A 115,343-nucleotide genomic window follows, 5' to 3' on the forward strand; every position below is an offset into this window, starting at 1 on the left:
GTGAGCAGGAATTTCTGCCCACAAAGACTGCATATATAACGAGTAAAAGTGCTAATGGCCGTTTTTAGAAACGTTGTATCGACCAGTTGATGGCAATGATGCCAATAATTATCGAACCCAATTTGAGCCCGTATTTCGGATACCACTGCTTACTACGACAGAAAAACAATACCGGTAACAGTGCTAGTAAAATCATTAATTGTCCTGCTTCAACACCGATATTAAACGCCAAAATAGATAACAGAGTATGTTGTTCACTTAAGCCCAGCTCGCCCAACACACTGGCAAAACCCATGCCGTGTAACAAACCAAATCCAAAGGTTATCAAACTAAGTCGCGTCACTAATGGCCACAAATTATTGAGTGCGGTGAGTACAATTGATAACGCAATACCAAATTCAACCCAACGACTAGAAGGAACAATCCAGCCAATTGCTGTAGCACTTAAGGTAATAGAGTGAGCAAGCGTAAAAGCAGTAATAACCCATGCGGTATCTTTGATCACTTGGCTATTATTTAGCTTGGGTATCCATTTTCCATTTTGATAGGTCAACACACTGGTAAGCACCAGCACAACCAAAAACAAAATGTGATCAGTACCGATAAAAATATGCACAATACCTTGATAGACATAACTGCTTAACACGCTAAACCAATCACTACTTTGCAAATCGATGTTCACTTGTTGCTGATCCACTGATATAACTTGACTGGCAATACCTGTTTTATCCGACCCAATGCCAGTCAGGTTAACGATAAGTTTATGCTCTGGGTCTTGGGAAAACACACCAGTGTATTTAATCACTAAGTCATCAATGTTCTGGCTTTTACAATCAGCAATCAAAGCAACAGACAAGTAACCTTCGTCAAAATGAGTATCTGCTCGCAAACCTTCTGGCATCGTTAAGACACAGCGCTGTTGATTAGCTTGAAAAGATAAATTGGCTTCAACAAACTGCAATATCTGGTCTTTTTGGCTGACCACTTCTTGCCATTGCAACTGACCATCGAGGTTATTATCAAGCTTAACCTGGCTATCTACGTCAAACCAACGTAATTGCAATTGACCTTGAATACCTTGTTCTTGATACGTAGACAAATCCAGATTTAAGTAGCCAGTGCTCATTTGGTGGGCTTGTATTGAACATGTGAAACTAGCCAGCAATAACAACCAACATAAACGGATTAACACATTAACTCTCCTTAACCTTCATCTGCTGTTTAAGCATCATTGCTTGCGCCTTTTTATGCAACGCATAATCTTCATGGGATAGACTTTGAGCCAAATTTTGTTGTGCCCAAAACAACGCTTGTTCTGGATTGGGTTCAATATAAATATAGAACCTCGATAAGTCGGCAGCATGGTAAGTATCATTGCGTTGCAACCTTAAAGTGACCCGGTTTTTAGCAGATAATTGCCACTTCTGTTGGGTACTATTATGATTCGAATCTCGATTAGATTGGACTTCAGCCATAGCCAAGCGCATTAGCAACGCATCATCTTGATACCCAACTTGTTGCACTATCTCACCCAACCTATCCAACACATTTTCATATTGACCTAAGTCGAGTTGCGTATCTGCCCATTGACTCATGTAGCTAATAGGTGTTTTTTCTAGGGGATAAATACTCATCCAAACAGCAGACTGTTGGGTTAAGTTTAATTGAGTGGCCATATCAGCAGCCAATTGCACTAACCATATGTTACTAGCTGCAATATTGTCAGAGTCATGATGAAGCCTTTTTACTATAGGTTGTAATTTTGCATAAGCCGTTTTGACCTGTTCAACACCTTTTGCAGTCTGCAGAGAGCACGCTAGAGCAATATCAACATTCGCCATTCCAATTAAACGCAAACAGGTTTGTTTAGCACTGTTATTTTCCCCCATTAGTAATAATACATTTGATTTCATCAACCATGCAGAAATAAAGGTTTCATCCAGTTCTAGCGCATTATCTAAGGCTTGTAATGCTGCGGCAAATTGATGTTGGTGCTCTAAGACACGGGCTTTGTAATACCAGTATTCTGGTTTATCTGCTTGGGTTTCTTCCAAGTTGTCTAACATCATGCTGGCCTGGCGCAAATGCAGGTTAGACGACCCCGCGTATTGCGACTGCTGCAAATGCCATTCGACATTTCGTAAACTGACTCGTGTATTATTCAATGATTGGCTGGAATCCCAGCTCGCCACAACTTGATTAACTGTTGGTCGATAAACCTCTGCCATACTGTTTAGACTAAACAATATAGCTAAAATAGGAACTAATAAATTAAGGATGATGCTATCGCGAAGTTGGATAAAATTTTGAATATAAATATGTGGCATGTCACCCTCACTGATTAAAAACGCCATCCATGGCCTAAACAAAAAACCTGTGTAACAGGTTTTTTGCTCTCTTCCTGAGCCTAAACCAACTATTGATTACTGAGCAATCAATAAATCATCATAGGCATTGGGGTTAATCACATCCTGAGTAAAGTCCCTGCCGTTTGTTGGCAAAGGAGTATCGGTCTCATTTTGTGCAAAGACTGCTCGACTATAACTTGAAAAGCTCACTATCTGTTTTTCGATCGTGATATTAACCGTTGCCGTATCAGACGCTGAAGCGTATTGGCTAGAAACGTCCGACACTGTAAAACTAAAACTATCGGTACCAGTGACGGTTGCATTTGGCTGATAAGTAAATGAACCATCAGTATCTATAGTTAAAGTCCCTCTTGTAGGTGCTTCTGCTATAGCGAAACTAAGCGAGTCTCCATCTGCATCCGTACCCGAGAGCATATCAACTATAGCTACATCAGCTTGAGTGATAAGGTCAATTGATACCGCTACAGGAGCAGTATTAACGGCAGCAGCATCGTCATCATAACTATCTCCACAGCCCATTAACATCGCACCAATAGATAAAGCCAGATAAGTATTTATTTTAGTGAAGTGCATATTCTTCTCCTTATTCAGAGCCAGCAAGAGGCAAAGCAAGATATGGGAAACGGCTCATCATCATTGTCGAATCAGAAGGAGCACCGTCAGTAAAGGGAACATTACCTACACTTGCATCTTCAGGTGTACATAATCCTAAATCAGTGTCAGTGCCTGCTACTGGGATGGGGTAACATAAACGCCCCATTACCACACGTAGTGCAATATCAACTACATCATCGCCGGGACGACGACCATTAGGAAACCCTGCTAAATCATCACCAGCTACACCAAAAGGTGATTGCTCTGCAGCAGCAGTAGCAGCAATAGCCGTATTTAAGCGCAGCATTTCAGATGGTGTAACAGTTGCTAATTGATTAACACCTTCAAATCCAGTTAAAAATGTAGTCACTAAATCCACTCTTGGGAAGTTAGTAGGAGCTAATGTTTCGATATCGGCACCTAACGTTGTGTTAACCGCATCTCTAAACAGAATATTTAATAACTCTGGAAGTGATGGATGAGTCACGTAATCAGCAAATTGTGTATCATCTTTAGGGTGTGCGCTAGAAAACGTATCTTTATCGGCTAAACCAATCACTAACTCGTTTACTAGTGGATTACCTAGACGTGAAACCTGCGTAAGGGCACCACCATTGACTTCGGTATTAGCAAAGCTGGCGTTAGGGTTGAGGATACGTGCCTGCGGCAAACTTGCCGTTGTCCACGCGCCAATCGACTTATTACCTTCACCGGTAGCACAAACTTTAGGTATTTCAACGGCAATAGACGTGACGTTTTTATCAGCTAAATCGTCGTTGCTACTGTCCTGCGTGATGCCACCAGGGAAACCATTACCATCACCTGCACCAGGGGCACTATCGCCTTCAACCGGCACGTAATTGACTAAGTCAAAGGTTTTACCTAAATTAACAACAAAGGCGTCTTTACGCTGGCCTACAAATACCTTACCCATACTGTCACATCCGGGAATAGCAAAATCATAAATAAAACTATCCGAGTATTCAGCGTAAGTAGCGCCGTTAGTAAAGGTTTTATTACCAATATAATCAAGAGGCTTACCGAAAGAAGTGGTGCCAGATGTGCTATTGGTTAATTGTGCACTGCTACCAGAAGATTGCGGGCCAGTGACTAGGCTTAAGCTATAGCTTTCGCTAAAATTAGCATTTGCTTGGTTAGCGGCGGTAATACCGCCAATATTCTTTAATGGTACTTTAACACTGCGTTGATTATCCGCAGGCCCAATCATAAGTGCCACCCCTTCGTTATTGTTTGGCAGCATCGACTCAAATCTAAATTGAAAGGTCATATCTTCTACCGCATCGCCATCACTATCGATATGAATGCTGTATACAGCAGCAGGATCCATAGCAAAGTAATTAGGACCGCCATAAGCGTCTTGCAGAGGAATATAATTAGCAATCATTGTGAGATATTCACCGCGTCCTTCTTCGTAACTATTGAAGGCATAAAAATCAGTAGAATCTAATGTAGGTAAACGAGTAAGGTTAGGCGCTTCTCTGTGGCTAGATGCCATGGCAGATTGGGCGATAATTACTGAACTAATTAGACTTAATGCAAATGTTTTAGTGGTACGTTTCATTGTTGTTCCTATTGTTATTAAACACTGTCAGAGGAACTAACGACCCAGTTGTTATATTGGATGCAGATAAATTGTTTTTTTATTAATAAAGATTAAATAAAGTTCATTTAGACAGTTTTGAGAGAAGTAAATAACAAAAAAAAGCCCTTCAGCTATTAAGTTGAAGGGCTTGAACCACATGATTGTTTAAATATCGAACCTGATCACAACATAACCAGCTCTGACACAAATAAGACCTCAGAAGGTGCACCAGTTGGTGATCCACCCAATGGTTCGATGCTGACTGCCAACGCAGCAATATCTAAAGAATCAAATTGGCTAACCTTAGCCAATGATGCATGTCCTGTTTGTGGTAATAGCCCTAAAGAGATAGGGGCATTTCCATTACTCGGAACCATCCATAATTGATAGTCGTTTAAGGTTTTAGCCTCAACGAGTTCAGTCGCCTTGATATCGATAGTTTGGGTAAACACCTCGATTAACCATAAGGGCTTATTCTCAGCATTTTGCACAACAGTGAGACGATCAGGCGAAAACACGATTGGAGCTTGTGGGTTTAACATTAATACAGCCAACAAAATCGAGGCAGCAGCAGCAAATAGAGTTGTCGAACGCCACCAATTAGCTCTTTTTTGTAACTTAACAACATTGGAAGCCGCTGTTTTCGGAGAGACTCCATCTAATCTTGCTACCACTTTTTCCCAGACAATAGGATCCGGTGATACTGGCTTTAACTGCTCGCCTAAACTATTGATATGGTTTTCCCATTGATGGGTAACCTGCTTTATTTCAGGGTAGCGCAGCTGTAATTTTTGAAAACGTATCCTTGCCTGTCCTCTTAATGTGCCGAGCACATACTCAGCAGCTAACGCATGTTGCAATTCTTGATTGAGATAATTCATAATCCTAGACACCTTTTAAGTGATTGCATACCTCGTCTAATTAGGCTTTTAGTAGTGCCTAATGGAGTTTCGATATGGTGTGTGACCTCTTGATGAGTTAAGCCACGAAAAAATGCTAAATGAATGGCTTGCTGTTGCTGTGTCTCAAGTTCTTTAAGACAGAAATCTAATTCTTTTTTTGTTCAGGTGATAGATCTTGTAACTCATCTGCAGCAGTGAACTCTTCACTTTCTAACTCTTCTTCACCACGCACTTTGTGATAACGGATCAAGTCAAAGGCACGATAACGGACGATACTGATCATCCAAGTCAACACAGTGCCTCTGCCAGGCGTATACTCTCCAGCGTTATGCCAGATTCGGATAAATGCCTCTTGCAAGGTATCTTCAGCACGGTCTTTTTTGCCTAATATTTTTAGGCTTACAGCATAGAGCTGCGAACTGGTAGCAGCATAAAGTTGCTCAAATGCTTGCCGGTCACCTGTTGCGATTTTACCGAGTAAATGCAAGTTCTCACTGTTATCCATTATATTACCTAAACTTATAATTTTTTATTGTGATGCATCCTAACAGTTAAACGATTTACTTTAGTAGTTGGATGCAAGTTAACGCAAAATGAAGGATAGAACACAAGGTTTAGCGACACATATTCTCTTTATTCTCATGATAATAAGTGTCTCGATATACATCAAAGTGATTATCAAAGGGTTCATGGAAGCAGATCAAAAGGTAAACGTACACTCAACAATCAAGTTGATGATGTGTAGTTGGAATTCAGAGTTATGTGTATTGAAAAATATGTCTTAATAGACGCTATTTTGAATGCCAGTAGGCTTTAACACATTATGTGTAGTGGCGGTTAATGCAGTAAGACACTGAATAATTGGTGTTTGATCAGTGAAGACGAATAAAAAATTAATAAATAAAAAGGCGCTAACCTTGCGGATAGCGCCTTTTCAATTTTTTTACTAAAACAATTAAGCTTTAGTAATAACGTCTACTAACGTCCAATTTTTGGACTTAGACAAAGGACGACATTCACGTAATGTTACTACGTCACCTTCGTTACATTGGTTAGTTTCGTCATGTGCGTGTAGCTTAGTAGTACGTTTGATGAATTTCCCATAAATTGGGTGCTTCACTTTGCGTTCTACTGCAACTGTTATGGATTTCTCCATTTTGTTGCTGACCACACGACCTTGTACTGTACGACTAGTTTGTTCAGTCATCTTACGCTCCTACTGGGGCTGCAGACTTTTCAGTCAGAATGGTTTTAACACGCGCGATACTGCGACGCACTTTACGAAGACCGTCAGTTTTTTCAAGCTGGCCTGTGCTCGCTTGCATACGCAAGTTGAATTGTTCGCGAAGCAAACTAAGAAGCTCTGCGTTCAATTCATCTACGCTTTTTTCTTTCAGTTCTGTGGCATTCATTACATCACCGTCCGAGTTACGAAAGTTGTTTTAAAGGGCAACTTAGATGCAGCCAATGCAAACGCTTCACGTGCTACTTCTTCTGGAACACCTTCCATTTCGTATAACACACGACCCGGTTGAATTTGGCATACCCAGTATTCGACGTTACCTTTACCTTTACCTTGACGCACTTCTAGAGGCTTCTCAGTAATTGGTTTGTCAGGGAAAACTCGTATCCAAATTTTACCTTGACGTTTAACGGCACGTGTCATAGCACGACGAGCTGCTTCGATTTGGCGCGCAGTCATTCGACCACGTCCTACGGATTTAAGTCCGTAAGTTCCGAAACTTACACTGTCACCCGTAGCCAAACCACGGTTGCGACCTTTGTGCATTTTACGAAACTTCATACGTTTAGGTTGTAACATATTTAGCCCTCACGCTTAGGAGCACGGCCTTTCTTCTTAGGTGCGGCAGCGGGCTGCTCGTGAGTAAGTGGCATGCCACCTAATACTTCACCTTTGAAGATCCATACTTTTACGCCAATGATACCGTAAGTTGTAGCAGCTTCTGACGTTGCGTAGTCGATGTCAGCACGGAAAGTGTGTAATGGAACACGACCTTCACGATACCACTCGGCACGCGCAATTTCAGCTCCGCCTAGACGGCCGCTTACTTGAACTTTGATACCTTTAGCACCAATTCGCATTGCATTTTGCACTGCACGTTTCATAGCACGACGAAACATAACCCGACGTTCTAATTGACTAGCAATACTATCTGCAACAAGTTGTCCGTCTAATTCTGGCTTGCGTACTTCAGCAATGTTGATCTGAGCTGGCACACCGGCTAACTTAGATACATGCTTACGTAGCTTCTCAACGTCTTCACCTTTTTTACCGATAACAACACCAGGGCGAGCAGTGTGAATAGTCACACGAATGCTTTTAGCTGGACGTTCGATAACGATTTTAGAAAGTGAAGCAGTTTTAAGTGCCTTAGTCAGATACTGACGTACCTGATGATCATTAAACAGGTTATCTGCATAATCTGCAGTATTAGCGTACCAGGTAGATGTCCATGGTTTGCTGATACCCAGGCGTATACCTGTAGGATGTACCTTCTGTCCCATTACTTTCTCCTAGTTATCAGACACAACAACAGTGATGTGACTGCTACGCTTCAATATACGATCAGCACGGCCTTTGGCTCTAGGCTTGATACGCTTCATAGTTGGACCTTCGTCAACAAAGATTTTAGATACTGACAATTCGTCGATATCTGCACCTTCGTTATGTTCGGCGTTCGCAATCGCTGACTCTAATACTTTCTTGACTAGATCGGCACCTTTTTTAGGGCTGTAAGACAGCACCTCAAGGGCCTTTTCAACGTGTAAACCACGAATTTGATCTGCTACCAAGCGAGCCTTTTGAGCAGAGGTACGAGCATGACGATGTTTAGCAAAAGCTTCCATAATCTAATTCCTATCTCTTGGCTTTCTTATCCGCGACATGGCCACGGTAAGTACGCGTTGGAGCAAATTCGCCCAATTTATGGCCAACCATCTCGTCACTGACAAATACAGGGACGTGTTGACGACCGTTATGGACCGCAATGGTCAACCCAATCATATCTGGGATGATCATAGAGCGGCGAGACCAAGTCTTAATTGGTTTTTTCTCGCCCTTCTCCACTGCAGCCTCGACCTTCTTCAGCAAGTGTAGGTCAATGAATGGACCCTTCTTGAGAGAACGTGGCATGGTGAATCCTCGCTGTTACTTATTACGACGACGTACGATTAATTTATCAGTACGCTTGTTACTACGTGTTTTCTTGCCCTTAGTTGGAACGCCCCAAGGTGAAACAGGATGACGGCCACCAGAGGTACGACCTTCACCACCACCATGTGGGTGATCAACAGGGTTCATGGCAACACCACGTACAGTTGGGCGGATACCGCGCCATCTGTTCGCACCGGCTTTACCAAGTGAACGTAGCATATGTTCTGCATTACCGATTTCGCCAATAGTGGCACGGCAATCTGCTAATACTCTGCGAACTTCACCTGAACGTAGACGAAGAGTTACATAACCCTCGGCACGCGCTAAGATCTGTGCATAAGTACCTGCAGAACGAGCAATTTGGGCACCCTTACCAGGCTTCATTTCAATAGCATGTACCGTAGTACCTACTGGAATGTTACGCATTGGTAATGTGTTACCTGCTTTAATCGACGCATCAGAACCTGACTGGATTGAATCGCCTGCTTTAGCACCTTTAGGAGCCAAAATATAACGACGCTCACCATCTGCATATAACACCAAACAGATGTTAGCAGAACGGTTTGGATCATATTCTAAACGTTCAATTTTGGCTGGAATGCCATCTTTGTTACGTTTAAAATCGATAACACGGTAATGATGCTTGTGACCGCCACCAATATGACGCACAGTAATGCGACCATTGTTGTTACGACCACCGGACTTGCTGTTTTTTCAAGCAAAGGAGCATAAGGTGCACCTTTATGTAGGTCATGGTTAACAACCTGAACTACATGACGACGACCAGGAGAAGTCGGCTTAGCTTTCAATAATGGCATATCTAATCCCCTTCTTAGCCTTCGCTGCCAGTAAAGTCGATGTCTTGACCTTCTTTAAGCACAACGTAAGCTTTTTTCCAGTCTTTACGCTTACCGAAAGATGATCCGTGACGCTTGGTTTTACCCTTAACGTTTAGGGTACGAACAGAATCGACTTCAACTTCGAACAATTTTTCAACTGCCGCTTTGATTTCTTCTTTGTTCGCATCTTTCACTACTTTCAAAACAACTGTGTTGTTTGTCTCAGCAGCTAGCGTTGCTTTTTCAGAAACATGTGGTGCTAGAAGCACCTTAAGTAGACGCTCTTCATTTATCATGCTAGCGACTCCTCTAATTGCTTAACTGCATCAGCAGTCATCAATACTTTTTCGAATGCAATAAGACTTACTGGGTCAATACCCTGGACATCACGTACGTCAACTTTATACAAGTTACGTGCTGACAAGAATAAGTTCTCATCAACTTCTGATGTCACAATAAGTACATCTTTAAGTTCAAGCTCTTTCAACTTAGAAATTAATTCTTTAGTTTTTGGAGTTTCAACTGCAAATTTTTCAACCACGATTAAACGTTCTTGACGTACCAATTCTGAAAGGATGCTTTGAATAGCACCACGGTACATCTTTTTGTTAACCTTTTGGCTGTGATCCTGTGGCTTAGCTGCAAAAGTTACACCACCAGAACGCCATATAGGACTACGGATTGTACCAGCACGGGCACGACCTGTTCCTTTTTGACGCCAAGGTTTGGCACCACCACCGCGTACTTCAGAGCGTGTTTTTTGTGCTCTAGAACCCTGACGAGCTCCGGCACCGAATGCAACTACTACTTGATGTACTAGTGCTTCGTTAAAGTCACGTCCAAAGGTTGCTTCGGATACTTCAAGAGCGCTTTTTGCGTCTTTCAATACTAATTCCATCACTTAACTCCCCAGACGTTACGCTTTGACAGCAACTTTGATAATGACATCGCCACCGGGTGCACCAGGAACAGTACCTTTAACTAGTAAAAGATTGTTCTCAGTATCAACTCGGACTACGTCCAAAGATTGCATAGTTACACGCTTGTTACCCATCTGACCGGCCATTTTCTTACCTTTGAAAACTTTACCAGGTGATTGGTTTTGACCAATCGAACCAGGTGCACGATGCGACAATGAGTTACCATGTGTGTTACGTTGGTGGCTAAAGTTCCAGCGCTTAATAGCGCCTTGGAAACCTTTACCTTTAGAAGTTCCGACAACGTCAACCATTTTAGTGTCAGCAAAAATTTCAACAGTAATTTCACTGCCAACCTCTATGCCTTCGCCTTCATTGTTGTCTAAACGGAATTCCCATAAACCGCGGCCCGCTTCCACGCCAGCTTTAGCAAAATGACCTGCTGCAGCTTTATTAACGCGGCTTGCTTTTTTCTCGCCTGCGGTGACTTGAAGCGCTTTATACCCGTCCGTTTCATCAGTACGTAACTGAGTCACACGATTCGGGGTGGCTTCTATAACAGTCACAGGTATTGAAACACCATCTTCAGTGAAGATGCGAGTCATACCTACTTTACGACCGATAAGACCAATCGCCATGTTAAAACCCTCTCTTGTTAGCCCAGGCTGATTTGAACATCAACACCGGCAGCCAAGTCCAATCTCATCAACGCATCTACTGTTTTATCAGTAGGTTCAATGATATCCACTAAACGTTTATGTGTACGAATTTCATACTGGTCACGCGCATCTTTATTTACGTGAGGTGAAGTAAGTACTGTGTAACGCTCTTTGCGAGTAGGTAGAGGAATAGGTCCACTAACCTGTGCGCCTGTGCGCTTCGCAGTTTCAACGATTTCAGCCGTAGACTGATCGATCAACTTGTGATCAAACGCTTTCAAACGAATACGAATTCTTTGATTTGGCATCGATTAAGCTCCAACCGAAAGAACAAAAAAAATCACCCACACCATCAACAGAATTGATAGGAGGATGCATGTAAACTGCTGACCCAAAATTAGGGTCCTGTTTTATTTGGCTATATATTGAATATCAGTAAAAGCACCTTAATTCCAGCCAAACTCACCTGTTCCGAAGAACTAGTGGGCGCGAATTATACATAAGGGTTGTGAGATTGCAAGTCTAATCCAGCGTAAGATAATATTTATTGTTTAATCTAGCCGCAAGCTGGCATGTAATGACACGTATCGACAAACTATAGTGTTGACTCAATAAGATACGACTTTAACTGCAGATATATGAATGAGAAATAAGAATATCGTATTTTATTAAAGGTAATCATGGTTTCTGGCTTACCATTAACAGCTACTGCTGTTTATATATGTAAAAACCACGTATTCATGCAATGGATGTTATAGGTATTGTTATCAGTGCCGGCTTCGTCGCCTTTGGAATGATACTTTCTTTTCCAACCAAAATTTATATCACCTTTTTGTTAATGAAAAAAGAAGCCCACAAGCGAAATATTTTAAGTAAACAGCTACTTTTACCGACAATTGATGCCCCTTTATTTAAAAAGCTTAGTATCAACTAAACTCACTCTATTAAAAGCTATTTGCTGTCTGTAGTGTGTCGGTTATAGTAAGGATTCCAAGTTTATAAAAAACAATAGCCTAGAAGTACATTAAGCAACTATATGAATTCCGAACTTAATCAGAACCACCTCGACCGTATTAACCAGTTGCTTAAGACGTATCCTTCTCTAATGGATGCGTATCACAAGTTAGAACCGTTCGTATTGGGCCTATTTGATGCGGAGCGTATGAGTATTTTTCAGCGCCGTAGACAACACCAAGATTTGGTCGCTCGATTTAAAACAGGTATAGAAACGCGCGAAATCAAAGTACCTATTAGCCCGATGTCAATCGCGGGGTATGTAGCGCTGAGTCAATTACCTCTAGTTATTGATGACCCATATAACAAAGAAGAACTTGCCAGCATTCATAAACGCTTAAACTTTGCAGATAAATTCGACAGAGGTTCAACCTTCAAGACTCGTAACATAATTTGTATTCCCATCCTCGATTCTGGCGTATTAATGGGTGTTATGCAGATAATCAATAAAAAAGAGACTGCGTTTACTGAAGATGACTTGGCACTTGCCAATACCGTCGCAGAAATAATGGGCAAGAAGTTTCGTTATGAATTAGGTGGCACCAGTCAACCTTTCGATTATCTAGTACATCGTAATCTTATTTCTGAAAAAGAACTTAAAAAACTTCAAGAAACCAGCCACGATAATAGACAGTTGGTGCAACGTCTCACATCCGAACACCGAGTACCTGAGGATGATTTAGGAAATGCATTATCTGTGCATTATCAGGTACCTTACATAGCCTATTTACCAGATAAATATCATCTATTTCAAAGCGACAGCAAGCTGAATCTGTCCTACTTAAAGCGCAATTTTGTAGCCGTGTTAGCGGACGTTAAAGACAATCCTATCGTGTTGATGGCAGAACCCAATAACGCTACGTTATTAATGGAAATAGAAAGTGCTTTAGGTATAGATAGTTACGAAATATCGGTCAGCTTGCCCAATACTATCTTGCAATATTTAGGTGAAGCGGCTGGCGGCGGTGCTGGCCCTGGAGCAATGGACGAAATCCTTGATGAGATAGGTACTAGTGCAGATGAAATTGACGACCAATCTGATGAAATGTCAGACGATGCCCCAGCTGTGGTCAGATTGGTGAGTCGTGTGTTACATGATGCAAAACGTTTAAACGCATCAGATATTCATGTTGATCCTGAAAAAAACGCACCCACTCGAGTACGTATGCGGATAGATGGCGTTTGTAGAGACGTCACACAAGTTCCTGCATCACACCATAGTGCTGTGATTGCCCGCATCAAAATTATGTCAAATCTAAACATTGCTGAAAAACGTGTACCTCAAGATGGCAAACTGTCTTTTAGAATGTCGGGGCAACTAATTGAAGTGCGTGTAGCCACCATTCCCACTATTGCTGGGGAAGGTGTAGTTATGCGAATATTGGCTGCAGGTGGCGCAATGCCTTTGAGCAAGCTGAATTTATCACCACGAAATCACACCAAAATTCTTGAATTAGTGCAAAAGCCTCACGGTATCATTTTGGTAGTAGGCCCCACTGGCTCTGGTAAAACTACAACTTTGCATGCTGTACTAGGCCACATCAACACACCCGAAAAGAAAATTTGGACCGCAGAAGACCCAGTAGAAATAACTCAACCAGGCCTACAACAAGTGCAAGTCAGCGCTAAAATCGGTTTTACCTTCGCCAATGCACTAAGGGCGTTTTTGCGTGCAGACCCTGACATAATATTCATCGGTGAAATGCGTGATAAAGAAACCGCACATGCTGGTATAGAAGCATCTCTAACGGGACATTTAGTGTTTTCGACGCTACATACCAACTCTGCTCCAGAAACTATCTCCCGTTTATTAGACTTAGGACTCGATCCTGTCAATTTTTCTGATGCCTGTGTGGGTATATTAGCGCAACGTTTAATCAGAACCATCTGCCCAAATTGCAAGGAAAAGTACTCTGCAACTGAATCAGATGTTGCCTTTATTAAACGTCAATATGGCGAAGATTATCTCGAAGAGCTTAATTTACCTGAACCGCTGATGTTATATAAAGGCAAAGGTTGTGATGAGTGCGGAGATACAGGTTATAGAGGTAGAACCGGAGTACATGAACTTTTATCCATGACGGGTGAATTACGTTCTTTAGTATATAAAGAAGCTTCTGTACACGAAATGAAGGCCCAAGCGATGAAGGATGGAATGCGAACACTCACTCAAGATGGGATCCTAAAAGTGTTAAAAGGTGATACCGATATACCGCAAATACAAATTATAAGCGGCACTGGCTAGGCGTTTTATCGACACCCGCATTGGTACTAAATATATTCGACCCCGACATTTTATTAAACAAGTACTCTAATAGCTAACGCTAAGCCACTCATTTCCTTATTTTTAGTATGAGGGTGGGTATCCTTATACAAATAGCGACCCATGTCTAAGAATTCAGTGCAAGGCCAAAAAATTTAAGCTCACATTGTCACGTTTGGTATACACCAGGTATTTACTCGTTTACAGCATAAATAGAATGCCTATCTTGTGGATATCAATCACAGTGATAATGTATTTTATCTGAACTACTTAGACTCAATATAAAAAACCAATAAAATTTCAGGGAACCAATATGATACGCAACAAAAAGGCTTTGCTGCACGCAGCAAGTTTAGCCGCACTCCTTAGTTTTTCTTGTACTGTACTCAGTCAAACAGCACAAGATTTAGAGCCAACATCTACTGATGAAGCATCGCCCGAAATAAATTGGGACGTACTTAACCCTCCTTTTAATTTAACCACTGTAGCAATAGATACAGACAACACAACGTGGTCAAGTCTAGATATCAGCCCCGATGGTAAAACCATGGTGTTTGATATGCTTGGAGATATATACACCACCGATATAAAGGGTGGTGAAGCAAAGGCGCTCACTCAAGACTTCGCATGGAACATTCACCCTGCTATTAGCCCAAATGGAACAAAAATAGCGTTCATTTCGGATAGAGGTGGCTTATCTAACCTTTGGGTGATGGACAAAGACGGGACCCATTTCAAACAGCTCAGCACTGAAAAAAACAACCTAATCCATTCACCAAAATGGAGTCCTGATGGACAGTACATAGCAGTTAGTAAAGGGATCATGTCGAGCCGTAGTATTCCTGCTGGAGAAATTTGGCTTTATCACCATTCTGGAGGTGACGGACTGGCTATAAAAAAACGTGTAAATGGTAAAAAAGATCAAAAAAATATTGCTGACCCCGCATTTTCGCCCGATGGCAAATACCTGTATTTTACTCAAGATGTATCAAGTGGCAGTAAATTTAGCTACAACCGCGACCCTTTAAAAGGCATTTTTGCCATTACACGATACGAATTAGCCAATGGCGAAGAAGAACGCTTTGTCAGTGGCACTGGTGGCGCTGTTGTTCCAACACCTTCTCCAGATGGTAAACACCTAGCATTTATCCGGCGCATTAAAGAAAAAACGGTTCTCTTCGTCAAAGACTTGGCGACAGGTATGGAAAAACCACTATATATGGATCTTGAACGAGACATGCAAGAAGGTTTTGGCTCAGAAGGGTATTTCGCTTATTTTGATTGGACACCAGATTCCAAATATATTGTTTTCTGGACGGGTGGGAAATTTCATAAGTTAACGGTCAAAGACCAGTCTATCGCCACCATACCCGTGAATGTCAAAGCCGAACTTAAATACGCTGACGCGTTACGTTTTGACGTAGATGTAGCGCCTGATACCTTTTCTATCAAAATGACCCGCTGGGCACAAAAGTCTCCTGATGCTAAGTCAATATTGTTTCAAGCATTGGGCAAGTTATATGTGAAAGATATCAAATCTGGAAAAACATCACGCTTGACCAAACAAAATGACCACGATGAACTGTATCCACGTTATTCAAATGACGGTAAAAGTATTGTCTATACCACTTGGGATGACCAAGAGTTGGGTACTGTCAGAATCGTTAAATCGGGTGGTGGTAAAGGTCAAAAATTAACAACAGCGCCGGGGCATTATATTAACCCCAGTTTCTCAACTGACGGAAAGTTAGTTGTTTATGACAAAGTCACAGGTGGCTACCTGCTAAGCCCTGAGTATTCGGTTGAACCAGGAATATATGTTGCGAATGTTAAAAATGGCGATATTAAACGTATTGCTAAATCAGGCTCAGCACCGCATTTTGCTGGTGACAATACTCGCATTTATTTGACCACATCGGTTTCCGGTAGTGATTATGCTGAAACACAATTAATCAGCGTAGATTTAGATGGTGAAGATAGACGAGAGCATCTTTACGGCGCCGATAAAGTAACAGAATATCGGTTATCTCATGACAAAAAATGGGTCGCCTTTGTGCATCAATACAATGCTTATGTAGCCCCTTTTGTGGATACAGGTAAACGCGTCAATATTGGTCCAAAAATGTCTTCATTGCCGGTCAAACAAATTTCAAGTCGCGCAGGGGAATATCTCACTTGGAGCGCCGATAACCAATCAGTTAGTTGGTATCACGGTGCGACTTTTTATGAACGAAGGTTAAAAGATGCTTTTGCTTTTTTTGCAGATGCACCAGAAGAGTTACCTGAGCCAGTAAGTGAAGGCATTGATTTATCTTTTCAGAAAAAAGCAGACAAACCCACAGGTTACAAAGCCTTAGTAGGTGGCACAGTAGTCACCATGCGCGATGCTAATAGGCAACGAGAAGTGATCGAAAACGGTGTGGTATTAATCAAAGATAATAAAATTGTAGAAGTAGGTAAATCTAAAGATGTGACTATCCCTGATGAAGCATTGCTTATCGACACCAAAGGCAAAACCATTTTGCCGGGCCTTATCGACACTCATGCCCACGGTTCACAAGGCAGTAATGAAATCATACCACAGCAAAATTGGAGCATGTTTTCTAACTTAGCATTTGGTGTAACAACTATTCATGACCCATCAAACGATACCACCGAGATATTCTCGGCTGCCGAATTACAGCGGGCAGGAAAAATAATAGCTCCAAGAATTTACTCCACAGGAACAATATTATACGGGGCAGAAGGATTGGGGTACAAAGCCATTATCAATAGTTATGACGATGCTCTTTTTCATATGCAACGACTAAAAGATACGGGAGCAATTTCAGTCAAAAGTTACAACCAACCCAGACGTGACACTCGGCAACAGATTTTAGCTGCAGCAAAAGAACTAGGCATGATGGTAGTACCAGAAGGCGGAGGCAAGTTTCAACAAAACATATCAATGTTAGTGGACGGTCATACGGGCCTTGAACATTCACTGCCAATTGCCAAAGGTTATGATGACTTAACCACGTTATGGTCAGCCACAAAATTTGGCTATACCCCAACGTTTGTGGTTTCGTATGGTGGCATGATGGGCGAAGAGTACTTTTACGATAGAACTGAAGTATGGAAAAACCCACGTTTGATGCGCTATACCCCAAGCTTTTTAGTAGACAGCCGATCTATTCGACGCCCTACTGCACCAGACAATCAATACAACCATGTCGCTGTTGCCAAGTATGCTAAAACATTGCGAGACAATGGCGTAAGTGTGCATATTGGTGCCCATGGCCAGAGAGAGGGATTGGCCTCTCATTGGGAATTATGGATAATGAATCAAGGTGGATTTACGCCTTGGGAAGCGCTTCGAGGCGGTACTATTGATGGAGCGACACACTTAGGCATGGACAAACAAATAGGCAGTATTGAAGTGGGTAAAGTAGCTGATTTGATGATTATTGACGGTGACGTATTAAGCGACATTCGTCGGAGTGAGTTTGTTGAATACACCGTATTAAATGGCCGCGTATATGAGACAGCTACCATGAATGAAGTCGGCAGCAAAAAACATCGCAAACCCTTTTTCTTCGAACAAAACAACCAATTGTTTATGCCCAAGGCAACACAACAAGCAGTTGATGCTAAAGCACAAAAGCATCATTGGGTACATTAGGCTTTCTTCCTGAAAGGGCCTTAACAAGTGTTTGTTAAGGCTTACTCTATTTAAAATCTGTTACATGAAAAAGACACCCTAAGATGAAAAAATATTTAGTTTGGGATATCCCTGTAAGATTATTTCACTGGTTATTAGTGCTTTGTTTATTTGGGCAATGGTTTACTACTGAAGTATTAGAAAATGCCATGCATATTCATTTCTATATTGGATATTTTACCTTGGGGCTGATCATATTTAGGCTGTTGTGGGGATTTTTTGGTACACGATATGCAAAATTCAGCAGTTTTATAGCAGGCCCAAAAGCTATTATTAGCTATTTACAATCACTCGCCTCAAAGCAAAAAAGTTATACTACAGGGCATAATCCTCTAGGTGGATTGTTATTACCAGCAGTGTTAATACTGGTGGGATTACAGGCCATTAGTGGCTTATTTACGTCTGACGACATAGTCAGTGCTGGTCCATACTACGATAGTGCTAACAGTGTCATACAAGGGTGGATGCAGTGGTTACACAAGAATATTTTTGATGTATTAATGGGTCTAGTAGTCATTCATTTATTAGCTATAACTTGGTACAAACTGGGACTAAAACATGACTTAATAACGCCCATGTTAACGGGTCAAAAAGTAGTTGAAGTATCTAAGGGAATCGCTCACTCCAAATTAGTCAAAGCTTTCATGTTAGCCATAACGGTAGGGATTTTTATTTACTGGTTGGTGGAAATTAACCCCCCACCTGTAGAAGAATATTATTATTAATTTAACTTGCGGGCATTTGACTTACGAGTAATGAAATGCCCACGATTTTAGTCTTCTTTGTAATTATCGTGGCAACCTTTACAGCTTTTGAAAACTTGGCCAATAGCTGGCTTAAACTGAGTTGTATCACCCTCTTTAGCGACCTTGTTCAAATTACTAGCTGCAGCAGTCAAGGCATTTATCTTATCTTTAAAGTCAGCCTGATTTCCCCAAATTTTATCCAAAGCCGCGGTATCAACATCAAATCCAGTTGTGTCAGTAGCAAAATAGTCCCCTAACATCAAAGATAATTGTTCAATACGTAAGGAATTGGTTTGCATCGTTTCTGCATTAAACGGAATAGCACCTTTATTCATTGCACCTAACTCGCCCACGTTGCTTTTTACCAACTTTAAAATAGCTTGCCTATACTCTGTCACATCTTTAGCTTGTTTGGCTGATTTTGCGGGTTCTGCGAACACAGAAAATGTACTTAACATTGCTGTACATATAAATACTGCTATAGCCTTTTTCATCATACTGCTTGCTCCAATGATTAATATTGATTAAATGTAGAACGATAATAACGGGTTTTATTCTGCCATCACGACTATTTTGTGTAAACTAATAACAAAGCTAAATAGGATATATAAAGATGGCAGATAAAAATTTATAAAAATCTTTCGCTATACTAAAACAGACTATCCCGTTATTGCTGAAGCATAAAATATCTGCTATTCCAACCAACTATGCCCTTTGGTACACCTATGTTTCTAATGAGTCTCCTGAGTTAAAAACAGCGATTGATCAAGTCTTAGATAATAACGTGCAACTATCTGAGATAAAGACAAAAGAACTTTATCGCAATCATGTAGCAAAAACAGAGGAAGTCACTGAGTGGGAATTGCGCCAGTCCTTAGAAGCAATGCTTGTTGAATTATCTCAGTCACTTAAAGACACACGATCAGAAACCACCAACTTTAAAGAAACCATGGATACTTGTGTTGATGACCTAGCTAAAGTAGAAAAAGAAGGATTATCAGTAGAGGAAGTAATGGCCTTGATGCGTAGTTTAGCTTAAGACACACAAAACATTAGACGCAGTACCATCAGCTTTAATGCAGCCTTAGCCGATGCACAAAACGAAATAGAGGCACTTAGATGTCAGCTTGAACAAAGCCAACATGACGCATTATATGATGCACTAACTGGGCTATGTAATCGTCGATACTTCGATGAAGAGCTAGCTACTCAGTCTTTAAAACCTAACTTATGTTTGATGTTAGTTGATCTTGAGCACTTCAAAAAAATCAATGACAACTACGGGCATGTCATGGGTGACCTAGTATTAAAAGCCACCGCAAAAAAACTCCAAGCAACTTGCCGAGACGGTGCTCAAGCATTTCGTTTTGGTGGTGAAGAGTTCGCTATCATTGTGCCTAACTCAAGCTTTAGTAAAGCACGAAGCATGGCCGAATCAATGCGTAAAGCGATTGAGAAAATAGGAGTAAGAGACAAGCGGACAGGTGAAATAATGGGCCATATTACAACTTCTATTGGTGTGGCGGAATTCACAAAAGGTATGAATCCACTTGCACTCATTGAGAAAGCCGACAAACAACTCTACGAAGCAAAACGATTAGGGCGTAATCGTGTTATGCCAATGATCTAAATCACACCTTTAGACAAATTGGCATGAGGCTTCAATTTATCAGGCTTGGTTGCAGACGAAAGTCAGTTGCTGAACACGTTTGCTGAAGCGACAACATTGATAATGAGAAGAAGTGAGTGTGAGCAAATACACCTAAAATTGCCGTACCAGTGACAATCAAAATTATTAAGTTATAAAAATAGCACAGTCACTGCTGTTTTCTGTTGTTTCTATTTAAGATTAAATAGAAACAACATGCTAAAATCAAAAGGATTTTAATTTTTTGATTTTTATGCAAAAGAAAATCGGCATGATGTCGAAATATCTTGTATAATCCCGCGCAATTTTTACTCAGACTGAAGTTGGAATAATGACAGATTTAGCAAAGTACAGAAATATTGGTATTTTTGCCCACGTTGACGCGGGTAAAACGACTACTACAGAACGAATCCTTAAACTTACTGGTCAAATACATAAGACTGGTGAGGTACATGACGGTGAATCTACTACCGATTTCATGGAGCAAGAAGCCGAGCGCGGTATAACTATCCAGTCTGCAGCGGTAAGTTGTTTTTGGAAAGAGCACCGTTTCAATGTAATCGATACTCCTGGACACGTAGACTTCACAGTTGAAGTTTATCGTTCACTTAAGGTATTAGATGGCGGTATCGGTGTATTTTGTGGTTCTGGTGGGGTTGAACCTCAGTCAGAAACTAACTGGCGTTATGCGAATGACTCAAAAGTTGCGCGTATAATCTTCGTTAATAAATTAGACCGTATGGGTGCTGATTTCTACCGCGTTGTTAACCAGACTAAAAAGGTTCTTGGTGCTAACCCGCTGATCATGGTTTTGCCTATCGGTATCGAAGATGATTTTGTTGGTGTGGTTGACCTTCTAACTCGTAAAGCATTTATCTGGGATGACACGGGTCTTCCAGAAAACTATGAAATCACTGATATCCCTGCAGACATGGTTGATAAAGTGGAAGAATACCGTGAAATGCTGCTTGAGACTGCGCTTGAGCAAGATGATGACCTGATGGAAAAGTATCTGGAAGGCGAAGAACCATCTATGGAAGACATCAAACGTTGTATCCGTAAAGGAACTCGCACCATGGAGTTGTTCCCAACCTACTGTGGTTCAGCATTTAAAAACAAAGGTATTCAAAACATTCTTGACGCTGTTGTTGATTACCTACCTTGTCCAACAGATGTTGATCCTCAACCTCTTACAGACGAAGAAGGTGAAGCTAATGGTAAGTTTGCAATCGTTTCTGCAGCCGAAAGCTTCAAAGCTTTAGCATTCAAAATTACAGATGACCGTTTTGGCTCACTTACTTTCGTACGTATCTACTCAGGTACGCTTAAGAAAGGTGACACCATCCTTAACGCAGCTACAGGTAAAACTGAGCGTGTTGGCCGTATGTGTGAGATGCAAGCAGATGATCGAAACGAGCTAAGTTCCGCACAAGCTGGTGATATCATCGCTATTGTAGGTATGAAGGGTAACGTACAAACTGGTCACACTTTATGTGATCCCAAAGACCCAATCATCTTAGAAGCGATGGTATTCCCAGAGCCAGTCATCTCTATCTCTGTTACACCAAAAGATAAAGGTTCAACTGAGAAAATGGGTATTGCTATTGGTAAGATGGTGGCTGAAGACCCTACTTTCCGTGTTGAAACTGACCAAGATTCAGGTGAAACAATCCTTTCTGGTATGGGTGAACTGCACTTAGATATCAAAGTTGATATTCTTAAGCGTACTTACGGTGTTGAATTGAAAGTGGGTGAACCTCAGGTTGCATACCGTGAAACAATCACTCAAGAAATTGACGATTCTTATACCCATAAGAAACAATCTGGTGGTTCTGGCCAATTTGGTAAAATCGATTATCGCATCAAGCCTGGCGAAGCCAACACAGGCTTCACATTTACCTCTAAAGTTGTTGGTGGTAACGTTCCTAAAGAATTCTTCCCTGCGATTGAAAAAGGCTTCAGGAGCATGATGGGTTCAGGTGTTCTGGCTGGCTTCCCAGTACTAGACGTTGAAGTTGAATTGTACGACGGTGGATTCCACGCAGTCGATTCATCTGCCGTTGCATTTGAAATCGCGGCGAAAGGCGCGTTCCGTCAATCAATTCCTAAGGCAGGCCCTCAGTTAATCGAACCTATCATGAAAGTTGACGTGTTTACGCCTGACGATCACGTTGGTGATGTTATTGGTGACTTAAACCGTCGTCGTGGCATGATAAAGGATCAAGAAGCTGGCGTGTCGGGTGTTCGTGTTAAAGCTGACATCCCTCTTTCAGAAATGTTCGGTTATATCGGAACCTTACGTACTATGACTTCTGGCCGTGGTCAATTCTCTATGGAATTCTCACATTACAGTCCTTGCCCACAGAATGTGGCAGAGAGAGTTATTGCTGAGACCAAAGAGCGTAACGCTGCTAAAAAGTAAAAACGTCTAACAACTTAAAAAGCCTCATTAATTTCCATTAATGGGGCTTTTTTGATCTTATCTAGTCCTTCAGACTTGAATACTGTTACTAGCAACCATATGGTATAGGTAACTCTAGGTTAAATTATCTTGATAATGCTTATTTGATAGATCCATTTAGCTACTCTTATTAATCCGATCCAATTCTAGGAAAAATACATGAAATTAAACACTCTTGCCTTATTGACAGCATCCTCTTTATTTTTAGCTGCATGTGGCAATGACCAAAAAACTGAAACTGAAGCGACAGTGGAGGAAACTTCAGAGGTGACAACTAATGGTGCAACTGATCCAGCTTTAGCGAGTATTGAGCAGAAATTAAGTTACATAGTCGGCACAAATCTAGCTGGCCAATTTAAACGTGATGAGCTTGCTTTTGATGTTAGCGCATTCACTATGGCCGTAAATGACGTTATGGCTGGAACAGAGTCACGTTTATCTCAAGAACAAATTCAAGAAGCAGTCGCAACAGTTCAGAAACAAGCTCAAGAGAAACAGCAACTTGCGCAGCAGGCAGACAGCGCTAAAAATAAAGCAGACGGCCTCACTTATCTTGAAGCCAACGCGAAGAAAGAAGGCGTAATCGTAACAGAAAGCGGTTTGCAATATAAAGAAATTGTATCAGGTGAAGGCGAAATACCGACTTCTGATAAAACAGTCGTTGTACATTACAAAGGCACATTAACTGACGGTACTGTATTCGATAGTTCTTACGATAGAGGCGAGCCAGCTGAGTTCCCGGTAACAGGTGTGATTCCAGGTTGGGTAGAAGCGTTACAACTAATGAACGTTGGTGACAAATTCGAATTAACTATTCCTTCAGATTTGGCCTACGGACCAAGAGGCAGCGGCCAAACTATTGGTCCAGATTCCACATTATTGTTTGATGTTGAATTGATTGAAATAAAGTAATTCTTAAATCAAAGCCTTGTAAGGTTCCTTACAAGGCTTTCAAGCTTAAGACGCTCGAAATTCAACACATCATTCTATTAAACTCATAAAAACATCTTGACTCTTAACGCCAGTAAATTGTTCATTCGAATAACGTCGACCATCAATACGTTTGTCTATTCTAAAAAGCAGCGGATCAAAATCGATAGGTAAAATCTACCCTTAAATCTATTTCTTAACCGTGCATATAAGCGGTAAAACCGATACGCCTCCCATCATTAGCACACATCTTTAACAAACAAGTCATACAGCCATTTGCTATTTACCATCATGTACAACTTCAATCGTGGTAACCAAAATATCACTAACGACGAAATCAACTAAGACACCTGTTAATGCTAGTAAATTTGAGCCGGAGCCTTTAATGGTAAAAAAACGATGTTGAAAATGAATGATACCAGATCCAAAAACATATAACGTGAGGAGCATTCCTAGCAATAAATTAAAACCTAAGGATTTGAATCAAATAAACGCATAACTAAATCTTATAAAAATAAACTCAATATGCGTGCACATTAATAATGATTCTTTATATTAGTATCATATGTATGACTTACTTTTTGTCGATTTAAGACAACTTAAATGACCTTTTAAAGCACAAAGCTAATAACATAAAAAGACCCAACCATGTAAAGGTCCCACCGCCATCTGAACCTTGTGTTACGGGCGTGTTTATCAAGGTATTCCTTGCAGGGTTCAAATTGGTATTGGTAAAAACAGCTCTGTCTGTGACCACAACATCAGATATAAGAACTAGGTTTTCACCTATAATTGGTTGTCCTGCAACCTCATTTCTGATGGGAAAGTCATTTAACCCCTCGTACGATATGATTTTCAAAGAATTTATTTGGTCGACCACATCCATACCGTCACCTAATACCTGACCAAAGACTGTGAAACCACCTGCATTAGCAGCAACATCCAGGCTGTTAGCGTTACTTCCTGTGTTGATGAACCACTGGGAAGTCGCACTATTCGGATTGCTTCCCTTAGCCATTGCAATTGTACCTCGTACATTTGATAGTTCGGGCTCATTCTCAATTGCCGGGTCATTTACCACTCTCACGATAGGAAAACCGCCATTAAAAGTATAACCGCCTGCCTGTACAACAAAACCGTCTACAGAGCGATGTACTACGTTATTGGCGTATTTACCACCGTCTACGTAGTTTAAAAAATTATTTACAGTTTTAGGCGTTTCATTATCAAATAAATTAACTTCTATGGTACCAAGCGCGGTACGAATTTCTACTACAGTACTTTGTACATTGAACGACAACAGAGCAAAAATGGTTGACGCAAAGGCAATGGGGGTATTTCTAAAAAGCATAATTAGGTATTCTTCTTTTGTGGGATTTTAGTAGGATAAAATACATCCAAGATGATATAGAGTTAACACTTGCATCAATTTGTAATTGAAATAACTGCTAACTTTGCCCGTGGTATAAAACTTAAAAAGGGACGGGATAATCTTTGAAGACTTGATTGATGCTGTTCATAGCGTCGTCCGATAATGGTGTTTTAAACGCGGCTATGTTTTCTTTTAAATGCGCCATGTTGGTTGCACCAATAATAGTTGAAGTGACCCCATCAACTTGGTCACACCAAGCTAGCGCAAGTTGCGATGGTGTGATTTTATAGGTTTTGGCTAGCTCTACATATCCAGCTGTGGCAGCATGGGTGGCGGGTGTATCCCGAAAAATACCATTTCTTTGCTCCAGCGTCCAACGACTACCTTTCGGTAATTTCCCATTTAAATATTTACCACTTAACACCCCGCCTGCCAGAGGTGACCAAGGCAGATAAGCAACATTTTCACGTACACAATTTTCAATTAAATAAGGCCAATCTTTAGCATGTAACAAACTAAATTCATTTTGAATCGATACCATCCTAGGCAAAGCATGTTGCTCGCTCAATTTAAGGTAAGTGTTGATCCCCCAAGGCGTATCATCTGACAACCCGCAAAACCGTATCTTCCCGGCTTTAACACAGCTATCTAGTGCTTGCAGAATTTCTAACATCTCATTGGTTTCATGTTGAGAATCAAAGCTTGAAAACTTTACTTTGCCTGGCCAATGTTTAGAAAAATGGGGGGAGGTGCGATTTGGCCAATGTAATTGAAAAAGGTCGACATAATCGGTCTGTAGACGCTTTAATGAAGCATCGACAGCTCCAATCACACTCTCGCCACTAATTTTTGCACCATCACGGATATATGCTAAACCGGGCCCCGCAATTTTACTGGCTAATATAATATCTTTTCTGCGGGCGGAATGTTGTGCTAACCAATTACCAATAATAATTTCGGTACCACCGTACTTTTCACCTGATGGAGGAACTGGATACAACTCAGCAGTGTCAATAAAATTAACACCCTGGCTAAGGGCATACTCAATCTGATCATTAGCCTCTTGTTGAGTGTTTTGTATTCCCCAGGTCATACTGCCTAAACACACTCTAGACACTCCTACACCACTACTACCTAGTTTTGAATAATGCATTGTGCTCTCTCAAATTACTGTAATATAAATTTTATAGGCAGATTGTAAGGAGTTATGCTTTAAGATTAAACTGTTATTAATGTTTAACCTTGAAGAGTACCCATTTTCCATCTAGACATAAAAAAGACCACTTAAGTGACCTATTCTAAGTAATTAAACTATAACCATCGTTAGTATTGATAACATTGCTAAAAAAGCAGACAACCGTTTCTACCGCAGAGGACAACGCGTGCCGCACACAGAGCGCTGCGCTTTAGAGAAACAGAGATGCATTTTTTGCTCTTATCTATTTATTAGTTTCTGGCTGCTACTTTTAATGGCGAAGTTATGTTTACTGCAGGCAATAAAAAAGGCCACCGAGGTGACCTTTCATGTATAAGTAAACGGGTTACTTATATAATTTTAGACACTACGCCAGCACCTACAGTACGGCCACCTTCACGGATTGCGAAGCGTAAACCTTCGTCCATCGCGATTGGATGAATCAAATCAACTACGAATTTCAAGTTGTCACCAGGCATTACCATTTCTACGCCTTCAGGAAGCTCTACAGCGCCTGTTACGTCAGTTGTACGGAAGTAAAACTGTGGACGATATCCTTTGAAGAATGGAGTATGACGACCACCTTCATCTTTGCTTAGTACGTATACTTCAGCTTCGAATTTAGTGTGTGGGTTGATTGAACCAGGCTTAGCCAATACTTGACCACGCTCTACGTCTTCTCGCTTAGTACCACGTAATAGGGCACCAACGTTCTCACCAGCACGACCTTCGTCAAGTAATTTACGGAACATTTCTACGCCCGTACAAACACTCTTAGTCGTATCTCTGATACCAACGATTTCTACTTCATCACCTGTCTTAACAATACCGCGCTCAACACGACCTGTCACTACCGTTCCACGCCCTGAAATTGAGAAAACATCTTCAATAGGAAGTAGGAAAGGCTTATCGATATCACGCTCTGGAAGTGGGATATAGGTGTCTAGGGCTTCAGCTAGCTCAAGGATTTTTGCTTCCCAAACTGGGTCGCCTTCGAGGGCTTTAAGGGCTGAACCTTGGATAACTGGTAAATCGTCACCTGGGAATTCGTATTCACTTAGAAGTTCACGTACTTCCATTTCTACCAATTCTAGTAATTCTTCATCGTCAACCATGTCACACTTGTTCATGAATACAACCATGAAAGGTACGCCAACCTGACGGCCTAACAAGATGTGCTCACGTGTTTGTGGCATAGGACCATCTGTTGCAGCTACCACCAAAATAGCACCATCCATTTGAGCAGCACCCGTTATCATGTTTTTAACATAATCGGCGTGACCAGGACAATCTACGTGAGCATAGTGGCGTGCAGGTGTGTCATATTCAACATGAGACGTTGATATAGTAATACCACGCTCGCGCTCTTCAGGAGCATTATCTATCATGTCGAATGCAGATGCGTTGCCACCGTATGTTTTAGCTAATACAGTCGTGATTGCGGCTGTTAATGTTGTTTTACCGTGGTCAACGTGGCCGATAGTACCGACGTTTACATGCGGTTTAGTTCGTTCAAATTTTGCTTTTGCCATTGTCTATTCCCCCCAAGATACATTAAAATAAATTTCAATTGAGATGGGGAGAGAAATGAGTGGTGCTGATAGGCAGATTCGAACTGCCGACCTCACCCTTACCAAGGGTGCGCTCTACCAACTGAGCCATATCAGCATTTCACAAAATTGGAGCGGACGGCGAGAATCGAACTCGCAGCTTTAGCTTGGAAGGCTAAGGTATTACCACTATACGACGTCCGCACAATCTACTCTCGTACATATCAAGTAAAAAGTGGTGGAGGGGGCAGGATTCGAACCTGCGAAGGCTGAGCCGTCAGATTTACAGTCTGATCCCGTTGACCGCTTGGGTACCCCTCCAGATTGATGGTGCCGACTACCGGAGTCGAACTGGTGACCTACTGATTACAAGTCAGTTGCTCTACCAACTGAGCTAAGTCGGCTACATCAAGTGGATGCGGATATTAGAGTAATGACTTGGGTCGTGCAAGGGGCAATTTACAAAAAATTGCTTTTTTTATGTTGTTTGCTTGAATTAGCAACTAAACGAGTGGTTTTCATACTTTACGCGCGTAAATTCCCTGCTCATCTTAGATATAAAATATTAAATTAATCGAAAAAGACCCCGTAAAACTAGATTAGGAAAGAATAATATTTTTTTACTACTTCCTAACACGAGTGAATTTTGACCACCGCCTGTCACTAAAACGAAATAGTCTTCATATTTATTGGCTAAAAATTGTTCTGCCAGCATAACAAATCCTGTTTGAGATGCGAGACATCCGTAACTGACACACTTTTCAGTAGTATTACCGATATCTAAAGCGTCAGGTATATATGTATCAGCAAACACTTGTTGGGTATTATTAAGTAAGCTTTCACGCATAACTGAAAAGCCCGGGGCTATCCATCCACCGATATGCTTATTATTAACTACAATGTCACAAGTGTTGGCTGTGCCTAAATCGATCACCGCCACGGGTAGTTGAGTAATTTCACGAGCAGCTAAAATAGCTAGCCATCGGTCTACTCCTAGAGTGTGGTATTTTTCATAGGCACATTGAATACCTAAGGAATTTGCAGCTGTTTTTATAACCATACAGGGTGTATTCAGGTGTTCACATAAACGCTTTAAGTCTTCTACTAGAGCTAAATGTCCGACAGATGACACCACAACCTTATCTGCTAAACGAACAAACTCGGCTAACTCTTCTGGCTGATGACAATAATTCACAGCCGTTACGTCTGAAATAACACTAACAAGTGCATATTTAATCTGGGTATTACCAATATCAACTAAAAGGGCCTTAGATCGGTCTGACACTGATTTCACCTCCATGAAAAGCCTTAACACCCGACCCTGTTTCTAACAGGATAGCTCCTGTTATATCTATCCCTCTACTAACACCAGTTATCAACTGTTTGCCTATCACAAGCTTAACCGCTTGGTTTGCATACACATCTAAAGCTCGCCACTTAGAAATAAACGGCTCAAGACCACTGTTTTCAAACAATATTAAGGTTTTGTTCAGTTCACTTATCAAGGTGCCCGCTAACAAATTTCGGTTAATTAACGGTTCGGTCAATTGTGCAAGATCTATCCATGGCTGACCAATTTCTTCAACATTCGTGGGGAGTGCTACATTCAGCCCAACACCGATAATGGTTTGACAGCTACTACCAATTTGACCTTCAGCTTCGATTAAAACACCCGCTAATTTTTTACCTTGGGCATAAATATCGTTCGGCCATTTTAGTTGTATACCTTGCACGCCGCAACTATGAAGCGCATCAACAATCGCCACGCCTACAGCCAAACTCAATCCGCCCAATGCAGAATATCCACCGACAAAAGACCAATGCATAGACAAATAAAGGCTACTTGCATATGGCGAAACCCATTTACGACCATGCCGCCCCCTACCTGCAGTTTGTGCCTCTGCTAAGCAAGTGTGTCCATTGCTAATATCAATCGATATGTCTTTTAAGTATTGATTAGTTGAACCTATAACATTCAACACTTCAATGTCAGCTGTGTGGGAAGAGTCAAGGTGCTCTCTGATCTTATCGGGGTTCAACAATGTCAACGGTTGAGCTAAGCGATAACCTTTACCCGTCACACTATAGATATCTAAGCCTAAAGAACTGAGGACCTTGATATGCTTGGAAATGGCTGCTCTACTGATACCTGATTTCTTACCTAATGCTTCACCCGAATGAAATTCATTGTCAGCTAATATCGATAACACATGACCACGCACTAACTCTGAAGATTTACTCATAATATAACGGGTCCATTTTTACCTATTAGTCTCACTTCGTTTTCCAACACGATGGAAAACTCGCATAATACTGCACCTTTAATAGCACGGGCTAGTTTTAACAGTTGTTCACCTGTACCGGAACCGTCGTTGGTTAAGACTAACGCTTGATTAGGATGGCAACCTATACCGCCTATCTTTGTGCCTTTAAAACCCAACTGCTCAATCAACCAACCTGCTGGCACTTTTACCTTAATCGTGTCCACAGGGTAACTCGGAATTGACGGCCAAGTTTTTTGCAAATGAATAAAATGCTTTATGGTTATAACCGGGTTTTTAAAAAAACTGCCTGCATTACCAATCTCTGCTGGGTCTGGTAGTTTACGTTGGCGCACCTCAACTACTTTATTGAATATGTCCATGGCACTAGGTTCAGATAGTGCTTGTAATTCTCCATAATAAACAACAGGCCGCCAAACTTTGGGTATTGCAAAGATTACCGTTGTTATCAATACTTGATCTGCTAGGCGCTTTTTAAAGACACTGTCGCGGTATGCAAACTCACAGCCCTGTGTGTCTAATACTTTGTGATTGTGATCGTTTAAGTCATAATATTCAACATGTTGGATATATTTTTTCACTTCGACACCATAAGCGCCAATGTTCTGAATTGGTGAAGCTCCAACAGTGCCAGGTATCAATGCTAGATTTTCTAATCCATAAATTTGATGTTGCATGCACCAAAGTACTAGTTGATGCCAATTTTCAGAAGCCCCTACTTTGAGTAAATAGTGGGTGTCTGTATGCTCAAAATTGATCCCCATAAAAGCGGGTTTGATGACAGTGCCTTCGTAGTCTTCTAAAAAGACTGTGTTGCTTCCTTCGCCCAAAATATAAATAACAGAATTATCTAAATGTCTTAATTGAAATTGTAGCTCAGCTACAACATCAATAGAAAGCATTGCATGAGCTGATGATGGAAAACCAAAAGAATGTAGAGATGCTAGAGAATACACGGCAGAGACCAAAATAAATTTGAATCTATTTTAATCAAGATAGAAGCTATTACCAGCGAATAACACGCCTTAAGTTTCATAACTTAACAAATGATAAACTTTTGATTAAATTTGTTGCATCTACTACCTTGAGTAATTTTACTACATGCCTATGCAGATAACTCAGGACTGAACTGTACTGTATATACAAACACCCTGTATAGGTAACCATTACCATGAACATGCCAGAAGCAAGCTTTTTAGCTTGGCAAAAACAGTTTAGTACAGAAGATGATTGCTTAAAATACTTGCAACAAATGAAATGGCTAAATGGCTTTATTTGCCCTGGTTGTGGCAATAACCATAGCTATGAAATTACAAGTCATCATTTATACGAGTGTACACAATGTAAAAAGCAGACCTCAGTCATGTCAGGAACACTTTTTCACGGCAGCAAAATCACCTTGAACCAGTGGTTTTGGGCTATCTATTCTCTTGGCTCTGATAAGGGAAGTATCTCAGCACTGAGACTCAGTAAATTAATAGAAGTCAATTGGCGAACCGCGAGGCTGATTTTAAAGAAACTTAAAACGGCTATGGGGCATAGAGATAGTTTATATCAATTAAGTGGCACAATAGAGCTAGACGACGCTCTGGTTGGCGGTAGACAAAAAGGCAAACGAGGACGCGGAGCAGCAGGAAAAAAGAATGTGCTGATAGCCTGTGAAAGTAAGGATAAAAAAGCAGGATTTATCGCAATGGCAGTGGTCGATAGCATTTGTCATTTTAGCGTGAATGAATTCGTCAAGAAACACTTGAAACAAGGCCAACAAGTTCATTCTGATGCATTGCCGGCATTGAATATTATAGGTCAAACAGAAAACTATGAGGCAAGAGTAACCCCGGGTTATTTAGTTGATGAATGGTTACCGTGGGTACATATAGCCATCGGCAATTTAAGAACGTTTTTGTTAGGTACGTTTCATGGTGTAACCGGAAAATACCTACAAGAATACTTTGATGAGTTCTGTTATCGGTTCAATCGTCGATTTATCGAAAAACAAATACCTAACCGATTGTTAAACTTAGCAATAATTCACTTACCTGTAAAATCGACCTGAGCCAGGTGCATAAGCATGTTTTACTATTAATAATTGTTGTATCTTCGAAAATAACCTTCAATAAAGTTGTATAAACGTATTGGAGACGCTGGAACACTTTCAATCAGTTATTGCATGGCATAAACTTACGGTTGCATAAAAAAACATCTGCAGCTATTAATTTGTCGCCGAATGCGTTAATTGGTTGAGTCTTTGTAATAATTGGTTCAAAAAGCAATCTAAATTATTGACTAATATATCAAAAGTTCATCAGACATCGGTTCACATGCCATAACCTCTAATTGTTTAGCCTTCCACGAAATCTGAAACACTAAACTGGCTTCAATGTTTAATAAAATTAGTGAAGCTCGAAGCAAGCTGTTTCAGCCCATATTCAATGCCTATTTGTAAGTTACATAAATAGATATCTACAGGAATAAATTTTCCTAAATCAACATACAATTCTGCTGAACCGATTATTAACTTTAAAGTATTTTCTTTCTGAACATTGGCTAGTAACAGAGTTGGTATAGCGTCTTCGTCAAATTGAACCGTGGGATCTTAGATTAATACTCAAAAGGATTAAGGATACGGTGTGTTTAGTTTTGGTTTTCATCTCTAAAAAAGTTTTTTGTCTACACTTTATTCATCTTCTATTTTAGTAACTCTTCAAGGAAGTAGCAGCGTTTAATCATCTCAAGGTAGAGATCAAATTTACTCAATAGAAATAAAATGAATCATCAACCATAAACTAATGATAAATAATTTTTGAAAGTATAAAAGAAAAATTCAACCGTTCTAAAACGTGTAGTAATGTAAACAAAAATCTTTTGTTTAAACTTTGAGTTGCCGTAATTTACGATCCATAAATGATAATTTGAAAAAATTATGCCCTTAGGATGTTTATATCCCTCTGCCGCGTATGTGTTATTGGAAGTCGCACATACTTAAGCCACTGAAAATCAAGCACTGGTTATCAGAACCTATGAAGTCGACTGCTACTGGAGAGGCGGTATCGACACATTTAAGCGTAAAAAACGTCAGGTAACGCAGACTTTTTATTAAACGATAATAGCAATAGCAGACGTTACTCAATTATATAAAATAGAAATGGTAATTCAGCTAAGAGGACCGCTCTAGTAGCGAAATGCTTTATAGTCATCTCAAACAAATTTTTGCAATTAATCATTATCAACGTTCAATCTATAATTTACCGATATCATTAAACAGAAATTAGACAACGAGACCGTTAAGCATACAAGATAATCCAAGTAAGACATGACGGGTTTAATAAAACTGCAAATTGGAATGTTCTAATCGACACTTGACAATAGCACACTGGATAGGTGGATTTTTGGTTTGTGGTTTCAGGCTGAAGCCAGATTTAGTTAACAAAATACTAGTACGCCTCTTTGATCAAAGTAAAGAAGTCGTCTTAGAGCGGTGAAATGCTGTTCATTATGGCGTGCGGAGCATAACAAGCCTACTCACATGGCAAAGGATGCTTAGTAACAGTAGATCATAGAGCAGTACCTCTGATTGTCCCTTGTATGAATAAAGAGACTATACAGCAACACCTTGAACACATATCAAAGCGTGTTTAACTCGAACGATATGCGGTGACCATAATGGATGTCATATTCACGTATACAGACAACATTGCTCAAGATATAGATAATCCAAATATCATTAACTTTCCTATTATTCCCATATATCTGAGCTCAACATCATTTAGCCAACAGATATTATAATGGCTATGATGACATAGTTGATGCATGTTTAAATCTTGAAATAGTTTTATGAACAGACATAAAGCGGGTTTCGCTATTACTACATAGCTATTAGGTGCTTTAATCGTTAGTCATTAACCATTAAATATTATATGTGGCGTGCGCTTGAGTTATCGACATAGTTATCTTTGCTGCTGTTATATAGAAGGTGCTTTACGTTATCAGCAGACAACAAAAAAAGGCTATCCGTATGGATAGCCCTTTTTTTGAATAGGAGCCTGGCAATGTGCTACTCTCGCATGGGGAAACCCCAAACTACCATCGCCGCTAATGTGTTTCACTTCTGAGTTCGGAATGGGATCAGGTGGGGCCACATCGCTATTGTCGCCAGACAAAAACTGTTATCTATCAAGCTTGCGCTCAATAAATCAATATGTAAAAGCTGATACTCTCCCCCTGCGGGTCAAGCCATAATCGATGCTAAAGAATGCCTCTAGTCTTACTCCTAATCTTGTATTATCTACTTGTCACTCATATAACACTCAGCACTTCTTGCGAAGCCACTTGGGCGTTGTATGGTTAAGCCTCACGGGCAATTAGTACAGGTTAGCTCAACGCATTGCTACGCTTCCACACCCTGCCTATCAACGTCGTAGTCTTCAACAACCCTTTAGGTACGTTAAACGTACAGGGATGACTCATCTTAGGGCTCGCTTCGCGCTTAGATGCTTTCAGCGCTTATCGATTCCGAACGTAGCTACCGGGCAATGCCTTTGGCAAAACAACCCGAACACCAGCGGTTCGTCCACTCCGGTCCTCTCGTACTAGGAGCAGCTCCCTTCAATCATCCAACGCCCACACCAGATAGGGACCGAACTGTCTCACGACGTTCTAAACCCAGCTCGCGTACCACTTTAAATGGCGAACAGCCATACCCTTGGGACCGACTTCAGCCCCAGGATGTGATGAGCCGACATCGAGGTGCCAAACACCGCCGTCGATATGAACTCTTGGGCGGTATCAGCCTGTTATCCCCGGAGTACCTTTTATCCGTTGAGCGATGGCCCTTCCATTCAGAACCACCGGATCACTATGACCTACTTTCGTACCTGCTCGACGTGTCTGTCTCGCAGTTAAGCTGGCTTATGCCATTGCACTAACCTCCTGATGTCCGACCAGGATTAGCCAACCTTCGTGCTCCTCCGTTACGCTTTGGGAGGAGACCGCCCCAGTCAAACTACCCACCAGACACTGTCCACAATCCCGATAAGGGACCTATGTTAGAACATCAAACCTACAAGGGTGGTATTTCAAGGTAGACTCCACACCATCTAGCGACAGTGCTTCAAAGTCTCCCACCTATCCTACACATGTAGGGTCAATGTTCAGTGCCAAGCTATAGTAAAGGTTCACGGGGTCTTTCCGTCTAGGTGCGGGTACACAGCATCTTCACTGCAATTTCAATTTCACTGAGTCTTGGGTGGAGACAGCGTGGCCATGATTACGCCATTCGTGCAGGTCGGAACTTACCCGACAAGGAATTTCGCTACCTTAGGACCGTTATAGTTACGGCCGCCGTTTACCGGGGCTTCGATCAAGAGCTTCTCCGAAGATAACCCCATCAATTAACCTTCCGGCACCGGGCAGGCGTCACACCGTATACGTCATCTTTCGATTTAGCACAGTGCTGTGTTTTTAATAAACAGTTCCAGCCACCTTTTCACTGCGGCCCCCATTCGCTCATGAAGCAAGTTCAATCACAAACAGAGGCGTACCTTCTCCCGAAGTTACGGTACGATTTTGCCGAGTTCCTTCACCCAAGTTCTCTCAAGCGCCTTAGTATTCTCTACCTGACCACCTGTGTCGGTTTGGGGTACGGTTCGATATATCATAAGTTTAGAGGCTTTTCCTGGAAGCATGGTATTTGCAACTTCAACTCCTTAGAGTCTCGTCTCGTGTCTCGAGCATGTAGTTTCCCGGATTTGCCTAAGAAACAACTCTACGCACTTTCACCTGGACAACCAACGCCAGGCTTGCATAACCTTCTCCGTCCCCCCTTCACTGATATACCAAGTACGGAAATATTAATCCGTTTCCCATCGACTACGCATTTCTGCCTCGCCTTAGGGGCCGACTTACCCTGCCCTGATTAGCATGGGACAGGAAACCTTGGTCTTCCGGCGGGGGAGTTTTTCACTCCCCTTATCGTTACTCATGTCAGCATTCGCACTTGTGATATGTCCAGCTCGCCTCTCAGCTCACCTTCAGCCACTTACACAACGCTCCCCTACCACGCAAAGTAAACTTTGCGTCCGCAGCTTCGGTATATTACTTAGCCCCGTTACATCTTCCGCGCAGGCCGACTCGACTAGTGAGCTATTACGCTTTCTTTAAAGGATGGCTGCTTCTAAGCCAACCTCCTAGCTGTCTTAGCCTTCCCACCTCGTTTCCCACTTAGTAATATTTAGGGACCTTAGCTGGCGGTCTGGGTTGTTTCCCTCTTCACGACGGACGTTAGCACCCGCCGTGTGTCTCCCGGATAGTACTCACAGGTATTCGGAGTTTGCAAAGGGTTGGTAAGTCGGGATGACCCCCTAGCCTTAACAGTGCTCTACCCCCTGTGGTATTCGTCCGAGGCGCTACCTAAATAGCTTTCGGGGAGAACCAGCTATCTCCGAGTTTGATTGGCCTTTCACCCCCAGCCACAAGTCATCCGCTAACTTTTCAACGTTAGTCGGTTCGGTCCTCCAGTTGATGTTACTCAACCTTCAACCTGCCCATGGCTAGATCACTCGGTTTCGGGTCTATACCTAGCAACTAAACGCGCAGTTAACACTCGCTTTCGCTACGGCTCCCCTATTCGGTTAACCTTGCTACTAAATATAAGTCGCTGACCCATTATACAAAAGGTACGCAGTCACAGAACAAGTCTGCTCCTACTGCTTGTACGTATACGGTTTCAGGTTCTATTTCACTCCCCTCACAGGGGTTCTTTTCGCCTTTCCCTCACGGTACTGGTTCACTATCGGTCAGTTAGGAGTATTTAGCCTTGGAGGATGGTCCCCCCATCTTCAGTCAAGATAACACGTGTCCCGACCTACTTAATATGGCAATAATGACGCTTCGTGTACGGGGCTATCACCCTGTATCGCTGTGCTTTCCAACACATTCCACTACTTCATTACTACTCGGCTGCTCCCCGTTCGCTCGCCGCTACTAGGGGAATCTCTGTTGATTTCTTTTCCTAAGGGTACTTAGATGTTTCAGTTCCCCTCGTTCGCTTCTTATAGCTATGTATTCACTATAAGATACCGCCGAAGCGGTGGGTTCCCCCATTCGGAAATCTGTGGGTCAAAGCATTTTGTCGGCTCTCCACAGCTTATCGCAGACTTACACGTCCTTCATCGCCTCTAACTGCCTAGGCATCCACCGTATACGCTTAGTCACTTAACCATACAACCCCAAATGACCTCTCTGTTACCTGAGTAACAGTGCGTTATTTGTCATCATCTCAGTAACGTCAGAGATAAATTCAAACAACTCGTCCACCCGCTCACCTTTTATTTGAGCGTTAGGTGCAACAACCGTCTAAACGGGTATTGCTGTCGTATGCGTGACAAGTTCTAATCACAAAATCAGATAGAGTAAGTTCCTAAGAACACTCTTTTAGTTTTCGATTACTTTTTATCAGCTTTCCATATTGTTAAAGAACATTGTGACCTGCGTTACACGCCGGCTACAATTAAGGTTTAAAAAACCTTAATCAATAAACACTGATTAGATATTATCTAATAGTACATATTGATTAAGGCTACTTAATCTTATGAGCAAATGATGTTCCACCTAAATGGTGGAGCCAAGCAGGATCGAACTGCTGACCTCCTGCGTGCAAGGCAGGCGCTCTCCCAGCTGAGCTATGGCCCCGCTTTATGCAGGCAATCTGTGATAATCACAAATTTGGTAGGCTTGGGCAGACTTGAACTGCCGACCTCACCCTTATCAGGGGTGCGCTCTAACCAGCTGAGCTACAAGCCTATTTCATGCTCTTGCTTGCGCAAAAACAAATAGTGACTTGTTACCCAAGCACTTCTTTTGCTCTTCTTATCAAAACAAAACAATCTGTGTGAACACTCAACGAAGCAAGGTCCGCCGTAATAGTAAGGAGGTGATCCAACCCCAGGTTCCCCTAGGGTTACCTTGTTACGACTTCACCCCAGTCATGAATCACAAAGTGGTAAGCGTCCTCCCGAAGGTTAGACTACCTACTTCTTTTGCAACCCACTCCCATGGTGTGACGGGCGGTGTGTACAAGGCCCGGGAACGTATTCACCGCAACATTCTGATTTGCGATTACTAGCGATTCCGACTTCATGGAGTCGAGTTGCAGACTCCAATCCGGACTACGACGAGCTTTAAGGGATCCGCTTACCCTCGCAGGTTTGCTTCCCTCTGTACTCGCCATTGTAGCACGTGTGTAGCCCTACTCGTAAGGGCCATGATGACTTGACGTCGTCCCCACCTTCCTCCGGTTTGTCACCGGCAGTCTCCTTAGAGTGCCCAACTTAAGGCTGGCAACTAAGGACAAGGGTTGCGCTCGTTGCGGGACTTAACCCAACATCTCACGACACGAGCTGACGACAGCCATGCAGCACCTGTATCTAGATTCCCGAAGGCACCAATTCATCTCTGAAAAGTTTCTAGTATGTCAAGAGTAGGTAAGGTTCTTCGCGTTGCATCGAATTAAACCACATGCTCCACCGCTTGTGCGGGCCCCCGTCAATTCATTTGAGTTTTAACCTTGCGGCCGTACTCCCCAGGCGGTCTACTTATCGCGTTAGCTTCGCTACCCACGGATTAAATCCACAAACAGCTAGTAGACAGCGTTTACGGTGTGGACTACCAGGGTATCTAATCCTGTTCGCTACCCACACTTTCGCACATGAGCGTCAGTCTTTGGCCAGGGAGTCGCCTTCGCCACTGATGTTCCTTCTGATATCTACGCATTTCACCGCTACACCAGAAATTCCACTCCCCTCTCCAAGACTCTAGTCTGCCAGTTCTAAATGCTATTCCCAGGTTGAGCCCGGGGCTTTCACATCTAGCTTAACAAACCGCCTGCGTGCGCTTTACGCCCAGTAATTCCGATTAACGCTCGGACCCTCCGTATTACCGCGGCTGCTGGCACGGAGTTAGCCGGTCCTTCTTCTGTTGCTAACGTCATACCTGCTGGGTATTAACCAACAAGCTTTCCTCACAACTGAAAGTGCTTTACAACCCGAAGGCCTTCTTCACACACGCGGCATGGCTGCATCAGAGTTTCCTCCATTGTGCAATATTCCCCACTGCTGCCTCCCGTAGGAGTCTGGGCCGTGTCTCAGTCCCAGTGTGGCTGATCTTCCTCTCAGAACAGCTAGAGATCGTCGCCTTGGTGAGCCTTTACCTCACCAACAAGCTAATCTCGCTTAGGCCACTCTTTGGGCGAGAGGAGCAAGCTCCCCCCTTTGGTCCGTAGACGTTATGCGGTATTAGCTATCGTTTCCAATAGTTATCCCCCACCCAAAGGCATGTTCCTAAGTATTACTCACCCGTCCGCCACTCGACATCATCTAGCAAGCTAGACATGTTTCCGTTCGACTTGCATGTGTTAGGCCTGCCGCCAGCGTTCAATCTGAGCCATGATCAAACTCTTCAATTAAATATTAAAAATATGAATTTTTTTTGGTGAACTCTCACTTCGTGAGTGTCCACACAGATTGTCTTGTTCTAATTGTTAAAGAGCATGCTAACTGCGTTAGCGGCTTAAGTGGTTGTCCGTAGACCCTCTTAAGCGGGAGGCGAATAATACGCGGTTCCCATTTGATGTCAACAATTTAATTGATTTTCTTTTCAACTAAAACTGCTGCACCCCGCAGCAACTATACGTTTACCGTATAAGCAACAAACTGGTTTACCCTGTTTGGTGCGAGTGACTCCGTTGTTTCCAACTCGTCTCCCCTGAAGCGAGGGCGCATTATAGACACAACAACTTTGCATGCAACCCCTAATTTATAATTATCGTTTAATCGCACATTAATCGCTCAAAACAGCTCAAAACGCTTTGTTTTTGAAAGAATCAATAAAAGGATGACTGATACTTAGTCTAACTATTTGCGAAAACCATATAAATGAGTAACATGAAGGCGCTTTTATTCTTATAACCATAAAATCTTTTTAGGTAGAGCCATATGAATCCATCTTTTATTTTAAATATTTTTGTTACCGTTATTTTCGCTATTGTTCTTTATTACATTTTACCCATTCTAGCTTCTGATATGTCGAATCAATTGTCAGCAGCTATAGGCGTTTTAGTTGGTGGCTTATTGGCCCCAGCATTATCAAAGTTGTTTTCGCATTCTACTTTATCAAATGAGCAAGACGTATCATCAGAAGTATCTACATTATATGTAGGCAACTTACCTTATCGTGCAGATGAAGAAGCTGTTCAAGAACATTTTGAGCAACAAGGTAGTGTTGTGTCAGTCCGATTAATGAAGGATCGACGAACTGGAAAAAGGAAAGGTTACGGCTTTGTTGAAATGAATGCTAAAGGTGCCGCTAAAGCAATCAAAAACTTGAACGATTCAACTTTTCAAGAACGTACTTTAAAGGTGAGATTAGCTAAAGAAAAATTGAAGAAGAATAGTATTTGATAACACATAAAAAAGGACCAGCTTAATGTTGGCCTTTTTATTGTATATACCAAAATAATACTATGATTTGCTTTCTTGGTTGATATCCTATAGGTAAGTTGTTCACAAGTTTCTGATTAAACCCATTGAAGCGATTAATAGCAGAAATCAAATCTGGCGTTGCCACATCTTCACCTAACTTATTGATCAGTTCATTGATAATATTCTCATAAGAGTTGCTGTCTTCTAATCGGAGTCTCGACCCATCCAATACATTTAATAGTTTATCAATATAATCAGCAACAGGCTTAACAGCTTTTGCAGGATCACTGTCCACATTATCACCATCAAATCTAGAAACTGTTTCATATGCTTTGATAACTGCTGTATTTTCAAATTTTGTTAGCTGTAAAGCAAAACTTGATAATTCTTGTTCATCAAAACCTAATTCTAATGCTTGATTAAAAGCAGTCTCAACATCACCATTAAAAAAATCTTTAGCCAGTTCATTAGCATCCGTTACTAATTGTCCTATCGCTTTTAGTTCATCCTCATCTATCTCACCCTTAACTTTATACGAAAAGGTGCTATCTTGATAAAGAATAACATTCTGTTCAATTGAGTCAGTAGTGGGTTGAATCTTATCCGCTTCATTAATACTGACATCTGAATCGTCTGCATCAACATTATTGGGTGTAGCAATTTGAGCGCTGGCAACTGCAGCATTATCAACATCTATCGGAACACTTACCGGCTCGGTCACTGCGGTTTTTTTATCTTGTTCAGTCTGTTGCGCAATTTGCTGCACCTGTCTTTGACTGAATTCAAATTGTTCGAGGTCTTCAAAAGTAATATTTACTGTATCGCCATCCCGAGTTCGAATGCTCAGTTCACCTGATTCTTGTTTTTCGTAAGATATACCGGTGGACTTAACTTTAGATGTAGCCGGTTTTTCTAGGTCTAAAGCTTGCGGGTTAGAAATATCACGCTTTAGCTTGGCAATACCGTCTTCAATTAGGCTTTTACTTTTATTGATGCCATTAGTAATTTCTTCATTTAAGAAACCAGCTAAGTCCTGCTCTGCTAACTTTATGCCTTTAAGCACACCAGATGAAGCTTGTTCAAACATGTCATTTAACTTGTCTTCATCGGCACCCTTATTTTGAGCATTTTTGATTACTCCACCAACAAATTTGAGAACGTTTTTAGCTATTTCTTCGAAATCAAATAGTGATGAGTCAGTTTTTTTTGTATCAGGCGCAGAAAAGTCTGGCTTGCGTTTGTCGACTTCCAACGTATTGTTTAATGAATACGTATATATACGCACTCCCAAAGACGTACTAGAACTAAATTTATCCAGTCTTTGTGAAGATTGGCTATTTTGTCCACTAATAGCTTGCTTTAATCCAGTATCACGTAACTGATTTTGAATACTGTTTTCGTTACCCAAGTGTTGGGGTTTATCACCTAAAAAGACTTTTAATTGACTGATGTTCATGGCAGATACCTCACTATCCTTATTTCAACTTATCGACCGCTTATCTTTAATACTTAAGTTATATTTGGATAAAAAACATACAACCGTAAATGTTAAACTTTTCTTAAATATTGCAGAATGAGTAAAAACACTTTACCTTGCGCATTTTTATCTCACTATTAAGGTAATTCATGCGGCCCACAGAGATTCAGGCAGAAAATTATGTTGAACAAATGGAAACCAAGATTAGCGTTCTAAAAGAAAACTTTTCCCAACATCCGGTGCCTGAATTAGAAGTATTCGCTTCACTACCATTACATTACAGATTACGTGCCGAATTTCGTCTCTGGCATGATGGTGATGATCTTCATCATGTCATGTTTGATCAAGTAACAAAGCAAAAGTACCAGGTTCATAATTTCCCTCCTGCTAGCCAACTCATCAATGATGTCATGGTAGAGCTACTTTTGCTGCTTAAAGGCAACGAAACAGCACGCAGAAAGCTTTTTCAAATTGACTACTTAGCCACATTGAGCGAAGAAGTCGTTGTATCTTTGCTTTATCACAAAACATTGGATGATGCATGGACAGAGGAAATGCAGAAAATTCTTATTACTTTAAGACAAAAATTCCAAATAGATATTATTGGTCGAGCAAAGAAGCAAAAAATTATACTAGATAAAGATTATGTAACCGAAGAACTCACAATCAAGCAACGCAAATTTACGTTTAAACAGATCGAAAATAGCTTTACTCAGCCCAATGCACAGGTCAACATTAGTATGATTGAATGGGCACTGGATATTACTCAAAATAGTCAAGGCGACTTACTTGAACTCTATTGCGGCTCAGGAAATTTTTCAGTTCCCTTAGCGCAAAACTTTGAAAAAGTACTGGCAACTGAAATATCCAAGACCTCGGTAGCCGCAGCACAAGATAATATAGTAAAAAATAATATCGACAACCTAAAAATCATTCGTATGTCGAGCGAAGAATTTGTACAAGCACAGCAGGGATTGCGTGAGTTCCGGCGTTTAAAAGGCATTAACTTGGCCGATTATCAGTGTAAAACGGTACTTGTTGATCCACCTCGTTCTGGCTTAGATGAGAGTACGGTAAATATGATCAGTCAGTATGAGAATATTGTGTATATTTCATGTAATCCAGACACACTGAAACTCAATCTAGATACCTTATTAAGTACACACACAATCTCTCGATTTGCGTTATTCGATCAATTTCCCTACACACACCATGTAGAATGTGGTGTTTATTTGCAAAAAAAGTAGCAGCCCATAGGTTACGGATAGTTAACTCGAAGTTTGTTCAGCCTTAGCTTGCAAAGCACCATTTACGACAAACCTTAATTGAAGTTTTACTCGCTCTGCTACATTAGCTTTTTGTTCATCGGATGCGTCCAAGGCTTCAGCTCCAGCACTAAAAACTAATTTAACCATCGCTTCTGCTTGCAAGTTAGCAATGTTATAGGGCAAGCCCGTGGTCGATATAGTGTAATCAGTCAGTTCTACATTAAAGTGTTTTATTTCCCGCAGTACAGCCGCTCTAAAAGCCATGGATGTGCCAGTGTGTTCACGCAACAACAAACGAAAAACATTATTATTAGCGGTTATGAATTCCATAAAGGTATCCACTGAAGTGTTAATCACACCACCACCGGAAGCAATTCTTACTCGGGCTTGGCGCATTAACTGACGTAAAGCTAAACCTGCTTCATCTACCAAGGTTAAGCCTAACTCGTCGATATCTTTAAAGTGTCGATAAAAAGAAGTGGGTGCAATACCCGCTGAGCGTGCAACTTCTCTGAGGCTAACGCTCGACAAACTGCGCTGTTCGTCTAGTAGCGAAAATGCCGCTTCAATAATAGAACGCCGAGTGCGTAATTTTTGTTCTTGACGGTTCAATAGCTAAACCTAATGTGTCTGATTGGTTGAGTATGAACTGAATTCTAACGTGAAAAAAGTAAAACACATACCGAAGAAATATCACACTATACGCATATAGAGCTTGCGAAACGCAAAAGGCAACGTAAAATGGCGTACATATGTAAGCTGAACTTAATATTTTAAATGAAAAAACCACGCCTACTGCTGACCAATATCTTAATATTTACTATTACCGGGCTTATAGCCACTGTGTTGGTGCCCTTTGAAGCATTTAAAAATGGCTTTGATGCCGTTGAAATTATCTCGTGTATCGCTTTAATTTACTTTTCAGGCATGTCGATTACTGCCGGTTACCATCGTTTATGGTCTCATAAATCATACCAAGCCAACGCATTTGTCAGAATAGTATTGGCAATAGGTGGAGCAATGTCGTTACAAAACAGCATATTGCATTGGTGTTCAGATCATCGTATCCACCACAAACATGTTGACGATAACGAACAAGACCCATATTCAGCCAAAAAAGGGTTCTGGTATTCTCATATTGGTTGGATGTTAAGAGAGTATCAAATCCACAGATATGCTGATTATAATAACTGCCGCGATCTTCAGAAAGATGCGGTAATAATATGGCAGCATAAACACTATTTAAAAATCATGTTTGCGGCAAACTTCGGCGTCCCTGTTTTGTTGGGTTGGCTGAATGGTGATATCTGGGGCATGCTGTTGTTAGCAGGTGTTTTCCGTTTAGTTGTAGTTCATCACGTCACTTTTTTCATAAATTCCCTAGCTCATATATGGGGAAAGCAACCTTACACTGATAAAAATACTGCTCGTGATAACGATATCCTCGCCTTTTTCACTTTTGGAGAGGGATATCATAATTTCCACCATATATTTGAATATGATTACAGAAACGGCATAAAGTGGTGGCAATTTGACCCAACAAAATGGTTAATTAAAGGTTTATCCTTTATTGGCTGGACCAGTAATCTTCGTCGCTGCCCAGAAGAAAGGATTGAAAAAGCTAAGGCTGCCATGCAACTAAAATTAGCCCAAGAAAAAGTATCTAAATTAGCTAATGCAGATGAGATATTAGCCAAAGTGCACTTTGAATACGAACTTTTAGCCCAGCGCATGACCGACTATTACGCGGCAAAAAAACAACTAATGGCCATCAAAAAACAAAACTTGAAACGCACCTATGAGAACCTTGAAGTTCACTACAGATATAAAGAGTTAAAGCAAAGTTTAGCCCTTCAAAAGCAAAAATGGATACATATCAATCAGTTCGACTTTTTGCCTGTCATGGCCGAGTAATCAGAATATATTCTAAGGCCTCATTTGAGGCCTTTTTTTACACACGAAACTGACTGGGAAAATGTGGTGATTGGCAACATAGACATTACCTCTAAGATTGCACTGAATGTGCGCACTCTTTACCTATCTTACCTAAACCCATATTACAATATCCGAGCAATGCAACGCTTATTCTAACTGGTCAGGGCGCGGGTATTAAAGCTCATCAAAGCAATAAGCCATTAAATGATGTTTCAGGAAAAGGTTACACTCTTAGTTAGACATGTCAGCAGATGGACTCTACGCCAAAACCTTTGTCTATTGTCCCCATAGAGTTTTTTTACCCTAGCAAAAATAAGTTTGGCGATATACCTCCACGACTAGTCTGAGCAATAAAATGGTATCCGCTGTTAATAACGCAAGATACACTTAAAGTTGTCCTTTTAGCCGGTCATTAAGCACAACATTATTACTTACTTGAAAAAAGAAACTTAACTGAACCAGTTAAAAGCTGGGGGGAAGAAATACCAAACGCGTTTCTTACCATTGCCGCATCCTTCAACAAGAAATAGTATTTGACTATAAAAACACTTGGTTAAAACGACATACTGCCACAAATGCAAAATCGCTTAAAGCCAGAATGTCGGCCAATCAATCACGAATTGAAACTGTATAACACCCAGCTAAATCCCGTAAAGCTGAACTCATGCTGTCGGATATGCAAAGTAAATGCATAAAATGTAGACTTATATTTCAGTAAGGTATCTGTAACGAAACCATAGGGAAGTGCTAGTGGCTATTATTGATTATGGTCAAGTTAGCTATCTTGCGCTGCTAAGAATTCAAGAAGTTGTTCATATGGCATAGGTTTCGCAAACAAAAATCCTTGCGCTTCGTCACAGCCTAACTTCAACATATAACTAGCTTGCTCTCTTGTTTCGACACCTTCAGCAATTGTCGACAAACCTAGTTTATTACCTAGGGTCACTATAGTTTCGGCAATAAAAGCCGATTTTCCAGGCGTAATTTCGTTAATAAAAGAACGATCAACTTTTAATCGGTCAAGAGGCAGTTGTTGCAGATAACTCATGGAAGAGAAGCCAGTACCAAAATCATCAATCGCGACCTTGACCCCAAACAGCTTCAATTCTTGTAGAGCTTCTATCACAATTTGAGGCTCATCCATAACCACACTTTCGGTAATTTCTAACTCTATTCTATCCGGCTCAACCCCAAATTTTGTAATAATATTTTTCACGGTATCAATAAAATTTGGATCTCTGAATTGCGGCATAGAAATATTAACCGCCATTCTCAAGCCTGTGTATCCTTGCGCAGACAATGCACTTAATTTCCGGCATGATTCTTCTAAAACCCAAATTCCAATATCGATAATTAAACCTGAATACTCGGCTAATGGAACAAATACAACCGGTGAAACAAAACAACCGTCAGAAGTTGGCCAGCGCAGCAGTGCCTCCATTCCTACTATCTGTTCAGTCACTAGATCGACTTGGGGTTGATACCAAAGTTGCAATTTTTTAGCTTCAAAATCTCTGGTTAATTGCCTTATCATGTCCAAACGCCAGGTGGTTTCCTCTTCCATTTCAGGCGCATAATATTCAAAGTTTGTATTAAGATTTTTCTTAGCTTTATTTAAAGCAATATTACTATGCTTAAGAATATTAATACCCGTTTGTGGCTTCCCGTCTAACCTGCAAAAACCAAAAGAGGCTGAAAGGGGAAGTGTATGCTCCCCCCCTTTGAACGGGGCTACAAACATCTCGTTCAGTGTTTGTGGATTAACAAAAAATTCAGCACCAATTAAGCCAAAAACATCTGAGCCAATACGACCTATTTTCACCTTATCTAAAAAGGTTTCTTGCAAGCGTTGGGTCACTGCCAGCAGGGTACTATTACCAGCATCTTGGCCCAGTCCATCATTGATGTCTGCAAAATGATTAATATCAATTAAAGCCACAACTGAATTTTCATCTTTATATTTGGCCACACCACAATCGTCCAACATATTAATAAATTCACTGCGGTTAGGCAGTTTAGTTAGCCAATCTCTAAAAGCAGCGGTACGAAGTTGATGAAATAAGTTAACATTTTCATAGCCTACAGAAATACTTGATAAAAACACTTCTAGTAATTGTTGATCTACTCGACTGATTTCTTTGCCTATTTGTAAATAAACAGCTGCTGCATAGCCCGAGCTATTAAGATAAAGTACAAAAAATTCTTTTTCGAAAATATGTTTTTTGAGCTGCAAACAACGACTAACATATTTTACTATTCTTGCATTATGTAAATTCTCTAGTCTTTCATTAATATAGGGGGCGAATTCACCCGCGGCGCCAAGTACATAAACCGCATCGTCATCTTTATCCTTATCCAACATTGAGCCTGCTTTTGCACAGACAACCCCACCGGCTTCTAGACCTATTAAGGAACTAATTTGGGTTACAACACCTTCGCAGAAACTATTAACAGAATGCTCTTCCATTAGGTTTGCTGCAGACACTATAATCTTTTGTAAACCTATGCGACTTTGATTAATTGATAATATCTGTTGATAAGATCGCAGTGAAGCAATGATGGTTGTTACTAATTTGCTGCGGGTAAGTTCTGTTTTGGTTTTGTAATCATTAATATCGTAATCTTTAATGACTTGTTCTTCAGGCGCATAGCCGGGCTGTCCAGTGCGTAAAATAATACGAGGTTCCATAATACCCAAATCTTCGCGCATTATTTTTGCCACAGCTAAACCAGCATCATCAGCCTCCATAACTACATCCAATAAAATGATGGCAATAGATGAACCCATATCTTCAATTATTTTTAATGCTTCAGCACCAGAGTAAGCATGAATAAAATGCAAGTTTTTATCATTAACTACTAAATCTAATAGGGCCAACCTAGTGACAGAGTGTATTTCTTCATCATCGTCAACGACTAAGACATTCCACGCGCCTATAATTTCTGGCATGTCTGAGTGAATATCCTCTGATAAGAAAATTAATTCATCATTTTCGTATTTGCTAGGGCTCATTTAAATTCCATAAAGGACAAAATTCTGACTTCAGTAGAAATTATGCTTTATTTTTTATTCTTTATTTTTTATATTCGTTTCACTGCAGCAGCACACGAAGTAAAACTTGGAAAGTACAAAATTAACTTATCATTGTGATTAAAGCTAACATTTTTATTTGCTTATGCAACATGAATTAACGCAATATACAATACAATAAATTTTAACATGCTTCTCCACTTTGCTCAGGCATGAACTGAACTGTATATGAAAATAAACAGTTTAAGTAAGTTCGAGCGTGAACAAGTCAGAAGTCAGTTTTTTGACTTGGCAACAGCAGTTCAGAAAAAATTAAGATTGTCTCCAGTATCTGAGGGAAATGAAGTGGCCAAATGGGTTTATGTGTCCTCAATGTGGTCTGACCTTCACTGCCGTGAATTAACCGAATGCCCCCATTGTCACAAGCAAACATCGGTGATGTCAGGCACTGTATTTTATCGGCTCAGACAGCAGTATTTCAGCGTTAAGGCTAAACAAGCTTAGTTGAAGTGAGCTGGAAGACTGCTCCACTTATATTATCTCAAATCAGAGCGGCTATGGGACATATATTATCTACCGATTGTCGGTCACTATACATTATATGATGCCTTTGTTTGGCGGTAAGCACAAATGCAAGCTTGGTCTTAGAGCAGTTGGGACCCCCCATTATCATTGCATGTGAAAACAAGCATAAAAGTCAGAATTTATCGCGATGAAAGAGGTTAAAAATGTGAATTTTAAAACATTCAAAGAACATATCACATCACCTTTTAGCGGATCAACATGTCATAACCGATACTTATCCTTCGTTAAATATGATAGATAAAACATAGCAACATGAGCCAAGAGTCACACAAACTGAAAAGGTAGACGAATGGTTGCCCAGGGTTCATATAGTGATAGGTAATTTGAAAACGTTTTTGTTGGGCACTTTTCATGGCGTTATGGGTAACTACTTACAAGAATACTTGAATGAGTTTTGTTATCGGTATAATCGCTGTTTTGTGAAAAAAACACCTAATCGATTGGTAAACTAAGCAATTATTCATAACCCTTTTAAATCAACCAGAGTTAAATGGAGAAACATGAATAATAATTTAAATCAGCGTTTTAAGTTTTATGAAAATTGATTCTAATTCTCCGCCTATTACACATCACTTAAAGCCTTTGCCGTCGCAAAAAGAAGCGGTAAGGTTGAGTGCACCTAGGTCGCAGTCAGAAAATAGAATGATCCGCCAATCAAGTCAAAAACGTATTATTGATTGGTTTTCACAGGCAGGTGTGCAAGCGGACGGTAGTATGTTTAAAACGTCCACCAGTTATGAAAAAATCAAGCGTAAAAAAGTGATATTGGAGCAGCGAAAACTAATTAACCTGAGATCTGCTTAAGCGATAATCATAGAGTTCAGCTCTACGTCAGTTAAATTACGGCTTGGCTTATTTTCTTTTAAACAATAAGCGACCAATCCCGCGAGTAAATTCAGCATAAAGCCGTTCATACTCCGATGCCTTGAGTGTTCGATATAAGAAATATTCTTAAGTTGGTCGTTTATTGTTTCAATTATATAGCGCCTTGAAAGCATGGCCCTATCCCACAACGATATAGCTTTTGCTTTCATATTTTTGCGAACGGTTGTGATGAGACTTACACCTTTATCTAATAAATCCGCTTCCAAAGCTTTACTCAAATAGCCTTTGTCTCCATACAATTTATCAGTCAAACCTTCTGCTAATTCACGTATGGGTTGAGTGTCATGCACATTGCCGGTTGTGACTTTCGCAGCAACAATTTTACCGTGATGATTGACGACTAAGTGGAGCTTGAAACCATAAAACCAACCCATAGTACCTTTACCTCGTTGAGCGATACCGTCGAAGGTTTTATGTCTAGGTATTCGGATGTTATGACACACCTTGATGCTTGTAGAGTCAATGAATTCATGTCCTGTGGGCTTTCCTTTAAGTGATGTGAAGTAGGTACTCATGAGCACGATAACTCTAGGCATGACCGCTAGAAATCGTGTGTAACTCAATAAATTTGGAAACGCATTTTTGTACACAAGAGATACATACCCAAGAGAGTAGTTTTTGAAATCACGGTAATGTGACATATGAAAACTGACGACAATCGTCATGATTTCATATGTGGTCATTTGCCCTTCTCTTTGACGTTTTCGCGTTGCGTCTTCGAGCAGTTGTTTACGCCATTGAGGGATAAATACTTTGCAAAAATCATCGACATCACAAAACAGCTCAACTAATTTACTCATGCCTGTTCCTTTTTTAGATTCATCTCTTTTAGTCGAAAGATCGGATCTTGGAACAGGCATTTAGTTCAATTTATTAAACAGGATTCAGGTAAGGTAATTTATAAAAAATTCTAGGCAGAGCGATAGATTTCTGTCTCGATGACGGTAATGATGAAGAAAAGATCCCGATTGGTTTTTTAGTTTCGTAAAAATGGCAGAAAAAAAAATTTCTCCTACTATGCAGGAATTATGGGGCAAAATATTTGCTGTTGAGTCAGCAAATCCTGGTAGTTTTTCTTTAAAAACCTTAGGTCTATTGAAACAACTGACACAAAAGGATGCACAGATTTTCTGCAATGCAGTTAATTTAGCCAGCAAACGTAAAGGTGAATCTTCTCTTAAAGTGATACTAGGCTATTATCAAAAAAAAGAATATTTAGTCGCTCTTTGGTTCGCACAAAAAACCATCGACTTAACTTATCTGAATTTGGTTTAGGTTACACCGATATTTTGTCACTAATAGACTTAGGATTAATACACCATAGTGAAATAGAATCTGGTGAACTCCCAATAGGTATTCCCGCGGAATGGCGTTGTGCAGTGCAAGCACTGGATTTAATCGCTAAACGCACAGGCACCACATTGGTTTATTACAAATTCACTACTACTGGCGCTGAATTATGTAAATTGGTGACCCGAAAACGACAAGATATTTATGTTAAATCACTAAAGGTCACCTTAGGCAATGCTTTCAATATAATCTAAATAATGATTAATAGGGCAATACGAAAAATAACTAAATTCCATCACCAAATTCATGCAAGCCACATTCTCTTTTTAAACCGAAGAAACGAGTATCTTGTTCAGTCATACCTTCTTCCAATGAACGTGTACTGTGCCAATCACCAATTGACACATAACCTTTTTCCCATAAAGGATGATACGGCAGGTTATGTTTTTTTAAGTACAAGTGCACATCTTTATTCGACCAATCAATAATAGGATAAATTTTATACTGATTTTTTAGCTTTTGCACAACAGGCAAGGTTTCTCGCATGTCAGACTGACTGCGGCGCAGCCCAGCAAACCAACTTTTTATTTTTAAATCATCCAAGGCTTTTTGCATAGGCTCAACTTTATTTAGAGCATTATACTTTTCAATACCTTCTAGACCCTGTTCCCACATTTTCCCCATACGTGCTTCTTGCCATGCAGAGGAAACATCGGCGCGATATACCTTAAGGTTGAGATTTAGACGTTGTGTTAACTCATCAACAAATTGATAGGTTTCAGCAAACAAATAACCCGTGTCTGTAAGCACTACTGGTATATCAGGGTACTGCTGCGTAACCATATGTAACATCACAGCAGCTTGAGCACCAAAGCTAGATGACAACATAAACTGATGCGGCAAGTGTTCTAATGCCCAAGCTATCCGTTGTTCCGCAGACTGCTGCTCTAATGCAATATTGGTTTGCGCTAATTCATCGCCTGAAATATTTAATGTTGCACTTTCTAGAGTGCTAGATTGAATAGCTTGGGTCATCATAAAAGTCCTTGGCTGAGTCAATAACAGGTTTAACAACTTTTGCTCTGATAAGAAAATCACCAAAAGCTTCGTTAACCTCGCGTTCTTTTGACCAGCGGCCAATTAAGACATCTAATTCATCCATGATTTCTTTTTCATCAATATTTTCCCGATACATTCTAGGGATCCGTGTGCCTTGACGATCACCACCTAAATGAAAGTTGTATTTACCTGGCGCTTTACCCACTAAGCCAACTTCTGCCAACATAGCCCTGCCACATCCATTAGGACAACCGGTAACACGATAAATAATACTTTCATTCTGCATACCATGCTTAGCCAATATGCCTTCAATCTCTGTCACCGCATCAGGCAAGTAACGTTCTGCTTCAGCCATCGCTAATGGGCAAGTAGGCAAAGACACACAGGCCATCGAATCTTTACGTTGCAAACTCACATCATCAGCCATTAGTCCATGTTCACGGGCTAGCTGCTCAATTTGGGCTTTTTGCGACGCTGGGACACCCGCAACGATCAAATTCTGATTGGCCGTTAATCGAAAATCACCTGTATGTATTTTTGCAATTTCAGCACAACCAGTTTTAAGTGTTTTGCCTGGGTAGTCTAAAATACGGCCGTTTTCAATAAATAAGGTTAAATGATGTTTACCATCTACCCCTTCGACCCAACCAATACGATCACCCCGTGAAGTAAATTCGTATGGGCGACTCTGTGCAAAACTAACACCTGAGCGTTTCTCAACTTCAGCTTTGAAGTTTTCAACACCGACACGCTCTAAAGTATACTTAGTTTTAGCATTTTTACGATTAACACGGTTCCCCCAGTCACGTTGGGTAGACACCACCGCTTCAGCTACAGCTAAAGTATGCTCAATGCTAATATAGCCAAAATCATCTGCTTTACGTGGGAAAGTGGAAGTATCACCATGGGTCATGGCTAACCCCCCTCCAACCAATACGTTAAAGCCAATTAATTTACCATTTTCGGCAATAGCTACAAAATTTAAGTCATTAGCATGCACGTCAACATCATTTTGCGGTGGAATAACTACGGTTGTTTTAAACTTTCGAGGTAGATAGTTATTACCTAATATAGGCTCTACTTCAGTTGTTTCTGATTTTTCGCCGTCCAGCCAAATTTCTGCGTAAGCACGTGTTTTAGGAAGCAAATGTTCACTGATTTTCTTCGCCCACTCATAAGCTTCTTGATGTACTTCAGACTCTACTGGGTTGGATGTACACAACACATTTCGGTTTACATCACCCGCAGTGGCAATAGAATCAACGCCAACTTGATTAAGCATTTGGTGCATAGATTTAACGTTAGGCTTTAACACACCGTGAAACTGAAAAGTTTGACGCGTAGTTAACCGAATACTGCCATAGATACTTTTTTCTTCAGCAAACTTATCAATTGCCAGCCACTGCTTGGTAGTAATGATGCCACCGGGTAAGCGTGCTCTTAACATCACATTTTGCAACGGCTCTAGTTTTTGCTTAGCGCGCTCTGCACGAATATCGCGGTCGTCTTGCTGATACATGCCATGAAAGCGAATAAGCTGAAAGTTATCGCCAACAAATGCACCGGTTAAATCATCGGTCAAGTTTTCTGCGATAGTTCCACGTAATAAATTACTTTGTTCTTTTAAACGTTCGTTATCGGCTAGATTGCCTTCAACGATAAAATTTTTGTGGTCATTACTCATTAGTAAACATCCTTCTGGTAACGTTTAGCACGGCGCAAGTCAGAAATATACTGTTCTGCTTGCTCTTCGCTTTTTGCGCCATGTTCAATAACAATCTGTACTAAAGCGTCTTGTACATCTTTGGCCATATGATTGGCATCGCCGCAAACATAAATGTGTGCGCCTTGTTCAAGCCACTGATAGAGTTCAGCGCCTTCTTCAAGCATACGGTGCTGCACATAGATTTTCTGTTCCTGATCTCTAGAAAATGCCAAGCTAATTTTGTTGAGCACACCGTCTTTAACAAAACGTTGCCATTCAGTTTGATACAAGAAGTCTTGAGTATAATTGGGGTTGCCAAAAAACAACCAATTTTCACCACTTGCTTCTTCAACTTCACGCTGTTGCATAAAGGCTCGAAATGGGGCGATACCTGTCCCAGGACCAATCATGATGACAGGTGTGTTGCCATCAGCGGGTAAACGGAAGTTGTCGTTCCTCTCAACAAACACATTCACTTCACCACCTTCATCTAAACGAGTAGACAAAAAGCTTGATGCACCACCTTGATGGGCATGACCATGAGCGTCATACTCAACTAAGGCAACGGTTAAGTGCACTTCATCCTCTACTTCTGCTTGGCTAGAAGCAATGGAGTAGAGTCGAGGTGTCATAATTCTTAAGGTATCAACAAACTGTTGTGCAGTAACTTTAGCTGGGTACTGGCGCACAACATCAATGATTTGACGCTGTGCTAGATATCCACGCAACACAGACTTATCATCTAACAGTGCATTGAGTTCAACATTGTTTGCGTATTCTGCGTATTTGGTGGCGAAAGCTGGGTAACTTTGAGTCAACTCTAATTTATTGACTAAAACGTCATGTAAGCTGTAATCATCACCAGACCAATTAATCGAGTCGTCTCTTTGTAAGCCAAGTGCAGTGATTAACTCGTCAACTAGTTTTATATCGTTTTCAAACCACACACCTAATGAATCACCTGGTCGATATTGAATACCAGAGTCTTCAAGAGATATCTCAATATGACGGATATCCTTAACAGAATCTCGTCCAGTGATTTTTTGGCTTTCCAATAAGGTTGCAGTATATGGGGCTTTTTTAGTGTATTGACTGGCTACTACAGCACTAGGGTGCACATTCAAGGATGGAATGACAGATTGCGAAGTCTTTGCAATCAACTCATCTTTTACTTGATGTGTAATGGTGTCGAACCAAGCCGCTACATCTGCGTCGTAATCAACGTCACAATCAACGCGGTCAGTAATTCTGGTTGCGCCCAAGTCTTGTAAACGTTTGTCAAAGTCTTTAGCTGTTTGGCAGAAAAACTCGTAACTTGTGTCACCTAAGCCCAAAACAGCAAAGTTTAGATCATTAAGTCTAGGCGCTTTTTTTCCAGCTAAAAAGCTGTGTAGTGCCACAGCATCATCTGGCGCTTCCCCAATACCGTGGGTACTGACAATAATCACTACATGACTTTCTGTTTTTAATTGCTTCTGCTTATAGTCAGCCATGCTCACTATTTTAGCAGGAATATTTATCGCATCTAATTTTGCTTTAAATTCCTGTGCCACAGATTTAGCGTTACCGGTTTGCGAACCATACAAAATAGTCAAAAACTTTGCGGCAACACTGTCCTGTTGAACTGAAACATTAGGCTGAACGGCTTGCGCCAATCCAGCTAAGTAACCACTCAACCAAGTCAGTTGTTGTGGATTAAGAGCTGCCGTGGCCTGATTAATTTGAGACCACTGGTTTTCGTTTAAACCTGCGGCAAGCCCAGAGGCTTGATTTATTACTGAAGACATATAATCGCTAACCCTTGTTATTTCAAATAGAGCATAACGATATATGTACATAACTGGAAAGAATAAAAACTGATTTTTTATAACCAAATCAGATGAAACTAAAAATGCACCTCTAATCCAGCATATGCACCTTTAAATTCTAGATCAGAATATATGCCATCCAAGTCTTCCAACTCTAAGGATACTGCACGATAGCCAAGTTGAAAAGTAACGTCTATGGCAAGGTTTTCCATCAAACTATAAGTAATTGCCGCCTGATAATCTGACAAAGTGTGGTCATCTACGCTTAAAAAACTCCCTTCAACAAAAGCTCCAAAGCCTGTCAGGGGGAGCCCTACGGCCAATCGTGAATAAAACATAGGTATTGGACCTGAAAATTCCTCTCGCCCGTTAACTGTAGGATCGCCTTTATCTGTGACCAGTAATTCACCATCAATATATTTGGCATTGAGGCCAACATCGAAACTTATCAGATCATTATCAAACAGCTCATAGTATAAAATAACATCAGTTGTAGTGAGCTGAACATCGCTTGTTGCCTCTGAGTTGATTGAAAAAAGCTTTCCACCAAAAACAAAGTTTCGCTCTAAAAGCACATCACCACTGGTGTCCATATTGGTTCTTTGCAATTTTATATTAGGAATAAGTGGCAAAGGATGTTCAAAAGCCACGTACAAATTTGACTGGCTTTGATCTTCAAAATTAAAATCAGTGTTGGTTCCGTCTTCAGAAAATCCACCGACAGTCTCCATATTCCACCCTTGGGCACCAATATATAATCCAAGCAAGGTATCCGATCTGCTTGGATTGCTCATACACAAAACTATCAGCCCGAGAGAGAGCACTGTCTTTTTCATAATTTAACCTTGATTCAATAATTCGCTTAGCTCGATTAAAGCAGCATTTGCCCGAGAAATATAGTTCGCCATTACTAACGAATGATTAGCTAAGGTGCCAAAACCACTACCGTTTAATATTATTGGACTCCATAGAGACTCTTGTGTCGCCTCTAATTCACGGATGATTTGTTGTAGGCTTATCTTGGCATTTTTCTTCTCAAGTACATCTGCAAAATCTACTTCTACTGCTTTTAAGAAATGTATTAATGCCCAACTCGCACCTCTGGCTTCATAAAAATTATCATCTAACTGCCACCAGCTGGTTTTTTCAGCCAGTCTATTAGCCGTTGGCGTAGATTGATTAGCCTGAGAATCCCCGGCTAAACTTGTATCAAGACGTTCTTGACCCACGCTGGCGCTTAGACGTTGTGAGAAACTACCTAAACGTTTCTCCAGCTGTTTGAGCCAATCTCTTAAATTATCTGCTCGTGCATAGAATTGCCCTTGTTGTTGACGGCTATCAGATAGGCTGCTTCTGTAAGCATATAAATTATCAATGCCTTCTTGGTACTTGGACTCTGCAGAGGGCAACAACCAACTTAAGCTATCTATATTGAATTGAGGTTGAGCTTTGGTTAAGAAAGGATTTTCTAAAGATTGGCTTTGTGAACGGCTAAAATCTTGGCGCATAGCCAGAGCCAAATCTCGCGTCATTTCTAAGGCACCAAACTCCCAACTAGGCATATTGTCCATCATTACACTAGGTGGCAACACATCATTTGACAAATAGCCTCCAGACTTATTCAACAAGGTCTCGCTAACTTTAATTAAACTTGTGGTAATCGTGTAGCCCGCTACAACAGTCTCATTCCTCTGGCTAGCTTGCTGTTGAGCAAGTAACTCTGGTTCAAATAGTTCAGGTTCGAAGCTCCAGAACACTGACAAAATCCATAACAAGAAGATAAAAAGAACAGCCGTGCTAAACAGCCATTTTGGTGCAAGATATTGTTTCATATTTTTTCCTAATGATGTTTATGTTCAGACGGCCGGGCGACATTAGCCGTAATCATAATGGACTCACCGTCTTGGGTCTGCAAACTGATTGCGACAGACTGCCCTTCTAGTAGGGGCTCCTTCAACCCAAACAGCATAATATGAAGACCTCCGGGAGCAAACTGCACAGTCTCTCCAGATTTTATCACAACCTCTGACTGTTGTTGCATGCGCATCATATCATCTACCAATATATGGTTATGTATTTCTGCCTTAGTAGCGAAATCTGCTGACGCACCAATTAAAATTTGGTCTGTATCCGAGCTGTTTTGAACCGAAAAATAGGCCGCTGTGTTGGGCACCCCCGGAGGCAATAACCTGACAGTTGCGTTTGTTATTGTTACTTCAGCGTAAAGTGCACCTGTTACTAAGCTGCACAGCAATAAAATTAATCGAAGCATAAATCACCTAATATATAAAAATATTTTATCAATTATTCAGCAATTTTAATTAACATACCATCCATTAAACACAAAAGTTTGACTAAGGTCGATAGCATATCAATATGTGGCTGTTTGTTTGTCTCTCACTAAGAGAAAGATGACTAGGGTAAATAAGATAACCGGCCAAAACACGCTTAATCCTGCAACAAACAAACCAATACCTGCGGCAATTAGGACAAAGATAATCGCAGAAAAAATGCTAAACGCGATGATAAACCCTACAACAACTAAGATTGCCACTATACATGTGAGTACAAGAACGGAGGTGATTGGCTCAAAATCATGCTCAGCGAAGGAAAGGTGTAAATCTAGCCACTGTGTTGCTAGGTAGCTTAGACTGTAGGTCAACACAATTGCTATCAATACAGCCAAAATGATATTTTTGAACACAACTCACTCCTTATCGGTTTGGGATCAGGATTGTGGCAGTGATATAAGCAATCGCAGTAACCATCGGCAGCGCTATCAAACATACTACCGCTGCTACACGAATTACCAATCTAGGTACACTCCAGTGTCTAGCTAAACCTGCACATACACCCGATACTTTACGGTGCGTTGAATCTTTATATAATCTGTCTATGTCAAAATAACGTCTCATATTATTCTCCTATTGATTCAAATTACTGGGTTAGTGTCAATGGTTGCTTGCCACTAACGAATTGACACGTCAAAACTAAGCCACTTTTTTACGTAATGCTTCTAGTTCTTGCTCAATTTGACTTTCAGCTTCAAGTTGATTGAACTGGACATGTAAACCTTGTGAGTCATTCACTAAATCGTAAGCATCAACTTGTGACTCTAAATCATCAATTCGGCGTTCATATTGTTCAAAGCGGATGATCGCATCATCAATTTTGACTGAATGAGCTTTGTTTTTAACAGTCATACGCACAGCTACCGAGCGCTCTCTAATAATCAGAGATTTTTGTTTTGCACGAGCTTCCACTAGTTTATCTTGTAATTTACCCATGTCAGCTTGAAGTTTACACAGCGACTCCGCAACTAGATTTTGCTCATCAGCTAAAGTCGATAGTTTTTGCTGACTGTGGTGCTTTTCACCCAATGCAGCTCTGGCTAGGTCCTCACGATCTTTTTCTACCGCTAAAGTGGCCTTTGTCTGCCATGCATTTATTTGTTGATGCAATTTGTCTACTTGGCGCTCAACGTGTTTCTTCTCGGCTAAATTAGTCGCTGCAACCGACCGTAATTCGACTAAGGTTTCTTCCATTTCTTGGATAAGTAATTTAATCACTTTTGCTGGCTCTTCAGCTTTGTCTAAGATGGCGTTGATATTGGCTTGTACTATGTCTGACATTCTCGTAAACATACCCATTTTGATTTCTCCAATAAGATTAATAAGTTTCCTGCTGGGCTATTCCAGCACTACCAGTACTAACATTGTTATTACAAGTGTTGTGCCAATTTAACAAATATTAATAAACAACTGATTTAATTGAATTTTTATTAAAAATGTAACGAGAAAACATTTGGTGACTTTGAGCAAACTTAACAATTTAGTCAAATAGACTAAGTAGTTAGCGAAAATCACAACCAATATTTAATAGACTGTGAGACCACAACTTCCGACACAGAAAAAGAAAACTAACCACAAAGAGCACAAAGAGCACAAAGGAAAAGTAGTTGATAGATACTAGTCACGATATCCAATATGTTTAGACTGCCCTGAATATTCTGTGGATTTCTTGGTATGGAACATCACCGGAAAATGGTGAAGGACGGCAATTCCGACAGACTGTGTAAAAACTATTGATCACCTTTTGGTCTAAGTACGTGATGTTTATGATCAATCAGTCTTAGCCACCGATCCAACTTTAAGACCGAAATTAGTATAATAAAATGGTAAGCCAAACCAGAGTATATCTAACATGTCTCACCATATTAAAGGTCAACCAAGACACCAATCGACATTTTTCCCAGAAGCAATAGATGACTTTGTTACCGAAGATAATCCAGTTCGAGTTATCGATATGTTTGTTGACCACCTTGATTTATTAGACTTAGGTTTTGAGACTGTTAACCCAAAGCTTAATGGCCGCCCAGGCTATCATCCTTCTACAATGTTAAAACTCTACATCTATGGTTACTTAAATCGCATTCAGTCATCTCGCAGGTTGGAAAAGGAAAGTCACCGCAACGTTGAATTAATGTGGTTGCTTGAGCGTTTAAGACCTGACTTTAAAACTATCGCCAACTTTAGAAAAGATAATGGCAAGGGGATCAAAAATGTCTGCCGCAAGTTTGTTGAGTTATGTCGTCAGCTCAACATGTTTGACGATTCAGCCTTCGCCATCGATGGCAGTAAATTTAAAGCCGTCAACAACAAATCCAAGAATTATACGCCCACCAAAGTTCAGGCTCATATCGAGCGAACAGAAAAGAGTATTCAACAATACTTAAGTCAAATGGACACCAAAGACGGGGATGAAAAGGATATCGACACCACAGTATCTACTTCAAAATTAGCATGGCTTGAGCAGCGATTAGTTGAGCTTAAAGCACTCGAAATACAGGTGAATGAACACCCAGACAAGCAAGTGTCACAAACCGACCCTGATGCACGTTTGATGAAGACGCAACATATGCAAAGACAGGTGTGCTACAACGTGCAAAGCGCTGTGGATACAAAACATCACTTGATTGTTGAACACGATGTCACTATGACAACAGACAGAGGCCAGCTCACCTTAGTGGCAGAGCAAGTCCAAAAAACATTAGGTAAACAAGACATCACTATCATCGCCGACAAGGGGTACTTTAGTCGCAACGATATCAAGGCCACACAAGATTTAGGCATGACGGCAAACGTGCCACAAACTGATACATCAGGCTCAGAAAAAAAAGGTATATTCAACAAATCATTATTTAAATACGATAAAGACCAAGACCTTTATATTTGCCCAGCGGGCGAGGAATTACCGCATCGACGGAACGTAACCGAAGACGGCCTTGAGCAAAAGGTATACGTTAATTTTTATGCTTGCCGAGATTGTGATATCAGAGATAAATGCACGAGATCATTAAAAGAGCCAAGGAAAATGAGACGCTGGGTTCACGAAGATGAGATAGACGCGATGCAGCAGCGGCTCGACGATAATCCAGAGATATCGGTTGTGAGAAGACAAACCGTGGAGCATCCGTTTGGTACTATCAAAATGTGGATGGGCTCGACACACTTTTTAATGAAGCGTAGAAAGAATGTCAGTATCGAGATGAACCTGCATGTGCTGGCTTATAACACTGAAGAGAATGATGACAATAATGGAGACAGCTGGTTTGATGGAGGCCATCAGGCAATAATGGGAGATTTAGCCTGAATTCATGAGATAAAACAGCCTTCAAACGTCACATTTACCATTAACAACCCGCCTTGACACTCCAAATCCAAAATTCCGCGCTAACGCTAATAATAAGTGACTAAGTCATTTGGAAGGTTGAGTATCACAGAGGGTAAGATTTGGCGGTTGTAATCCGAGTTTTTACACAGCCTGCCGACTAAGCGGTCATTGAGATTTGAGGAACCATGTTCAGATTCAGGGTAAGTTTGACTAAAATTTACTGCTTGTTTGTGGGGGTGGTTTAAGCTCGTTGCTGCCGTTGGACTGCTCTCAAATGATGTTCACTTAGATACTATAGCTAACATTAAATAGGTATACATATTATGTTTCTATGTAATCGGTTAATTTTTTACTTGTACAATACCAAATTTATCTGGATACTTTATTACCCAACTGAATCGCGTATGAAAATGAAATAAAAATTTTGCTATTTTGGACTTGGGGCTAGCATTCAACCTTTAGTAGATACGGATAATAATTACACTATATGGAGTATAGACGATGAAAAAAAATATAAATTTACTTGCCATAATATCGGTTGTTTTTTCCTTAAACACATTGGCATTTGTTCAACAGAGTGATCCTCCAGCAGTGCTCGAGGTCATTTCTGTAAGTGGCACTTCTACTTCTGGGTTTGGCGCTAGTTCTTCACTACCAGGATTTGGGTATAGTGCTTATGGTGGTAGTGGTGGTGGTGGTACTCAAGGATCAATTGATGATGTAGAAAAGTGTGAGATTAAAGCAAGTGGCGAGAAAGTGTACATGTAATATAATAGCCGTTGCCGTTCACGCATTGTCAAGTGTGGGTTGTGTTGCTCTTGGCGCCGCAATTGGAGGAAGTACAGCTGGAACAATGACACCTTTAGGGGTTTATGTAGCCGCTTCATGCGCCGGTGCGGCTACTATTGCTCTCGCAGTTGCAGTTGCTGACTGCGATAAAGATTATGAAAATGACAAAGCGATATGCGATTAATTAATTAGGAGAGGTGGGTTTAGTAGGCCCACCTATTGTGTTATATGTTTTTAGAAAAAAATATTTACTTGAAAATATTTGTAACCTATACCGTTCTATTGGGTGTGCTATGGGGAAGCCAGTTTTTGATGTCTGTTATGCTGCCCCCTTTAATTAATTTTGCGGTTTGTGTCACACTCCTGCTTGTTGTTATTGTGATATTTGTGAGCGCTTACAATCAGGAACTGATGAAGAATCAAAAAACACGACTAATGCTAGGCATTTTTGGCGCTTTGACAACTGCCGTTGGTCTCTTGTATCTATTATTTGGGCACGAAGTGTTTTTTACGCAAACTGTCCCCCAAACAGGAGGTTCAGTTTCAAAAAATCATCTTAACAGTAGCTTGCAGATTGAAAATAAGCTTAACGAAAAGCCTAAACCAAACCTAGTTGGTAACATTATCACTGATGAATTAGCAGCTACCTTTTCTGACTCTAGCCAAAATATTGAAAATTTGAAAACAATTCATTCCCAAAACCATCAAAGAAAGACACCTTCAATCACAAGATGAAATAGTGTTGAAAAAAGCAATATTAAATACCTTTTAAGATATTTTTGAAATTGTGGGAATAAGATGGGATGCTTTGCTTAAAACTACTGAAAATTTCGACATAGATGGCCTAGAAGATAAAGCTATGTTGACCTTCGCCCTAACGCAAGCAATTTCTAATGGTGCACCATTAGACGTTCTGGTGGATTTTTTAAATAGAGGAGCTGAACTTAATGCAAATATTTTGTTTGCAGTAGCTCTAAGGCAAGACGTAGAAATCGCGAAGGTATTTGTTGACTACGGAATGGACTTGGACTTAAGAGATGTTCAAGGCAGAAATGCTTTGTATTATTCATTGTCTGATTTACGAAAAAGAAACATGTTTGAATACTTAGTTTCTAATGGAGTAAGTACCAAAACTTCAGACACTACGAATGATTTAATGAGCACTGTATTGGCAGGTTGTGATGGTTCTGGCAATGTTTTCTATTATATTAAACGATTATTGTCCTTGGGTGAAATTATCCACCCCGTACACCGTGAAATCTATTTTGATTTAGTATTAAACAATAAGTTGTGTGTTAAGAAAATTTCACCCTTTTTTATGTCCTAACAACTTTAATAGGCCACCCATAATAATTTGACTGTTTTTTCTACTGCACTAAGCTTTGATAACACCAATTGAAATAGCAGCACTTGGTTGCGTTCAGTTGTAACGCCGAGGTTTTTGTCCCAGTTGCGGTGCGGTGCGCGGCGAATGGCAGAAAGCGCCGCCTTGCTGGTAGATGATGTGTTGCCCCATGAGCCCATTAGGCAATGGGTATTGAGCTTCCCTTTTCAACTTAGGTTTTTGTTTGCCAGCTATCCCCACATCATGGGAAAAGTACTGGGTATTGTCTATCGCACACTTGCTACACATATCACTAAAAAAGCAGGCTACAAAAAAGGGGTCAAGTTGCTTGCCTCACAATACTCTTGTTCAATCCATCAACTCGCGTCCTAAACAAAATTACATGGACAGCCATGTTAATGGTTGTCCCTTCTCTAACAGCGAAGCTGTGCGTTAAACTCTCCCCTCGACTGCATGTTCGCCGATAATCTATTCACTTTTGTAGGGCAATCGCCATGGACAGGCGATTGAGTAATGGCTTGTCGGAAACGAATTATTACGACCTGCAAAAGTGAATAGATTATTGGATGAAGAACATATTTGGAGAGCGGCCCTTTTTGTTTACTTTTTGTGGCTGTAGGTAAAAAGTAAATCGTTTGGCATGGATGCCAATCGAAAATCCGCAAAGGATTGCGGTGAACGAAGTGAATGTTGCTCTATCAGAAACTAAATCGATAGGGTCAGTGACATTGATTGACCAAAAGTTCAATGGCACATTCGAGCCAGTCAGCTCTAGCTCATTAACTCAATAACAACTCTCTTTTTTCACCTGTTTTTCTTATGTGCTCTCCGTGTACTCAGTGGTAAAAATTCTTTTGCTTTAAATCTATCGACTAGTTGCTGTATTTTATATGCGTATGTAAAACTGCCATACAAAATGACAAAGCACAGAAATTGAGGGAGTAATTTTTTGGGGATACACTTAACCGCGTACTAGGATAGCTAAGGTGATAAAACAAAAACGGTCAATACTGCAATTAGAGACCGTTCCGATAACTGATGGTGTTGCTGCATTTAGTCAATGCTGAACTCTTTCGCACACATTCAACAAAGCTAAATATTATCGCCCCAGCCACATAGGCAACAACTGGCGCCAACAACATGATAAATAAAGATATTTGATAAAACATAGTCAATTCCTTATTCAGCTTGTGTGTTGCTAACCTCAACATTTTTAGATTGAAGGTCTGTGATAGACACTTTAGCGGTGTAACTCTTTTCTTCGTTAAAGCTAACGTTGTTGGCTACCGTTAATATAGTCGAACGCACATTGTTTTTAAGTTCTTGCTGTGCAACATCCATCGCTTGATTAACCATAACGCTTACATATTTATCTAATGAAACATTTTCAGCTTGTGCAGTCGCAGTAAAAGCTAAAGTTGAAGTAAGTGCGATGGCTGCGATTTTAGATTTAGTGAACATGATATTTTCCTTTGGTTTAGTAAGTTAATAACTGTTTATCAATTGTGTGAACAGTTATTGTTTAAGTCGCAGTATCCTTTGCGATAGTTGTGCCAATCATGAAATTAATTTTATCTATATGATTTATATATATTTTTACTTTAAACCAGAAATTGAAGAGTTGAGTAAATATTATCCCAGCCTAAAATATGGTTAAATTTACCACTACATTAGTAAATTTAACCAACCATCTCGGATTGAAATTGTTTGGCCTTGGACTGTGCCTCTAACAATACATCTAAAGCATCCGTTAACAGTTCAACACCCACACCTGCTTTAGTGCCGTTTTTGGCTCAAGTACCTACGCCAAATACGCCCACCAGCCTGGCCTTGAAATAGGCCCAACATATGCCTAGCAATATTCCATGGCCTAGCACCGAGAGCAATCTGCTGTTCGACATAGGGCAACATTGCCAGCACCACTTCAGGGCGAGTTTTACTGACAGAGTGGTCTTGATAAAAACGTTTGTCGACTTCCGCTAAAATATAAGGATTACTATAAACCTCGCGGCCTATCATCACTCCATCTAAATGGTTCAGATGCAGTTGCGCATCATCTAAGGTTTTAACACCACCATTTAAACTGATATGTAACTCGGGAAACTGTTGTTTTAATTGGTAGACACGGTCATACATCAATGGCGGTACATCACGATTTTGTTTTGGACTTAAACCTTTTAGCCACGCTTTACGGGCATGCACAATAAAAGTATTGCAACCTGAGGCCGCAACCACTTCAATAAAGCGAGTTAAGTCTTCGTATTCATCCATATCGTCAATACCAATACGCGACTTGACTGTAACGGGAATATCCACCTCTGCCTGCATAGTGTTAATGCATGCAGCCACAGTTTCTGGCTCAGCCATTAAACACGCACCAAACCTGCCATTTTGCACACGATCAGAAGGGCAGCCCACATTGATATTGACTTCATCATAACCGTACTTTTGCGCCTCACTGGCACAACGCGCCATGTCAGTCGGGTTAGAACCGCCTAGTTGTAACGCTACAGGGTGCTCTTCTTGGTTAAACCCAAGATAATCGCCTTTGCCAAAAATAATCGCCCCAGTGGTGACCATCTCGGTATATAAAAGCGCATGTTGTGAAATTTGTCTAAGGAAATAGCGACAGTGCTTATCGGTCCAATCCAGCATTGGCGCGACAGAAATAGTGCGGTTGATTGGTTGAGTCATCATTATATTGCCAATGTGGAATTTTAGGGCGCGCATTTTAGCTGATTTCGCTAGTTAGCACTAGTGCAGGTTATTTATTCCACACTTAGTTTATTCAGTTAGCTGACTAACATAATAAATTCTGAGTAAATGTAATTGATCGTAAGTGGCTTGCTCATTCAAAGCATCGTAGACAGGCTTTAGACGCTCATGAGAATATTCTGCAAATGCGGCTAAGGCTGAATCAATTTGGTCTTGACTCAAACCTGATTGATCTAACAACAATGTGGGTTGCTTAAACTCATGCCCATCTTGCACATACCGGTATAGATGATTAATGATGGTGCCGTCTTTTACCTTAAATTGTTCGGCTAAAGACACAATCGATTGCCCAGCCTCATAAGCGCTAACAATTTCAGCACTGCGGCTACTGGAATTTGTACTAGTGCTTTTACTCACCGTTGCTTTGCTGGCCGTTTGAGTATTAGCTACTTCTTCAATATTATGTTGCTGGCAATAATCGCTGATAAGGGCTAGATAATGCTCACCATACTTATCTAATTTGGCTTGCCCTACGCCATGAATACGTAACAAGCTTTCTTGGGAGTGGGGAAAAAAATGAGCCATTTCGTTGAGTGTGCGATCAGAAAAAATCGCGTAAGGCGGCAGGTTTGCTGCATCGGCTAAACGTTTACGGTCAGCTTTTAATATGGCTACTAATTGCTGATCCCCCGGATTAACAAGTGTTTTAGATGTATGGCTACTGGCAGCAACAGGTTGTTGTAACAAGGCAAAAAATGGCACCTTACCTTTTAATACATCACCGGCTTTTTGCGTTAGCTTTAAACCGCCAAATTGTTCTTCTTGGTTAAGCAGCCCTTTTTGAATCAATTGCCGCGCCAACGTCATCCACTGCTTTTTATTGTACTCATTGCCAATATTATAAGTTGAAAGCAAGTTATGCTGGTTTTGCAGCACTTTTTCAGCATTAGAGCCACGTAATACATCAATAATATGGCTAGAACCAAAACGCTGGCCAGTGCGGTGCACACAAGATAAAAATTTCTGGGCGGGTACGGTTAAGTCAGACTTTTCTTTGCTTTCACCGGTGCAGTTGTCACAGTTAGCGCAATTTTCTTTAGTCGACTTTTCACCAAAATATTCGAGTAGTGGCGAACGTCTGCAATCTTCAGCTTCGGCTAACGCTAACATTTGATTAAGGTGCATATTAGCCAGACGTTTTTCTTGCTCGTTGCTCATCTGATCGATAAAAAACCGAATTTTACCGGTATCACCGTAACCGAATAACAATAAACAATCGGCGTCTAAACCGTCACGGCCAGCACGACCAATTTGTTGGTAATAACCTTCAATATTTTTTGGCAGGTCATAGTGTAATACGTAACGTACGTCAGGTTTGTTAATACCCATACCAAACGCGATAGTTGCCACAATGATGTTTACATCATCACGGATAAAACGTTCTTGGTATTCGCTGCGTTTAATACTGCTCAGCCCTGCGTGATAAGGCAACGCCGAAAAACCATCTTGTTGCAGCTTACTGGTGAGTTCATCCACTCCTTTGCGCGATTGGCAATAAATAATCCCCGATTGCTCTGGGTGTTGCTCAACAAACTTTTTACACTGCAGATAGGGATTATCTTTAGGAACCACACCAATAAATAAATTAGGACGGTCAAAACTAGAAATAAACTCGCTGCTATCGACTATATTGAGTTGCCGCTTAATGTCCTCTCGCACCCTCGGTGTAGCAGTAGCAGTTAAGGCGATACATACCGCTCTAGGGAAGCATTCTATAAGTCGATTTAGCTGACGATATTCGGGACGAAAGTCATGGCCCCATTCAGAAATACAGTGGGCCTCATCAATGGCAATACATGCCACATCACAATGTGTGAGTAGGTCTAAAATATTACTTTGTAACGCGGTTTCTGGAGCCAAAAACAACAGCTTAATTTGCTGTTGTTTGATGGCGTCTAAGTTATTTTGATAATCACTGTCTGAAAGTGAACTATTCAGTACACAGGCAGGAATAGCCAGTTCGTTAAGCTGCCTAACTTGGTCTTGCATCAAGGAGATAAGCGGTGAAATAACAATGGTCAAACCATCAAACACTGTACCTGGGATCTGGTAACACAACGATTTTCCGCCACCCGTTGGCATAATAGCCAGAGTATTTTGTTTGTGTAACACGTTGCTGATAATGGCTTCTTGCGACTCGCGAAACTGATCAAAGCCGAATACGCTTTTTAGAATTGTGTTTGCTTGATTAATCACTGTGGTTCTTCCTTGTTGACCTCTTATAACTATAACGTAGTGGTCACATTTAGGACTTAAAGTAGTAACCTAATTTCTGAATAAACAATGCAGCTCAAAAAATTAGGTTAAGTCGCCACCATAGATTAAAAATGGTGGCTTCATGGTTAACTTATTTAAACATCGCTAAAGCGTTGCACCTTCTGCATCTAACTCTACAATTTTTTCAAACATAGGTTTTAGACTTTCCATAACCTTGGCCTTGTCACCCACCACTACCGTAATCATCTCATCAAGCTTAAGATGTTTGGCAGCTAATAAATTTAGCTCTGCTTTGTCGATATTCGCTAATATGGTGTTTTGATCATCTACAAATGTTTTATCAAGACTGTAAGTCATTATCTCTGATAAGAAACGTAGCTTTTGATTTGGCGTTTCATAAGCCCTGGCATCTCGCTGACCAATAGCGCGTTTCATGAATGTCAGTTCCTCATCTGTGAGGCCATTTTCTTTAAATGCATTTATTTCATTCCTAAATTGTAAGATAGAATCCGCCGTCGTATCTGCACGAACCCCAGCTTGTGCCCTAAATACACCTCTAAAATCATTACCATTAAATAAGGAACGTGCACCGTAGGTGTAACCCTTATCTTCTCGTAAATTAAGATTAATACGACTATTAAAAGCCCCACCTAAATTATAGTTCATTAGGTCTGCACGGTAATACTCACCCGTAGCGTCATAGTTCAAAGCACGTTTACCGATACGTATTTCCGACTGTGCAGCGTCTGGCTTATCAATAAAATACAAAGTACCCGCTGCTAACTGAGGAAATGTATTAAGCATGGGCATTTGGCTTGATTGTCCGGTCCAATTATTCAGGGTCTGAAGATGTTTAGTCATACTCTCACTATTTACATTACTCACAACGATCACTTCAGCATTTGCGGGTCCATAATTAGCCGTATAAAAAGCTTTCACGTCTTCAAGTGTTAGTTTTTCGACAGTAGCAATAGTGCCGCTGTTGGAGTGGGCAAAACTGTTATTATAGCCAAAAACTAATTTGCTGAAAATTTCGGTAGCCATTGAACCGGCATTTTTCTTAGCGTTCTTTAAGCCTTCAATTTGTTGCTTCTTCAAGCGCTCAAAGTCAGCTGTATCAAACTTAGGTGACGTTAAACGCTCCATGGCAATCACAAGAGTGGGATCAATATTTTTAGACAACGTTCTTATACTTAAGGTAGTAAAATTGTCACCCGCGCTAAAGCTTACACTTGAACCCAGTTTTTGAAGTTGGTTCGACAACTCTTCAGAGGTCGATTTTAAGGTGTTTTCTTCTAACATAGAGGCTGTTATAGAAGCGACACCCAACTTATCTATACCCTCTCGCGTTTGACCTGCAGGGATACGTAGTTGAATAGTCGTGGTGGGCACTTCTTCATTTACTGCTCCTAATACTTTCACACCATTTTTGATTTCAACGCGGTATATATCAGGCACTTTAATACTTGGATTTTCACCTGGAGACGGTATGACAGTCCGATCGAAATCAGACACACCTGGGCGCAATACTAAATTATTATCACCCGTGTTTTCTGGGATAGTTCGTTCATACCGTTGCCATGTATCGGCTTTAATAATACTTTTTGCCTGGCCTTTGGGCACAATACTCATCACCACAGAATGTTTGTCTTTGATGAAGGTTTTATAAACTCGCATCACATCATCTTTGGTGACGTTCTCATAACGAGCTATATCATCGCCAATTCCGTCAGGATTTGAACGAAGAGTTTCATAGGCAGCAAGTTGGCTCACTTTCCCAGATACACTTTCAAGTCCGTAAACCATATCAGACACAATACCAGCCTTAACTCGTTCTATATCATCGTCTTTTGCTCCACCTCTGTTTTCAAACTCCTCTAGTGAAGCACGAATGATAGTTTCTAGTTCAGACAACGTGTTACCTGGTGTTGGCAATGCCAGCAGCACAAACTGACAACTTAGCTCTGCACATGAATGATTTGCATTAGCTTGAACAGCTTTACCATTTTTGACCATGTTTTTATATAACAGAGATGTTTTGCCGCTGCCCAATATAGACATAAGCACATCAAGAGGTGCTTCATCAGGGTGATTTACATGCACTGTTGGAAACGCCATATAAACTAGAGGTAAGTTAACATTGTCTTCCATAGAGATATAACGATCTTGATCCAAGGTTACTTGAGTGTACTTAGGTTTTTTCACCTCTGGACCACGAGGAATACCGCCGAAATATTTTTTAATCCAAACCAAGGTTTGTGCTTCATCCATGTCGCCACCTATAGTCAATGTGGCGTTATTGGGTCCATACCAACGTAAGAAGAATTTTTTAAGGTCGTTTAGGTCTGCACGGTTCAGGTCTTCTATATACCCAATAGTCGACCATGAATATGGGTGTCCTTCAGGAAATAAAGCCTCACCGACTCTTTCCCTAAGCAACCCATATGGCCGATTATCATAATTTTGACCACGTTCATTTTTAACGGTTTCTCGTTGATTTTCGAATTTTTCTTTGGTCACCGCATCGAGGAAAAATCCCATACGATCAGATTCTAACCACAGCATCCGTTCTAATTGATTCGAAGGAACTGTTTCATAATAATTGGTGCGATCGGTGTTAGTAGAACCATTAAGTGTGCCACCAGATTCTGTAATCAGCCCAAAATGTTGTTCGTCTGCAACGTTTTCTGAGCCTTGGAACATCATATGTTCGAAAAAATGTGCAAAGCCTGACTTACCTGGGTCTTCTCTACCCGAACCCACATGATAAGTCACATCAACGTGTACGAGTGGATCAGAGTTATCAGGGTGTAAAATAACCGTTAGCCCATTATCGAGCTGATATTTAGTAAAAGGAATAAGGATTTCATTACCTTTTTTAGCTACGGATGTTATTTTTTTAAATCCCTCTGGCACAACGACTGGCATAACTTGCTTGTTATCGATTTGGCTGATGTATTGTTTGGGATCTTTTACGTCACAAGCTACAAGACATAACATAGACGCCATTCCTGCAACCATTAGCATTTGTTTTTTCATAAGATGATTAACCATTCATAGAGACAAATAAGAAGTTTAATTGCTGGCGATACTACACATTTCATATCCAGAAATCTCGGTCAGATAAATAAAATCTACTGTCGATACTGCCTGAGGGAATTTCAATTACATGTCAAACACGATTTTAGTTTAAACTTGCTAAAGATTTTTGTAGTGGTGATGTTTTAAAGTATGTTTCTGACAATTTTTTCTCCCTTGTTTGGGGCAATATCCTCATTAGGTTATTTTATTAACACTATCTTTTGGTTGATACCGATTTTAATTTGTTCATTTCTTAAGTTAATACCTATCAAAATATGGCAAACGTTTATGTCTTATTTACTAGATGGTTGTGCCACTTTTTGGATATCAGTTAACAGCGGCAATCAAAACCTATTTAGTCGCACAAAATTTGATGCGACTGGACTGGAAGGCTTAGGTAAGAAGGATTGGTACTTAGTTATTTCAAACCATCAGTCTTGGGTTGACATCTTGGTATTGCAGCGTGTTTTTAATTACAAAATTCCATTTTTAAAATTTTTTCTCAAAAAAGAACTTATTTGGGTACCTTTTATTGGGTTAGCTTGGTGGGCATTAGATTTTCCTTTTATGCACAGATACAGCAAAGCGCTATTAGCCAAACATCCTCACTTGAAGGGTAAAGATTTAGAAAATACCCGTAAGGCTTGCGAAAAATTTAGCTACAAACCCGTAAGCATCATGAATTTTGTTGAGGGTACGCGGTTAACTGAACAGAAACGGACTCGACAAGGGTCCCAGTTCCAACACTTACTTAAACCTAAGGCGGGCGGCATGGCCTTTGTATTGGGGGCTATGGGTGAGCAGTTACATAAATTATTGGATGTAACCATTCACTATCCACAAGGCACACCTACTTATTGGGAGTTTGTCTGTGGGAAAGTCAAAAATGTAGAAGTGAAAATTAAAGTTTTATCTATACGTGAACTACTTAATAGCGATGCCTTTGGGCCTGACTACTTTGACGACCATACACAAAGGGTCAAATTTCAAAGGTGGTTAACAGAATTATGGGAACAAAAAGACAAAGATTTGCAGTCGCTTTTAGTAGAGAAATCAAAAGATGTTTAGTTTTTTTCCGAGTTTTATTGTATTCCCACTGCATTTGACTTTACAAATGATCAGTCTTGCCTTTTGGGCACTGTCCATCACTTTTCTTGGTGTGCTCAAATTTATCCTACCTTTCTCATTTATTACTAAACCACTTAATATCATACTGAATTTCATGATGTGTGCATTTGGGTTTTGTAGTGTGGCCTTAATCAAATGTATGAACAAAGTGGAATTAGACTATGTAGTTGAAGGTGAGCTGAGTAAGAGAGAATGGTATCTGATTGTAGCGAATCACCTTAGTTGGTTAGATATTATATTGTTGACCGATTTTGCTGCTGGCAAAATTCCTGCACCAAAGTTTTTTCTTAAAAAAGAATTAATTTGGCTACCTTTTGTAGGCCTTGGTGCATGGGCGTTAGACATGCCGTTTATGCAACGGTACAGCAAAGCCTTCTTACAAAAAAATCCCCACTTAAAAGGTAAAGACATAACTACCACTAAAAAATCTTGTGAGAAATTTCGACAGTTACCTACGACTGTCATTAACTTTGTAGAAGGTAATCGCTGCACTCCAGAAAAACAAAAAATCAAACAAAGTCCATTTGAAAACCTTCTACCGCCTAGAGCAGGAGGTATTGCGTTTACACTAGCCACAATGGGTGAGTTATTCACTAGCGTGCTAGATGTTACGGTTATTTATCCTGATACGCAGGGTAGCCCTATGATAGCAATGTTAAGTGGGCGACTAAAAAAAGTCGTTCTTAGAGTTAATGTGCATCCAGTTACCGATGAAATAATGGGTGATTATTTTAACGATGAAGAGTTTAAGCAATGTTTTCAGAATTGGTTAAATTCAGTTTGGCAAAACAAAGATAAGCTTATCACACGTTTAAAAGAGGCAAACTAAATGCAAAAAGACCCATACATTACAGATAATCTTTTATCGCTTTTAGAGCATCTTGGCATTCAGACCACTCCAGAAAGTTGGATATTTCAAGTGATTGCTTTATGCGGCATATTGCTACTCGCATGGGTGAGTAATTGGCTTACCAAAAGCTTACTCAACAGCCGCCTACGTAATCTGGTCAGCAAGAGCAAAAACAAATTTGACGACGAGCTGCATCAACACGGTTTTTTCAAACGCATTGGGCATATCGTCCCAGCTATTGTCATCTATTTACTCGGTCAGTTACTGATTGAAAACCCTTCACTGTTGGCGTTTTTGCAAAAAACGGCTGTTATTTATGTACTGATCTCTGCAGTGATGGCGCTTAGTGCCCTGCTGAATACTATAGAAGACAGTTATAATGCCTCGAATTTAGCTAAAAAAGCACCTATTGCTGGCTTTATACAAGTGGCTAAATTGTTTGTGGTGATCATCGCAGGTTTATTAATCATCTCTAATTTAATGGACAAGTCACCATTATTACTGCTCTCTGGGTTAGGCGCAGTAACCGCCATACTCTTATTATTATTCCGAGATACCATTTTGGGGTTTGTGGCTGGTATTCAAATAGCAGCGAATCGTATGGTCAATACCGGTGACTGGATTGAAATGCCTAAGTATGGTGCTGATGGAGATGTATTACAGGTTGGTTTAACAACGGTCAAAGTGCAAAATTGGGATAAAACAATCTCTACTATCCCCACTTATGCGCTTATTTCTGAGCCAGTAAAAAATTGGCGTGGAATGATGGAAAGTGGTGGACGTCGAATTAAACGTTCACTGAATATCGATATCCAAAGCATCCGTTTTTGCGACCAAGATATGCTGGATGAATTTACTAAAATTCGTTACATAAAAAGTTATATCCAAGCCAAGCTCGAAAAGCTGCAGCGCTTTCATAGTGAACAAAAAATCGACACAACAGATTTAGTCAATAGTCGTAGGCTTACTAACATTGGTACGTTACGCGCCTACATGCAGGCATACTTAGAAAACCACCCAGATATTAACAAAGACATGACATTAATGGTGCGCCAGAGACCACCAACAGAACTTGGTCTGCCGCTAGAAATTTATTGTTTTTGTGCAGATAAAAATTGGGTAAATTATGAAGGGATCCAAAGCGATATTTTTGATCACTTACTGGCAATATTGCCTGCGTTCAGACTAAGAGCTTATCAACGTGTTAGTGATAAACCCTAAGAAATATGGTGTGAAGTGTCCTAAACATCGGGATAATCGATACTAAACAGTAGCCAAGGCATATACAAATACGGCGAATAAGGCAAAAGCTGACGCCCCAAAAAAGCCGTATTCAACCTTCGACTGCATAACGTTTTCACCTTCTGGGGTAGGTAAAAAGCTCATAATAATGCTGCTAATACCTAGAACAAAGGTAATTAATGTAAAACCAAATAAAATGGGTTCGAGCCAGTTACTCATTAGTCAATTCCTACTTATCTTAAACTAGGCATATTATGCACCAAAAATTCTAGATCCCAAAAGACATAAAAGGAAAAAGGTATATTGCTTGATATGTATCATATGTCACCCATCTTCCTAATAAGAGTGGTCTAAAAACTCACTTATTAGTTGTGTTCACTAAATACTTTTATAAACATCACCATACTCGAGCTTAAATAAAGCCTATCCTATTGTTTTTAATGACTTTTAATTTCTGGCTTAGGCTTTGCTATACCTAAATGGTAATTAATTATTAATCAATTAGGAGAATTTCATGCGTAATATGATACTTGTTGGAGCTTTAGTTTGTTGTTCACTTCCAGTCTTTGCCTTAGATTCAAATTCTAAGTGTGACGTTGAGCTCAATGGCAACATGCAATTAGAAAACAATATATTGGCAGTCACTTTAGACAACAATACACGCATGACTATTGACCAAGATAAAGTTTTACATGTTGATGGCACTGCTTTGACCTTGAATACACAACAACAACATTGGGTTGATAACTATTATAACGGTATCAGTCAGGCTGTACCGCAAGCTGCAACGATAGCCAAAGATGCAGTAGCACTAGCAAGCACTGCACTGAACGAGGTATTCACCGAATTATTAGGTTCAGATAATACAGCGCTAGCCGAATTATCTGAAAAATTACGCAATCTTGATCAGCAGATCCAATATAATTTTTATTCTGATAATGGTGCCATTCGTTTGCATGCCGAGTCGTTTGAAAACGGCGAATTTTTTGGCGAACAATGGGAGTCACACTTTGAAGAAGCAATCGAAGATTTGGTCACAGACTCCATTGGTCACTTAATGGTAGCAATAGGCACGCAGCTCATTTTTAGTGATGGAGACATGGGTGAGTTCGAACAAAAAATGGAACGTTTTGGCGAACAAATGGAACAAAAGGTTGGGTATCAAGCTACTGCTCTAGAAGAAAAAACAGATGCGTTGTGTTCAACCCTTGCCCAAGTAGATTTTGCTGAAACTCAATTACAGAAAATTAAACAACTCGCTAGTTTGGATGTTATTCAATTGCACGACCAACCTCGTCGCATGTGATACCTTTTGCCTAAAAACAATATGGACAATACAAATGCAAATATCAGTAGTTGGCTGTGGTTGGTTAGGGCTGCCTCTGGCAATTAATCTTCAAGAAAGTGGCCACAATATTGTTGCCACCTGTCGGAGCCAACAAAAAGCCGATAAATTAACTCAACTAGGTTTTGATGTGGAATGTTTTGAGTTGGGTGACGAGCCGGGGCATAGTCGCTTAGCTAAACTGTTCATGTCCAGGGTATTAGTGCTAAACATCCCTGTGGGTCGAAAAAGCCCCATATCAGAACAATATGTGCAGCACATGAAAGCGCTACTCAAGCATGCCGTAAATAGCCAAATACAAAACCTGATTTTTATCAGCTCTACGTCGGTTTATGGCGATAATAGCGGCACAATCACTGAGCAAAGCCCAACCCACCCACAAACTCAGTCAGGGCAAATCAATTTAACAGTAGAAGCGTTAGTGAAGGAAAATTTTGCAGGCAGTAGTACTATTATTCGAGCTGCAGGTTTAGTGGGTAAAGACCGCCATCCCGCGAATTATCTTGCTGGTAAAATAGGGTTAATGAATCCCGACCATATAGTGAACTTGGTTCACCAAGATGATGTTGTTTGCGCCATTAAAACGGTGATTGAAAGAAATATTTGGGGACAGACTTTACATTTGAGTGCTTTCGAGCACCCGTCTCGCGCTCAATATTATACCTGGGCTGCGGAAAAACTTGGTCTCAGTGCACCTAAATTTGTTGAAGGCACAGGTGTCGCATTAGGGAAAGAGATTGACGCGACAAGAAGCGTTCAAATATTGGGTTTATCCCTTAAATATCCCAGTCCATTTGATATGTTAAGGCAGTAACACGTTAGTTACTGCCTATTTTATATGACTGTTCTCGAATAAAAATAGCCTAACCTATCAATGCAGCACCAAAGAATTTCAACGCAATGGTATTAATCAACACCAATAACAAAATGACAGGGATAAAAGTACCTACCGAGAAATCAACATAACGCTCAAACCAGCTATGCTCATAATTGGGTGCACCTTCATCTAGTTCTTTATTGAAATTTTCCTTCTTCCAGCGGTAGATAACAAATAGACAAATTAACAGACCATTAAGAGGTAAGATGGTGTCGTAAAACACATCAACTATCACATCGAAGAATGACTTGGACTGTCCTGCATAACTGACAAAACCAGTGAAGAAATCCAACATACCAAATGATGTTGCAGCCATTACCGTCATAATCACGAGCAGTAGCCCCATCCAGCCCAAGGCTTTGCGACGACTGAAGCTTTTCTCTTCCATCAACGCCGCTACCGGCACTTCAAATATTGAAACAATCGAAGTAATAGCAGCAAAGAAGACTAATAAAAAGAAAAAGCTAGCAACGGCACTGGCGCCCACATAACCAATAGTGGCTTGTAATGCCAAAAATATTTTAGGTAAAAACGTAAATATCATACCCACCGACGAGTCACTTAAATCGTTGGTATTGATATCGGGATTAAATGAAAACACGGCGGGTAAAATTAATAAACCTGCAATAAAAGCGACGGCAGTGTCCAACAAAGCCACCATTTTTGCCGAGCCCGGCACATCGGTCTTTTTATCTAGATAAGATCCATAGGTGATCATGATCCCCATACCCAAAGACAATGAAAAGAATGCCTGGGATAACGCACCATTAACCACAGAAGCGTTAATTTTGCTGAAATCAGGTATCACATAATATTTCACACCTTCAAACGCATTATCCAACGTCAGCACAAAAATAACTAAGGCCACTAACATAACAAACAAGGTAGGCATCATAAATTTAGCGGCTTTTTCAATCCCTTGTCTTACCCCGCCTTGCAGAATTAAATAGATGATAGCGAGTACAGCGACCATATAAAAAAACAAGTCGTAACCATTAATAAAGAACCCAAAGGTATCTGGATTGGCAAGCATCTCTAGATTACCCGTTACGGAGTGGTACAAATAACCGAATATCCAAACAGTGATGACTAAATAGAATACCGCAATCATGAAGGGAGTGATAATCGAAAGCCAACCCGCTACTTTCCAGCCTTTATGCCCACCTGTCATTGAAGAATAAGCACCTAAGGGATCTTTGCGGCTGTGCCTACCCACAGACATTTCAGCTAACATTACCGGTAAACAAATAAATGCCACAAAAATGGCATAAATCAATAAAAATGCACCACCACCATTTTTAGTAGCTGCTACCGGAAAACCTACCATATTACCAATGCCAACAGCCGAACCAGCTGCGGCTAGAATAAAACCTAAACGTGAACCAAACTGCTCGCGAGGTGCGCTCATAACCTATCCTTTATTATTTTTATAATTTGGATAGATATTACCAGCAGATTTTCGGAAAGTCTTTTATGTTGACAATACAGCTACTACAAATTGCAGAATAAATCTTTAAAACAAATTACCAAGCAGGGCAAACGCATTAAAAATAGCTTGACACCGCCCCCCCTGATTCGATCTATTACTTTGCTTTAAACACCGTAAAATGACCAAACAAAAGCCTACACTTGTCGAACATTTCAAAATAATTCCGACCCACGCCTTCATAGAAAGCAATTACATACAATTGGATGACATATTTTTTATTACGCTGTGCGCCGTTATTTGCGGTTATGTTAGTTGGGTGGCCATTGAAAAATTTGCAAAGATGAAACTGAAATGGTCATGGCAGTATTTATCACTTGAACATGGCAATATGATGCCATACATCGTTAAACCTACTTAAGTCGGAAACTGAACATAAATTAGGTATTAAAATTAAGCAACAAATGACAGTTCAATACAGTAATTATCTGTTAAAGGTGTTTACAATTGTTTTAATGCGATGCCCTGATTACCAAGGGATAACGCTACCTTGCCAGTCAATATAGTGTGGGCCCTTTTCGGCACTTAGGCTGGGGAGAATTTTAAGTAACTGCATCACAGTAAAATCAGTAGTAAATAATTTTCCTTTAGGCACTTTCGATTGAAACGGTTTCGACAACTCGGTTTCAACTGTGCCTGGATGATAACTAACGATAGAGATATTTTTTGCTCTTCTTTGGCATTCAATCTGTGCACACTTTATGATCATGTTAAGAGCTGACTTACTCGCTCTATATCCATACCAGCCACCCAAATTATTATCAGTAATACTGCCAACTCTGGCACTAAAGAAAACTAGTTTTGATGGTTCAGAGCCTTTAAGAAGTAGCTCTACATGTTTTAACCAGATAGCCGGTAGCACAGCGTTAGTGTTGAAGTAAAAGTTAAGTTGTTTTTGCTGAATATCTTCTAAACGTTTTTCAGGACTAATCTTTTGATTATTAGCACCAACAGCGTGTAATGCACCTATGCAACATACAACTAAGCTAAATTGACCACCCGCTTGTTTAAGTTGTTGGCAATACTGGGCCACTAAACTTTCGTTTTCAGAGTCCAGTGTATGATATTCCACACCTTCGATAGGCGATGCTGGTAATGAACGAGACACTGCATACACATGCTCATACTCGCCTGACTCAGATAGTTTTTTCACCAATGTTTTACCAATGCCTCCTGAGGCACCTATCACCAATGCATTGCCTTTAAACATCAATTTTCTCACTTTTAGTTTCGCAAGGAACACAGCGTTTCTTTCCAGTCAACATATAAGAAATCCGGTGCCGATGCTTAGCAAAAATATTGTAGGCAATATCAGCAAACCATTTTATGACTGGCCATCTTAATGGTGCATATACCCAGCCTTTGCCTACCAGTTTCCAAGCTAGGTAGGTGACGTCTAATCCACTGATCAAACTACCATCAGCCAAATAACCGTGAATACGCGCATCTAACGCTTTCCAGTCTAGGTGTGGATAATCTACAAAGAAAGAAGGTTCTTGTATATCCACAAATAGGATATTTTGCTGTTTATCCAGTTGTTTTAATTTGTTCATTTCTATTGAACACAAAGGACAGTGACCATCATAAAAAATAGTGAGGGGTGGATTCTGTATCATTTGATCAGCAAAGTTACCGTAATATACTTCATCATACGTTGATAACTACATTGTGGATTACATTATATCATTACTAAAAACAGTTTGAGTTAATCGAACCATTTTGATTGTATCGGCACACTGAACAACAATGGTGCAAATATTTGGTAATGTGCACGATTTTGATCACACTGAATATTATTTATGTACACGGCCTTCCAAGGGTCGTTAATTAGCCATAAGGTGTTACCCATTACCGCTACACCCTCTATGGATGCATTGTCCATCACTTCATAGTTTTCACATCCCACACTACTTGTTTGGATTTCGGCAAAAAAGTCGATACCCAAAATGACAGTTTCTTTTTCACCCAATAAATCTACCACCCATAACGTTTCATCGTTTCTAGCTGCAACTAGCAAAAAGTCTCTACCATCGGGTGTTTGGTAATAGTCCATGCCGTTAATCGGATGATTACCGCTATCAAAAACGGGCAACTTCAAAGAAAAGTTCGACACAACTGCAAATTCATCTGAGTGCCAAAACTCACTTCCCATTTGTAGTGAAAAGATTCTGGCTTGTTTGTTATTGTCTTTTTCAATACCTATATATAAGGTGCGAGCTTGGCCAAATGCGAGGGCTTCAACCCCATCATTAGGGAAATTACCAATCTGCATATCAGCAGTAAATTGGATTGGACGAATGTGAGTCATCAACGCTGTATTATTGGCTTGTAATTCAAGCCTAACAAGTAACGTAGGATAAATTGTTGAGCCTGAATTTAAGTATTTTTGCTGGCAAGTCTCTGACATCGGTTCTGCGTAAGTCGCATCTTCTGTGACCACATAAATTACGTTGTCATCATCAGGGTCGACAACTAACGCTTCGAAATCAGGGTTATCACTTATATAAGCGGCAAAACAGCTTGTTTGCAATATTTCAGATAAAATCATTGGCAAATCAGGACCGCTTAACAAAGCATCATCTTTAGAGATAGTCCGCAAGCGCAGACGTTGTGAAGGATGAGCACTACGATCGCTCAAGGTCAACAAATCATCACGCCATTTCACCAAACCTGATGTCTGAGGGTTTAGCATCACTTGGCCATCTTGTTCCACAATCCAATGACCATTAACCTGCAGGTTTTGCTCTACTTGCTCTATCTGTGTCGACTCTGGCGTTTTCCCACAGCTAACTAATAGGCTGCAAATCCCTACCATAAAACCCACACTAGCTCTCATATACGGTCTAATCTCATCGTTATAAATTATTAATTAAATTTAAGTTTACCCTACACAAATTTATGAAGGAATATAAAATTGATCCATATAGGCAATTTTTATTATCCTTAATTACAAACAATATTTTGTAGCTCAGTAGCACCAAGGTATGCTGATAGTAGTGAATATATCTAAAAATAATCCCATGACAGGACAGTATGATTAATAATACATTTAAAATAGGCCTCTTTTATGGCTCTACAACTTGTTATACCGAAATGGCCGCTGAGAAGATTCAAGCTAAAATAAACCATTTGGTGGGTTATACCTGCATAGAATTGTTTAATATTAAAGATATCCCCCTGGCCCAAACTCAAAGTTTTGATACGTTGATTTTTGGTATTTCCACTTGGGATTTTGGCGAGTTACAAGAGGACTGGGAATCGACTTGGCAAGACATTGCGGGGCTAAACTTAGCAGATAAAACAGTGGCCATTTTTGGTTTAGGCGATCAGCTAGGTTATGCAGAGTGGTTTCAAGATGCAGTAGGTATGTTGCATGATGAACTGCTCGTATTAGGGTGTGATTTTGTAGGTTACTGGCCTAACCAAGGATACGACTTCATTGCCTCAAAAGCGCTCACCGAAGATAGTAGTTTTTTTGTTGGTTTAAGTCTTGATGATGAAAACCAATACGATCTAACTGATGAGCGCATCGACAGTTGGTGTAACCAGTTAATTGCTGAAATAAAAACATTGTAGTCGTTAATTTACAAATGTCAGACTCACGAATACACAAGCCTTTCTATCGTAACGGTCCCTCTCATCGAGATGGTGCTGATGTTAGTTTTCAAGATATCGTTAAAATTTTTGGCTTCCGCACTGTCACAATCGGCAAATGGGTCACGGCCGCAGAACAACAAATTGCGGCAAATCTATTTTTTGATGCATTGTGTGATTTAATGGATATTTTACAAGTACCAGAAGCAGTAATATCTCTAAACGGTAGCCTGTCTTTAGCCTTTGGTAGCGGCGGAAGAAAACATAGCAGCGCTCACTATGAGTCAAATACAAAGAAACTAGCATTAGCGAAAAATGCAGGGGGCGGGGCACTTGCCCACGAGTGGTTTCATGCTTTTGACCACTATATTTGTGATAAATTATTTGTTCAGGTGTCGCATGAACAGTTTGCGTCTCAATGTTGGTTACAAGACGAGAAACAAATATCTCATCCACTGAATATAAAGCTCAGTCAGTGTTTCGAAGCAATTTTTTTAGGCACAGATAAAAGCCAGCCGAATGAGTATATCAAGCGCAGCGCCCAAGCAGATAAATTGCTGAAAACGTTTTATTACGCTCGCCCGCAAGAGCTAGTTGCACGGGCATTCGAAGCATGTATTCAAGACCACTTCACCAAAAATGCATTTCTGGTACAGGGCACTAAACAAAGTCCAGAAGCGAAAATGGGGATTTATCCTGCAAAGGAGCTCAGAGCAACTATTTCTAAAAACATTTTGGATTATTTTTATTACTTGGGGCGTGGATTGAAAGTTGTAAAAACATAAAACGATTATTAACGCTGCATTTGAAATGCATTGAAGTTTAAATAACGGCTCATACACACCCCATTGATACTGAATTTCATGCACTTATATTACTCTTCCTTTTCGATATCGCATATAGTCATGGTTAATCAAGCAGCTAACCTTGAAGCTTTTCTAATACAAATTATCTATTACCATTACACAGCGCAACACCTGTAAGTAATATAGGTATACTTTTAACACTCTGTAATTCCACTTTCGATAAAATTGCTCGACTTCATGTTTAACATACGATGTTGCGTTACAAGTCTGACTTAAATTTTAGTTCTGCATCTTAAAAATCGACTCCCAATTTTTACTTAGAACAACAAATTGTAAAACCTACTGGATTATTTTTATCATTTGGGGCACGCTATGTGTAAGTGAAATGTCTTACAACCTGAGTGTTTTGTTGATTTTAAGTTAATTAATAGATGCTCTGAAGCTCAACTGCCTTTATACTAGGCAGTCTTGTTTTAACTCAATTGGCGATTTATACCGATGAAAAGAAAAAAGCACGGCAGCTCTGACGACGATGCTGCAATTGATATGACTCCCATGTTGGACATAGTGTTCATCATGCTTATCTTCTTTATTGTGACCACTTCTTTTGTAAAAGAGAAAGGTTTAGAAGTTAATCGTCCTAAAGATTCTAAAACGCCACCACCACCGACTAATGTTAAATCACTGTCCATTCGAGTAGAAGAAGACGGCACAATAGTCGTTAACGGCCGTCAGGTTGATATTCGCCGCGTTGAAGCTAACATTCAAAGCTTCTTGGCCGAAAATAACCAGGACTCAGCTGCGGTTCAGGCTCATCCAAAAGCCAAACACGGTGATGTAACTGAAGTTATCAACGAAGTAAAAAGAGCCGGTATTGCTAACGTCTCAGTATTGGTTGCTAAATAAAACCAAACTATTCAGTATTAATAAAAATGCTGCTATTCAATGAATAGCAGCATTTTTTTTGCCGATTTGTTGCTGAGGGTCAATTGTTGATAAATTATCTTTAAAATTTACTCAAGATCTAAAGGCTCTGGCGAGAGAATAATACCGGTACTGTCAGCATACAAATGGTCATTTGGCAAAAATGTTACACCACCAAAGTTAACTGCCACATCCATTTCACCCGTCTCTTGGTCGTCTGCACTGACGGGGATTGAAGCGATGGCATGAATACCAATATTTATTTCTTCGAGCTCATCAACTTCACGCACGCTGCCGTAACATACTATTCCTTCCCAACCATTATCAAAGGCCAACCGCGCAGCACTAGAATCAATCAAAGCTCGGCGCATGGAGCCACCACCATCGATTAACAAAATTTTTCCAAGTCCAGGTTGCTCTAAGGTTTTTAGCACTAAACCCTTGTCTTCAAAACATTTTATGGTGGTAATTTTCACCCCCATAAGAAACCCGACCGCCAAAACTCACAAACATGGGTTCAACCACGTCAACACTGTCGGCAAAGACATCACAAAGAGTAGAAGTATTGTAATCCATGTTTGTTCCTAATATAACTAAGTCAAGTATGAGTATACTGCTAGTACACAGCAAATCCAGCGTAAATAAAGTTTTAAGAGCGGTTTAACACTGTCATAAAGCCTTAGCAAAAGTGTCACCTATTTTTCACAGTTTCTAAATATTATGCTTGATGATAATCACAGTGCAGGTCTTATCAATGAAATCCTTAACACAACATGACGAAGCATTGTTTTATTGGGTGTTTAATCTTACAACAAATAGAGATTGCAGCTGGATAAAGTGGCTATCAAAAACTGGAGATGGTCAACTTTACCTCATTATTGGAGTGATGCTTTGGTGGTTGGAACCGCAACAAGGGCCATTATTTCTCTACTCTGGATTGTTAGCATACATGCTAGAAATCCCTATTTACCTATTGCTGAAGAATAGCTTAAAACGTGAGCGCCCATGTCATCATATAATTGAGCTTAATGCCCATATTGTGCCATCCGATAAATTTAGCCTACCTTCTGGGCATACTGCAGCTGCTTTTTTGATGGCATCTTTAATCGCCCATTTTTATCCTAGTCTAAGTGTTATTGCATATGTATGGGCAAGTTGCATCGGAGTAACCAGAGTGCTTTTAGGTGTGCACTATCCCAGTGATATTTTTGCAGGCGCACTATTGGGATTAGGTATTTCCACAATAAGTTTGTTGATACTTTAAAATCAAACAACTAATGAAAATTATCTTTGAATAAAATATAAGTAGCTACCACATTCGAATCAGACATATTAAAGTTCAAACTTACTATAATATTAAGCACCTGCACTTAACTGCATTGATGATATGAATACTTCATCTAGGATAGTTTTGGAAATATACATATCCAGAGTTTATCTTTATAAGATTTGCGCCAGCTTACTGATAAGCCTAAGGCTTATATATTAGCGGCTGCAGGCTAAAAAGTGACTTACCGCAAACCGAGTATTAATAAGTCAGGTATTAAAAGAGCAATGCTCAGCTATGAAACGCAACTCTATGTTGCAGATTAAAATGTAATACAACTATCAACTTCCCAGCGATATACTGAATATAACATCACGAAACTAAGTCTAAATTTAATCTTCCCCCAATTTTTTATCTTAGTTATTTCATATTGCATAAAATAAGCAATTCTAAGCCTAGCATCTCTTTGTTTTTACCCTCGGTAGTGACATGATTACAACTTATAAATTAACGGGTATGTTGTGATGGCAAACAGAATGAATTTGAAAACAATTGGCTTAGTTTCCTTGGCAGTAGTCATACTCACTGCCTGTGGCCAAAAACTTCCTTTATATTCGCCTAAAGAACCTGCCACAAACACCCCAACACCAGACTTAGAACCATCCACTGAGTCTGCCGAACAAGGAACAAATTGATATGGACTACTTTGCCTATAAAAATCAACAACTATTTGCTGAAGACGTAGCCCTTGAAACCGTAGCACACATTCACGGTACGCCTTGTTATGTATACTCAAAGGCCACAATTGAACGACATTGGCATGCATTTGATAGAGCAGCCGGTAGTCAGCCACACTTAATTTGTTATGCTGTGAAAGCTAATTCTAATTTGGCAGTGTTAAATGTGATGGCCAAATTGGGTTCTGGTTTTGATATTGTTTCTGGTGGGGAGCTAACACGTGTGCTCAAAGCTGGTGGTGATCCCAGCAAAGTAGTGTTTTCAGGGGTAGGTAAGACCCATGATGAGATTGCTTTTGCCTTAGAACATAATATTAAATGTTTTAACGTTGAATCACGCAGTGAACTGACCCGTATCAACGAAGTAGCTGAGAAAGCTGGTAAAAAAGCGCCCATATCGATTCGAGTTAACCCAGATGTTGATGCTAAAACTCACCCATACATTTCTACAGGCCTTAAAGACAACAAGTTTGGAGTTGAACGCCAACAAGCTGTTGAAATCTATAAATATGCGCATAGCCTGCCGTATTTAAATGTGATCGGCATTGATTGCCATATTGGTTCTCAGATAACGGAATTAACCCCTTTTGTAGATGCCCTAGATATATTGTTAGCCTTAATAGACGAGCTTGCTGAACACCAAATCCATATACATCATCTCGATGTAGGGGGTGGGCTAGGTGTAACTTATAATGATGAGAAGCCACCACACCCAGACCAATATACACAAGCTATCACTGAACGATTGAAGGGCCGAGAAGAGCTATTACTTATCTTTGAACCTGGCCGAGCAATCATGGCTAATGCTGGGATTTTGTTAACTAAGGTCGAGTTTCTAAAACAGGGGGCGGAGAAAAACTTTGCTATTGTTGATGCAGCGATGAACGATCTTATTCGCCCAGCGCTCTACTCAGCATGGCAAAATATCATTCCTTTAGATGCTGGACTTGAAAGAATCAAAGCTATTTATGATGTAGTAGGTCCTATTTGTGAAACCGGCGATTTTCTCGGTAAAGACCGAGAGCTAGCTATCGAACCAAATGATTACCTTGCAGTTCGCAGTGCGGGTGCATACGGTTTTGCTATGGCGTCAAACTACAATAGTCGATGCAAGGCCGCAGAAGTATTAATTGATGGCGATAAGATGCATCTAGTCAGAGAGCGTGAAAAAATATCACAATTATTTGAAAGTGAGCACATACCAACATAACTATTGGTTTATGGGTTTAAATATTTATTTAATAAATATTGCGATTATTTAGCCTGTATCAAGCTAAAGACATAGTCAGTCTTTCGCTGAAATGATATAACTATTTAATAATATAAAACACGTATGTTCTAAAGCGTGTTGACAAAAGTTTAGCTAAGTAGTCGCAATGCAAATCCAGTTTTCAAAGATGCATGGTCTGGGAAATGATTTTGTTGTTATTGATAATGTAACGCAAAACGTATTTTTTTCTAAAGAGAAAATTCAACAACTTTCGGACAGAAATTTTGGTATCGGGTTCGATCAACTTTTAATGGTTGAGCCACCTTATGATCCCGACCAAGATTTTCATTACAGAATATTTAACGCCGATGGTTCTGAAGTCTCTCAGTGTGGAAATGGCGCACGCTGTTTTGCTCGCTTCGTAAAAATGAAAGGCCTAACTAACCGTAATAAAATTGTAGTCAGTACCAAAGCGGGTCGTATGGTTCTCTATCTTGAGAAAGATGGGCAAGTAACAGTAAATATGGGGGTACCCGAGTTTGAGCCAAGTTTGGTGCCGATAAAAGCACAAAAGCGTGAAAAAACTTACATCATAAGAGCACAGGAGCACACTTTTTTTTGTGGTGCTGTTTCTATGGGTAATCCCCATTGTGTGTTGCTGGTAGATGATGTGGAAACAGCAGATGTGGAGACAATGGGCCCCTTGCTTGAAAAACATGAACGTTTTAGTGAAGGTGCAAACGTTGGCTTTATGCAAATTATCAATCATAGCCACATCAAACTACGCGTTTTTGAAAGAGGTGCTGGTGAAACATTAGCTTGTGGCAGCGGAGCATGTGCTGCAGTAGCTGTAGGGCAGTTACAAAACAGATTAAGTAAAGATGTAAGAGTTGATTTGCGTGGTGGTAGTTTAAAAATACGTTGGCAAGGTGGTGATAATGTATTAAAAATGACCGGCGCCGCTGAGCATGTTTTTGATGGATATATAAACTTATGAGCAAAGAGTCGCAAAAATAAAATGGATACAACGACTGCATATGAATCTGACAATCTACTTGATGCTGAACAAGTAGCCGCTTACTTACTTGAAAACCCTGAGTTTTTCACCCAATTTCCGCAGATTATTGAAAAAATCAGTATTCCCCATTCACACAAAGGCAGTGTATCTTTGGTGGAATTGCAAAGTGAACAGCTACGCAAAAAAGTCAGAAGCTTGAGTCATAAGCTGAATCAATTAATTTCCATTGCCAAACAGAACGAAGCCATTTATCGAGTCTATGCCGACTTAAATTTGCGTATCCTAAAGTGTACTAACCTTGATGATCTAAAATTTGTTTTGGAAGAGGTGATTCAAGAAAACCTGCAGTTAGCATCCGTCACCTTAAAGCCTTTCAAAGGTGCTCATGCGTTGCCTGAGATCCAGCGACGCTTATTTATCGAAAAACGCTTTAAAAGACATAAACTTTTCTTTGGACGTTTAAGTGAGCATGAACGCAAGTTATTGTTTGCTGATCAAGAAGCTAACTCAGTGGCTTTATTACTGATTGGGGATTTGGGTGAACTTGGAATTTTAGCAATAGGTAGTAAAGATCCAGGTCATTTTAATCCAGATATGGATACCTTACTGATCACCCAACTACAGCAATTTTTGGGTATCTTGTTACCTAAAATGCTGACCTATTAATTAATAAAATGTTGAGGCCAAGCCTACATACTTGGTTAGAAAAATATCTTGCGTATTTAAGGTACGAAAAAAATCTAGCGAGTAACTCGATAGAAAATTATCAGCGGCAGCTTATCGCAGCTTTCAGTAAACTCGATATTGAATGTTGGTCAACATTCAATACATCAGATATCCGTAGGATTCTGAACGATGCACGTAAAAGCAGCCTAAGCTCGCGTTCTATCGCTTTACGCTTATCTTCTATCAGAGGATTTTGCGCTTATCTAGTTCAACAAGGCCAATTAACACAAAACCCTGCATCTTCAATTCAAGCTCCTAAGCAGGCCAAACCCTTACCCAAACAATTAAATGTTGATGAGATGCATCAATTATTGGATATCAAGGAAGATGGCCTTCTAGCTTTGCGAGATAAGGCGATGATGGAACTTATGTATAGTTGTGGCTTACGTTTATCAGAATTGGCTAATCTCAATATAAAAAGTATTCAACCTGACAGACAGCTAAGAGTTATAGGTAAAGGTAATAAAGAACGTTTGTTACCTATTGGAAGAGTTGCTTTAGAAGCATTAAGTGTGTGGCTTAAGATAAGACCAGAACTAGCATCCAGTGAAGAGCCTGCCTTATTCGTCAGTATGTTAAAAAATAGGATCGGCACTAGGCAAATAGCGAAACGTATGAAATTGTGGGCGACTCGGCAAAATCTAGAACAATCTGTTAATCCACATAAACTTCGACACAGTTTTGCCACTCATGTTCTGGAATCAAGCTCAGATTTGAGGGGGGTGCAAGAGCTACTGGGGCATGCTAATTTATCTACAACCCAGGTATATACGCACCTGAACTTTCAGCATCTCGCCCACGTATACGATGGTGCCCACCCTAGAGCCAAAAAGTCTAAATAATTAGAATACTCAAAAAGAATAGATAGTCCTAAATGATTTATTATAAAAAACTTAAACCAATTCAAGCAATTACATTCGACCTGGATGACACTTTATATGAAAACACAAGTGTCATCATCAACGCAGAGCGTTCTTTACTTGAATTTATGCATAACCAATATCCTGCGACTAAACATGTGGCCAAAAATCTTTGGCGCGCACGACAAAAGATACATCTTCTAGCTAACCCATTATTAAAAAATGATATGGGTGAATTGCGTCGATTATCTCTTGAGTCTGGTTTTATGGAGTTGGGTTTATCCGGTAGCGAGCTAAAGACAGCTACCACAGAGTGCTTCGAACATTTCTATTTTCAAAGAAGCAATTTCACTATAAACAGAAGCATTCATTCTTTATTAGAAACACTATCGAATAACTTACCATTAATAGCCCTGACTAATGGCAACGTTAACCTTAAACAGATTGGACTTGAAAAGTATTTTAGCGCCTACTTTAAAGCTAGTTTGGAATTGCCAATGAAGCCACACAAAGCCATGTTTGATGCAGCACAAGCACACCTAAAGATCCCACACGAAAACATATTACATGTAGGTGATAATTTGCCAAAAGACATATATGGTGCACTTAGAGCGGGGTATCAAACAGCTTGGTATGCTGAGGATAGAAGTATGCAGATGCGCAGTGAAAAAGCACAGCTTTTACCTCATGTTCAACTGAGTAATTTAACCCAGTTGTTAGCATTTATCTAAAATATATCCGTCATTTTAAAAGTGATAAACGTTTAATCTTCTAAAATATTTTGTCGCATAGTTTCGCAAGGCTTCTGACAACTAGGCTTACCAACAATTTTAGCCGGGATACCGGCCACTGTGACATGCGGTGGCACATCATCTAACACCACACTTCCAGCGCCTACTTTGGCCCCCTCACCTATAACGATATTACCTAAAATTTTAGCACCTGCACCTATCATGACTCCTTCGCGAATTTTTGGATGGCGATCACCGGCTTCATTTCCAGTACCGCCAAGCGTGACAGATTGCATAATAGACACATTATTATTAATCACCGCGGTTTCACCCACCACAATGCCAGTGGCATGATCGAACATCACGCCTTGACCAATTTTTGCCGCAGGGTGAATATCCACCGAAAAAACTTCTGAGTTTCGACTTTGTATAAACAAGGCTAGATCCTTTCTACCCGCTATCCAGAGTTGATGCGCTAACCTGTACACTTGAATCGCTTGAAATCCCTTAAAGTTAAGTAATACGGTAAGAAATGAGTGCACCGCAGGATCGCGCTTAAACACAGCTTGAATATCACAAATTGCAGCGTCAACTATCTCAGGATGTATTAAGTAACTTTGTTCAAACATTTCTCTGACAGATAAAGCATTCATCACATCATCAGCTAGTTTGTTGGACAAAATAAAACTTAACGCTGTTTCGAAGTTACGATGAGCCAAAATACACGTGTGCACATAGCTTGCCAGCAAAGGCTCATTATTAACAAGCTGCTTTGCTTCGTCTTTTAACTGTTGCCAGAATTCAATACTCATATTTTCTCTGCTATATAATTTAAGCAATTACTCTTATATATAAGGTTGAGTTTAGTGTATTTAAATACAGTGTTGCTGATATACTGGAAATATATTTTTCTAATATATTTTGTGTGTAATGGATGTATCTCGACTTCTTGACCAGTTAAACGACAAACAACGTGATGCAGTGGCCGCTCCTGCATCTGACATGCTTATCTTAGCGGGTGCAGGCAGCGGGAAAACGCGAGTTTTGGTGCATCGTATTGCATGGTTAATGGAAGTTGAGGGCATTGCCCCATACGGTATTTTAGCAGTAACGTTTACCAATAAAGCCGCCAAAGAAATGCGCGGTCGCATAGAGCAGTTGCAAGGCAGCGCTCTGAATAGCATGTGGATTGGTACCTTTCATGGCATCGCGCATCGTCTGCTACGGGCTCATCACGCAGATGTTGGACTACCTCAAAACTTCACTATTTTAGACTCAGATGATCAATATCGATTGGTTAGACGCGTACTTAAAAGTCTTAACCTAGACGAAAAACACTGGGCTCCCAAACACGTACAGTGGTATATCAACGGCAATAAAGACGAAGGGTTACGTCCTCAGCATATCGAAACCCATGGTGATGCCACGCAACAAAAAATGCGTGAAATTTATCAGACTTACCAACAGACATGCGATCGAGCCGGGTTAGTCGATTTTGCTGAATTGTTACTCAGAGCCCACGAGCTGTGGTTAAACAATCCTTCAGTATTAGAACACTACCAAAAACGCTTTAGAACGATTCTGGTGGACGAATTTCAAGATACCAATAACATTCAATATGCTTGGTTGCGGATACTTGCCGCCCCCAGTAACAATATGATTATTGTTGGTGATGATGATCAATCAATATATGGTTGGCGTGGCGCAAATGTAGAAAACATCCAACATTTTTTACGAGACTTTAAAGGTGCGAAAACTATACGACTGGAACAAAATTATCGCTCTACTGGGAATATATTAAAAGCGGCCAATGCTGTAATTGATAATAACCAAGGCCGATTAGGCAAAAAATTATGGACCGAAGATAGCCCGGGAGAACTCATTTCTTTGTATGCTGGGTTTAATGAGTTAGATGAAGCTCGTTTTAACATTGCACGCATAAAAGAATGGCGAGACAACGGTAATGCCTTATCTGATTGTGCGATTTTATATCGCAATAATGCACAGTCACGCGTTTTAGAGGAAGCATTGTTGCAAGAGTCTATCGCCTACCGGATATATGGTGGCTTACGATTCTTTGAACGTCAGGAAATTCGGGATGCACTTGGTTATTTACGCTTAATTAATCAGACGATTGATGACGCTGCCTTTGAACGAATCGTGAACACACCCACTCGTGGCCTTGGTGATAAAACCCTATCACAAATTCGCGAGCTTGCTCGCGAGTCAGAACTATCCATGTGGGATGCCAGTTCCAGAATACTGGCTGAAAACCGCTTAACTGGCCGTGCATCTAATGCCCTTAGCTCCTTCACAAAATTAATTACGCAACTCACTCAAGATGCTGCAGCACTTCCTTTAGAGCAACATGCAGACTACGTGATTAAACATTCCGGTTTATTTGCCATGTACAAAGCAGAAAAAGGCGAAAAAGCTCAAGCTAGGATTGAAAACTTAGAAGAACTGGTCACCGCCTGTAAACAATTTGTGGTGCCAGAAGAAGCGGACAACATGACACCTATGTCTGCTTTTTTAGCGCATGCGTCTCTAGAGGCAGGAGATAACCAAGCAGATAAACATCAAGACGCTGTGCAAATGATGACTATTCACACTGCAAAAGGACTTGAGTTTCCACTAGTTTTTATGGCTGGTGTTGAAGAAGGCATGTTCCCAAGTCAGATGAGTAACGAAGAGCCTGGTAAAATTGAAGAAGAACGCCGCCTTTGTTATGTAGGCATGACACGGGCAATGCAAAAGTTATATATTACTTACGCCGAAAACAGAAGAGTATATGGACAGGACAAGTATCACACCCCGTCGCGTTTCATCAAAGAGATCCCTACCGATTGTATCGAAGAAGTGCGTTTGCGGACCACCATATCTCGACCGGTTCAAAATAGATTTACTCCAGTTACGGGTCATACCGCTTTCGAATCAACAGGCTTTCAACTAGGGGAGAGAGTGTCCCATCCTAAATTTTCCGAAGGCACTGTATTGAATTATGAGGGCAGTGGCGAACATGCAAGAGTACAGATTAACTTCGATGAGTTTGGGAGTAAATGGCTGGTCATGTCATTTGCAAAATTAACAAAAGTTTAATTTTCCAAAGCCAGAAAAGAATTAATCTGCTAAATTAAATTTTTCTACTACATTTTAACCCATGCAACGCAAAGTATTAATAGTCGAAGACAGCAAAACCAGTATGAACCTGATGCGAAGTCTTATAGCCAAGGCTCAGTTGCAGCCTATTTGCACCACTAGTTTAGTAGAAGCCAAACATGTTTTTTCTAGTTCCGCACCTGAAGAATACCTCTGTGCTGTGGTCGATTTTAATTTACCTGACGCGCCAAATGGTGAAGCGATAGACTTTGCTATTGAATCTTTTTTACCCACTATAGTAATAACTGGCAGCCTAGATGAGTCAACCAGAACTACTATTCTTAATAAACGTGTGGTGGATTACATTCCTAAAGAAAACGCACAGGTCTATGAATACCTGACGCGTTTGCTGAGTCGATTGGATAAGAATAAGAAAGTAGGGGTATTAGTAGTTGATGATTCTAGGGTCAGCAGACAATCTATGACCGCTCTACTTAGAAGACATAATTTCATTACCTTTGAAGCGGCAAGTGCTGAACAAGGCATGGAATCTTTGCGCAGCCATTCAAATATTAGGCTGGCTATTATAGATGAGAATATTCCAGTTATGTCCGGTATCCAGATGATTTCTGAACTGCGTAAAACCTATTCCAAAGAAGACCTTGGCATTATTGGTATATCATCAGATACCACCAGTGGCTTATCTGCCAGATTTATTAAAAGTGGCGCAACTGATTATTTGTATAAACCCTATTGCCACGAAGAATTTTTCTGTCGTATTATGCAAAACGTTGAACGCTTAGAAAATATTGCAACTATTAGGCGTGTATCTAACTCTGATTATTTAACAGGTTTACCTAACAGGCGGCACTTTTTTACGCGAGTCGCTGCAAATCTAAAAGTCACTCCTAAATCACAAAGTCTAGCGATTATCGATATCGACCATTTCAAAAAAGTGAATGACACTTATGGACATGATTGCGGTGATTACACATTGAAAGAACTGGCTAAGTTAGTTGCTGAATATTTTACAGATTACACTGCTGCACGATTTGGGGGGGAAGAGTTTTGTGTGTATTTTTCGAATACCGCACCCGAAAAAGTATTACAAATAATGGAAGGTTTCCGAAAGGCAATTGCGAATAAAGTGCTGACTTTTGAAAAACAAAGCCTATCTTGCACTGTTAGCATAGGCCTCACCCACAAAAGCAGGGGCGGTATAAACGCCATGATACGTTTAGCCGACCAGCATCTGTATATCGCAAAAAATAATGGAAGAAATCAATTAGTTGATGATTAAGCTGTTCTTTGCAACCGATCGTACCTAACCCTAAATTTAGTTTTGAATAATCCGTCTAGACTTTCGGTAGACTCGTAATGAATCGTAAACATAAATCAATAATCCTGACCACACACATACAAAAGTAATCATCCTTGTTGTATCTAACGGTTCCTGATAGATCATGACTGCTAGCAAGAACATTATACTTGGACCTATGTATTGGAAAAAACCTAATGTGGTATAACGGATACGCCTAGCTGCAGCAGTAAAACACAATAATGGAGCGGTAGTCACCACACCTGCCAATAACAACGTTATATTTAAGTTAAGACTATTTAGTGACATGTTTCCGCTTGTTGTATCCATGAAAATCCAATACAACAAAGCAAAGGGCAACATAATACAACTTTCAATCAATAAGCCGGGCATAGAGTCCACAGTCACTTTTTTGCGTAATAAACCATAAATACTGAAGCTAGTTGCTAAAACTAGGGCGATCCATGGAAGCTGACCATATGAAAACACTAGAAAAGCGACGCCTGCTAATGCTACAAAAACAGCCATTAACTGCAACCTAGTTAAGCTTTCTTGCAAAAAGAAACGCGCTAGTAACACATTGAACAATGGATTAATAAAATAACCCAAGCTAGCATCGAGCATTTTATCGTTATTCACAGCCCAGATAAAGATTAGCCAATTTACCGCTAACAATAATCCACTGATTGATAAGGTTACGATGATTTTTGGATCGCGGATGGCTTTAAACACTTGGCTAAACTTTTTTCGAACAGCCAACAGTAAACATAGCACCACCACAGACCACACTATTCGGTGCATAACAATTTCAAGCGCAGGGACACTCGTTAATAACTTAAAATACATGGGTGCGATACCCCACATTGTATAAGCGGCTAGTGCAAAAATAACACCTGCTTTTACTGATTTATCGTTCAACTATTTGACCTAGCTTTGACAGAGCTTCATATGGCGGGGAGTGTGCTGTAAGCATTTCATAAATGCAAACGAAAACCTAATAGAGGTAAAGTGACCATGAAAAAGAGCGGTGAGGTTTTGCACATTTTTGTTGTTAGGTTGTGTCAGTTTTGGTCGAGCTGCAGCACACCTTGGATCTTTTCAACGCAGATCTGTGAAAAAACCGGAATAGTTGTCTAACGATGCCTACGCCAAATTAATATTTTTAAGTCAAATTTTGCCTGGCCCTAGCTCCAGCCAATTTGGATTTGCAAAAGGTTTACATAAAGGAGGACTAGCCATGGTCTTGCGGCTTTTGTTGGCTTTACTCTACCATCATTTTTATTGATGTATTGGCTAGAAGTGTCGGTTGATCTAGATAACCCAGCAAGCTGGCTACTTTCAGTCAGCAGCAGACTAAAATTATTAGCTGTTGTTGTTGTGTTAGATGCAGTAATCACAATGTTCACAATTTTTTGCAACAGCCGCTTGTCTGTCTTAATAATGCTCATCAGTGTGCTATTGCTCGTCATCTATCAATCATTCTATATACAAATATCTGTGTTACTTATAGCGATGTTAATGTGCATAATCAGCAATAAAAGTTCAAGCGAATAAGCTAATATATTCCAGTTCCTAAAAAAGGTGTCTGGGCCACCAATGTTGCTACTTATCAGCATATTTTTATTCAGCCAATGTGACTCTATTGCAGGTGTGTTCGCGACATTTTATAAAACGGAAGTTTAGTCTACGGTGGCGGTCATGTAGTCTTGCCACATTGGCAGACGAGTGTTGATGATACACTGACAGAACAATAGTTCCTTTTTAGCTATGCAGCTGCTCAAGGAATATCCGGACCAATGTTCACTATGGCAACATTTATGGGCACACAATGGTAGAAAGCGTGCCATTCAGCGGAGCTATTATAGCAACAGTGGCTATTTTATTACTCGGATTCTTATTGATTTTAGCCGCCAACCATAACTTGTAATCTCTAATCCAACACCCAATATTTATTGGGGCATCTGCAGATATCAACGCGGCAGTGGTCAGTTTTATTTTTTTGTACGCTCTATCCAGTGTCTACTGGTGCAGTTCACAGGTTATATTGACTAGGCATCATAATTATCGGATTTTAATACTAAAACTATTTACCCCCCCCTACTTTACTGCTGATAAGTGTTTTTATCTTGCTTAGCTTTATTTAAAAATGTTTGCTTAAATCTAGTCTCTTAACCACTATGAAGTCGCAGAATACTGATTGCGACCCGCCTGCTTAGCTTTATATAAATTGATGTCGGCCTTGTTGATCAAATCTATAGGAGTTGTCACGGCATTTTTACTCTGAGTTGGGCTAAAGGCAGAAATACCGACGCTTATCGTCACAAATGGGTGCGAAGCGGTTTTAGCAGCTTGAATGCTTCTGTTTTGCACATTTTGGATTAACTCTTGTGCCACCTGCTTAGCCCCCTTCAAATCGGTGAAAGGTAACAGAAGCACGAATTCTTCTCCTCCATATCTTGCAGCAAAATCGCGATCTCTCCTTTTACTTGAGGCTATAACAGAAGCTATAACTTTTAAACATTTATCACCTTCCAAGTGACCAAACTCATCGTTAAACAACTTAAAGTTATCAATATCAATAATTAATGCTGCGACGGAATGGCTACCCCGGACTGCTGCGTACCATTCCTTATTTAGCATAGTATCCAACTGCATTCTGTTGGCCAAACCTGTCAGACCATCAGTACATGAGACTTCGGCAAGTCTTTTATGTTGGGCAACCATCGTCATCAAATTAGTAACTCGAGACACCAAAATATTAGGCCGTGTGTTTCTATTAATATAGTCTGCCGCGCCTACAGCTAAACACTCCTCTTCTTCGTCAAGACTTGGCTTATCTGCCAGAAATATAACTGGAATGTAGGCGGTAAGTTGACTATTTTTAACGAAGGTACACAATTCTTGTCCTGAAATGATTGGCAAGTTCACTGCGCTCAAAACCAAATCAATATCTTTAAGCATAATAATCTGCAATGCAGCTTTACCATCTTGGGCTGTTTCAATATTAAATGTCTTAGCAAAAAGTGAGGAGAGTGAAGTTATATTGACAACATCGTCGTCAATAATAAGTAATGTAAGATGGTGGTTATAAACGGTCATAACGTCCTTGCAAAATACGACTATCAGCTACCGACTAATGAGGTCAGTATTGGTAAGCCTAATAAAACTGCTCATTTGCATGATTATTAACCACTAATAAACCATTTTATAGCTTATATTGCGAGCATAATTATGTTTTAAGTTAGCGAACAAGGTATTAGTTAACATACGTTTTGACATATATTTTCCTTGGCATACAATTTGGACAGTTTTTTCCTTCTTAACGAGTGAACCTCGAGATAAAAACACGTAAACTTAGGTTTTTCTAATACCTTTTGAGCAACAGTTGCCAGATTATCCAGTACAGTCATCTCCTGCAATTACCCAAGCGCAACAAGTATTAAAGCAGACCTTTGGCTATGATCGTTTTCGTGATGGACAAGCACAAGTTATAACCCAAGTGATGCAACAAAAAGATGTGTTGGTACTCATGCCTACTGGTGGCGGTAAGTCTTTGTGTTATCAAATTCCGGCTATGTTGTTACCTGGCTTGACGATTGTTGTTTCACCTCTCATATCCTTAATGAAAGATCAGGTCGATGCTCTTTTGACCTATGGGGTCAATGCCGCTTATATAAATTCAACCTTGTCCTCACAAGATATGTTCAACATTTATAAGGGCATGCAAGATGACAAGTATCAATTAATATACGTAGCGCCTGAAAGGCTTATGCAACTGGATTTTATTCAGCGTTTACAAGGACTTACAATTAGTCTTATTGCTGTTGATGAGGCGCACTGCGTCTCTCATTGGGGCCATGACTTTAGAAAGGACTACAGACTACTTGGGCAATTAAAAGGCACCTTCCCGCATATCCCAATTATGGGTTTAACTGCTACGGCTGACCTTGCTACCCGTGCAGATATTACCCAGCAGTTGAATTTACAGCAACCCTTTATCTTTAAGGGAAGTTTCGACCGTCCTAATATTCGCTACAACCAAATCACAAAGTATAAGGCCACAGAACAAGCGATCGCTTTTATTAAACAACAAGATGGTAGTGGTATTATTTATTGTAATAGTCGCAGGAAAGTAGACGATCTGAGCATTGCTTTGGCCAAACAAGGGATCAATTGTGCCGGTTATCATGCAGGTCTTGAAGGTGCAATTCGAGATAAGATTCAGCGTGATTTTATACAAGATAAAATTGATATTATTGTGGCAACTGTGGCATTTGGCATGGGTATAGATAAGTCCAATGTGCGCTTTGTTTTACATTTTGACTTACCCAGGAGTATTGAATCATATTACCAAGAAATAGGCCGAGCAGGCAGAGACGGTATGCCCGCCGAAGCCTTGTTACTATTTGATGAAAAAGATGCAGCTCGTATTCGTCAATGGATATCAACCGGTGAAAATCTCGAAAGAAATAGTGTAGAACTGCAAAAGTTTGCGGCTATGGAAGCGTTTGGTGAGGCACAAACCTGTCGCCGACAAATTTTACTCAATTACTTTGCTGAATATTCTGCTGGGCACTGCGGAAATTGTGATATCTGTCTCGATCCTCCCAAAGCCTTTGATGGCACCGTAGAGGCGCAAAAAGTTCTGTCTTGTGTATTTCGACTCAAACAATCCGTTGCTGGGCAATATTTGATTGATGTACTCAGGGGTAAACAACTAAAACGCATTCTAGAACACGGTCATGATAAATTGACGACTTATGCTATCGGCAAAGATAAATCTGATGCTTATTGGCATAATATTATTAATCAATTGATCCACCGTGGTTTTCTTAGAGTGGATATCACCCAAAATGCAGTCTTGAAGCTTACAGAAGAAGCAAGGCCAATACTGCAACAAGCACAAAAACTACAGCTTGCGGTACCAAGACTGAGTCTTGATTTAGGCAAAAAAGCACAATTTATCGCACCAGATTATGATCGAGCGCTATTTGCTAAACTTAAATATTTACGTAAAACGATTGCTGAACAGGATGACGTTCCGCCATTTGTTGTATTTAGCGATGCAACATTAGCCGACATGGCAGATAAATTTCCAGAGTCTAGTTTCGACTTTTTGGATATTCACGGTGTGGGTCAAACTAAACTCGAACGTTACGGTGAACGTTTTATCGCTGCTATTTCGAAGCACATTAATAAGTAACCTGAGCTCAGGATAAGCCATACCATAACGTCCAGTGCCTCTATTATTGTGCCTATCTTCGTTGAGCCTGCTATTCCCTCACAAGCTCGTCTCGGTAAACGCAATAATAGCATCACTGGATGCATTCAATGTCTTTGCAAACCAATTGGCAGCATCTAACATATTGTAATTACTTCTATGGACGCGGCACGTCTTAACACGAGTTCAGGTTAAGTAAATATTATAAAAGCAAATGCCACTCAAGGTTTACTTTTCAGAGCAATTTGGCGCATACTGATTGACCCTATTTGAGCTGATTAAATCGATGCCTGTTAAAGCTGTTCCACAAAAAAATTCAGACGCTAAGGTTGAAAAACTGAAGGTCCCACCTCACTCTATTGAAGCTGAGCAATCAGTTTTGGGTAGTATGCTCATAGCCCCTGATTCGTGGGATAAAGTGGCTGAAGTGGTGGTGGAAACAGACTTTTACAACCGCTCACACCAAATTATTTTCCGCGCTATTGTACGCCTCCTAACCAAAAGTCATCCGATTGATTTAATTACTGTTTCTGAAGATTTAGAAGGTATGGATGAGTTAGAGTCTGCAGGTGGCTTTGCGTATTTAGGTGAATTAGCCAAGAATACACCTAGCTCAGCCAACGTATCTGCTTATGCACAAATAATCAAAGAACGTGCGGTGATCCGTGAGCTGATTGGCGTTGCCCATGTCATTGCTGATACAGGGTATAATCCTGAAGGTCGCAACAGCGGCGAAATTCTCGATATGGCTGAGAGTAAAGTATTCGAAATAGCTGAGAAACGCACCGGCAAAGATGAAGGCCCAAAGAATGTCGAGGCGGTGTTAACAAAAACCATCGATCGTCTTGAAATTTTAGTTAAAAGTAATAAAGAGGTCACCGGTGTGTCTACGGGTTACACCGACCTAGATAAAAAAACCAGTGGCCTGCAACCTTCTGATTTAATTATTGTAGCGGCCAGACCCTCAATGGGTAAAACTACCTTCGCGATGAACTTATGTGAAAATGCTATGCTGCTCGAAGAAAAGCCAGTTTTAGTATTCAGCTTAGAAATGCCTGCTGAGCAAATTATGATGAGGATGTTGGCATCGCTGAGCCGAGTCGATCAAACAAAAATTCGAACGGCTCAACTTGATGATGAAGACTGGGCAAGAATGTCGAACACCATGGCCATGCTAAAAGACAAAGACAATCTGTTTATTGACGATTCTTCTGGATTGACCCCTATGGATGTGCGTACCCGAGCAAGAAAATTAGCTCGTGAAAAAGGAGGGATCAGCCTGATCATGATTGATTATCTACAATTAATGCAGGTACCTGGATTGAGTGATAATCGAACCTTAGAAATTGCTGAGATATCACGTTCTCTTAAATCCTTGGCAAAAGAACTAGAAGTACCTGTTGTTGCTTTATCGCAGTTAAACCGGAGCCTTGAGCAACGCAGTGATAAACGCCCCATTAACTCAGATCTACGTGAATCAGGGTCAATTGAGCAAGATGCCGATTTAATTATGTTTATTTATCGAGATGAAGTTTATAACGAACAAAGCACAGATCAAGGTGTGGCCGAAATTATCATTGGTAAACAGCGTAATGGTCCAATAGGTACATCTCGACTGACGTTCCAAGGTCAGTTTTCACGTTTCGATAATTATTCTGGACCTGCTGTAGAAGATAAATACTAATCACCACTAATTTATAAACAAAAAAAGAGATGCAATTGCATCTCTTTTTTTGAATTCAGTAACTTATCTTTCTACTTTCATTCTTTTGCTTGCCGTTACTTTTGCAGTAATACGACGGTTTACTTTATTTGCTGCTGCTGTATTGGATGTATCCAACAACTGATTTTCGCCAAACCCTTTAGCTTTTATACGAACACTATCAATACCATACGTATTGATCAACAGTGTTTTAACCGCTTCTGCACGCTTTTGAGACACCGTCATATTGTAATCAGCATCACCAGGCGCTGAGGCATGGCCTTCAATTAGAGTATCTGTTGCTGGGTAACGATTCATAAAGTCAGTAAATTCCTGAAATTGTGCATCATCAGGGTTATTAATAACCGAACTGTTATTTCCAAACAATACTTTTATATCTATCGATACTTGCTCTTCTGTAAATACACTACAACCATTTGCATCGACTTTATCTGTCATCGGTGTGTCTGCACATTGATCTTGCTCGTCTAAAATACCGTCTTGGTCAGCATCTAGTATTAAGCTACATCCTTTGGCACCAACTTTTGTTCCAGCCGGTGTATCAGGACACATATCAACATCATTTAAGACTCCGTCACCATCAGAGTCAAGCGCACAACCTACGTTATCAACTTGAGTGCCTATTGGAGTGTTAGCACATTGATCTATGCTGTCAAATACACCATCATTGTCACTGTCTTTAGACGTTGTCGATACTGTTGAACCGCCAAATGTATATGCGAGGCCCACTTTATATCCCATATGAGTATCGCCGCCATCTATAAGCTGATAGACAGCAACTTCAGTGATAATTTTAAAATCGTTACCCACATCCCAATGTTTACCCAGACCGAAATTGCCCATTAAATCCGTGTCATTGAAATTTGTAATTTTTACACCACCAAAAACATACATTAGGTCGTCTGGTAAAAAATATAAAGCATCAACACCAACTCTATTCCCAGACTTATCTGTAGGAGTTGCATCGATGTTCAAGTGAGCTACTTCTAATCGTGTAGCCCACTCTGGACTAAATTTAAATCCAAATTCTGCACCAAGACCAACACCATTATCTAAATAATCTGGAAAACCAGATCCTGATTTATCAGTTGAATAATATTCAATAAAGCCGGCAACCCACTTTTCACTATCTTCAGTTTGGGTTTGTGCATTTACACTCAAAGATGCAGCCACTGCACTTAAAATCAATAATTTTTTCATTTTAATTCGTCCCTTCATTATCATTCCAAATTGTTTCGCATATTTTTTTGATCAAATATATGCATACTTGTAAATCAACTACTTTATTGTGTTTAGATACCTATGTACCGCAAATAGTCACAATTAAATTACGACTTTCTGCATTAACTCGGTGTTCACCCAATAATAGTCCTTGCCACGTAAACTGGTTTTAATATGGGCCGGCATGTCATCTGCTCCCTCATGGTTTTATAAGTAATAGGCCATATGCTCTGGCACTATCTTTTTGATATGCGACTCTACATCTTTGCGCACAATAGGATTGGCGTTTTCATTAATAGTTAAGCCAGCGCTATTTTGCTGAATAAAAAGATGCAATGAACCTACTTAGACTTGTCTCAAACCTTAAGCTGATTGAGTTTCTTAAATGATATCCCCTGCTTTAAGAGGATCAAACGATAGATTATTGTAACCGCAGGTATCTATGTACTTGTTACTTGTTAAAACACATTTCTAAGTAAAGATTACCCGATGCATGAGAAAACGGCATCACCATTTTTTTACCATCCACCTGATGGTTTATAGTGTGATTTTCCCCAGAAACAACAATAGGGGTGGCCATACCAAAATCATAGCCTTTCTGGCCCAATTCGTTTTTGGCTCCACCGCATATCATATTGGTGATTTCACCCACCATATCTTGTACGTCAGCATCAATACTGGCAGGTTTCTCCCCTAACATTTTGTGCATAATTTCTAACACTAGACCCTCATCAAAAGAAATAGACATGGAACCCTGGACTTTTTCACCCACCATACCAATCAATCCAGAAATCTGCCCTCCCGCTGTATTATCACTTTTCTTTTTGGGTTTGCCTGGCAATAACTCAATTTGTGCCATGGTTTGCATTACGTTGATTAAAGCAGCGATAAAGGGATTAATAAACTCAGCGTTCATTGGATGAAATTTTCCTTATTGAATTTGAATTTGAATTTGGAATTGAGTTTGAGTTTGGGTTTGAATTTATTGGCAAGCAGCACAAGTACCGTGAGCTTCAATTGTTTGATTTACTATATTAAAACCAACAGTTTGAGCTTGTTTATCTAAGGTATCTTTTAAACCTTCGGATTGAATTTCTTTGACATCACCACAAGTATCGCAAATTAAAAATTGTACAGGGTGATTACAATCAAAATGATGACAGGCTACAAAAGCATTAGTGGATTCTATTTTATGAATGAGACCAAACTCTAGGAGAAAATCTAAAGTTCTGTAGACAGTAGCTGGCTTAGCGTTAGACTCGGTTAGTTTAAGAGCGTCCAATAACTCATAGGCACCTACAGCACCTTGTTGTTCGAGTAATAATGCATATACTTTCTCTCGGAGCAGAGTAAACCTAGCCCCTTTGTCTTCACAAAATTGCCTAGCTTTGTACACCTGATCCGCAATAGAATGTTGGCAAATATCAGTCACATTTATTCCTTCCAAAAAAAGCATCTAATAATAACACTATTTTTTATAGGTTGCTTATTTTAAGCATTTAATATTAGTAATACGCTACTACTTTAGACAATATTAATGATTCGATACTCTATCAAAGTATATTTCTGTGCTGCGTTTTACTGTGTTAAATTAAGATAGAACATTTGATTTTTGGTAACTATATGATCGAACAAAATATATCGGTAACCGCCGAAACAAAAGCTATTTGGTTAATTTTTAGCGGTGAAAAAATTTTTCAATTTACTGATAACACAGGATTAATGATAGAAACATGGGAGACACTCAGTTTTGCTCATGCGTATCATGATCAAATTGTTCGAATAGGTAGTCATCGCGACTTACCTTGCTTCCTGATTGATATGGGCAATGAACATATTGAGCACGAACAACTTTCCCTTGTCAGTATGCGTGCTTTATTAATGCAAAATCAGACTAGCTTTTTTGGCATTGCTGCTAGAGCATGGCAAATTGCACTTTTTATGCGTACACATAGGTTTTGTGGCCAATGTGGTAGCGCTATGCAACAAATAGATTGGGAAATGGCTATGCAGTGTTCACGATGCCAGCACCGCTGTTACCCTAGAATTTCACCTTGTATCATTGTGTCTATCCGCCATAACGATAAAATATTGTTAGCTCAAGGTAAACCGCAACGCTCTCGGCAAATGTTTTCGACTTTAGCTGGTTTCGTAGAAAGTGGTGAAACACTTGAACAGGCAGTTCACAGAGAAGTATTTGAAGAGGTAGGCATACAGGTTAAAAACCTGCGTTACTTTTCAAGCCAACCTTGGCCTTTCCCTCACTCTTTAATGATTGGTTTCTTGGCAGATTTTGACTCAGGGGAGATAAAAGTTGACGGCAAAGAAATACTTGAAGCATATTGGTTTGCCCCCGACAAATTACCCAATATTCCACCCAAACAATCAATTGCTGGAAGACTTATTGAGCATACACTCGAAGAAATAAAACAACAGAAAAACATCACTGCGCCGACGCATTCCTAGAATAATAGCGCTTATATCAACCGAAATAAAAAACCCCACATAAGTGGGGTTTGAATATCTTAGCGTCTTGGTCTCGTTAGCGAGATTCTTATTTTAATTGCTTTCGCGACATAGTTATAACAGAGAAAACTCTTAATATGCAAGTTTTTGCTAGATAGAGTTCAATTTACCCTTCTTTCAATGAATAAAATCGCTACAATACAGTCCTTTTTAAGCCCTTAGACTAGCAGGGCAAGTTACTTCTAATTTGAGGAAATCAATGCAGCCATTGCAAAACGACCGATATTTACGAGCATTGTTACGCCAACCTGTAGACATTACACCGGTATGGATGATGCGCCAAGCAGGTCGATATTTACCTGAATACAAGGCCACTAGAGCTGAAGCGGGTGACTTTATGTCACTCTGTAAAAATGCTGAATTAGCCTGCGAGGTCACACTTCAGCCGTTGCGCAGGTTCGATTTAGATGCGGCCATACTATTTTCCGACATCTTGACTATTCCTGATGCCATGGGATTAGGTTTATATTTTGAGACCGGAGAAGGCCCAAAATTTGAAAGGCCATTAACGTGTATGGCTGATATTAAAAAATTACCCGTTCTGGATCCCGAAGTAGAATTGGGTTATGTGATGAATGCAGTTCGCACTGTTCGCAAAAATTTAAATGGCACAGTGCCTTTAATTGGTTTTTCTGGTAGTCCTTGGACGCTGGCTACTTACATGATTGAGGGCGGCTCAAGTAAAGCTTTCACCAAAATCAAAAAAATGGCCTTTAGTGAGCCACAAGCATTACACCTTTTACTCGATAAACTAGCTGATTCAGTTATTTTGTACCTGAACGCACAAATTGCCGCCGGTGCTCAATCAGTGATGGTGTTTGACACATGGGGTGGCGTATTGTCAGGTCGCGATTACCAAGAGTTTTCACTGCAATACATGCATAAAATTGTTGATAGTCTCACTCGCGAAAACGACGGGCGTAAAGTGCCGGTTACTTTGTTCACTAAAAATGCCGGTTTGTGGTTGGAATCTATCGCTGCAACAGGATGTGACGCTGTGGGTCTAGATTGGACCGTTGATATGGCTGATGCAAAAGCACGTATCGGCGACAAAGTTGCATTGCAAGGTAATATGGACCCATCTATGTTATATGCACCGGCTGCCCGTATTGAACAAGAGGTGCAACTTATTTTAGATGGCTTTGGAAAAGGAAATGGTCATGTGTTTAATCTTGGGCATGGCATTCATTTAGATGTACCGCCTGACAATGCCAAAGTATTTATTGATGCGGTGCATAAATTGAGCAAACCTTTTCACCAATAAATAAGCACTTAGTCCTTTTTAGTAAAAGTGACTATCTCTCCTGAGGCACACAGCTGCTGTGCCTCAACTTTACTACAAGCCTGATCTATTTTAAGTAATCCTATGCCGGATCCATTTGATAGTGTGGTCAGTGTGTGAGCATTTGGCTTACGATGTCTAACCAGCATGTTTCGTCTCTGAGTAAACCAATTTAAAGGCGAATATTTGCTGTACATAATGCGATTAAGCCTGTCGAACCATTTTAGCAACCTATCAGGAAATTCGTTTTTGATACCACTGCTGGTTATCTGGGTAATGTTCGGGCTATTATGTCTGAATCTTAGGGTAATGTCATACACAAATGAATAGTGCACATCACCTGATAAAATAACAAAGTTCGGTGGGGTTTTACGGTTACGAAAAATATTGAGCATCACACTGGCGGTGCCTTTATGTGCCATCCAGTTTTCTGCATCGACGGTCAGAGCTCTTCCAAAAAAAGTAAAAATACGTTGTATCGTTTCTATCAATTTCACACCAAAAATAGGTGCCGCTGAGACCATAATCACAGCCTCTTGGCCGATTAACTCTTGCTGTAATTCACACAAGGCTTCCCAGTCCATAAGCCCTGAGGGTTTACTTAAACTTGATTCAGAACGCCAACGCTGAGTACGTGTATCCAATACCACCAGCTTAGGTGATGTTCCCAGGCAGTAGTGCCAGTGCTCCCACTCAAGTAAATTTTGAACCAGTAGATCATGGTGAATGACGCCATTTTCAGTAAAAAACCCACGGCAGGATTCAAATAACGGTTGTAACTTGTCTGGGTCATTGCCCCACCCCTGACACAACCAATATCCCGCCAGCGCATTACCCACTATTCGTTTGGCAAACAAATTACCATATACCGCATCCTCCCAGCCACGGGTTAAATTCCAATCATCAGTAATATCATGGTCATCAAAAATCATGTAAACCCGCACATGGGCTAAGGCTCTTCTGACTTTATCTAAACCAACAACAAAATTTTCAATGATAATCTGTTCTTTCGAAAATTTTTGTTTAAAAGCTTCGGGGATTGTCGCATCACTGATGTGCACCCGTTGCCACATTTCGGGTGACCAAGTGAGAATATACATAGCCATCACTTCAGCAAATGAAATTAAGTGGTTATTAGCATTAACCGAGGTAAAAATAGGTTTACGTTTACCTGCAAAAAATTGATTGTAGGTATTGGTTGTACTTGGGTCATCTGGCAGTAGCTTGGGACGTTGATAAAAGCAGTGTTTATGTTCGAATATCTCTCGGCTATTATTTATAGTCGCCCCTTCAAGCTCTTCATGAAACAAACCCAAATTATCAATAGTCTGTTTAATCGCCACCAGCGTTGGTCCTGCTACATCATCAGTATAAACCTGGTCACCAGACATCATTAACAAGTCAGGCGGCTCAATTTTCCCTGTCAATCCTAACTCAATTTGTTGATCAACAATGACTAATCCATCGTTACTATCGTGGTGGGGCTTTCGGCAAGAGCCGTGTAACATTTGTCTAATTTGTCTGCGGATCAAAAAACTAGGATAAGATTGACCTGAATATAGTAATGAGGGCAGTAATTCACATAGATGACTTCTACTGCCATCTTTGTCTAGCAGGCTGATGTCGTAACTCACCCGACTTCCAGATGATATTTCGACATTAGGCTCTAGAGTGAGCAAATTGACAAAAGCATAAGTGCCTACTTGAACTTGGCAGAGTTGCTTCTCATCTAGCTGCGCATCAAACCAAGTTGCCTGTGGTTGCTGACTAAATAACTCAACAGAAAATTTATAGGCTTTATTGGTTATCAACCAAAAGCAAACTTGCTTTGCATTTGCTCGCCGAACAATAGGCCCAGCTAGTATTTTTGGTAGTGATGTGGGCCTATCTTCAGTCACACTCTGCATACGCTCGGTTATTTAAACAAAGCATTTAAATAAGCAGCAATTCTTACACCACCCATTTGTAGACGCTGTTTTACAATGGGTAGGTTTTGATATTGATAATCCCAGGATAATTTATCATTTTCAGGATATACACTAGCGCGTACCTTGGCACTTTCAGCTATCCACACCTTAGGATCAACTTCCATCCATTGATTAGCCTGCTGCTCAGAAATTTTGCGGCTTAGAATGTTAGTCCATTCTGTATAGGACAATTTTTGTCTGTCAATCAAACCTGAATCCCAAACGCGGTGTAAGTTAGATTCTTCCCAAAAAAACTTCAGCTTAACGTCGTTACCTCCTTTATCAAGACCATTTCCGGCGTGAAAGGGTTGATGTAAGTCACCAATAATATGCACAATAAATCGCAGCGCGAGTTGTTTCTCTGCAAAGCTTGTTTGTGTACTTTTTAGCTGTTTAGCAAACATCTCTAAAGCAGTCACTGCGTTGCCTTCAGGTGGCGGTGCTACGTCTGAATAAGCTTTACCGTCAAACACGTTGACATAATGCCAAGGGTTAGCTGTTTTTTTCCAAAACTCGATAGGATTTGATCTCATCTCATCGGCATAAGTCGAGGCTTCTGCTAAATCTTCATTGACTAACAATTGTCTGATGGCATGTTGTGCTTCAGGTGTTAGATATTGCTCTGCAATCGCCCCTGTTACACGATGTCCAACTTGACCCCAACTTAATGCTTGAAAACTTATTGCTGCCGCAACTACACCCATTATTAGTTTATTTAATTTCATTCTTAATAACTCTTTACTTAATTTTTATTTAATGCGATTTTTGCTAATTGTTCTGTCAACAATTCATGAATTCCACCAAAACTACCATTACTCATCACCAAAATATGATCGCCTGGTTTAGCGTAAGAAATAATCGATTTAATCAACATATGCATATCTTTATATAACATGGCTATTACATTGCTCTGCGACAGTAGATCATCCATTGACCAAGTTAAATTTGATGGTTCAAAAATAAACACTTGATCGGCACTTGACCATGAAGCCGCCAGTGTATCTTTGTGAACCCCCATTTTCATGGTGTTAGAACGAGGCTCTAATACTGCCAAAATTCGGCCATTGCCTACTTTTGCTCTGAGTCCATCAATAGTGAATGCAATAGCGGTAGGATGATGCGCAAAATCATCATATAAAGTAATGCCATTAACTATCGCTTTCACTTCCATACGGCGTTTTACATTAACAAACTGACTTAACGCTGCAACTGCCAAGTCGCTTTTAACACCACTATGTTTTGCCGCGGCTATCGCCATCAACGCATTATTAACGTTGTGTTCACCCATTAGCTCCCAGTGCACTTTGCCTTGAACTTGCCCTTTGAACATAACTTCAAACTCACTGCACTCGGGGTTGCTGTTTTGTACTTGCCAATCGCCGCCTGTAAACTGTACTGGAGTCCAGCATCCCATGTCTAAGACTTTTCGCAGGTTATTATCAGACTTGGGCAGCAGTACCAAACCGTTGTTTGGAACCATTCGTAATAAATGGTTGAACTGTCTTTGAATATCACTTAAATCAGTAAAAATATCAGCATGGTCAAACTCAAGGTTATTCATCACCAAAGTGCGTGGGCGATAATGTACAAACTTAGAGCGCTTATCAAAAAACGCACTGTCGTATTCATCAGCCTCAATAACAAAAAATGGACTTTCACCTAAACGCGCAGACACATCGAAGTTTTGAGGGATACCACCAATCAAAAATCCCGGTTTTAAACCTGCATATTCTAATATCCAAGCTAACATGCTAGAGGTACTAGTTTTGCCGTGAGTGCCAGATACAGCTAATACCCAACGATCTTTAAGCACGTTTTCAAGTAACCACTGTGGACCGCTGGTGTAAGGTAGGTTTCTGTCCAAAACGAACTCTACCGCTTCATTACCCCGGGACAAAGCATTGCCTATAACCACAATATCGGGTTCGTTTTTAAATTGTTTGGTATCGTAACCTTCAAACAATTCGATACCCAGAGACTCTAACTGCGAACTCATAGGCGGATAAACGTTACTATCGGACCCAGTCACTTCGTGCCCTAGCTCTTTAGCTATAGCTGCAATGCCACCCATAAAAGTGCCACAGATACCTAAAATATGTAAATGCATAGATTGCCGTTCAAAATGTCTAAGACCAATAGATTACCAGAACAAAGATCTGTAACCCAATCAACAATGTAAAAAAATACTTCATTATGACGGCTATTGCATGGACATATTTATAATTAGGTTATAAAGAATACGTTTCGGTTACTGAGTTTCTCGTTTATTGAAGGTATAATTATTCTGCTGTAATTATAATAATAAAAACCGAGCTTCACCCCTACCACTTTAAGGCCATACAACTAAAAGGTATTTACGCATAATGAAAAGACTTAACTCGCAACTTCAAGAAGATGGTGCACCTATGGAGCTAATCCTGCTTCTAAGAACATTATTAGCAGGTTGTAAAGAAATTGCTTTTAGGGTCAGTCAAGGTGCCCTAGCCGGTGTATTAGGTTCAACGTTAAGTGACAATGTTCAAGGCGAAAGACAGAAGAAGTTAGATGTAATTTCTAACCAAATCCTAAAAGACATTTTGAGTGAATCAGGTTATGTAAAAGCGATTTCATCTGAGGAAGAAGACGACGTTGTTCCTTGTAATCCAGAAGGCAAATATTTAGTCAGTTTTGATCCCCTAGACGGTTCATCTAACACCGATATCAATAGCTTAATTGGAACAATATTTTCAATTACTCACGCGCCACAGTGGATGAAGCCAGATGATCCCTCCGCTTTTCTGCAACCTGGTACACAAATAGTGGCAGCCGGTTATGTGTTATATGGTCCTTCCGCAATGCTTGCTCTAACTACCGGGCGTGGTACTCATCTTTATACCTTAGATAAAACCCATGGTGGATTTTTGTTAACCACACCTAATGTTAAAGTGCCTGAGAAAACGTCTGAATTCTCAATTAATACATCTAATCAACGTCATTGGGAAGCCCCCATTCAAGCATACATTAATGATTTATTGGCTGGTACAGAAGGCCCTAGAGAAAAGGATTACAACATGCGCTGGGTTGCTGCAATGGTTGGTGATATCCACAGAGTATTATCCCGTGGCGGTATATTTATGTATCCATACGACAAGCGTGATCCGAGCAAAGCCGGTAAATTACGCTTGTTGTATGAAGCCAATCCCATGGCGTTTCTTGTAGAACAAGCAGGTGGTTTAGCTGAAACAGGCACCGGACGTATTATGGAAGTGATGCCGACTGAAATTCATCAACGTGTACCTGTATTAATAGGCTCAAAAGAAGAAGTTGAAACGTGTCTAAGTTACAACAATAAAAATTAATGCCTAGTCCTGAATAATAAATAAAAAAGCCTCTCCCGAGGCTTTTTTATTTTAAACATTATAACAGTGGCGCTATCACTAAACTTACAATCGCCATTACAATGTTCATACATATACTGCACCAGATGTATTTTAGTTATAACAGCGGCGCTATCACTAAACTTACGATTGCCATTACATTGATTAGAATATTCATAGAAGGACCAGATGTGTCTTTAAATGGATCGCCTACTGTATCCCCGACTACCACAGCAGCATGAGTGTCAGAGCCTTTACCACCTAAGTTGCCTTTTTCTACATACTTTTTAGCATTGTCCCAAGCCCCACCCGCATTCGCCATCATCAGCGCGAGTAAAACACAACCTAACAGTGCTCCGCCCAACATCCCACCTAATGCATAAGCACCTAAGCCAAAACCAATCAACGGTGGCACACCTACAGCTATAACACCGGGTAAAATCATTTTTTTCAGCGCAGCTTGAGTAGCGATATCAATACAACGAGCATTATCAGGCTCAGCGGTACCTTCCATTAGGCCTTCAATTTCTCTAAATTGGCGACGGATCTCTTGGATCATTTCAAATGCAGCATCACCTACCGCAGTCATAGTAATAGAGGCAATTAAAAATGGCAGCAGGCCACCAATAAATAAACCTATTAAGACCATCGGATCGCCTAGGTTCAAAGTAAAGTCTGGGTATTTAGTGGTAAGGGTTTCGATAAACGCGGCGATAATAGCTAATGCAGCTAATGCAGCTGCGCCTATTGCAAAACCTTTTCCAATAGCGGCGGTGGTATTGCCAAGCTCATCTAAGGAGTCAGTAATAGCACGGGTTTCTTTTCCAAGTCCTGCCATTTCAGCTATGCCCCCAGCATTGTCAGCCACCGGACCATAAGCATCAATTGCCATAGTAATGCCCACGGTTGCCAGCATGCCAACAGCAGCAATGCCTACCCCGTATAAACCAGATAATTGCGTAGAAGCAAAAATTATTGCACAAATGGTTAGCACAGGAATAACCACAGATTGCATACCGACTGCCAGCCCTGTAATCATCACGGTAGCAGGGCCAGTTTCACCTGCCTCAGCTATTTTACGTACCGGTGTGGACGCGGTGTAGTATTCAGTCACTAAACCAATAATTATGCCGCCCACAGCGCCAGAAACAACCGCCCACCAGACATGGTCACTCACACCTAGATTGGCTACCACAAAATAAGCCGCAACGATAAATATCACTGCTGCTGACATCGTACCCGCACGCAAAGCCACGTCAGGTTTACTGGCTGATAACAATTTAACGATGACTATGCCTGCAACCGAACACAACAAACCGGTAGAGGCTAATGCCAACGGCAAGAACATTAAAGACTCACGACTTCCTAGTAAACCCACAGCCATGGTCGAAGCAATGGCAATAGTGGCAATCATTGAGCCGCAATAAGATTCAAAGATGTCTGAACCCATGCCTGCCACATCTCCTACATTGTCGCCGACATTATCAGCAATTACACCGGGGTTGCGCGGATCGTCTTCAGGAATACCGGCTTCAATTTTACCTACTAAATCAGCACCAACATCTGCACTTTTAGTGAAAATTCCTCCTCCTACCCTTGAAAACAATGCAACTATAGAAGCGCCCATTCCAAATCCATGGATGACGTGTGTTGTGGCCGGATCACCACCAAAGAACCAGTACAGAGATCCTAAACCCAAGAGCCCCATTGACGCGACACATAACCCCATCACAGACCCTCCCATAAAAGCGATAGTCAGCGCAGCAGCTGGACCCTCGTCATGAGCAGCTTGAGTGGTCCGCACATTTGCCTTGGTGGCAGTAAACATGCCCATATAACCTGCAAAGGCAGAACATAATGCTCCCGCAACAAAAGCCATAGTGGTGTATTGGCCTAAGGAAAAATACAAGGCGATACCCACGACTAAAGCAAAAATGAACAACATTTTATACTCGCGGTGCATAAACACCATTGCACCTGAATGTATGGCATCACCTATTTTGATAATAGACGGATTAGAAACAGGTGATTTTTTAATCATTAAATAGATAACAAAAGCGCTGATTAAGCCCGCAAATCCCAAGATAGGTGGCAGGTAGAATAGTTCAGTCATGAAAGTTCCCTGAGTTAATGTGACAATGACACAAAGCAAACCACCATGAATTAATTCAAAAGTGAGTAGGCTTTGCAAACCATTTACGCCAGCCTCTCATTACTAACAACATTCATGAGTACGTGGCTACTTTATTGTTTTATTTACAATTTATTTACATCTTCAATGCAACTATAACGAGAATTTGATATTTAGTTCAAGTTTTAATCAATAATTGTACTTAGTCTGCACTTTAATCACTTTGTTGAGTTTCATCTTGTGTCTCAAGGCATTATAATCTTTGCTATAAAATTCAATAACTTTAGGTATTACTATGAGCCTTAACGCCGTACCCGCTGGTAAAAATTTACCAGATGAAATTAATGTAATAATCGAAATTCCTGCTCATTCTGATCCTGTTAAATATGAAGTGGACAAAGAATCTGGTGCCATTTTTGTTGACCGTTTTATGGCAACCTGTATGCACTACCCTACTAACTATGGTTATGTCCCGCATACGTTGTCTGAAGATGGCGATCCAGCTGATGTATTAGTGATGACACCTTTCCCACTTTTAGCTGGCTCAGTCATCAAGTGCCGCCCAGTTGGAGTGCTAAAAATGACTGATGAATCGGGTATAGATGCAAAAATTCTTGCCGTACCTGCTGATAAGTTATCAACAATTTATCGTGGTATTACTGATATAGATCATATTCCTGAATTAACTAAGCATCAAATACAGCATTTCTTTGAACATTATAAAGACCTAGAGCCGAACAAATGGGTGAAAATTGAGGGATGGGGAGACGCTGCAGCGGCTAAAGCCGAGTTAATCAACAGTGTTAAGTTATACGAAGCAGAAGAACAGAAACCTGCTTTTTAGTAAAGCTTGTCCACATCTAATTTTTTAAACAGCCGGTTTTAACCGGCTTTTTTATGGAAGTTATGGGTAATAGATCAAAAAAGAGATAAACCATGATTAAACTTGCTGTAATTGGGACAAACTGGATAACAGATAATTTTATTCAAGGAGCCTTGCAAACGGGTAGGTTTGAATTGTGTGCCGTCTATTCGCGATCCTTTGGGCAAGCGCAGAATTTTGGCCTCAAATATAATGTGA

At 40.3% G+C, this 115,343-nt stretch carries 96 protein-coding genes, 6 tRNA genes, 3 rRNA genes and 9 pseudogenes (1 of these 114 cut by a window edge); 47 read left to right on the top strand and 67 right to left on the bottom strand.

Annotation, left to right across the window (positions count from 1 at the left end; translation table 11 throughout):
• Nucleotides 1–64: 64 nt before the first annotated feature.
• From C427_RS21790 to rpsJ, 17 genes and pseudogenes are all read right to left on the bottom strand, one after another.
• Nucleotides 65–1,192, bottom strand: coding sequence for a HupE/UreJ family protein (locus tag C427_RS21790; protein ID WP_007638059.1), 1,128 nt, complete (start codon nt 1,190–1,192; stop codon nt 65–67).
• A 1-nt stretch (nt 1,193) separates the two neighbouring features.
• Nucleotides 1,194–2,354, bottom strand: a complete 1,161-nt coding sequence (locus tag C427_RS21795; protein ID WP_007638058.1) for a tetratricopeptide repeat protein — start codon at nt 2,352–2,354, stop codon at nt 1,194–1,196.
• 69 nt (nt 2,355–2,423) lie between these two features.
• Nucleotides 2,424–2,942, bottom strand: a complete 519-nt coding sequence (locus tag C427_RS21800; RefSeq protein WP_007638056.1) for an Ig-like domain-containing protein — start codon at nt 2,940–2,942, stop codon at nt 2,424–2,426.
• 10 nt (nt 2,943–2,952) lie between these two features.
• Entirely contained in the window at nt 2,953–4,479 is a 1,527-nt protein-coding gene (locus C427_RS21805; protein WP_407636120.1) for a DUF4331 domain-containing protein, read from the bottom strand.
• A gap of 269 nt (nt 4,480–4,748) precedes the next feature.
• On the bottom strand, nt 4,749–5,447 hold the full coding sequence (locus C427_RS21810; protein WP_007638054.1) for an anti-sigma factor: 699 nt from the start codon (nt 5,445–5,447) through the stop codon (nt 4,749–4,751).
• Nucleotides 5,444–5,973: pseudogene (locus C427_RS21815) on the bottom strand (sigma-70 family RNA polymerase sigma factor). The gene C427_RS21810 and the pseudogene C427_RS21815 overlap by 4 nt, the downstream one beginning before the upstream one ends.
• Before the next feature lie 450 nt (nt 5,974–6,423).
• On the bottom strand, nt 6,424–6,675 hold the full coding sequence (gene rpsQ, locus C427_RS21820) for a 30S ribosomal protein S17 (RefSeq protein WP_007638052.1): 252 nt from the start codon (nt 6,673–6,675) through the stop codon (nt 6,424–6,426).
• 1 nt (nt 6,676) lies between these two features.
• Entirely contained in the window at nt 6,677–6,880 is a 204-nt protein-coding gene (gene rpmC / locus C427_RS21825; RefSeq protein ID WP_007638051.1) for a 50S ribosomal protein L29, read from the bottom strand.
• A complete protein-coding gene (rplP, locus tag C427_RS21830) occupies nt 6,880–7,290 on the bottom strand; it encodes a 50S ribosomal protein L16 (protein WP_034899351.1) in 411 nt (136 codons plus the stop codon). The genes rpmC and rplP overlap by 1 nt, the downstream gene beginning before the upstream one ends.
• A gap of 2 nt (nt 7,291–7,292) precedes the next feature.
• Nucleotides 7,293–7,994 carry a 30S ribosomal protein S3 gene (gene rpsC, locus C427_RS21835; RefSeq protein WP_007638049.1) on the bottom strand — a complete coding sequence of 234 codons (702 nt, stop codon included), beginning with the start codon at nt 7,992–7,994 and terminating at the stop codon, nt 7,293–7,295.
• 9 nt (nt 7,995–8,003) lie between these two features.
• Entirely contained in the window at nt 8,004–8,336 is a 333-nt protein-coding gene (rplV, locus tag C427_RS21840; RefSeq protein ID WP_007638048.1) for a 50S ribosomal protein L22, read from the bottom strand.
• Between the two features lie 10 nt (nt 8,337–8,346).
• Complete coding sequence (rpsS, locus tag C427_RS21845; RefSeq protein ID WP_014107406.1) at nt 8,347–8,622, bottom strand: 30S ribosomal protein S19; 276 nt, start codon at nt 8,620–8,622, stop codon at nt 8,347–8,349.
• A 15-nt stretch (nt 8,623–8,637) separates the two neighbouring features.
• Nucleotides 8,638–9,461 (bottom strand): annotated as a pseudogene (gene rplB, locus C427_RS21850) (50S ribosomal protein L2).
• A 14-nt stretch (nt 9,462–9,475) separates the two neighbouring features.
• A complete protein-coding gene (rplW, locus tag C427_RS21855) occupies nt 9,476–9,778 on the bottom strand; it encodes a 50S ribosomal protein L23 (RefSeq protein ID WP_007638046.1) in 303 nt (100 codons plus the stop codon).
• Nucleotides 9,775–10,380 (bottom strand): 50S ribosomal protein L4, encoded by a 606-nt coding sequence (rplD, locus tag C427_RS21860; protein WP_007638045.1) that lies wholly within the window; start codon nt 10,378–10,380, stop codon nt 9,775–9,777. The genes rplW and rplD overlap by 4 nt, the downstream gene beginning before the upstream one ends.
• 18 nt (nt 10,381–10,398) lie before the next feature.
• Entirely contained in the window at nt 10,399–11,037 is a 639-nt protein-coding gene (rplC, locus tag C427_RS21865) for a 50S ribosomal protein L3 (protein WP_007638043.1), read from the bottom strand.
• 17 nt (nt 11,038–11,054) lie between these two features.
• Entirely contained in the window at nt 11,055–11,366 is a 312-nt protein-coding gene (gene rpsJ / locus C427_RS21870; RefSeq protein WP_006012796.1) for a 30S ribosomal protein S10, read from the bottom strand.
• Between the two features lie 797 nt (nt 11,367–12,163).
• Between rpsJ and C427_RS21880 the strand changes: the two genes are divergently transcribed.
• From C427_RS21880 to C427_RS21890, 3 genes are all read left to right on the top strand, one after another.
• Nucleotides 12,164–14,317 carry a GspE/PulE family protein gene (locus C427_RS21880; protein ID WP_051075226.1) on the top strand — a complete coding sequence of 718 codons (2,154 nt, stop codon included), beginning with the start codon at nt 12,164–12,166 and terminating at the stop codon, nt 14,315–14,317.
• A gap of 331 nt (nt 14,318–14,648) precedes the next feature.
• Entirely contained in the window at nt 14,649–17,996 is a 3,348-nt protein-coding gene (locus C427_RS21885; RefSeq protein WP_007638040.1) for an amidohydrolase family protein, read from the top strand.
• Nucleotides 17,997–18,079: 83 nt separating this feature from the next.
• A complete protein-coding gene (locus C427_RS21890; RefSeq protein WP_007638039.1) occupies nt 18,080–18,760 on the top strand; it encodes a cytochrome b/b6 domain-containing protein in 681 nt (226 codons plus the stop codon).
• A 47-nt stretch (nt 18,761–18,807) separates the two neighbouring features.
• Here the strand turns inward: C427_RS21890 and C427_RS21895 are convergent, their stop codons facing one another.
• On the bottom strand, nt 18,808–19,278 hold the full coding sequence (locus tag C427_RS21895; RefSeq protein ID WP_007638038.1) for a c-type cytochrome: 471 nt from the start codon (nt 19,276–19,278) through the stop codon (nt 18,808–18,810).
• 173 nt (nt 19,279–19,451) lie between these two features.
• Here C427_RS21895 and C427_RS28930 point away from each other — a divergent pair, with 173 nt between their 5' ends.
• The 4 genes from C427_RS28930 (at nt 19,452) to C427_RS21910 (ending at nt 23,802) form a co-directional block, all read left to right on the top strand.
• Entirely contained in the window at nt 19,452–19,820 is a 369-nt protein-coding gene (locus C427_RS28930; protein WP_015431343.1) for a hypothetical protein, read from the top strand.
• Between the two features lie 66 nt (nt 19,821–19,886).
• Nucleotides 19,887–20,411, top strand: coding sequence for a GGDEF domain-containing protein (locus C427_RS28935; RefSeq protein WP_409371893.1), 525 nt, complete (start codon nt 19,887–19,889; stop codon nt 20,409–20,411).
• A 349-nt stretch (nt 20,412–20,760) separates the two neighbouring features.
• On the top strand, nt 20,761–22,851 hold the full coding sequence (gene fusA / locus C427_RS21905; protein WP_015431346.1) for an elongation factor G: 2,091 nt from the start codon (nt 20,761–20,763) through the stop codon (nt 22,849–22,851).
• 198 nt (nt 22,852–23,049) lie between these two features.
• Nucleotides 23,050–23,802 (top strand): FKBP-type peptidyl-prolyl cis-trans isomerase, encoded by a 753-nt coding sequence (locus C427_RS21910; protein WP_007638034.1) that lies wholly within the window; start codon nt 23,050–23,052, stop codon nt 23,800–23,802.
• A 607-nt stretch (nt 23,803–24,409) separates the two neighbouring features.
• Here the strand turns inward: C427_RS21910 and C427_RS21915 are convergent.
• The 10 genes from C427_RS21915 to murB all read right to left on the bottom strand — a co-directional run bounded on the left by C427_RS21915 (nt 24,410) and on the right by murB (nt 31,175).
• On the bottom strand, nt 24,410–25,171 hold the full coding sequence (locus C427_RS21915) for a peptidylprolyl isomerase (RefSeq protein WP_007638032.1): 762 nt from the start codon (nt 25,169–25,171) through the stop codon (nt 24,410–24,412).
• Nucleotides 25,172–25,292: 121 nt separating this feature from the next.
• On the bottom strand, nt 25,293–26,345 hold the full coding sequence (locus C427_RS21920; RefSeq protein WP_007638030.1) for an aldo/keto reductase: 1,053 nt from the start codon (nt 26,343–26,345) through the stop codon (nt 25,293–25,295).
• Nucleotides 26,346–26,737: 392 nt separating this feature from the next.
• Complete coding sequence (gene tuf / locus C427_RS21925; RefSeq protein ID WP_015431273.1) at nt 26,738–27,919, bottom strand: elongation factor Tu; 1,182 nt, start codon at nt 27,917–27,919, stop codon at nt 26,738–26,740.
• A 60-nt stretch (nt 27,920–27,979) separates the two neighbouring features.
• Nucleotides 27,980–28,055: transfer RNA gene (locus tag C427_RS21930), tRNA-Thr, on the bottom strand.
• A gap of 12 nt (nt 28,056–28,067) precedes the next feature.
• Nucleotides 28,068–28,141 (bottom strand) — tRNA-Gly (locus C427_RS21935).
• Nucleotides 28,142–28,173: 32 nt separating this feature from the next.
• Nucleotides 28,174–28,258, bottom strand: a tRNA-Tyr gene (locus C427_RS21940).
• Between the two features lie 7 nt (nt 28,259–28,265).
• Nucleotides 28,266–28,341 (bottom strand) — tRNA-Thr (locus C427_RS21945).
• Nucleotides 28,342–28,502: 161 nt separating this feature from the next.
• Complete coding sequence (locus C427_RS21950) at nt 28,503–29,222, bottom strand: type III pantothenate kinase (protein ID WP_007642471.1); 720 nt, start codon at nt 29,220–29,222, stop codon at nt 28,503–28,505.
• Nucleotides 29,206–30,180 (bottom strand): bifunctional biotin--[acetyl-CoA-carboxylase] ligase/biotin operon repressor BirA, encoded by a 975-nt coding sequence (birA, locus tag C427_RS21955; protein ID WP_007642469.1) that lies wholly within the window; start codon nt 30,178–30,180, stop codon nt 29,206–29,208. Before birA ends, C427_RS21950 begins: the two co-directional genes overlap by 17 nt.
• Nucleotides 30,177–31,175 carry a UDP-N-acetylmuramate dehydrogenase gene (murB, locus tag C427_RS21960; protein WP_081589080.1) on the bottom strand — a complete coding sequence of 333 codons (999 nt, stop codon included), beginning with the start codon at nt 31,173–31,175 and terminating at the stop codon, nt 30,177–30,179. Before murB ends, birA begins: the two co-directional genes overlap by 4 nt.
• 215 nt (nt 31,176–31,390) lie before the next feature.
• On the opposite strand from murB, the gene C427_RS21965 reads away from it, so the two are divergent.
• Nucleotides 31,391–32,275, top strand: coding sequence for an IS1595-like element ISGps1 family transposase (locus tag C427_RS21965; protein WP_015431348.1), 885 nt, complete (start codon nt 31,391–31,393; stop codon nt 32,273–32,275).
• Between the two features lie 1,985 nt (nt 32,276–34,260).
• On the opposite strand, the gene rrf is transcribed toward C427_RS21965, so the two are convergent.
• From rrf to C427_RS21990, 5 genes are all read right to left on the bottom strand, one after another.
• A 5S ribosomal RNA gene (gene rrf / locus C427_RS21970) occupies nt 34,261–34,376 on the bottom strand.
• 183 nt (nt 34,377–34,559) lie between these two features.
• Nucleotides 34,560–37,437: ribosomal RNA gene (locus C427_RS21975) — 23S ribosomal RNA — on the bottom strand.
• Between the two features lie 395 nt (nt 37,438–37,832).
• Nucleotides 37,833–37,908 (bottom strand) — tRNA-Ala (locus C427_RS21980).
• Between the two features lie 34 nt (nt 37,909–37,942).
• Nucleotides 37,943–38,019, bottom strand: a tRNA-Ile gene (locus tag C427_RS21985).
• Between the two features lie 123 nt (nt 38,020–38,142).
• Nucleotides 38,143–39,679 (bottom strand): 16S ribosomal RNA (locus tag C427_RS21990).
• The 16S, 23S and 5S rRNA genes sit together here with 2 tRNA genes alongside, the layout of an rRNA operon.
• A 529-nt stretch (nt 39,680–40,208) precedes the next feature.
• Here C427_RS21990 and C427_RS21995 point away from each other — a divergent pair.
• Nucleotides 40,209–40,673 (top strand): RNA recognition motif domain-containing protein, encoded by a 465-nt coding sequence (locus C427_RS21995; RefSeq protein WP_015431349.1) that lies wholly within the window; start codon nt 40,209–40,211, stop codon nt 40,671–40,673.
• A gap of 37 nt (nt 40,674–40,710) precedes the next feature.
• On the opposite strand, the gene C427_RS22000 is transcribed toward C427_RS21995, so the two are convergent.
• The gene (locus C427_RS22000) at nt 40,711–42,150 is read right to left on the bottom strand and encodes a DUF5610 domain-containing protein (protein WP_015431350.1); all 1,440 of its coding nucleotides are present in this window, start codon (nt 42,148–42,150) and stop codon (nt 40,711–40,713) included.
• Nucleotides 42,151–42,362: 212 nt separating this feature from the next.
• On the opposite strand from C427_RS22000, the gene trmA reads away from it, so the two are divergent.
• Complete coding sequence (trmA, locus tag C427_RS22005) at nt 42,363–43,418, top strand: tRNA (uridine(54)-C5)-methyltransferase TrmA (protein WP_407636113.1); 1,056 nt, start codon at nt 42,363–42,365, stop codon at nt 43,416–43,418.
• A gap of 21 nt (nt 43,419–43,439) precedes the next feature.
• On the opposite strand, the gene fabR is transcribed toward trmA, so the two are convergent.
• A complete protein-coding gene (gene fabR, locus C427_RS22010) occupies nt 43,440–44,051 on the bottom strand; it encodes an HTH-type transcriptional repressor FabR (RefSeq protein ID WP_007636022.1) in 612 nt (203 codons plus the stop codon).
• A 165-nt stretch (nt 44,052–44,216) separates the two neighbouring features.
• On the opposite strand from fabR, the gene C427_RS22015 reads away from it, so the two are divergent.
• Nucleotides 44,217–45,353 (top strand): acyl-CoA desaturase, encoded by a 1,137-nt coding sequence (locus C427_RS22015; RefSeq protein WP_007636021.1) that lies wholly within the window; start codon nt 44,217–44,219, stop codon nt 45,351–45,353.
• A gap of 796 nt (nt 45,354–46,149) precedes the next feature.
• On the opposite strand, the gene C427_RS22020 is transcribed toward C427_RS22015, so the two are convergent.
• Complete coding sequence (locus C427_RS22020) at nt 46,150–48,387, bottom strand: bifunctional diguanylate cyclase/phosphodiesterase (RefSeq protein ID WP_007636019.1); 2,238 nt, start codon at nt 48,385–48,387, stop codon at nt 46,150–46,152.
• Nucleotides 48,388–48,664: 277 nt separating this feature from the next.
• Between C427_RS22020 and C427_RS25320 the strand changes: the two are divergent.
• Both C427_RS25320 and C427_RS22030 read left to right on the top strand, forming a co-directional pair.
• Nucleotides 48,665–49,442 (top strand): annotated as a pseudogene (locus tag C427_RS25320) (IS1595 family transposase).
• An 82-nt stretch (nt 49,443–49,524) separates the two neighbouring features.
• Nucleotides 49,525–49,794: a hypothetical protein gene (locus tag C427_RS22030; RefSeq protein ID WP_007636015.1), complete on the top strand. Its 270-nt coding sequence runs from the start codon at nt 49,525–49,527 to the stop codon at nt 49,792–49,794.
• Here the strand turns inward: C427_RS22030 and C427_RS22035 are convergent.
• Nucleotides 49,791–50,675 (bottom strand): IS982 family transposase, encoded by an 885-nt coding sequence (locus C427_RS22035; protein WP_007636014.1) that lies wholly within the window; start codon nt 50,673–50,675, stop codon nt 49,791–49,793. The two genes, C427_RS22030 and C427_RS22035, sit on opposite strands and share 4 nt — an antisense overlap.
• Before the next feature lie 217 nt (nt 50,676–50,892).
• Between C427_RS22035 and C427_RS27960 the strand changes: the two are divergent.
• Nucleotides 50,893–51,419, top strand: a pseudogene (locus tag C427_RS27960) (TIGR03899 family protein).
• A 31-nt stretch (nt 51,420–51,450) separates the two neighbouring features.
• On the opposite strand, the gene C427_RS22045 reads toward C427_RS27960, so the two are convergent.
• The 9 genes from C427_RS22045 to pspA form a co-directional block, all read right to left on the bottom strand.
• Nucleotides 51,451–52,200 carry a phosphoadenylyl-sulfate reductase gene (locus C427_RS22045; protein ID WP_015431356.1) on the bottom strand — a complete coding sequence of 250 codons (750 nt, stop codon included), beginning with the start codon at nt 52,198–52,200 and terminating at the stop codon, nt 51,451–51,453.
• On the bottom strand, nt 52,178–53,908 hold the full coding sequence (gene cysI / locus C427_RS22050) for an assimilatory sulfite reductase (NADPH) hemoprotein subunit (protein ID WP_015431357.1): 1,731 nt from the start codon (nt 53,906–53,908) through the stop codon (nt 52,178–52,180). Before cysI ends, C427_RS22045 begins: the two co-directional genes overlap by 23 nt.
• On the bottom strand, nt 53,908–55,716 hold the full coding sequence (locus tag C427_RS22055; protein ID WP_007636009.1) for an assimilatory sulfite reductase (NADPH) flavoprotein subunit: 1,809 nt from the start codon (nt 55,714–55,716) through the stop codon (nt 53,908–53,910). Before C427_RS22055 ends, cysI begins: the two co-directional genes overlap by 1 nt.
• A 98-nt stretch (nt 55,717–55,814) precedes the next feature.
• Nucleotides 55,815–56,573: a TIGR04219 family outer membrane beta-barrel protein gene (locus tag C427_RS22060; protein WP_034898780.1), complete on the bottom strand. Its 759-nt coding sequence runs from the start codon at nt 56,571–56,573 to the stop codon at nt 55,815–55,817.
• 3 nt (nt 56,574–56,576) lie between these two features.
• Nucleotides 56,577–57,569 (bottom strand): DUF2333 family protein, encoded by a 993-nt coding sequence (locus tag C427_RS22065; protein WP_007636005.1) that lies wholly within the window; start codon nt 57,567–57,569, stop codon nt 56,577–56,579.
• Nucleotides 57,570–57,577: 8 nt separating this feature from the next.
• Nucleotides 57,578–58,009, bottom strand: coding sequence for a copper chaperone PCu(A)C (locus tag C427_RS22070; RefSeq protein ID WP_007636004.1), 432 nt, complete (start codon nt 58,007–58,009; stop codon nt 57,578–57,580).
• Between the two features lie 99 nt (nt 58,010–58,108).
• Nucleotides 58,109–58,441: a hypothetical protein gene (locus C427_RS22075; protein WP_007636002.1), complete on the bottom strand. Its 333-nt coding sequence runs from the start codon at nt 58,439–58,441 to the stop codon at nt 58,109–58,111.
• Between the two features lie 10 nt (nt 58,442–58,451).
• On the bottom strand, nt 58,452–58,652 hold the full coding sequence (locus tag C427_RS22080) for a PspC domain-containing protein (protein ID WP_034898776.1): 201 nt from the start codon (nt 58,650–58,652) through the stop codon (nt 58,452–58,454).
• A 75-nt stretch (nt 58,653–58,727) separates the two neighbouring features.
• On the bottom strand, nt 58,728–59,387 hold the full coding sequence (gene pspA, locus C427_RS22085; protein WP_007636001.1) for a phage shock protein PspA: 660 nt from the start codon (nt 59,385–59,387) through the stop codon (nt 58,728–58,730).
• A gap of 553 nt (nt 59,388–59,940) precedes the next feature.
• Here pspA and C427_RS22090 point away from each other — a divergent pair.
• The 7 genes and pseudogenes from C427_RS22090 (at nt 59,941) to C427_RS26600 (ending at nt 64,335) form a co-directional block, all read left to right on the top strand.
• Nucleotides 59,941–61,372 (top strand): annotated as a pseudogene (locus tag C427_RS22090) (IS1182 family transposase).
• Between the two features lie 539 nt (nt 61,373–61,911).
• Complete coding sequence (locus C427_RS22095; RefSeq protein WP_015431359.1) at nt 61,912–62,178, top strand: hypothetical protein; 267 nt, start codon at nt 61,912–61,914, stop codon at nt 62,176–62,178.
• Nucleotides 62,156–62,383, top strand: a complete 228-nt coding sequence (locus tag C427_RS24265; protein ID WP_236613724.1) for a hypothetical protein — start codon at nt 62,156–62,158, stop codon at nt 62,381–62,383. Before C427_RS22095 ends, C427_RS24265 begins: the two co-directional genes overlap by 23 nt.
• Before the next feature lie 44 nt (nt 62,384–62,427).
• Nucleotides 62,428–62,934, top strand: a complete 507-nt coding sequence (locus C427_RS22100) for a hypothetical protein (RefSeq protein WP_041250474.1) — start codon at nt 62,428–62,430, stop codon at nt 62,932–62,934.
• A 73-nt stretch (nt 62,935–63,007) separates the two neighbouring features.
• Entirely contained in the window at nt 63,008–63,526 is a 519-nt protein-coding gene (locus tag C427_RS22105; protein ID WP_015431362.1) for an ankyrin repeat domain-containing protein, read from the top strand.
• A gap of 77 nt (nt 63,527–63,603) precedes the next feature.
• Nucleotides 63,604–63,850, top strand: a pseudogene (locus tag C427_RS25325) (IS91 family transposase); the annotation flags it as partial.
• Nucleotides 63,851–64,179: 329 nt separating this feature from the next.
• On the top strand, nt 64,180–64,335 hold the full coding sequence (locus tag C427_RS26600) for a hypothetical protein (RefSeq protein ID WP_153810638.1): 156 nt from the start codon (nt 64,180–64,182) through the stop codon (nt 64,333–64,335).
• Nucleotides 64,336–64,723: 388 nt separating this feature from the next.
• Here C427_RS26600 and C427_RS22115 read toward each other — a convergent pair whose 3' ends face one another.
• From C427_RS22115 to C427_RS22130, 4 genes and pseudogenes are all read right to left on the bottom strand, one after another.
• Nucleotides 64,724–65,005 (bottom strand): hypothetical protein, encoded by a 282-nt coding sequence (locus C427_RS22115; protein ID WP_007635980.1) that lies wholly within the window; start codon nt 65,003–65,005, stop codon nt 64,724–64,726.
• Nucleotides 65,006–65,223: 218 nt separating this feature from the next.
• A pseudogene (gene dusA / locus C427_RS22120) lies at nt 65,224–66,241 on the bottom strand (tRNA dihydrouridine(20/20a) synthase DusA).
• An 87-nt stretch (nt 66,242–66,328) separates the two neighbouring features.
• Nucleotides 66,329–68,515 (bottom strand): DNA helicase RecQ, encoded by a 2,187-nt coding sequence (recQ, locus tag C427_RS22125; RefSeq protein ID WP_007635970.1) that lies wholly within the window; start codon nt 68,513–68,515, stop codon nt 66,329–66,331.
• Nucleotides 68,516–68,680: 165 nt separating this feature from the next.
• Nucleotides 68,681–71,575, bottom strand: coding sequence for a M16 family metallopeptidase (locus tag C427_RS22130; protein ID WP_007635969.1), 2,895 nt, complete (start codon nt 71,573–71,575; stop codon nt 68,681–68,683).
• A gap of 192 nt (nt 71,576–71,767) precedes the next feature.
• Between C427_RS22130 and C427_RS22135 the strand changes: the two genes are divergently transcribed.
• The 3 genes from C427_RS22135 to C427_RS22145 are packed head-to-tail and all read left to right on the top strand — an operon-like array spanning nt 71,768 to nt 74,816.
• Entirely contained in the window at nt 71,768–72,685 is a 918-nt protein-coding gene (locus C427_RS22135; RefSeq protein WP_081588973.1) for an acyltransferase, read from the top strand.
• Nucleotides 72,678–73,574 carry an acyltransferase gene (locus C427_RS22140; RefSeq protein ID WP_081588972.1) on the top strand — a complete coding sequence of 299 codons (897 nt, stop codon included), beginning with the start codon at nt 72,678–72,680 and terminating at the stop codon, nt 73,572–73,574. The genes C427_RS22135 and C427_RS22140 overlap by 8 nt, the downstream gene beginning before the upstream one ends.
• A complete protein-coding gene (locus C427_RS22145) occupies nt 73,575–74,816 on the top strand; it encodes a mechanosensitive ion channel family protein (protein WP_007635964.1) in 1,242 nt (413 codons plus the stop codon). It begins immediately after the preceding gene.
• 42 nt (nt 74,817–74,858) lie between these two features.
• Here C427_RS22145 and C427_RS22150 read toward each other — a convergent pair whose 3' ends face one another.
• Nucleotides 74,859–75,056 (bottom strand): hypothetical protein, encoded by a 198-nt coding sequence (locus C427_RS22150; protein ID WP_007635963.1) that lies wholly within the window; start codon nt 75,054–75,056, stop codon nt 74,859–74,861.
• A 295-nt stretch (nt 75,057–75,351) separates the two neighbouring features.
• Between C427_RS22150 and C427_RS22155 the strand changes: the two genes are divergently transcribed.
• Together C427_RS22155 and C427_RS22160 are read left to right on the top strand one after the other, a co-directional pair.
• Nucleotides 75,352–76,143, top strand: a complete 792-nt coding sequence (locus C427_RS22155) for a YggN family protein (RefSeq protein WP_007635961.1) — start codon at nt 75,352–75,354, stop codon at nt 76,141–76,143.
• A 34-nt stretch (nt 76,144–76,177) separates the two neighbouring features.
• Entirely contained in the window at nt 76,178–76,996 is an 819-nt protein-coding gene (locus tag C427_RS22160) for an NAD-dependent epimerase/dehydratase family protein (protein WP_007635959.1), read from the top strand.
• 49 nt (nt 76,997–77,045) lie between these two features.
• Here the strand turns inward: C427_RS22160 and C427_RS22165 are convergent, their stop codons facing one another.
• On the bottom strand, nt 77,046–78,467 hold the full coding sequence (locus tag C427_RS22165) for a sodium-dependent transporter (RefSeq protein ID WP_007635957.1): 1,422 nt from the start codon (nt 78,465–78,467) through the stop codon (nt 77,046–77,048).
• 199 nt (nt 78,468–78,666) lie between these two features.
• Here C427_RS22165 and C427_RS28940 point away from each other — a divergent pair, with 199 nt between their 5' ends.
• A complete protein-coding gene (locus tag C427_RS28940) occupies nt 78,667–78,906 on the top strand; it encodes a transposase family protein (protein ID WP_034898767.1) in 240 nt (79 codons plus the stop codon).
• 108 nt (nt 78,907–79,014) lie between these two features.
• On the opposite strand, the gene C427_RS22175 is transcribed toward C427_RS28940, so the two are convergent.
• The 3 genes from C427_RS22175 to C427_RS22185 form a co-directional block, all read right to left on the bottom strand.
• Nucleotides 79,015–79,755: an SDR family NAD(P)-dependent oxidoreductase gene (locus C427_RS22175; protein ID WP_007635955.1), complete on the bottom strand. Its 741-nt coding sequence runs from the start codon at nt 79,753–79,755 to the stop codon at nt 79,015–79,017.
• The gene (locus C427_RS22180; protein ID WP_034898764.1) at nt 79,748–80,161 is read right to left on the bottom strand and encodes a thiol-disulfide oxidoreductase DCC family protein; all 414 of its coding nucleotides are present in this window, start codon (nt 80,159–80,161) and stop codon (nt 79,748–79,750) included. The genes C427_RS22175 and C427_RS22180 overlap by 8 nt, the downstream gene beginning before the upstream one ends.
• Nucleotides 80,162–80,250: 89 nt before the next feature.
• Nucleotides 80,251–81,381, bottom strand: coding sequence for a hypothetical protein (locus C427_RS22185; protein ID WP_007635953.1), 1,131 nt, complete (start codon nt 81,379–81,381; stop codon nt 80,251–80,253).
• 197 nt (nt 81,382–81,578) lie between these two features.
• On the opposite strand from C427_RS22185, the gene fldB reads away from it, so the two are divergent.
• The 3 genes from fldB (at nt 81,579) to C427_RS22200 (ending at nt 83,851) form a co-directional block, all read left to right on the top strand.
• A complete protein-coding gene (gene fldB / locus C427_RS22190; RefSeq protein WP_007635952.1) occupies nt 81,579–82,121 on the top strand; it encodes a flavodoxin FldB in 543 nt (180 codons plus the stop codon).
• A 14-nt stretch (nt 82,122–82,135) separates the two neighbouring features.
• Nucleotides 82,136–82,924, top strand: a complete 789-nt coding sequence (locus C427_RS22195; protein WP_007635951.1) for a CLCA_X family protein — start codon at nt 82,136–82,138, stop codon at nt 82,922–82,924.
• A 519-nt stretch (nt 82,925–83,443) separates the two neighbouring features.
• Nucleotides 83,444–83,851: an ExbD/TolR family protein gene (locus tag C427_RS22200; RefSeq protein WP_007635946.1), complete on the top strand. Its 408-nt coding sequence runs from the start codon at nt 83,444–83,446 to the stop codon at nt 83,849–83,851.
• Between the two features lie 107 nt (nt 83,852–83,958).
• On the opposite strand, the pseudogene rraA reads toward C427_RS22200, so the two are convergent.
• Nucleotides 83,959–84,445: pseudogene (gene rraA, locus C427_RS22205) on the bottom strand (ribonuclease E activity regulator RraA).
• 178 nt (nt 84,446–84,623) lie between these two features.
• Between rraA and C427_RS22210 the strand changes: the two are divergent.
• From C427_RS22210 to C427_RS22235, 7 genes are all read left to right on the top strand, one after another.
• Nucleotides 84,624–85,133 carry a phosphatase PAP2 family protein gene (locus tag C427_RS22210; RefSeq protein WP_007635944.1) on the top strand — a complete coding sequence of 170 codons (510 nt, stop codon included), beginning with the start codon at nt 84,624–84,626 and terminating at the stop codon, nt 85,131–85,133.
• A gap of 539 nt (nt 85,134–85,672) precedes the next feature.
• A complete protein-coding gene (locus tag C427_RS26605; protein WP_162471181.1) occupies nt 85,673–85,831 on the top strand; it encodes a lipoprotein in 159 nt (52 codons plus the stop codon).
• Between the two features lies 1 nt (nt 85,832).
• Entirely contained in the window at nt 85,833–87,083 is a 1,251-nt protein-coding gene (gene lysA, locus C427_RS22215) for a diaminopimelate decarboxylase (RefSeq protein WP_007635942.1), read from the top strand.
• Nucleotides 87,084–87,249: 166 nt separating this feature from the next.
• The gene (gene dapF, locus C427_RS22220; protein ID WP_007635941.1) at nt 87,250–88,080 is read left to right on the top strand and encodes a diaminopimelate epimerase; all 831 of its coding nucleotides are present in this window, start codon (nt 87,250–87,252) and stop codon (nt 88,078–88,080) included.
• A gap of 21 nt (nt 88,081–88,101) precedes the next feature.
• Nucleotides 88,102–88,767: a DUF484 family protein gene (locus tag C427_RS22225; protein WP_007635940.1), complete on the top strand. Its 666-nt coding sequence runs from the start codon at nt 88,102–88,104 to the stop codon at nt 88,765–88,767.
• Between the two features lie 8 nt (nt 88,768–88,775).
• Nucleotides 88,776–89,669: a tyrosine recombinase XerC gene (locus tag C427_RS22230; protein ID WP_007635939.1), complete on the top strand. Its 894-nt coding sequence runs from the start codon at nt 88,776–88,778 to the stop codon at nt 89,667–89,669.
• 32 nt (nt 89,670–89,701) lie between these two features.
• Nucleotides 89,702–90,418 (top strand): HAD-IA family hydrolase, encoded by a 717-nt coding sequence (locus tag C427_RS22235; protein ID WP_007635935.1) that lies wholly within the window; start codon nt 89,702–89,704, stop codon nt 90,416–90,418.
• A 32-nt stretch (nt 90,419–90,450) separates the two neighbouring features.
• Here the strand turns inward: C427_RS22235 and cysE are convergent, their stop codons facing one another.
• A complete protein-coding gene (gene cysE / locus C427_RS22240) occupies nt 90,451–91,230 on the bottom strand; it encodes a serine O-acetyltransferase (RefSeq protein ID WP_007635928.1) in 780 nt (259 codons plus the stop codon).
• A 118-nt stretch (nt 91,231–91,348) separates the two neighbouring features.
• Between cysE and uvrD the strand changes: the two genes are divergently transcribed.
• Both uvrD and C427_RS22250 read left to right on the top strand, forming a co-directional pair.
• A complete protein-coding gene (gene uvrD / locus C427_RS22245) occupies nt 91,349–93,517 on the top strand; it encodes a DNA helicase II (RefSeq protein WP_007635927.1) in 2,169 nt (722 codons plus the stop codon).
• A 61-nt stretch (nt 93,518–93,578) separates the two neighbouring features.
• Nucleotides 93,579–94,817, top strand: coding sequence for a GGDEF domain-containing response regulator (locus C427_RS22250; protein WP_007635926.1), 1,239 nt, complete (start codon nt 93,579–93,581; stop codon nt 94,815–94,817).
• Between the two features lie 36 nt (nt 94,818–94,853).
• On the opposite strand, the gene rarD is transcribed toward C427_RS22250, so the two are convergent.
• Nucleotides 94,854–95,753, bottom strand: coding sequence for an EamA family transporter RarD (gene rarD, locus C427_RS22255; protein WP_007635925.1), 900 nt, complete (start codon nt 95,751–95,753; stop codon nt 94,854–94,856).
• A gap of 366 nt (nt 95,754–96,119) precedes the next feature.
• Here rarD and C427_RS28945 point away from each other — a divergent pair, with 366 nt between their 5' ends.
• The gene (locus C427_RS28945; protein ID WP_081588971.1) at nt 96,120–96,389 is read left to right on the top strand and encodes a hypothetical protein; all 270 of its coding nucleotides are present in this window, start codon (nt 96,120–96,122) and stop codon (nt 96,387–96,389) included.
• A 621-nt stretch (nt 96,390–97,010) separates the two neighbouring features.
• On the opposite strand, the gene C427_RS22265 is transcribed toward C427_RS28945, so the two are convergent.
• Complete coding sequence (locus tag C427_RS22265) at nt 97,011–97,934, bottom strand: GGDEF domain-containing response regulator (RefSeq protein ID WP_007635923.1); 924 nt, start codon at nt 97,932–97,934, stop codon at nt 97,011–97,013.
• Nucleotides 97,935–98,220: 286 nt separating this feature from the next.
• On the opposite strand from C427_RS22265, the gene recQ (C427_RS22270) reads away from it, so the two are divergent.
• On the top strand, nt 98,221–100,038 hold the full coding sequence (gene recQ / locus C427_RS22270) for a DNA helicase RecQ (RefSeq protein WP_007635922.1): 1,818 nt from the start codon (nt 98,221–98,223) through the stop codon (nt 100,036–100,038).
• 304 nt (nt 100,039–100,342) lie between these two features.
• Nucleotides 100,343–101,740: a replicative DNA helicase gene (gene dnaB / locus C427_RS22275; RefSeq protein WP_034898795.1), complete on the top strand. Its 1,398-nt coding sequence runs from the start codon at nt 100,343–100,345 to the stop codon at nt 101,738–101,740.
• A 63-nt stretch (nt 101,741–101,803) separates the two neighbouring features.
• Here dnaB and C427_RS22280 read toward each other — a convergent pair whose 3' ends face one another.
• From C427_RS22280 to C427_RS22290, 4 genes and pseudogenes are all read right to left on the bottom strand, one after another.
• Nucleotides 101,804–102,979, bottom strand: a complete 1,176-nt coding sequence (locus C427_RS22280) for an OmpA family protein (RefSeq protein WP_226991074.1) — start codon at nt 102,977–102,979, stop codon at nt 101,804–101,806.
• Nucleotides 102,980–103,079: 100 nt separating this feature from the next.
• Nucleotides 103,080–103,345 (bottom strand): annotated as a pseudogene (locus tag C427_RS25715) (YjbQ family protein); the annotation flags it as partial.
• Nucleotides 103,346–103,451: 106 nt separating this feature from the next.
• The gene (locus C427_RS22285; RefSeq protein ID WP_007635915.1) at nt 103,452–103,916 is read right to left on the bottom strand and encodes a chemotaxis protein CheX; all 465 of its coding nucleotides are present in this window, start codon (nt 103,914–103,916) and stop codon (nt 103,452–103,454) included.
• A 66-nt stretch (nt 103,917–103,982) separates the two neighbouring features.
• Nucleotides 103,983–104,432: a transcriptional repressor gene (locus C427_RS22290; protein ID WP_007635913.1), complete on the bottom strand. Its 450-nt coding sequence runs from the start codon at nt 104,430–104,432 to the stop codon at nt 103,983–103,985.
• Between the two features lie 191 nt (nt 104,433–104,623).
• On the opposite strand from C427_RS22290, the gene nudC reads away from it, so the two are divergent.
• Both nudC and hemE read left to right on the top strand, forming a co-directional pair.
• Nucleotides 104,624–105,466 (top strand): NAD(+) diphosphatase, encoded by an 843-nt coding sequence (gene nudC / locus C427_RS22295; protein ID WP_007635912.1) that lies wholly within the window; start codon nt 104,624–104,626, stop codon nt 105,464–105,466.
• Nucleotides 105,467–105,725: 259 nt separating this feature from the next.
• Entirely contained in the window at nt 105,726–106,790 is a 1,065-nt protein-coding gene (gene hemE, locus C427_RS22300; RefSeq protein ID WP_007635910.1) for a uroporphyrinogen decarboxylase, read from the top strand.
• Nucleotides 106,791–106,798: 8 nt separating this feature from the next.
• On the opposite strand, the gene C427_RS22305 is transcribed toward hemE, so the two are convergent.
• The 3 genes from C427_RS22305 to mpl are packed head-to-tail and all read right to left on the bottom strand — an operon-like array spanning nt 106,799 to nt 110,882.
• The gene (locus tag C427_RS22305) at nt 106,799–108,715 is read right to left on the bottom strand and encodes an alkaline phosphatase D family protein (protein ID WP_007635908.1); all 1,917 of its coding nucleotides are present in this window, start codon (nt 108,713–108,715) and stop codon (nt 106,799–106,801) included.
• 8 nt (nt 108,716–108,723) lie between these two features.
• Nucleotides 108,724–109,500 carry a S1/P1 nuclease gene (locus C427_RS22310; protein WP_007635906.1) on the bottom strand — a complete coding sequence of 259 codons (777 nt, stop codon included), beginning with the start codon at nt 109,498–109,500 and terminating at the stop codon, nt 108,724–108,726.
• Nucleotides 109,501–109,517: 17 nt separating this feature from the next.
• Nucleotides 109,518–110,882 (bottom strand): UDP-N-acetylmuramate:L-alanyl-gamma-D-glutamyl-meso-diaminopimelate ligase, encoded by a 1,365-nt coding sequence (gene mpl / locus C427_RS22315; RefSeq protein ID WP_007635904.1) that lies wholly within the window; start codon nt 110,880–110,882, stop codon nt 109,518–109,520.
• 256 nt (nt 110,883–111,138) lie between these two features.
• Between mpl and C427_RS22320 the strand changes: the two genes are divergently transcribed.
• Nucleotides 111,139–112,113: a class 1 fructose-bisphosphatase gene (locus C427_RS22320; protein ID WP_007635902.1), complete on the top strand. Its 975-nt coding sequence runs from the start codon at nt 111,139–111,141 to the stop codon at nt 112,111–112,113.
• 136 nt (nt 112,114–112,249) lie between these two features.
• On the opposite strand, the gene C427_RS22325 is transcribed toward C427_RS22320, so the two are convergent.
• On the bottom strand, nt 112,250–114,244 hold the full coding sequence (locus C427_RS22325) for a sodium-translocating pyrophosphatase (protein WP_007635900.1): 1,995 nt from the start codon (nt 114,242–114,244) through the stop codon (nt 112,250–112,252).
• 313 nt (nt 114,245–114,557) lie between these two features.
• Here C427_RS22325 and ppa point away from each other — a divergent pair, with 313 nt between their 5' ends.
• A complete protein-coding gene (gene ppa, locus C427_RS22330) occupies nt 114,558–115,106 on the top strand; it encodes an inorganic diphosphatase (RefSeq protein WP_007635898.1) in 549 nt (182 codons plus the stop codon).
• A gap of 92 nt (nt 115,107–115,198) precedes the next feature.
• Nucleotides 115,199–115,343, top strand: partial view of a Gfo/Idh/MocA family protein gene (locus tag C427_RS22335; RefSeq protein ID WP_007635895.1) — the start only. 833 nt of this gene lie beyond the right edge of the window; only the first 145 of its 978 coding nucleotides appear in the window; it begins with the start codon at nt 115,199–115,201; its stop codon lies off the right edge, out of view.

It is taken from the genome of Paraglaciecola psychrophila 170 (assembly GCF_000347635.1).
In the GTDB taxonomy this organism is placed as follows: domain Bacteria; phylum Pseudomonadota; class Gammaproteobacteria; order Enterobacterales; family Alteromonadaceae; genus Paraglaciecola; species Paraglaciecola psychrophila.

What these genes read in the sequence shown, in the direction of transcription:
- fldB (WP_007635952.1), top strand. Translation starts at nt 81,579, where the DNA reads ATGATTAATAATACATTTAAAATAGGCCTCTTTTATGGCTCTACAACT.
- C427_RS22080 (WP_034898776.1), bottom strand. Translation starts at nt 58,652, where the DNA reads ATGAGACGTTATTTTGACATAGACAGATTATATAAAGATTCAACGCAC.
- C427_RS21890 (WP_007638039.1), top strand. Translation starts at nt 18,080, where the DNA reads ATGAAAAAATATTTAGTTTGGGATATCCCTGTAAGATTATTTCACTGG.
- uvrD (WP_007635927.1), top strand. Translation starts at nt 91,349, where the DNA reads ATGGATGTATCTCGACTTCTTGACCAGTTAAACGACAAACAACGTGAT.
- C427_RS22230 (WP_007635939.1), top strand. Translation starts at nt 88,776, where the DNA reads ATGTTGAGGCCAAGCCTACATACTTGGTTAGAAAAATATCTTGCGTAT.
- dnaB (WP_034898795.1), top strand. Translation starts at nt 100,343, where the DNA reads ATGCCTGTTAAAGCTGTTCCACAAAAAAATTCAGACGCTAAGGTTGAA.
- C427_RS22145 (WP_007635964.1), top strand. Translation starts at nt 73,575, where the DNA reads ATGCAAAAAGACCCATACATTACAGATAATCTTTTATCGCTTTTAGAG.
- C427_RS22045 (WP_015431356.1), bottom strand. Translation starts at nt 52,200, where the DNA reads ATGACCCAAGCTATTCAATCTAGCACTCTAGAAAGTGCAACATTAAAT.
- C427_RS22175 (WP_007635955.1), bottom strand. Translation starts at nt 79,755, where the DNA reads ATGTTTAAAGGCAATGCATTGGTGATAGGTGCCTCAGGAGGCATTGGT.
- ppa (WP_007635898.1), top strand. Translation starts at nt 114,558, where the DNA reads ATGAGCCTTAACGCCGTACCCGCTGGTAAAAATTTACCAGATGAAATT.
- rpsS (WP_014107406.1), bottom strand. Translation starts at nt 8,622, where the DNA reads ATGCCACGTTCTCTCAAGAAGGGTCCATTCATTGACCTACACTTGCTG.
- C427_RS22035 (WP_007636014.1), bottom strand. Translation starts at nt 50,675, where the DNA reads ATGAGTAAATTAGTTGAGCTGTTTTGTGATGTCGATGATTTTTGCAAA.
- mpl (WP_007635904.1), bottom strand. Translation starts at nt 110,882, where the DNA reads ATGCATTTACATATTTTAGGTATCTGTGGCACTTTTATGGGTGGCATT.
- C427_RS21810 (WP_007638054.1), bottom strand. Translation starts at nt 5,447, where the DNA reads ATGAATTATCTCAATCAAGAATTGCAACATGCGTTAGCTGCTGAGTAT.
- lysA (WP_007635942.1), top strand. Translation starts at nt 85,833, where the DNA reads ATGGACTACTTTGCCTATAAAAATCAACAACTATTTGCTGAAGACGTA.
- C427_RS22195 (WP_007635951.1), top strand. Translation starts at nt 82,136, where the DNA reads ATGTCAGACTCACGAATACACAAGCCTTTCTATCGTAACGGTCCCTCT.
- rplP (WP_034899351.1), bottom strand. Translation starts at nt 7,290, where the DNA reads ATGTTACAACCTAAACGTATGAAGTTTCGTAAAATGCACAAAGGTCGC.
- rpsJ (WP_006012796.1), bottom strand. Translation starts at nt 11,366, where the DNA reads ATGCCAAATCAAAGAATTCGTATTCGTTTGAAAGCGTTTGATCACAAG.
- fusA (WP_015431346.1), top strand. Translation starts at nt 20,761, where the DNA reads ATGACAGATTTAGCAAAGTACAGAAATATTGGTATTTTTGCCCACGTT.
- C427_RS22030 (WP_007636015.1), top strand. Translation starts at nt 49,525, where the DNA reads ATGAAAATTGATTCTAATTCTCCGCCTATTACACATCACTTAAAGCCT.
- C427_RS22180 (WP_034898764.1), bottom strand. Translation starts at nt 80,161, where the DNA reads ATGATACAGAATCCACCCCTCACTATTTTTTATGATGGTCACTGTCCT.
- C427_RS22160 (WP_007635959.1), top strand. Translation starts at nt 76,178, where the DNA reads ATGCAAATATCAGTAGTTGGCTGTGGTTGGTTAGGGCTGCCTCTGGCA.
- C427_RS21895 (WP_007638038.1), bottom strand. Translation starts at nt 19,278, where the DNA reads ATGATGAAAAAGGCTATAGCAGTATTTATATGTACAGCAATGTTAAGT.
- C427_RS22000 (WP_015431350.1), bottom strand. Translation starts at nt 42,150, where the DNA reads ATGAACATCAGTCAATTAAAAGTCTTTTTAGGTGATAAACCCCAACAC.
- C427_RS22135 (WP_081588973.1), top strand. Translation starts at nt 71,768, where the DNA reads ATGTTTCTGACAATTTTTTCTCCCTTGTTTGGGGCAATATCCTCATTA.
- C427_RS22250 (WP_007635926.1), top strand. Translation starts at nt 93,579, where the DNA reads ATGCAACGCAAAGTATTAATAGTCGAAGACAGCAAAACCAGTATGAAC.
- C427_RS22100 (WP_041250474.1), top strand. Translation starts at nt 62,428, where the DNA reads ATGTTTTTAGAAAAAAATATTTACTTGAAAATATTTGTAACCTATACC.
- C427_RS22310 (WP_007635906.1), bottom strand. Translation starts at nt 109,500, where the DNA reads ATGAAATTAAATAAACTAATAATGGGTGTAGTTGCGGCAGCAATAAGT.
- C427_RS22265 (WP_007635923.1), bottom strand. Translation starts at nt 97,934, where the DNA reads ATGACCGTTTATAACCACCATCTTACATTACTTATTATTGACGACGAT.
- C427_RS22065 (WP_007636005.1), bottom strand. Translation starts at nt 57,569, where the DNA reads ATGAAACAATATCTTGCACCAAAATGGCTGTTTAGCACGGCTGTTCTT.
- C427_RS21800 (WP_007638056.1), bottom strand. Translation starts at nt 2,942, where the DNA reads ATGCACTTCACTAAAATAAATACTTATCTGGCTTTATCTATTGGTGCG.
- trmA (WP_407636113.1), top strand. Translation starts at nt 42,363, where the DNA reads ATGGAAACCAAGATTAGCGTTCTAAAAGAAAACTTTTCCCAACATCCG.
- C427_RS22325 (WP_007635900.1), bottom strand. Translation starts at nt 114,244, where the DNA reads ATGACTGAACTATTCTACCTGCCACCTATCTTGGGATTTGCGGGCTTA.
- rpsQ (WP_007638052.1), bottom strand. Translation starts at nt 6,675, where the DNA reads ATGACTGAACAAACTAGTCGTACAGTACAAGGTCGTGTGGTCAGCAAC.
- C427_RS21795 (WP_007638058.1), bottom strand. Translation starts at nt 2,354, where the DNA reads ATGGCGTTTTTAATCAGTGAGGGTGACATGCCACATATTTATATTCAA.
- C427_RS22285 (WP_007635915.1), bottom strand. Translation starts at nt 103,916, where the DNA reads ATGAACGCTGAGTTTATTAATCCCTTTATCGCTGCTTTAATCAACGTA.
- C427_RS22060 (WP_034898780.1), bottom strand. Translation starts at nt 56,573, where the DNA reads ATGAAAAAGACAGTGCTCTCTCTCGGGCTGATAGTTTTGTGTATGAGC.
- nudC (WP_007635912.1), top strand. Translation starts at nt 104,624, where the DNA reads ATGATCGAACAAAATATATCGGTAACCGCCGAAACAAAAGCTATTTGG.
- C427_RS21880 (WP_051075226.1), top strand. Translation starts at nt 12,164, where the DNA reads ATGGATGCGTATCACAAGTTAGAACCGTTCGTATTGGGCCTATTTGAT.
- tuf (WP_015431273.1), bottom strand. Translation starts at nt 27,919, where the DNA reads ATGGCAAAAGCAAAATTTGAACGAACTAAACCGCATGTAAACGTCGGT.
- C427_RS22015 (WP_007636021.1), top strand. Translation starts at nt 44,217, where the DNA reads ATGAAAAAACCACGCCTACTGCTGACCAATATCTTAATATTTACTATT.
- C427_RS26605 (WP_162471181.1), top strand. Translation starts at nt 85,673, where the DNA reads ATGAATTTGAAAACAATTGGCTTAGTTTCCTTGGCAGTAGTCATACTC.
- C427_RS22020 (WP_007636019.1), bottom strand. Translation starts at nt 48,387, where the DNA reads ATGAGCCCTAGCAAATACGAAAATGATGAATTAATTTTCTTATCAGAG.
- rplV (WP_007638048.1), bottom strand. Translation starts at nt 8,336, where the DNA reads ATGGAAGCTTTTGCTAAACATCGTCATGCTCGTACCTCTGCTCAAAAG.
- cysE (WP_007635928.1), bottom strand. Translation starts at nt 91,230, where the DNA reads ATGAGTATTGAATTCTGGCAACAGTTAAAAGACGAAGCAAAGCAGCTT.
- C427_RS28945 (WP_081588971.1), top strand. Translation starts at nt 96,120, where the DNA reads ATGTATTGGCTAGAAGTGTCGGTTGATCTAGATAACCCAGCAAGCTGG.
- C427_RS28940 (WP_034898767.1), top strand. Translation starts at nt 78,667, where the DNA reads ATGACCAAACAAAAGCCTACACTTGTCGAACATTTCAAAATAATTCCG.
- birA (WP_007642469.1), bottom strand. Translation starts at nt 30,180, where the DNA reads ATGAGTAAATCTTCAGAGTTAGTGCGTGGTCATGTGTTATCGATATTA.
- C427_RS22235 (WP_007635935.1), top strand. Translation starts at nt 89,702, where the DNA reads ATGATTTATTATAAAAAACTTAAACCAATTCAAGCAATTACATTCGAC.
- C427_RS21910 (WP_007638034.1), top strand. Translation starts at nt 23,050, where the DNA reads ATGAAATTAAACACTCTTGCCTTATTGACAGCATCCTCTTTATTTTTA.
- C427_RS22185 (WP_007635953.1), bottom strand. Translation starts at nt 81,381, where the DNA reads ATGAGAGCTAGTGTGGGTTTTATGGTAGGGATTTGCAGCCTATTAGTT.
- C427_RS21995 (WP_015431349.1), top strand. Translation starts at nt 40,209, where the DNA reads ATGAATCCATCTTTTATTTTAAATATTTTTGTTACCGTTATTTTCGCT.
- C427_RS21915 (WP_007638032.1), bottom strand. Translation starts at nt 25,171, where the DNA reads ATGCTTTTTAGAAATACCCCCATTGCCTTTGCGTCAACCATTTTTGCT.
- C427_RS22070 (WP_007636004.1), bottom strand. Translation starts at nt 58,009, where the DNA reads ATGCTTCGATTAATTTTATTGCTGTGCAGCTTAGTAACAGGTGCACTT.
- rplD (WP_007638045.1), bottom strand. Translation starts at nt 10,380, where the DNA reads ATGGAATTAGTATTGAAAGACGCAAAAAGCGCTCTTGAAGTATCCGAA.
- rpmC (WP_007638051.1), bottom strand. Translation starts at nt 6,880, where the DNA reads ATGAATGCCACAGAACTGAAAGAAAAAAGCGTAGATGAATTGAACGCA.
- dapF (WP_007635941.1), top strand. Translation starts at nt 87,250, where the DNA reads ATGCAAATCCAGTTTTCAAAGATGCATGGTCTGGGAAATGATTTTGTT.
- C427_RS22130 (WP_007635969.1), bottom strand. Translation starts at nt 71,575, where the DNA reads ATGAAAAAACAAATGCTAATGGTTGCAGGAATGGCGTCTATGTTATGT.
- C427_RS22280 (WP_226991074.1), bottom strand. Translation starts at nt 102,979, where the DNA reads ATGAAAAAATTATTGATTTTAAGTGCAGTGGCTGCATCTTTGAGTGTA.
- C427_RS22210 (WP_007635944.1), top strand. Translation starts at nt 84,624, where the DNA reads ATGAAATCCTTAACACAACATGACGAAGCATTGTTTTATTGGGTGTTT.
- C427_RS21805 (WP_407636120.1), bottom strand. Translation starts at nt 4,479, where the DNA reads ATGGCATCTAGCCACAGAGAAGCGCCTAACCTTACTCGTTTACCTACA.
- rpsC (WP_007638049.1), bottom strand. Translation starts at nt 7,994, where the DNA reads ATGGGACAGAAGGTACATCCTACAGGTATACGCCTGGGTATCAGCAAA.
- C427_RS22140 (WP_081588972.1), top strand. Translation starts at nt 72,678, where the DNA reads ATGTTTAGTTTTTTTCCGAGTTTTATTGTATTCCCACTGCATTTGACT.
- C427_RS22320 (WP_007635902.1), top strand. Translation starts at nt 111,139, where the DNA reads ATGAAAAGACTTAACTCGCAACTTCAAGAAGATGGTGCACCTATGGAG.
- rplW (WP_007638046.1), bottom strand. Translation starts at nt 9,778, where the DNA reads ATGATAAATGAAGAGCGTCTACTTAAGGTGCTTCTAGCACCACATGTT.
- C427_RS22055 (WP_007636009.1), bottom strand. Translation starts at nt 55,716, where the DNA reads ATGTCTTCAGTAATAAATCAAGCCTCTGGGCTTGCCGCAGGTTTAAAC.
- C427_RS22150 (WP_007635963.1), bottom strand. Translation starts at nt 75,056, where the DNA reads ATGAGTAACTGGCTCGAACCCATTTTATTTGGTTTTACATTAATTACC.
- C427_RS22165 (WP_007635957.1), bottom strand. Translation starts at nt 78,467, where the DNA reads ATGAGCGCACCTCGCGAGCAGTTTGGTTCACGTTTAGGTTTTATTCTA.
- C427_RS22305 (WP_007635908.1), bottom strand. Translation starts at nt 108,715, where the DNA reads ATGCAGAGTGTGACTGAAGATAGGCCCACATCACTACCAAAAATACTA.
- C427_RS22225 (WP_007635940.1), top strand. Translation starts at nt 88,102, where the DNA reads ATGGATACAACGACTGCATATGAATCTGACAATCTACTTGATGCTGAA.
- C427_RS21965 (WP_015431348.1), top strand. Translation starts at nt 31,391, where the DNA reads ATGAACATGCCAGAAGCAAGCTTTTTAGCTTGGCAAAAACAGTTTAGT.
- pspA (WP_007636001.1), bottom strand. Translation starts at nt 59,387, where the DNA reads ATGGGTATGTTTACGAGAATGTCAGACATAGTACAAGCCAATATCAAC.
- C427_RS22095 (WP_015431359.1), top strand. Translation starts at nt 61,912, where the DNA reads ATGAAAAAAAATATAAATTTACTTGCCATAATATCGGTTGTTTTTTCC.
- cysI (WP_015431357.1), bottom strand. Translation starts at nt 53,908, where the DNA reads ATGAGTAATGACCACAAAAATTTTATCGTTGAAGGCAATCTAGCCGAT.
- C427_RS21885 (WP_007638040.1), top strand. Translation starts at nt 14,649, where the DNA reads ATGATACGCAACAAAAAGGCTTTGCTGCACGCAGCAAGTTTAGCCGCA.
- C427_RS22155 (WP_007635961.1), top strand. Translation starts at nt 75,352, where the DNA reads ATGCGTAATATGATACTTGTTGGAGCTTTAGTTTGTTGTTCACTTCCA.
- hemE (WP_007635910.1), top strand. Translation starts at nt 105,726, where the DNA reads ATGCAGCCATTGCAAAACGACCGATATTTACGAGCATTGTTACGCCAA.
- C427_RS21920 (WP_007638030.1), bottom strand. Translation starts at nt 26,345, where the DNA reads ATGCATTATTCAAAACTAGGTAGTAGTGGTGTAGGAGTGTCTAGAGTG.
- C427_RS22200 (WP_007635946.1), top strand. Translation starts at nt 83,444, where the DNA reads ATGAAAAGAAAAAAGCACGGCAGCTCTGACGACGATGCTGCAATTGAT.
- rplC (WP_007638043.1), bottom strand. Translation starts at nt 11,037, where the DNA reads ATGGCGATTGGTCTTATCGGTCGTAAAGTAGGTATGACTCGCATCTTC.
- C427_RS22115 (WP_007635980.1), bottom strand. Translation starts at nt 65,005, where the DNA reads ATGTTCACTAAATCTAAAATCGCAGCCATCGCACTTACTTCAACTTTA.